This window comes from Paenibacillus mendelii (assembly GCF_024498075.1).
Lineage (GTDB): Bacteria > Bacillota > Bacilli > Paenibacillales > Paenibacillaceae > Paenibacillus_Z > Paenibacillus_Z mendelii.
Window position 1 is genome coordinate 1 of sequence record NZ_JANHOF010000007.1, and the last position, 115,343, is coordinate 115,343.

Consider the following 115,343-nt stretch of genomic DNA (forward strand, 5'->3'; position numbering starts at 1 on the left):
AGAAACTAATTCTACACGGCCCTTCAAAAACCTATTAAATTGGATCGTTTGTCAACAGTCCCGATGGGCGGTCTTTCTGAATTTGAGGGTTATATGGGAACTGTCTTAGTTAGCGGATCTAGCAAGGTAAGTTTCTTTCATAATCCTTTCATTGTGTTCTGATAGTATGCAAGGAAGGATGTTATCTTCCTTTTGCAAAATATCGTTTGCTTCCGAACGTCCATCATAAGAGATAAAGGAGGCTAGACCCTAGAATACATGATCTGATCGATTATTCTTATTAAAGCAGCTATACATAACGGAGGGAAATATAAGACAATGAACAAAAAGATCATATCTATCGCGTTATCTACCGCACTCGTACTAGGCACCTTTGGGACGGTAAACAGTAGTTTTGCTGCCGCATCATCACATATATTCTCCGACATTGGCAATTCATATGCAAAAGACGCCATCCAGAAGCTAGTAGCTGGAGGAATTATTAACGGGGTAGACGCGACCCTCTTTGCTCCGAAGGGTGAATTGACCCGCGAACAGTTAGTTAAATTGATGGTCAAGGCTACGGGGCTTAAGGTTGACAGTACGAAGCTTGTATCGGCCTATTTTAAAGATGTTAAAGGCTGGGCTGCCCCGTACATTGATGCAGCTGTTGATGCCGGGATCATCGACAATGCAGACGCAGGCAAATTTGGTCCGAAAGAAGTGCTCACCCGCGAAACTGCCGTCAACGTTATTGTCCTTTTCTTGAAATCTCAGGGTGAGCTTGATGTCACTGGCGCCAAGCTAGACTTCCAGGATGCCGATAAAATTTCAGCTTGGGCTATGGAATATGTAACATTAGCGTTTAAATACGGTGTGATCAGAGGTTACCCTAACGGAACGTTCAATCCCCAAGGAAACACAACCCGCGAGGATGCTGCGGTTATGATCGTTAACTTCATGAAAACGGTTGACGAAATAAAAGAATCGGAGACACCACCAGTAACGCCGCCAGTGACGCCGCCGGTGACACCACCAGTGACACCACCGGTGACGCCGCCAGTAACACCACCGGTGACACCGCCTGTCACTAAGCCAGTGGCCGTAACGAATGTTAATATTTCATCCAACAACACGAATCCCTCGGAAGCAACGGTTGGGGATACCGTGACCCTGACGTTCACAACGACCGAGGAAGTATCGAAGCTGGGCAATTTCAAAATCAACGGTGGGAATCCTGCAACATTCACATCGATTCAGAGCGGTACAGTATGGACCAACACGGCTACTTATGTCCTTGATGGTACAGATCCGCTTGGCGCAATGAACTTCCAAATCAACGTCAAGAACAACGCAGGGATCTACTCACAGACGATTGAAGCTACGTCGGATGGAAGTGCTGTAACGGTTGTTGCTCCTGTGGCAGCGCCAGTCCAGGTGAATAATGTTCAGATCGTATCCAATAACGCTAATCCCTCGGAAGCAATGGTAGGGGATACCGTGACCCTGACGTTCACAACGACCGAGGAAGTATCGAAGCTGGGCAATTTCAAAATCAACGGTGGAAATCCTGCAACAATCGCATCGGTTCAAAGTGGTGCAGTATGGACCAACACGGCCACTTATGTCCTTGATGGTACAGATCCGCTTGGCGCAATGAACTTCCAAATTAATGTCAAGAACAACGCAGGGATCTACTCACAAACGATTGAAGCTACGTCGGATGGAAGTTCGGTAACGGTTGTTGCCCCTGTGGCAGCGCCAGTCCAGGTGAATAATGTTCAGATCGTATCCAATAACGCTAATCCCTCGGAAGCAATGGTAGGGGATACCGTGACCCTGACGTTCACAACGACCGAGGAAGTATCGAAGCTGGGCAATTTCAAAATCAACGGTGGAAATCCTGCAACATTCACATCGATTCAGAGCGGCGCAGTATGGACCAACACGGCCACTTATGTTCTCGATGGTACAGATCCATCTGGCGTGATGAACTTCCAAATCAACGTCAAGAATAACGCAGGGATCTACTCACAAACGATTGAGGCTACATCGGATGGAAGTGCTGTAACCATTATTTACACGTAGTAACAGCTGTTTATTGGAAGCGCATTGACACTCTATGGGCGGTTATTCATTGGAATCGGCAAACCAAGGCATAATCCTAGTAAGCAGCTAGGTGAAGGCCTTGGTTTTTGCTGTGTCCTTCGCAACCCATTACGCCGCTCCCTACCACCAAGTGGCCGAGATCAAAGCAAGAACTGCCATACTTCAGCCAGAGCCTTCAGCTGGGCCCAGCAGATGATTGCTGCAAAAGCAAAAACGAGGACAAAGAACAGAAGTAAAGCGAATTTCATGATTGGCATCCATCGACTATCCGATTTCTTGCGAGCCTTGCGGGGAGAGTCGGCCGTTCGCTTAAAGAGAATCCGCGTTCCCACCACGCAGGCAGTGGCCAGGATACCGAAAAGCAAAAAGGTAGCCATCCGTTCAGCAGCGTAAGGGATCAGGTCTGTGCCTCCCGGTCCAGGGATCGGATCCATAAACGCAGGGTAGAGGGCGGCAACGAAGAGAGAGAGAATAAACAACACCTGTACGAATTTCCATATCCGGTCGAATAGCTTGGAGAATAGACTAGGCGGGTTCTTTTCCTGCTCCCGGCGTGATCGCCTCTCGGCATTTCTCCTTTCGATTATCGCTCGTTTTGATTTCATATTAATATTGTCTCCTTGGGCTTCCGTGTACTTGCTATCCAGAGTAGCATAGGGCGGGGAGTTGGACAATCAAGGCTTCTTTACGGATTATTGGAAACAGCAAATCAAGGCCTTAATCCTAGCAAGCAGCTGGGTGAAGACCTTGGTTTTTGTGTATGCCAAGGGTTTTTGTGGAGGGGGTGTCACTTCTTAACTGCAACAGGGGTTATCACTAAAATTTAACGGCTTTTAAATAGCTTACAACTATCATATAATAGTAGATAGCTAATCTATCAAGAATTGTGATATACGACGATCCGTTTATAGTTGATCCAGAAAAGATGTATGACTAGGTCTCCTGGGAGTCTAAGCAGGCAAGAGCGCCTTCATCTTTTCTTCAAATAATAGCGTGTAAGGACGGTAAAAATGAGTAACAGACAAACCAAAACAGACGTTATCTTAATTGGTGCCGGAATCATGAGTGCGACATTAGGGGCACTGCTGAAAGAACTAGTACCGGATTGGAAAATCACAGTGTTTGAGAAGCTCGCAAACGCAGGAGAGGAAAGCTCTAACGAATGGAATAATGCAGGGACTGGGCATGCGGCACTATGCGAGCTTAACTACACCGTCGAAAAACCGGACGGATCCATAGATATTAGTAAAGCCATTCAAATTAATGAACAGTTTCAGGTTTCCATGCAGTTCTGGTCTCATCTTGTAAACAGCAAGCTGATCCGTAATCCGCAGGAATTTATTATGCCACTGCCTCATATGAGTTTAGTACAAGGGGAACAAAATGTATCGTTTTTGAAAAAACGTTATGAAGCCTTGTCTAACAATCCATTGTTCAAAGGGATGGAATTTTCCGATAACCCGGGAAAACTGAAGGAATGGATTCCGCTTATTATGCAAGACCGTGCAGCGGATGAAGCGATAGCGGCAACAAAAATCGACTCTGGTACGGATGTCAACTTTGGCGCTTTAACGCGTGCATTGTTTAACCACTTAAAGAGTAAAAGCGTCGATATAAAATACAAGCATAGCGTGGATAATATTAAACGTGCAAGCGATGGCTCGTGGGAATTGAAAGTACGCAATGTGGATAGCGGTAACGTCGAACGCCATCATGCCAAATTCGTCTTTATCGGCGGTGGTGGAGGCAGCCTGCATTTACTGCAGAAATCCGGTATTCCTGAAGGAAAGCATATGGGAGGATTCCCGGTAAGCGGAATATTTATGGTATGTAAAAATCCGGATATAGTCGCACAGCATCATGCAAAAGTATACGGCAAAGCTAAAGTTGGTGCTCCTCCGATGTCCGTTCCGCATCTGGACACAAGATTTATCGATAATAAAAAATCGCTGCTCTTTGGTCCATTTGCCGGCTTCTCACCAAAGTTTTTAAAAACCGGTTCTATGTTTGATTTGATAACATCTATAAAGCCGGATAATCTCGTCACGATGTTGGCGGCAGGCGCCAAGAACGTTTCATTAACCAAATACCTGATCGGACAAGTGATGCTATCTAAAGAAAAGCGCATGGAAGAGCTACGGGAGTTTATCCCGACCGCCAAAAGCGAGGATTGGGATTTGGTAGTAGCGGGCCAACGTGTGCAGGTTATCAAGGATACGACAGCCGGCGGCAAAGGAACGCTTCAATTTGGTACGGAGGTTGTTAGTGCCGCTGATGGATCGATAGCCGCATTGCTCGGCGCTTCTCCGGGTGCTTCTACCGCCGTTTCCGTCATGCTCGAGGTCATAAACAAATGCTTCCCGCAGCATATCAAAGCGTGGGAACCGAAACTTAAGAAAATGATTCCTTCATATGGCGTGCCACTGTTGAAGAATCCAGACCTTATCCACGAAATTCATAATTCAACCGCGCGGACGCTCGGTCTACACCGTGAACTGCAGCCCGTTAAGTAGAACGTATATATAAGTCTTAAATAAACGGCCTTCGTCCTGAATTCCATGGACGAAAGGCCGTTTAGCTTTGCCCGCAATCTTTTGTTATTGGTGCCTTCCGGGGTTAGGGAATCAGACTGTTTCATTGGGCGGATGAGTACGGCTCGCACCCGTTCGACAAGAGCCATTGCTCCATATTGTCGAACGCCTGTTGTGCATCATGCTCATACACGATGGCGACCTCTTGCTGGTTGGCATAATTCAATCTTACATAGCCGCCCAGCTGCCGGTAGAACAGGTGGCAAGTATATGGAGTTTCAACGGACAGATCGGGCGGATAAGCCGCGCGGCACATGCCGGCCAGCTCCGGGAGCGAAAGCTGATTCCGCCCTGGCGGCAAACGCAAAAAGAGATGGCTCCGGGAACCCGTCCAAGGTTCATAATAAACGGCGTCCTCCTGGTCGCTTCCGTACACCTGACGATAAATTTCGTCCAGCACCATGGCGTACATCCCGTCGTCTTCCTGCGTCCGCTCCTGCAGCGAAACCGCCTTCAAGTACTCATCATGCCGAGGCAGCCAGAGAAGTTGAGCCGTCTGGGGATGCACCGCCAGAAAATCACCGTCCACCGTTGTGCCTATCGCGATACACTCGCCGATCTGCTGCTGTGTAATCGGGCTATCAGCGTCATGCTCCCATAAATCGTACTCGGCAAAAGGCTTAAGCACCTCGGTATCCGGTAATTGGACATTCATCCACCCTCTATAAGTCCCTTCTCCGAATCGCCGCAAAAAACGGAGGTAGCCCGGTGGGAAAGATATAGCGTCTATTGTCGTAAGCGCTTGGATCCGGTCCTCAGATGGCGGCTTTGGCTGAGATACAATATACATGAATACGCCTCCTGTTTCCTGAATGATCTATCATAAACGAATCTCCGGTGGGAAAGCTCCCAAGTCGCGCAGCACCGTCTCCAATATCAGCTTCGTATCCGGCTTAAGCTCGCCATTCAAATAATGCTCATGGATGTAGGGGACAGCCGGTTCGCCGAGTCCGATCAATTGCTCGTACGCTTCGTAGTCGGTTTTCCAGAAGCTTTTCGGACTGCCCTCGCCGAACTCTCCCTGCTCTATGACTGTTACCCAATGCAGAACCTGCTCATAGAGAGGCTTCTGCTGCACCGCGTTTACGGCCGCCTGGAAATCCTGGTCCTTCTCTTGTACATCAGGCATCGCCTTTTATAGCTGTTCCTCGCTGAGGCATCTTCGAAGCAGCTGACTGGTAGTCAAAAAATCACCTCCGACGCCATCCGCCGCAGAGACGTAGGCAATGAAATCATCGGTCCGGTGGAGTCGCTGGAGATCATGCTGCAGGCGATGGATCACATCGATGGCAATCAGGAAAAGCTGGGAGTCGAGGAGCTGTTTCTCGAATATATAGTTTTGCTCGATAGCGAGATAGCGGGGCTCCTCCATGCAGATGCAGGAGAAAATGCTCAGCCACTTCTCAAGCCGCTCAGGCATTTGTTCATACATAAAAGCGTAGTCAGCCTCTGCGTATTTGAATTCCTCATAGAGCTGCTCGCGGGCCAGTGTATCGTGATCATCACCACTATCCAGATCCTGCTGACGATCATAGTCAAGGGCTTCCTCCACACTGTGGTTCAAACCTTCCAGATTGTTGATGTATATGACGTAGCTGCCGTGATACGTATCGGTATAAATGGAAAAGGTATAGACATCCTTGTTGTTTCCCTCCGCGGCGTAAACATCCAAAGCAGCTATGCAAAACTCGTACAAGGCGTCCTCAACATCTGTGGCGCTCACAACGATACCGTCAATCGAGCTGAGCGAATCCATCTCAACGATTTTCTTATCGGGTGTGCAGAGGAAATAGCTTCCGCCGCCTTCCAAGTCTCGTCTTCCGCTGATCAGCTTGCCGATATGAACATCATAAGCACTCATTCCAAGAACATCTCCCTTTTATGTTGAACGTCTATGCAATATTCAACACGTGTGAGGGCATTCCTGCCGACAAACGCTTCAATAGGCATATTAAGCTGGAACGAATCCCTTGGAAAATTTCCATAATTTAGCGCGGGTTGATGAATATCGAATAGGGCCGGGATTTTCTTTAATATTGAGAATCGGGATAAACAGAATTATGATTACTCGGATCGAGTATGGCCCTTCAGCAAAATTGTACGAATGATATAAGGGTACGACCAGAACTAAACATGCGCTGAATATAAACAGGGCCGCCCTTGCAGGCGGCCTGTTTGATTGACTTCTATTGTTTCGCTTCCAGCAGGAGGACTTCAGGAGATGCCTAACAGGCAATCCCTTCTTAAGGCAAATAGGTTCCGACTACCTCGAATTTTTGCTCGTTGTCTATCATCATATACTTCACTTCTATGGTGCAGCCTTTTTGAAACATAGGAATATGTACGATCGGGATGAAGGTCTTTACCACGGTATGGACAACCTCGCCATCCTGCTTCGTAATGGTCAGATCGAGCAATACCTCCGGCTGATCGTCCATTTGCGCGTTCGTTTGTTGGATCGAGTTGATTACCGCTTGTGCGGGCGTGCCGTCCGCGAGAATCGCCTTGCGCTGCAAGTTTCGTTCGTTGTGGACACGAATGCCCCTGACAACCTTCGTGACCGTCCATGACGCCGTAAGAAGGGAGCAAACGACGAGAATCACAATAATAGCAGTCATCGGTATACACCTCGCTGTTCATCCCTAATCGGGGGATGGAAAAGTAATCCTACCCTCTAAGTTTAATTCAATGTAAAAGTTAAGTCTATGCAATAGAGTCAATTTATACAGATGCGACATTATAGCTTCATGGCTTGGGTGCTGATAAATCTATAGCTTGTAAGCCCTAAGTCCCGTTGTTTTTTGCTAAGTAGTTTTCTATACTTTCCATAAGACTGGGGTATCGAAACAGGAGGAGAATGAATCCTTTGCAGGAATTCAAACCATGCTCATGAACAATTACACTGAAATCGTAGCAGAAAGAACAGATTGTCTGCTCTATCATGCGAGCCCCAGCCCATCTGCAGGGAATTTGCACAAGCTGGATCGGCGGCATATTTACGTCGCTGAAGGAGGAGTCTTTAGATTTTTTAAGACAAGTCGATGAGGATGGTTATCCTGAAGCACTTCTTCAAGGAGGAATCGTTTATCTAATCGTACTGTCAAAGCGTTAAATGAATTTGCCGCCCAATTTCCGTGTTTGATCTCCGATTCGTTCGAGAGCGCAGCTCATCACCCTGTAACGAACAAGGCTGGGATTTTCTTGAATATTGAAAATCGGGATAAGCAGAATTATGATTACTCGCTCAGAGCTTGGCCTTTCAGCAGGATTGTACGGCTGCTAAGGGGTTACCAATAGAATGAGCCATGCGGCTCCATGAAGGTGTCAATCGCGCGATTCCTATACTCCGAATGTAAGAGACCGTCGGTTCAGCACTCACTGGCTTAATATGGGACGTGTGACCACCCCGGCAGCAATGTTGATTTTATATGAATAGCTTACTATAATTACCTTGCAAAACCATAAATTCACATAGTGGGGTGGTCCAATGATCCACATATCCGAGGTACCGAATTTGCCAAATGAAAGCAAATATCTCTCCGATGATTTTAAAGTGAACGTAAACGGTCTTGAATGTCCCGTAAGGCAGACAAGAGTCTCAGCAATGCCTTTTAATAGAACTTGGCCGGGATATCAACGGGCTAAAGATCAGACGGAGCTTGCTTCGTATATCTATTTAACAGCTGACGAAACGTTAACCTTTGAAATCGAATGTGCGAGAAGTTTTGAGAAATGTGTGATCAGACCACTACATAGCCGCATCGAATATACAAGACAGAATCAGGTTGTACGATTTACGGTTCAAGGCGGCGCGGCACTGAAAAATAAATATGTTGTACTTGAGCTCGATGGGGAGCATTTTCCTTTACATATATTCATAAACAAACCGCAGAACTATAGTGAGAAAGACCAAGCAACCTATTATTTCGGCCCAGGCGTTCATTGTCCAGGACTCATTAGACTTAAAAGTGGTGACCGGGTTTATATTGATGAGGGTGCGGTTGTATACGCTTCACTTTACGGTGAGAATGTAACCGATGTGAAGATATTTGGTCACGGCGTACTGGATGGAAGTCATGAGGAACGCCTATTTGAACATTGTTATGAAACGTATACGAAAGGGAATATCAAATTTTACGAAAGCTCTAATATTGAAATTGAAGGTGTAGTGCTTAGCAATTCTGCAATCTGGGTCATCAATCTTTTTGCCTGCGAGAATGTTAAGATTTCCGGAGTCAAAATCATCGGACAATGGCGGTATAATACGGACGGAATAGATGTAGTTAACAGTAACGATGTAATAATCGAGAATTGCTTCATCCGCGTGTTTGATGACGTGATTACGCTTAAAGGCATTGATAAGTATGCCGGCAGAAATGTATTCAATATTCATGTGCGTGACTGTGTGCTCTGGTGCAGCTGGGGCAGAACCTGCGAGGTTGGAATCGAGACAGCGGCAGAGGAATATGACAACATTACGTTTGAGGACTGCGACCTCATCAACAATTCCTTCGCGGCCATCGACATTCAGAACGGTGGCTATGCTACCATTCATAATGTGAAATTTACAAACCTGAGAGTTGAATACCGAGCAGATGCAAGAGAGCCGATTTATCAGCATACGGACGATCAGGTCTACGCTCCGAGTGAAAATATATGGGTCCCTCATCTGATTTTTAGCGATAACTATAAATTCGGTTCGACGGAAGGCAAGAATGCCGTTTATGGCATGACTCACGATATTACGTATGATGAAATCTATGTGTATACGGAAGAGGGAGTCCCTGCTCCGCATATTCATATTGAATCACGTTCCTCCGATGCTCAGCATGTTGACTTTACATTCGGTCATTTTTATTTGAATGGAGTCAAGGTCGATCCGTTTAAAGCATTCATCGTTAAAACCAATGAAAACGTTAAGCTGTGAGCATGCATTCGGATTAGATCGTTTTAAAAAGAGCTTTCGACTTGCGCTGCCTACGAATCCGAGCAAAAGACCCCCTCCGCTTTGTGGCGGAAGGGGGCCCGTTGCTTAGTCCTATTTTTGTACCATTTCCCGTTTTGAAAAAGTTATTTTAGAGCTTTCTGCTGTTTTTGCAATGGTGAACGAGACTGAGGTTCCTGAATCTACGCTGCTTTCAATTCTCAGCCCGCTGCCGCAGAATTGCTTTAAACGCCGATCAGTATTCATCAATCCGACTCCTGAACGTCCGTTAATCTGTTTGTCCAAGATATACTTGACCGTTTCTTCATCGATTCCTATGCCATTATCGGACACGCAGATTTCGACAAACTGGCCGAGATCGGTAATTCGAATCCGGACTTCACCGCCCTCATTCCGCTTTAATAGGCCATGCGTAACCGCGTTTTCTACAAGCGGCTGGATGGTCAGAGGAGGAATGGAGATGCTCACGCCATCGTCAACCTCCCATGCCACCTGAAGTCGGTCTTCGAAGCGCTTCTTTTGGATAAACAAGTAGGAGCGGATGAGTTTTAGCTCGCGGTCAAGCGGCACCGCCCGGTCGGAATTCTGAAAATCGATGCCGAGCCTAAAATAAATGGTCAATTCCTCGATCAGCTCATCCATTTCATCCGTGTCGATCTTGCTAAGCGCGGAAACCGCATTAAACGTATTGATCATAAAATGAGGCTTGATTTGCGCTTGAAGTAAGGCCGCTTCCATCCGCAATCGTTCGTTCACCGACTTCTTCAGGTTCGTCAACGATCTGACCCTAGATCGCAGCTCCGTCGCGTTTACCGGCTTGGTGACGTAATCATTGGCCCCGGAGCGAAACCCCGCTTCAATGTCCTTATCCCGATTGCCCGCCGTCAAGAGAAGCACGGGGAGCTCCGCGATGGAGTAACGTTCCCGAATGCGTGCAGTCAGCTCATAACCGGACATGATCGGCATGATCACATCAGAAATGATCAAATCCCAATCGCCGAATTCCAGCAGCTTGAGCGCTTCCTTCCCGTTGGTCGCCGTGAATACCTCATAAGTGTCATTAGTAAAAATCGTTCGCAGCACATTCAGATTGACCGGATCGTCGTCGACGGCCAGCAATCGAATCCGTTCTGAAGACAAGGGTTGAACCGGTTCGGCATAAGGAGCCGTCTGGACATCCGCTACACGGTAACCTTCCTCTGCTGCCGCTATCAGCGGTGCCGCCCACGTACCAACAGTCCCATCCGCGATAAGTCTTAGTGTAAATGTGAATACAGAACCCTTATTCGGCTTCGAACGGACCACCAGAGTTCCTCCATGCATATCGACCAGCTTTTTGCATATGTTGAGCCCCAGCCCGAATCCGCCTCTGAGCAAAGCCCCGTCGGATGATGATTGCTCGTACGGCTCGAATATTCGGTTCATCGTTTCCGGATCTATCCCGATGCCCATGTCGGTAACAGAAATGCTCGCCCATCCGTCTTGGATGTCGGCCTGTATGGAAACAACGCCTGCATTGGAGTATTTAATGGCGTTGTGCACTAGATTGAACAGGATTTGATTCAATCTGATCTCGTCGGCGTGGACAAGCGGGAAGCTGACCGGTACCCGGTTGATCAGCTGGATCGGCTTGCCTTCCGTCATAAAGCGAAGCATATCGATGACGCTTGAAGCTACGCCATGTACGGATATACCCGCAAGGCTCAGGCTGATCCGGTTCTCTTTCAATCGGGCCATATCCAGCAGATCGTTCAGCATATAAGACATGCGCCGGCCGACATTCACAAGCAGCTGCAAGTCATGGGTGCTCGTCATCTCGAGCTTGCCCTGCTCTCTCTCCGAGACCGACTGCGTGATGTTAATCATGCCGTGCAGCGGATTACGCAGTTCATGGGCAACGGTAGACAGGAATTCATCTTTCTGTTTGTCCGCCTGCCGAAGTGTATCCGCCAGCTTATGGGCCTCCTCCGACATTCGGAAATAGCGCTTGAACCAAAACGCCGAAAAGCAAATCATCGCAATAATGAGATCGAACGGATAGGCGACCATATCGATCTGGACAATATTAATTACGACGAGCCAGGTCATACTGCTGAACGCCGCTATTGCGGCCATAAGCAAGAAGATGTTATTCCCGTCGATTCGGGCTGTCGACCTGTACATCGCAACCGACGTCACAAGACAGGGGATGAACATCAAAGCGAAATACAATCCTTGCAGAGCCAGCACGACAGGTAAAGGCAGCAGTAAGACGGATACGACCGCAATACCGCATATCACCTCGTAAGCCAGTGAAGCTCGGCCTTGCAGCAATGGCGGAAGCTTGGCCTTCATCAACTGATGAAGAAAGTATCCCCCGGAGAGCATGACGAGATAAATGATCTTCAATCCCCATTCAAACGTGAATGGAACCCATGTAAACAATAGTCGTTCTCCATCCCACAGCGTCGCGAGAATAATGCACAACGTCATCAGGGAGTAGTAGATCAGTCTCCTGTCCCGGCCTCCTACCAGGTATAATACAAAGCCGTACAGAACGTGAATCGCGTAAGCGACGCAAGCCACCCAGACCATATCCCTGGCAAAAATTAAGTCTTTTCTCAGCGTGCTCTCCAGACCGAATTTAACCGGACGAACGATACCGCCATTGAGAATGTTGTCGAAATTCGCAGCTTGGATAACGAGTTCAATCTCGCCCGCGTCCAAAGGAAAGTACACCGTATACGGATTGTCCAGCGGTGTGTAACGATCTTTGCTGCCGGCCGGCTCACCGGAACGACCGAGAAGCTGCCCGTTGATATAGACTTCCGACGAGCTCTTGACGGTTGGTATATGGATGCCGTAGGACGTTCCTTTGCCTTGATCGACCAGAACCCTCAAGCGGTAAGTGCCGAAGCCATACATGTCGCTATCATGTGGGCGATCGTCAAATTCCCAATTGCCTGGAACTTCTATGAATCTGCTCGAGGAGCGGGTATCGGCCTGGGGTTTCCCGTTCTGAAACCGGAGCATACCAGGGTAGAACTCCCATTCACCGCTAAGCGGAAGGGGATGATCGGTTAGAGAATCCCAGTCCCGCAAGTCCAGAACGCCGTCAATCGCAACCGGGTAGTCCGTAACCGAATTATATGGCAGCCATAACAGACGGAACCCCGTCAATACGGCCAAGAACAGCGCGGATAAGATCCATATTTTTCTTGTCGTCATCATACCCTACACTTCGACATTATTTGTAAGATTCCTCTTCAAATGCTCCGCTCAAGGGTATTCCACGCGGGTACCATTGCCACTAGCAGAGTGGAAGTATGTGTTTGCGCTGCAAAGGGTATCTTAATTCAGTATGTCACCCATGAGCAGCAGGTCGCTATGCATACGGCTATCGCAGATGACAAAAGGAGAATGGTCATGGATTATCATATGGAAAAACAATACGGCCGAAATTATGAAGCATCCGGGAACGGATCCTAAAGTGTTCGAAGAAGTGATCGAATTCGCTCAAGCCATCGGCATGGTTGCTCTGCCACTGCATAAAGAGCAGCCGGGCTATATTCTTAACTCCTTGTTGGTGCCACTACTGGAAGCTGCCCAGCTGCTCTTGATCAAGGAAGTCGCCGACGTGGAAACGATCGATAAAACATGGATGGTCGCAACGGGAGCGCCGCTGGGCCCTTTCGCCATCTTGGACGTGGTGGGCATCAATACGGCGTATAATATCGGGCATGCGAAAGCGGTGGCTACAGGTAATCAAGAGTTTGAAAAGGTGGCCCAGCTATTGAAATCGGCCTATATCGACAAGGGGAAGCTCGGACGGGCAACGGGCGAAGGGTTCTACAAATACCCCAATCCCACCTTCATGGAACCGGGGTTCTTACAAAAATAGAATCCCCCATTGCCAACGGATTCTCCCAGTACACCGCGCTTTGTTCGGTGAAGACTCGATCGAAGGGTGTTGGCGAGTTCCATATCCGCATGTACCGGGGTCTTTACCGGCACAGTTCTAGGGTAAATAGGGGAATAATAATCTTATATTCCAAAATTTCTATTGGTATAATAAAGCATACTCCAATAGAGCTGTCTTAGATTAGCTTAGATAGGTACGCAGCCCAAACGATCACAATGTCATGGTTTAAGGAGATATAAGTATGACAAATGGAAAAGCAATAGAAGCAGGATGGAACTTAGACAACAGCTATGCCCGTCTGCCGCAATCATTCTACGCCAGCCTTCATCCAGCCCCTGCATCTGCACCGAGCTTGATCGTTCTCAATGATGCGCTGGCAGCATCCTTGGGATTAAACATCCAAGAGCTGCGGAGCAATGAGGGCGTAGCGGTGCTTGCCGGCAACCGGATTCCCGAAGGCGCTGAGCCGCTGGCTCAAGCCTACGCAGGTCATCAATTCGGGCATTTTACCATGTTGGGGGACGGCCGTGCCCTGCTGCTAGGCGAACAGATCACGCCTCAAGGCGATCGAGTAGACATTCAGCTGAAAGGCTCAGGCCGAACGCCATACTCCCGCAGAGGTGACGGGCGGGCGGCACTTGGGCCGATGCTTCGCGAATATATCATCAGCGAAGCCATGCATGGGCTTGGTATCGCTACGACCCGCAGCTTGGCGGTTGTGACGACCGGCGATGCTATCTTCCGCGAGGCCGAGCTGCCAGGCGCCATACTGACCCGCGTGGCTGCGAGTCACCTGCGTGTCGGGACCTTTCAATACGCGTCCACGCGGGACACTTCCGAGGATCTTCGGGCACTGGCTGATTACGCTTTGCAGCGGCATTATCCAGACATCGACGCCGAAGTCGATACAGGCACCGATGGGAACCGCTATCTTTTCCTGCTTCGGGAAGTCATCAAGCGTCAGGCCGCGTTGATTGCCAAGTGGCAGCTTGTCGGCTTTATTCATGGGGTGATGAACACCGATAACATGGCCATAAGCGGAGAAACCATTGATTATGGACCTTGCGCCTTCATGAATGCCTACGACCCGGAAACCGTGTTCAGCTCCATAGATAGTCAAGGCCGTTACGCCTATGGCAATCAGCCGTATATTGGCGCGTGGAATCTGGCGAGATTGGCTGAAGCCCTATTGCCGCTGCTGCATGACGACGAGGAACAGGCGGTCAAGCTGGCCGAGGATGCGATATCGGAATATTCCGGGCTGTTCCATGGCCATTGGCTTGGGGGAATGAGGGCTAAGCTCGGACTCTTCAATGAAGAGGAAAGCGATGAAGCCCTGATTGAAGACCTTCTCCGTATGATGAAGGAGCATCGCGCGGACTACACCAATACCTTCCGGTCATTAACGTTTGATCAGCCGGAGGATACGGCTCTGTTCGGCACCACAGCCTTTACCCATTGGCATGAGATGTGGCAGGCGAGACTAGGCAGGCAGCCGGAAACGAAAGCCTCCTCGCATCAGTTGATGCGCAGCAGCAATCCCGCGGTCATCCCGCGCAACCACCGGGTTGAGGAAGCGCTGGAAGCCGCGGTGAACCAAGAAGACTACAGCGTGATGGAACGGCTTCTTGCCGTTCTTTCGAATCCCTACGCGCACACTTCCGAACAGGCTGAATACGCCGAACCGCCAGCGCAGTCCGAACGCCCTTACCGGACCTTCTGCGGCACCTGATTGAGAATAATATAACCAGAAATAGTCCCCAACCTGTACAAGGAAGGGGACTATTTCGTATGTCTAAGGCTTATTAAACCGTTCTATGCGCACAAGCGCGTTTGATTAAGCGATATCCGCTCTTTGTTTTTTTCATAGATATAAGCAAAAAGTCTTGGGAGAATAGTATAATATAGTAAATTTGAATTGTTATGCAGCTGCAGGGGGATAGCGGGAAGTATGAGAACGATCCGGAGAATCATCGTGAACACGATAAAGTTTCTTTTTCCAGAATATCAAATCGTACAATTGGTCCAGGAAAAGGGCTTTATCGCAAAAAAAAGAAGTTCCTTCAGCTGCGTCACGGCAGGAGCAGCCTGTTCAGTCCTATAATTATGGAGCCAGCTCCGGAACAGGCCGGTACAGTACTGGCCGCAGCCGATGATTCAGCAGGATTGGAATCAAGAGACTACGAGATCCAGATGAAGAAGAATATGTCCACAAGCCGCATGTTAATCTGGGATTTCGCTGCAGAGGATGGAGATGTCGTTACGGTGAAGGTAGATGGAAGGGTCCTTGCCACAGCGCAGGTATTTTTCACAAGCCGATCGTGCTCAATATTCCCATCCCTAGCGTAGTTGAGGTTATCGGAGTAAAGGATGGCGGAGGCGGCATTACGTACGGGGTTAAGTTCCCCGGCGCTGCGCTGAACAGCGCCTATTTTAACGCGGCACCGGTAGGCTCCGCTAACGTATATACGATTACCGGGCAGTAGCTTATCGGCGTGTACGTTCAAGCTATCGGCTAAGCTGCAGATTGCCCTCGAATGCACTCTGAAGGAGGTAACGCGGGTGGAAGATTTCAAGCAAAAGGCAAGCCGGTTTGTGAAAGCCCATTTCGGTGACCGCGTTCAGCATCTTGTGCCCTTCGCGGCCGGCGATTGGTCGAAAGCCTATTCCTTAACGCTCGACGGGAAGGACCGGGTGATCCGCTTCGGCGCTTATCGGGAAGACTTTGAGAAGGATCGGGTGATGGGGAAGTATTCTTCCCCCGCACTGCCGATTCCGGTAGTTCTTGAGGTTGGCGAGATGGAGAGCGGATTCTACGCCGTGTCCGAGCGGGTTCCGGGCAGGCATCTCGATGAGCTGAACGGCCCTGAGATACAGCTTGTCCTGCCGCAATTGCTCGAGGCTCTGTACGAACTTCAGACAAGGGACCTCACAGATACGCAGAGCGTCGGGATCTGGCGTCCGAATGGAACCGGTCCGAGCTGGGGTAGCGAGCTGCTCTCCGTGGCCGAGCCTAGGGAGCGGTTAGCGGGCTGGCGCGAACGGCTCGATGGCTTTCCCCGGGAGGCAAGGGTCTTTGATGCCGGGGTAGAAAAACTGCGTCAGCTCGTGGCACAGCTTCCGGAGCGGCGGGGGATCGTCCACAACGATCTCTTGAACCGAAACGTATTGGTGGATGGGGGAAGGCTAACCGGGGTAATTGACTGGGGAAATGCATTCTATGGCGATCCGCTCTATGATCATGCCTGGTTTCTCTACTGGTGGCCTTGGTATCCGCAGTGGCAGGAGGTTGACTTGCAGGAAATTCTAGACCGTCACTGGAAGAAGCACGGAGGCTGGCCCGAGCAATTCGAGGAGCGTCTCCGCTGCTGCCTCATTCACATTGGACTCGACCATATCGCCTACTGCGCCTTCAGGGATCGGCTGGAGGATATGAGACGCAATGCCGAACAATTATTAACCTATATCTAGCTGGGCAGAACAACAACAAAAGGAATCGGAGCAGTCGGCTCGGATTCCTTTTGTTGTTGTTTATTCTCGTGAGTCCTTTTACAGCCCCCGGAAGAACGTCCGAATATCGCTTATCATCAAGTCCGGCGCGTCAATGGCTGCAAAATGAGTTCCCCTCTCGAATTCGTTCCAGTGCACGATGTTGTTGGCTTGCTCCGCGTAGCGGCGGATCGCGACATCGGACAACTGAAATACGGCGACCCCGACAGGTGTTGGTGATGGAGCCTTGGGAGCCCAGGCACCCGGGTCATGTGCGCCTTCATAATACATGCGGGCAGAGGAATTTGCCGTTCCATTCAGCCAATAGAGCATGAGATTGGTCAAGAAACGATCCCGGTCCACCGCCTCCACAGCGTCTCCGAAGCCGTAGAACATCTCGCAAGTCCAGGCGAGCAAGCCGACTGGGGAGTCATGAAGCCCGTAAGCCAGCGTTTGCGGTCTAGTTGATTGAATCATATTAAAGCCGAATCGCTCCTGCATAAAATGTCCCAATCGAGCGAGCCGAACCTTCTCCGCTTCCGTTAACGCGGCAAGTACCTCGTCTTCTACCTGGCCGAATGGAACAAAGCCCATGGTAGCCGCGTTGACATGTACGCCGACTATTTGAGGTGCCGCGATGCGGCCAAGCTCCGGTGCGATCATCGCACCCATATCTCCGCCCTGCACGCCATAACGTGTATAGCCCAGCCGTCCCATTAGTTGTGCGAGAGCTTTGGCTGCGCGGCCGGAGGTCCATCCTGCTTCTGTCGTCGGGCCGGATAGGCCGAATCCAGGGATGGATGGTATGACAAGATGGAATGCGTCTGCAGCATCACCGCCGTAAGAGGCGGGGTCGGTAAGCGGCCCGATCAGATCCAGAAATTCGACCGGCGATCCGGGCCACCCGTGAATGAGCATGAGCGGCATGGCAGTGGGCTCAGGAGACGTGATGTGGAAGAAGTGAACGTTGGCTCCATCGATGGTGGTCGTAAATTGCGGGTATTCATTTAGGCGCGCCTCCTGCTTGCGCCAGTCGAACGACGTTCTCCAATAGGCTGTCATCTCCTTCACAAAACTCAGCGGTGTGCCATAATTCCAGCCTGCGCCCGAAATCTCGTCAGGCCAGCGTGTCAGCGCCAAGCGGTTGTTCAGATCATCCAGCTCAGCCTGCGAAGTTTCCATACGGAATGGGCGGATTTCATTCAGGTCCTTCATCGTGGCTATAGTCGTATTCATGTTATTTCCTCCTCGAATGTGTTGTTCTCTTATGTACTTATTGTAGAACGCCCACCCTGACAATAGTGTGTCAGGGTGGTGGGGACGCTTCAGAAAAAATTCGACTAACTCCTTAGCCGGGAGTAAAATTATGGATAAGGGAAGGAGGGGTTGTCGTGAAGGTACAGCGATTACTTGGCATTACGATGATTCTGCTAAGCCAGCGCCGGGTTAACGCCCAAGTGCTTGCAGACAAGTTCGAGGTATCGGTGCGGACGATCTATCGCGATTTGGAGACCATCAATACCGCAGGAATTCCCATCGTGTCCTATACCGGTAACGACGGCGGCTATGAAATCATGGAGCAGTTTCGCATCGACCGGCAAATCGTCACGTTTGATGATCTTCAATCGATTCTAGTTGCGCTTAAGGGCGTGCAGGCATCGCTGGATGATCAGGAGATGGACAGCTTGCTGACCAAGATCAAGGCACTTGTGGCAAGATCCGAGCAGACTCAGATGGAAGAGGCAGGCGAAACGCTTATTTTCGATACAAACCTCTGGCATGGGGGCGGTATAAAGGATAAGTCCATTCTGGCTTCACTGCGGCAGGCATCCAAAAACCGTTCCGTCGTATCTTTTCTATATACAAATACGGACGGAGCCGGCGAACAGCGGGAGGTCGAGCCGATCGGCCTGGCCTGGAAGGGATACGCCTGGTACTTATATGGGTACTGCAGGCTGCGCGATGACTACCGGACGTTCCGTCTCTCGCGATTAAGCGGCTTGCGGGTACATCTGGAGCATTTCAATAATCGGGGCATTCGAATGGAGGAGCTTGATGCACGGTGGGGCAATCAGGAAACGGGTCCTGCCGTTCACCTTCTGCTGCGTTTTCGCCCGCGATTGAGAGTGCGGGTAGAGGAGGCCTTCGGTCTGGATAATATTGAGATGGAGGAGGATGGATCGCTGCTAGTCAGAGCCAGTTATCCGGACAATCACTGGATGTACGGCATGATACTTGGTTACGGACCGGATGTTCATGTGCTCGAGCCCGCCTACGTGGCGGACAGGATCAAGAGCTTAGGCGAGCAGATCGCTAGCAATTATCAGGAGGCAGCGAGAGCGGGCATCAACTGAAGGGAGATGTTTGTATGGAGAAAACGATAAAATATACGACAAATCCCCCGGAAAATTTTGATCAGCTGCTGGCCTTATATGAGTCTTTAGGGTGGAATTCACTTGGGTTAACAGGTGATGAACTGGAACTCATGTGCAAGCAAAGCTGGTACGCCATGTATGCCTTTGATGAACAACAATTAGTGGGTATGGGACGAGTTGTTTCTGATGGCGTGATCACAGGAGTTATATGTGGGGTGTGCGTGCTGCCAAGTTATCAATCCACGGGAATCGGTAAAGAAATGCTAAATCGAATCATTCATCACTGTGAGCAAAATCGTGTAATTCCTCAACTGATGTGTGTCGAACATTTGGAAGCTTATTATGAAACGCTGGGGTTCAAGAAATTTACCATTGGAATGACAAGGAGTATAAATCGTTGAGCAGGAATCAAGCCATTGCTGTGCGGTATGGAATAATAAATTTAACCAGCACAGAAACAGGTATACAAAAGTGAGACTAGCGAGGAGGAGTTCATGTATGTCAAACCGACCATCTGCTGAAGAGTATGACACCTCTTTTGAGAGGTATGTGGAGTTGGTTCCAGAGGGGAATATCCAAGACCTTCTAATCCAATCCCTCCAGAATACAATTGCTGTATTCACAACCGTTACGGAAGATCGGGCCAATTACCGCTATGCTCCGGGAAAGTGGAGCCTGAAAGAGGTGCTCGGCCATATTACGGATAACGAGCGGATCATGAGCTATCGGCTGCTTCGAATCGCAAGAGGAGACAAGACGCCGCTAGCCGGTTATGATCAGGACATTCTCATGAGCGGGGCTTCCTTTGATACATGCTCGTTATCCGATCTCTTGGAAGAGTACACGGTTGTACGCCGGGCAACGCTCACTTTGCTTCGGGGGCTTTCCGAAGAGGCATGGTCTAGAAGCGGCGTGGTCAATGGCAGCGAATCGTCCGCAGCGGCGTGGGCGTATATTATCGCCGGTCATGAGCTGCACCATATGAACGTCATCCATGATAAATATTTAAACGAGCCGCTGCCGGATTGATGAGAAGAAGCGAAGATCAACCAACAGCCATGCTGTAAAAATAGGATTGACAGCTGAGGAGATAACCATATATATTGATTGTGTGTTTATAAGGATTTAGTTGTATTTGCTTGCGGGTGGCGGTGCGGAATCATCGAGAAGCTTCAGAAACCGTCCTTTTGATTGTCAACATTATTCATACAGTGAACAGGAGTTGATTTTAATGAGCGACAAGGTAGTACTGATTCTGATCGATGGCATGCGTCCCGATAGTTTAGAGAAAGCTGGGCATCCTTTCATCGAAGAGATGAAGGCCAAGGGAAGCTACACCCTGAATGCAAAAACGGTAATGCCAAGTGTTACTTTGCCTTGTCATATGTCATTGTTCCACAGTGTCCCACCTGAGCGTCATGGCATATTGGAAAACACGTACACGGCGCAGGTGCGCCCCATATTAGGGCTCTTTGAACAGCTTCAAGCCAATCAAAAGGTATGCGGACTGTTCCACAATTGGTCGGAGCTTCGCGATCTGGCCCGTCCTGGGTCCTTGGCCCACAGCTGTTTTATATCGGGAGGCGTCTATACCTACGAGGCTTCCAACAAGATGCTGACGGATAAGGCTATCGAATATATCAATGAACAATTACCTGATTTCACCTTCCTGTACTTGGGGCTGGTCGATGAAGTCGGACACAAGCATGGCTGGATGTCGGAAGAATACATTCAATCCGTCTATGAATCATGGGTATGCATTGAAAAAGCTGTCCGTGCGATTCCGAAAGACTATACGGTCATCGTAACCTCTGACCATGGCGGACATGACCGCAGTCACGGCACGGATATGCCTGAAGATATGACCATCCCGTTATTGATGCAGGGGAAAGCATTCGTTCCCGGTGATCTCATTCCTAAAGCGAATATTATCGATATTGCACCGACCATAGCCAAGCTTCTCGGTGTACAGAGCAACAAGGATTGGGAGGGCACGAGCCTGGTATAAGAAGGTTGGAATGGAATTATCGCAGGTTATTCCGAACTATCTGTAGTCTATGAATAAACAAGCTCTCAAGGTTGGCATTGGCTGTATAGATTTTCATAAACACCTCAATAAGAACCTATCGCCCGTGGCGGTAGGTTCTTATTGGTTTCGATCAAGCTGAATCGGCCGATTTTGTTGCTGCAGCGAAGACATTAATCTGTATTATCTCGATTGTATAAGTTAGGATAAGGGAAGAGACTTTCGTTGAGAGAGGGTATTTGATGAATACGCAGCATGTCTATACATTAGAAAATATCAAATTAACGGAATACCCGCCATCTGCATCCCGTGTCAAACGAACTTTCGAGGTCTGCACGCTGTTAATCGTCGTTCATGGTGCGGGTGAAATCTGGATTGATAATAAAAGCTATTATCCAAACAAGTCAGGCAGCGTTCTATTCTGCAACCCCGGGACGGTTGTTTACTTTACGGAGGAGAACGGGCATAACCAGGGATTGCTTTTGTACCAGCTGACAATAGGGGCTTACCATCGGTTGGAGCTCGAAGACAGGGTGGTGTATGAGCCCATGCAAAGGAGCCTCTATGAGAATGGGGAAGTGGCAAGCCAATGCTATCACCAGCTAAAAGAAATAGCTGAAAGCATGGAGCTGATGAGCCACGAACAGAGCGCGTCCAGTTCATTCAAGCTTCAGATGCGATTTAATGAAATGATGAGCTTGATTGCGGAGGAATACGAAGCGTCCCGACAGGAATTGTCGAGAACGGCAATTGAAAGAGCCATCTTATACATGGAGAATCATTACGATGAAGATATTCATCGCGATCAGCTGGCAAGAATGGCAGGCTTGAATTCGGAATACTTCTCCAGACTGTTCAAAAAAGAGACAGGACGCAATTTCAGCAAACGCTTGACGGAAATTCGAATCAACAGAGCTCAGGAGTTCCTGCTTACTTCAAGGGCCAGCCTCAGAGAGATTGCCGAGCGGGTCGGGTATAAGAATGAGTTCTATTTAAGCCGGAAATTTAAGGAAACGACCGGTATATCCCCTTCCCTCTATCTTCATAAGCCCAAGAGGATCGCTTCCGTGTCGTCGCATTTCACGGCGTGCTTGCTGGCGCTGGGCGTAACTCCCGTATTAGCCAAAATCAATCCGTTTATTAAGGAGCTGTTTAAAGGCAGCTTGCAGGAAGGCTCGACATATACGCTAGACCTGCATACCTTTCATTTTAATCAGATGGTTGCGGAGACATCCCCGGATCTGATCCTGTGTTATGACACCTATCGGGAATTAGGGGAATTGAAACGTATGGCGCCTACGATTTCACTCTCATTAACCAAGCTGAGCTGGCGTGAGCAATTTCGGTTCATCGCGGAAATTGTAAATGCAGAAGAGGCGGCTAAGGAGCTGCTGGACGGTCTGGATGAGAAGGTTGAACAAGCAAGGAAGCTTCTTGTGGACAAAGTTGCCCGCCATGAAACGGTGCTGATCATTGAGATTTGGAAGGATAAAATCATGGTTATTGGCGATTCCGGCGGGAGAGGCGGCCAATTAATATATAAAATGCTCAAGTTAAGCCCGCCGCAGCTGGTGAGAAGCGAACTATGCGCAGGAGAATGGTACAAAATTATTCCGCTGGAGGAGCTGCCTTTATATGCTGCAGACTACATCTTCGTCACGATCTATGAAGAGAAAGGCGGAGAACCGTACGCAGCCAAGATTATGAGCAGCGAGATATGGAACAATCTGCCGGCTGTCCGTAAGAATCGCGTATATGTCAATGATCACGGCACGTTCTACAACTGGGATCCGGTATCGATGCACATGCAGCTTGAGCTTCTAATGCATCACTTCATGTCATAATTTCATAAGTGCCCTCGTCACAATTGGAAATGGACGCTGCATGACGATCGTGATATTATGTTTGATATCAATGATAATGATTATCATTATTATCAAATTAAAACGCACAGCGGGGGTATTGAACCATGAAAGTCAAATCAAAGCAGCTTGTCGTCTTGCTGCTCGTATTCGTATTTATCATTGCCGGATGCGGGAATCAATCGAGTAATAGCGATGCTAACGGACAAGCTGCACAGAATGGACAGAAAGAGCAAACGGATAGTCAAGCCGGAACGGAATCGGAATCATCTGCGCTAAAGACCGTCACGTATTTGGGCAAGGATTATCAAGTTCCGGAGAAAGCTGGGAAAATCGCCGTCCTGGCGGTTGAAGCCATGGAGGAGATGCATGTACTCGGGGTCAAGCCGTATGCGGCCGCAAAGGATATGTATGTGAATGGAATACCGGAAGAAATGGGCGATTCTTTGGATGGCGTGAAGTGGATCGATTCGGGTGTACAGCCGGACAAAGAGCAGCTGCTGGCCTTGAAGCCGGATGTCATTCTTACGACTGCCCGTTTGGATGCCGAAACCTTGAAGCCGTTGGAGCAAATTGCGCCTACGATTCCGCTTTCTTTCAGCGGCGCCGATTCTGAAGCGAACATCACGGTTGTTGCGGAAATTACGGGCAAGGCGGAAGAAGCAAAGAACGTCATTGAAGGGTACAAAGAGCAGCTGCAGAAGTCGAAGGAATTGATTGCCGGGTCCTCCAATAAGGATAAAACGGTTATGTACCTGCGAATTAGCACGCAATACGGGTTAAGCGGCTATTCCGCCCAAACGACGTACAACGCGGTGCTCTATGATGGGCTGGGGTTGTCTGTTCCTGAACTGATCGGAGCCATCGAACGCAGGGAAACCATTCCGCTGGAGAAAATGGCCCAAGCCAATCCGGATTATATTTTTGCGCTTGTCCCGTTGAACGACCTGCAGGCGATTGAAGATCTGAAGACGAAACCTCTGTGGAACCAAATCCAAGCGGTTCAAGACGGTCATGTGTATGTCAACCCGGTTCATCCTGACCTGTTCGGAACGCCAATCTTGAGCAAGACCAAGTTCCTTGAACAAGTCACGGCGACATTGGGCAATGCCAAATAAAAGAGCGGTCCTTATATTGCTGAGCTGCCCCATATTGCTCGTATTCGGTACTTTTTTATCGATCAGCTACGGGGCAGCGATTATATCCTTTCAAGACGTAGGGCATGCCATTTTTCATTATGATTCTACCCATATAACGGACAATATTATTATCACCTCCCGATTGCCGCGAGCGCTTGGCGCCGTCATCATCGGGCTTCTATTAGCGGTATCGGGAGCCATCATGCAGGGCGTAACACGCAACTACCTTGCATCCCCCTCTATTATGGGCGTCTCGGAGGGGTCGGCTTTTTTTGTGACGCTTGCCATCATTTTTGTGACGGCCAGCTCGCTCGGGCTCATGCTGTTCTCGTTTGTCGGATCCCTGGCTGCAATCGCCCTTGTATTCGGGATCGCCAAAATAGCCCCGAACGGGTTTCAGCCCGTACGTCTGGCTATAATCGGTATTGTTATTGGGACTTTCTTCAGCAGCCTGGCTGCCGGATTGGCCCACTTTTTTCAAATTTCCCAAAGCGTGAGCTTCTGGTACAATGCGAGACTGGATAAATTGGATATGGGGGACGTGTATTTGATCCTCCCCTTCGCATGTATTGGACTTATAATGGCGATCCTTCTATCCAAAACGGTGACGATTCTCTCTTTAGGGGAGGAAACGGCTGCCGGTTTAGGCACAAGACCGGCGCTCATTAGAACGGCTGCCATGCTCGCTGTGGCGGTAATGACAGGGTCTGCAGTTGCTATAGGCGGGAATGTCGCATTTATCGGGTTGGTCATCCCGCATATTGCCCGGTACTTGGTCGGTACGGATTATCGCTGGATCATACCTTGTTCAGGACTGCTGGGGGGCGTCTTCTTATGCTTCGCGGATATTCTCAGCCGATTTGTCAATTATCCCTATGAAACGCCTGTCACGATTGTGATCTCCGTGATTTGCATCCCTTTCTTTATTTATTTGGTTTATAGGAAAGGGGGGGCTCCGGGTGTCTAGACGTATCAAGGGTCGCATCGCTGCCGTTGCCGCCCTTCTATTGGCTGTTTTCTATTTGAATTTAACGAGCGGAAGCCTGGAGATGAGCATCGGGGATATCGTACGTACACTTCTGAGGATCAATACGGAGCAGGACTTTACAGTTACGCTGTTCGAGTATCGGCTTCCACGGATTATACTTGCCCTGCTTGTTGGGTTCGGGTTAGCCATCGCCGGAACTGTCATTCAGGGGATTACCAACAACGGTTTGGCTGATCCCGGAATATTAGGCATTAGTGCCGGAGCGGGAACAGGTATTGTCGTCTTTATTTTCTTTATCCATGGATCGGTCGTCACCGAGGATTGGTACAGCATACTCATCCGTCCCTTATTCGGCTGGCTGGGCGGGATCTTAGCGGCGGCGATTATTTTTTTCCTTTCCTGGAGGAAGGGAATGCTCGATATTCCGCGGTTTATTCTGATTGGTATCGCCATATCCGCAGGGTTCAGTGCCATCTCGCTATATTTTTCGCTCAAGATGGATCCGAATGATTTTCAGAAGGCTAACATTTGGCTTCATGGCAGCATTTATAATGCAACGTGGGCTTATATCCTTTCTGCACTGCCATGGGTGCTGCTGCTTACGCCGGTCATCCTGTACAAGCACCGTATATTGGATTTATTCCAGCTGAAGGACGAGACGGTCAAAAGCTTAGGGATTCTCGTGAACCGGCAAAGGATAATCCTGATTCTGTGCAGCGTGGGGCTTGTTAGCGCTTGCGTGTCCATTGCAGGAAACATTACGTTCATTGGATTAATCGCACCCCACATTTCAAGGCAGCTGGTGGGCATTCACCATCGGTACTTGCTGCCCGTAAGCGGTCTTATGGGCATGCTGCTCGTTCTTACTGCGGACTATATCGCGCGCAATATTGCTCCTACGGAAATTCCGGTAGGCATTGTTGCCGCGCTGGTCGGTGTCCCGTATTTGATCTACCTGCTGCTGAAGCGAAAGGTGTAAAAAGTCCGTTGAGCAAGCTGGCAAAAGGTCGTTGTGGAGTTGGAGCCACGAGAGGAAACCCATGCTAGACTCAGGGAACCCGTACTTTAGGAGGCGGTCTTATGCAAGGTAAACTGGAAACCATTTCATTCATGGGCAGGGATATTCATATCTATACCCCGCCGACTTATAACTCGATTGACTTGTTTCCTGCGGTTTATGTGCAGGATGGCAGTTATTTATTCATGGACAGCATCGAAGACTTGGAGCGTGACTTTGCCGGAGGCCTAACGCAGGAAGTCGTCTTTATCGGCATTGAGCCGGATGACCGGTATCGAGAATACACGCCTTGGTATGCGCCGCGTCTGCGTGCGGAGGAGGGTTTCGACGGGGAAGGGGACAGCTACCTGGCATTCGTAACCGAGAAGGTGATGCCGTTTATTCAAGCCCATTACCGGATTGTGGACGATTCTGAACAAACTGCGATAACCGGCGGGTCGCTAGGGGCTTTAATTTCGTTGTACGCGGCTTATAAGAAGCCTCAATATTTCGGCCGAATTGCCCTCATGTCGGCATCGTTATGGTATGAGAATGCGTTGGCGTTCGTCGAGGAGAATGAGTTTATGCAGGACAGCCTCTGCATCTATATGTATGTTGGAGAGCTGGAGGCGGCAGGCCGGGGCAATATTCAGGAGCAGATGGTTCCGAATAACCGCAAGGCTTATCAAATTCTAAAAGGTAAACTGCCAGGCGGAAGCGAGCAGATTAAGTTCGAGACCGATCCCGAGGGCGTACATGAGCACCGGTATTTTAATCAATATTTTCCTAACGCCATGCGATTTATTTATCCGGGCCGGCATGCATAATAAAACTCGTAACGAACAACAATCCCCTATGGGCGCACAAAGCGGCTCATAGGGGATTGTTGTTCTGCTACCCATACGGCGTCAGCTTAGCTATGACTTCTAGTGGCAAAACGTATGCCTTGACTCATGAGAAGAGGCAGGACGGAAATATGGCTTTCATCCTCAAACTTCTTATACGTCACGGAAAGCCGATGGTTGGGAAGCTTCGACAGACGGGCCGCCATAGCTTCGATTTTCTCATCATTCTGCCCTTCGGCCCCTCGTTCCAGCTCCCCGATTGTAAGCAGCAGTCTAATAGGCTTGCCGTCCTTCAGAAGGGATGGCAATACGCGCTCTTGTTCAAGCAGGCGCTTCTCATTCCAATAGATCGAGGGACTTCCGGCTATATAGGTCTGGAAGCTGTACGGCTTTGCAAAAAGGGCGGATAGTACGAACAGGCCGCCTAAAGAATGGCCGAGCAGCGTTTGCCTGGACGTATCAATAGGGAAATCGCGCTCCATCGCCGGCTTCAACTCATCTTCAATGAAATGGAGAAACGCGGACGACCCGCCTTGTTCCGGCCATGATTGATCATCTGGATGGGGAGGAAGCTCGTGATGCGGAACGGGATAAGTAAAATCATAATGGCGGGAGGTATGGAAGGGAGCATCCGTGTCGTACCCAATGCCGACAACGATTGACGGTTCGACGCCGGTTCGCTCCGGAAAGCGGGACTGTGCGCGAATCGTCTCCGTCATCGTTCCGAATACGGAATTGGCATCCAGCAAATAGATGACGGGGAATCCGGCTTGAGGCGCCGTCTTCAGAGGGACGCTAATGAAAATATGATACTCCCTGCCTCGTGAAACGATGATACGTCTCTGCGAGTTAGGGATAACGACAGGATTGATGTTCGTTTCCATTGCATAGACTCCTTAACGATGTGCTTTAGGCACAGTATAGCATATTGCAAGGGGAAGCCACTAAATGAATGAACATTGCTGAAGATATGAGCTATCCTTTCCTGAGCTGGCAGTAATAGAAGATGATGATTTATACAATATAAGAAAGAACACACATTCAAGAAAACAAGAACCTACCGCCTCTTGCGGTAGGTTCTTGTTGATATATGACGGCCATTCTTGGTGAGAGGAACTAAACCTTCCTCAAGACCATCCACCACTTCCTGTCATACGAAGGCATCTCGACTTCTTCTAAGCCCAGCTGTGCCTCGTTGATCCATTCCCTGGCCAGGTCAATGTAAGCACTATGGAATTCCGACGAATATCCCATACTGTCATAGCCTGCATACGTACAATTATCGAAAACCATATATCCGCCTTTCTTCAACAACCGATTACATGTATCGATGATGCGGATAAAGGCGTCATACGCTGCATCTTTTAATCTTCCTGTATTATGGTACTCCATAACGGCTAGGAGCAGCTGTGGTTCGATCGTCCACCAGTTGTTATTGATCGTGTCAATGCCTTCTAGATCGGCGATGACCGTCTGAATAATATCATTAAGCGCATGGTGAAAGGCGATGACTTCGAACGATTCCTCGTTATAATAATTCAGGATATTAGCGCCATTGTCTGGAATAATCTCGATATCGATCTGCATACCTGCCGTCTTCTCGCGAAATCCCCGGGAGAGTTCAAGATTTAAATTGGCGGTCACATATTTCCCGCCTTGCCCCGCAGAATAGGCATCAAGCGCTTTCGGAATATATACGATATCTCCTGCACCTACCTCGAATACACTCGCATTGCGCGGAAGGTTTTGTTTCTCAAATATGTTATACCAGGAAGCGGTGTAATAGAGCTCGAGAAGCTCGTGACTCATTTCCCCTGAAAGATCGATTGGAACGCTGATGACTTGATTCAGCCGTTTCTTTAATTCGTCTGCGCGGAGTTGGTCTAATCGTGAAACAATCTCCGCCGGAAATCCCTTCTGCAGATGCTCGCGAAACTTTCCTGATTCAATTTGCTTGGCTAGCTCATCCCTATTCATCGCCGCTTATTCCTCTCTCTCATTCGTATTGGAAAAATTATACTTTATGAACGGAGTCATGAACAAGCGTTTTATGTTTTTGCCTATCGATTCATGAGTAATCATGCATTCCATTAAAATTCAAATGCTTGTTATGCGGAAAAGTATTGTACCTTTATTATAATTAAATCTCTGTATGGGAGGATGGCATGAAAGATGAAGAAGATGATCGTGCTTCTGGTCTCCATCGCATTGACCTTCAGCGGTTATCAGGTTTCCGCTGCGGTCGGAAAGACGGTGTATTACTTCAAAGCATATGATTTGACCGGGTATCACGATCCGGAGACGGGCTTGCCGAGCACGCTGCTTGGCATGTCAGACTATGTTGCTCTAAAGGTTGTGCAAGGGGTCGTAAACAGAACCGAGGAGACGCTCCTGATTGATCAAAATTTAAATTATTATACGGATAGCGATACCCATTGGAAGAATTATTATGAAACCAAGGGCTATACCTTCATCACGCTGGACTCGATTGAGGAGGTTTATGAAACGTTCAAGGGGCATTTCAATGGCGTCGTGACGTTCGATCACACGATAACCACGGACTCCTACCATTGGCCGGAACTCGATATGGCTGCTGTAATCGGCTCGCTTACGGATCGAATTCCAATCTTGTCCTCGCAGGTTAGCCATTTTCAAACCGATTACGGGCTTTCGCCGGCAGCGACGTTGACGCTGACGGACAGCTTTACGGATTATCCCGATGCGCCAAGCACGATCAGCGGGAGACTTGAAACCTATGGATGGACGACGCCGCTGCAAGTCTATCAGTGGGGATACGATCATCTGCTGAAATATTGCAATCCGCATGAGTTCCATCATATGGCGGAAGAGTCTTTTGACCTTGCGGTAGAAAGAAAAATGTTCTATGCGTACCTATTGTCGGGTGATGCCGGTCAATTCGCGCTCTTGAAGAACATATACGGTTATTATGATGCGAGAAATGCTTCGTTTCCCGTGTGGGGATGGGTCCAGCATGAAGATGTGGATCTCGATGCAATGGCGGCATACGGCGGATATATCAAGATGGCCGGCAGTACCAACCTATCTTTTCATAATAAAGCAGCGGCTTCCTCCGATGTATTCGCGCATCAATCAAATTTCACGGTGGAGAATACGACGGTAGACGATAATAAGTATTACATTACGTTCACGGCTTCCGAGAATGATACGCCAAAGGCCGTAACGACCTTTCAGCATGGCGCATGGCTGGACAGCAACAGGGGGAACGTTCCGATCAACTGGGGATTCGAGGCCAGCATGGCGGAAGAAGCCCCTGCTTTAGCGGAGTACTATTATTCCCATGCGACCCCTAACGATTATTTCTTCAGCGGCGGTGCCACTCCGCTAGGATTTGCTGATTATGATGAGATGCCTGCGGACGCCAAGAATGAAATAAAAGTTATAGGCGCGGCATTGATGAACAAGGTCGATCAACGATTTCTCGATCTATACAGCGGGTATGGGGCCATCGGTCCATTCGATTCCGCTGAATATGGAGCACTGGGAACGGCGTTAGGTCTGGATGCTTTCATTGCGGAAACACCTTCCGGCGAGCATCAGTCGTGGGGGAATACCTTCGTATCCGGTCGATCCAATATGTATCCGCTCAGGCAAACGGACTTCACCGACGATTTCTCAAGCGGCTCTGGCAAATGGACAGCGGCAAGCGGAGTATGGAGCATTGAAGGCGGGCAATTCAGTCAGAGCGGCACGGCATCCTCTCCAAGCTTAGCGTATGCGACAAACGGTCTGCATGGATACGTGAATGCAGATGTCAGGATGAGCAAGCAAGCTTCCGCATCCGGCTTGGCCGGCCTGGCTTTCAGGAAAGGAAGCGGCGACAATTACTACTGGTTTTATTTGAAGGACGGCAATAAGGCCGGACTCATGAAGGTTGTTAATGGAGTCAAGACGATTCTTGGCACAGAGGTGGATTACCCGCATGAGGCGAATACGTCCTACCACTTACGGATCGTGGCGTCGGGAGCTTCTATGAAGGGGTATGTCAATGACAAGCTAGTACTCGATCGGACAGATAACACGTTCGCAACCGGCCGGCTGGCATTGGCCGCTTCATCGTCCCATGCACATTTTGACGAGATAAAGGCCGTATATACGACGCAAGCCCAGCAGATTATCAATGATATTAAGAGTCGAACGGTCGATATCGGGAAAGCGAAGCCCGCCTTTCTGTCCGGCTATTACGGTTACATGTTTACAGGCGAACACGAGAAGAACCAGTACGGGCATGAGCCTGGTGCCGGTCAGGTGATGGCCGCGAATCCGACGATTCTGAAGGAGGTTCAAGATACGCTGAACGCCTCTTACCCGGGTCAATTTAAATTCGCAAGACTGGACGAGATGGTATCCGCGCAAAGGATTTATACCGACCGCAGCAGCTCCGATGTAACCGACGATCTGAGCGATTTCTCGAAGATGTACAGCCATAGCGCGAATCTTGTCTTGGATGGCAGCAACCAGACGGCCTTCAGCGGCGATGTTTCCAGGCTGGCGAGAAGCTCGAACACCGAGGAATACGTCGTCTATCGGACGCCTTCGATAACGAGAGATATTACTGGCTTTGCGGCAACGGGGTGGCATTGGCCGGATGAGGCCTCCACGGACTTTGCCTTCTACGCATCGCCAGATGGTGTGGCTTTCACGCCGTTTACGCCAGTGAAAACAACGGCAAATGGAAGCGGTATCGTCTGGAACAAAGTCGTCTATAAAGGCGTGGGCTTGCCCGAGGGAACGAAATTTATTAAGATGGTGTTCAAACAAAATTCGGCGAATTACTGGAACCCGCAGCTTGGCAGCGTCGAGATCTCCAGCATGCCCATATCCGGGACGGTCGTCGACGATCTGAATGATTTCTCGAAGATGCACAGCCATAGCGCGAATCTCGTCTTGGATGGCAGCGTTCAGGCCGGATTCGGCGGGGATGCTTCAAGATTGGCTAGATCGGCCAACTCGGAGGAGTATGTTATCTATAGAACCGCTTCTTCCATGCAGCCGATGTCGCGTTTCTCGGCGGAGGGTTGGTTCTGGCCGGATGAGGCCATTACGGACTTTGCTTTCTATGTCTCGCCAGACAATATCAACTACACATCTATTACGCCGTCCAGAACAATTGTAAACGCTGCCGGAGTGGTCTGGAATAAAGTTACTTATCATGCCGATAGCTTGCCATCAGAAACCCGATATCTCAAAATCGTCTATAAACACAGTACCTCTAATTACTGGAATCCCCAAATTGGAAGAGTCGAGTACGCGTTTGAATGAAGATCGGGAAGATCATTAGGTCGCTCAAAGGGAGACAACAGCATTGAGACCGTTCATCCATTTCATGAAAAAGAATAAAACCTTAGTCCGGATGCTCCTTATCTTAACGACGTCCTGCGCGATTCTATTATCTTCTCTGTCCGCTTTTCTCTATAAGCAATATTCGGAAAGAAGCATCCGGGATGCATACGGCATCTCGGCCGAGCAGCTGGAACAGACTTACCGGTTGATCGAGGCTCAGCTGACGAATGTGTACAATTATTATTCCAGGTTCTTCACGAGCAACAGCCATGTGTTTAATGCACTCTACGCAGATCAATTCAATGCGGAAGAGATGTATGAAATCAACAAAACGCTTAAAGATTCGATGCAGGTTAGCCCGCTCGTGTCGTCCGTCTATATTGTGAACCGGAATGCGGACGCGGCGTTCTCGAGCGGAGCGACGGTGAGAACGATTGGAAATTTCTACGATACGGACATCGTTGAATACTTGAAGATGAGCCATGAAATCAATCATCCTGTATTCATACCGAGGGATGTCCGTTACCGCATATATGATAAATGGGAGGAACACGGATTTATCTCGGTCCTGTTCTCTGAATCGGCGAATACGGCTGCGGCGGACTCGGCGTTAATTATTAACATCAGCCAGGACAAAATCAGAGAGATGCTGGCGATCAAGTCGCCAGGCGCCTATACGCAGAAGATGATCGTCGACACGAAGGGCGCCATCGTCATCCAGACGGATAGCCCGGTGCACGAGAAGTCCATCACGAACGAAGCGTTCTTTCGCTCCATTCAAGCGGACGCGGCGGCCAGCGGGTATTTCACGGAGGATATTCAAGGGAAGAAGTATTTTATTACCCATCTCGAATCCAGCAGCATTCTGGGGTGGTTCTTTATTAGCATCATGGAGTATGAACAGCTGGTAGCCGGCATTTCACAATTGCGCGACGCCGTGTTTATGATTACCGGCATTTTCATTCTACTATCCGCGATCGTTTCCCTATTTTTTATCCGCAGCTTGTATAAGCCGGTCCATCGTCTGATTCATAAAGTCAAATCGGCAGGAAAGCTTGGGGCGGATTCGTCCCCGGCCAGTGAATTCGAGTTTCTTCGGGATGCGTTCGATCACTTGACGGCCAATATATCCGGACTGAATCATATCGTGAATGCCTATAAGCCGGCGAAGAAGAAAGAGCTGCTGGAGCGGCTGATCCGCGATGAAGTCTACTTGAACAAAAATACGGAAGAGGAGCTCCAAGCCATAGGCATTCCTCCCGATTCTCTTCACAATCTGATCGTCATGATCCGAATCGACGATTATGGCGCATTAATCGAGCGTTGTTCCTTGCGGGATATCGCGTTGTACCGCTTCGCGATCTCCAACATTACGAAAGAGCTGATGAGGGAATGGGAGTTTGTCGAGGAAATCGAAAGTAAAGGGAACGAGATTACCTTTCTATTCGGCTCGATAGACGGAAGGCCGCTAACGATGCTCAAGGAGACATTAAGAAGCGTGCAGGACGAGGTTGAGAAGAATCTGAAAATGTCGATAACGGTTGCGATCGGCTCGGTGTTCAGTCAACTGTCGGAGATTCGAAAATCGTACTACGGTGCCTTGAATGCTTCGAATTGCAGAATCCGGCTAGGAAGAGGGGCCTTGATCGATCAGAGCTCCGTCCCGGAGAACGGGACGGAACCCTACGTATATCCGCATGATCTGGAGAAAAGGCTGTTAAATAGCCTGAAGCTGGAAGAAGAAGATAAATATAATCGCTCGTTGGATGCTTTCGTACAGTCCGTCAGCCCATTCACCTACGATGAGGTGATCCTGTCCTTGACCCAATTGGCTTTGGCTGTCGTCAAGACCGCGACCGGCGAGATGCAAGTCGATCCTGAACGGCTAGGCGTTCAGAGAAGCCATATTTCGAAGCAGCTTGCGGATCGGGATACGTTGGAGGAAATCAAGCTTTGGTATCATCAGCTGTACAAGGCGATCGTTCAAGCCGTGAATGAGAGAAAGGATTCGAAGCAGGATGACATGGTTAGGCAGCTTGTCGACTACATCTCGGTTCATTATCACGATCCAAATCTGAGCGTCGAAAGCCTAGCCGATCAGGTACATCTATCGCCCAATCATCTGCGCTTGATCTTCAAGAAGCAGCTGGGGAAGTCACTCTCCGAGCATATCACAGATATCCGGTTTATTCAGGCCATGCGATTGCTGCGGGAGTCGGATGAACGGATCAAGAATATTGCGGAGAAGGTGGGATTCGCGAATACGGGCTACTTCTACACGAGCTTCAAGAAATATACGGGAGTTAGTGCGGCTCAGTATCGGGATGACCATAAGGCGGGAACAAGCTCCTGATCATCCTCACGATAAGAACGCCATTCGGCCCTAGGGGACGGATGGCGTTCTTGGCGTGCGGGGAAATCATGAACGATCGACGTCATGGCGAGAAATCAGCTATCCAATCATGAACGATCAAGGCCATCATTAAAAAACAAGCTACTTATTTGCGGGCTGGGGATGTAAATTAAGAGCCAACCGGTACAGACGGGGATCGATTAGCAAGAGAGAAATGACATGCAGGGGAGGCAAGACATGGTACACAAGAAAACTGGAAGCGCGTTTCAATCGTTCATCCGGGAGCTGGCGAGAAATAAGTATCTTTACTTGCTGACGCTGCCCGGTTTGATCTTCGTCTTTATTTTCAACTACATTCCTATGCTGGGTATCTATGTGGCTTTCTTGGATTTTAATCCGATCAAAGGATTGACCGGAAGCGAATTCGTAGGCTTGCGTAATTTCGAGTTTTTCTTTAGCGGGCTCGATTGGCCTAGAGTGACGTTGAATACGATCTATCTCAATCTCCTGTTCATACTTGGGGAGATTCTGTCGGCCATCGTGCTGGCTGTCATCATTAACGAAATCGGCGGCAGATGGTTCAAGAGAATCACCCAGTCGGTCATCATCCTTCCGTTCTTTATTTCGTGGGCGGTCGTTTCCATCTTTATGATCACGCTGCTCTCGTCGGAAGGCGGCATCGTCAATAAGCTGCTGGAAGCGATGGGATATCCGCCCGTCAGCTTCTATTCGTCTCCTGAAGCATGGCCGGGAATCTTGATCCTGATCCGGATTTGGAAGAGCGCCGGGTACGGAACCATCATCTATTTGGCTGCGATGGCCGGAATCAATAACGACTTGTATGAATCGGCCAGAATCGACGGCGCCAATCGGCTGCAAATGATTCGTCATATCACGCTGCCGCTTATGAAAAGCATCACGTTCCTTCTCGTTCTTCTCGCTCTGGGGCGGGTCTTCTACGGCGATTTCGGCATGATCTACGCGCTTGTCGGCGACAATTCGTTCTTGTATCCGACGACGGATGTTATCGATACTTTCGTGTACCGGTCGCTTCGTACGCTGGGGGATTTCGGCATGGCTTCGGCAATCGGGCTGTATCAGTCCGTCATGGGGCTGATCCTGATTCTGATCACCAACAGGATCGTCAAGATCTACGATAAAGAAGCAACGATCTACTAACTTGCCCAGGAGGTACGGAATGAAGACGCGAAATACGAGCGACAGAATCTTACTGGGGATTTTCTATTGCGTCATTACTTTATTTGCATTCATATGTGTATTGCCCTTCTGGCTGCTGATCTCCAGTTCAGTTACGGATGAACTATCCCTTATTCAGAACGGGTACAATCTGATTCCAACCAAGCTATCCTTTGAAGCGTACAGACTGATCCTCAATACGAGTGTGATCTACAAATCGTACGCGGTGACGTTGACCGTGACGATCGTTGGAACGGTGATCAGCCTGATCGTAACAAGCGGAATCGCCTATGCGATTTCGGAGAAAAGGTTGAAGTATGCGGGCGCCATTTCCTTCTTTCTCTACTTGACCATTCTGTTCAACGGCGGATTGGTTGCCTACTATCTCTTAATCGTGAAGTACCTGCATATGGGGAATACGATATGGGCGCTTATTCTTCCGGGCGTTCTAAGCCCGTATTATGTCTATATGCTGCGGAACTTCTTTCGCAGCGTACCGGAATCCTTGTCCGAGTCTGCACGGATCGACGGCGCTAACGATATGACGGTGCTGCTGCGAATAATCATTCCCGTGTCACTGCCCGCGATGTCGACGATAGGGTTGTTCTATGCGATCGGATTCTGGAATGAATGGTTCAGAGCGCTGTTGTTTATCGAGAAGCCCGAGCTGTATCCCTTGCAATATATCATTATGTCAATTATTCGCAACGTCGAATTCGCCAGCAGCATGGTCAACGGCAATCAGCAAATCGCCGCTGTCGTGCCCGCGTTCTCGGCGAGGATGGCTACTACGGTCATCACCATCGGTCCGATTATTTTCTTATATCCGTTCCTTCAGAGGTATTTCATACGGGGTTTAGTGATGGGTGCTGTAAAGGGCTAATGCCGATTGTTGGTTTAGCATAGATGATGGTTAGAAAAAATGGAGGGGTTTCAAGGATGAAGAGCAAAGCGAAGAAAAGTACGGCACTTGTATTAGCCCTGATCTTGTTGGTAAGTATGCTGGCGGCGTGCTCGCAAAGCAACGAGAAGAACGGCGGCAAGCCGAATGATGCCAACGCTCCGGCGGGAGGCGGGGAAACCGAGGCGACGACTCCTGCGCCTGATCCGGTGGAATTGAATTTCATGCTGTGGGGAGACAAGCCGGCGGGAATGGACGAGGTGTTGGCGGAATTCGAGAAGAGAACCAAAGATACGCTGAACATGAAAATTAACATCTCCTGGACGCCGCTGAGCGACTTCTCCAACAAAGTGAAGCTGAAGCTGTCCTCAGGCGAAGAGATCGATGCCGTCTTCGATGCGCCGTGGGCCACGATGATCAACAACATTAATCAGGAACTGTATCAGGAGCTGGATAAATACTTCTTAAACGATAATTACCCGGGATTGAAGAAGGCGTTCGGGGAGCAATATGTGGGCAATAACAAATTTAACGGCAAGCTGTATGGCATTCCCTTCACGCAAGGCTATAAGGAGGTTTATGGGTATTTCATCCGCAAAGATTTAAGAGAGAAGTACGGAATCGGACCGATATCGAACCTTCAAGAGCTCGAGCAATATTTCGATCATGTTCTGAAGAATGAACAAGGCGTAACTCCGCTGGCCGACGATGGCAACGCCTTAAGGTGGAACTATGGGTTAACGGATGAGAACGATTATTTTTTCGCCAAGTCTAATATATTTACGACTTCTTTAACAGGCGGCCTGTCCGCGACTTGCCAAATGAGCGAGGACGGAAAGTCTTGCGTAAGCTTGGAGATGCCGGGAGACAAAGAAGCCCCTTACCCGGGCATTCCTTATAATTTCGTCGAAATCTCGAATCGCTGGAAGAGCAGCGGCTATTTCGAGAAGGATCTGTTGACGCAGCAGAATGCGGCTTCCATGTTCGTAGCGGGTAAAGCGGCATCCTTGGCGCATGGCATCAGTCAGTTCTCATCGTTGAACGATCAGCTGGCCAAAGCGGTACCCGGCGCGAAGCTGGAGTTCTTCCCTTCCAGCGACTCGCAGCGAGCTCAGCAGTCTGGCGCGATGAAGACGGATTTCAAGGCATTTAACTTTATCAGCATACCGGTGACCTCCAAGAAAGCGGATTCGGTCATGAAGTTCTTTGATTGGATGTTCTCCGACAAGTCCAACCATGATTTATTCGAGCGCGGGATTGAAGGCGTCGATTGGATTGCGGACGGGGATGCGCTCTATAAATATCCAGAGAGCGGACCGAGATACATCTTCCCGGGCTACGAAATGACCTGGAATCCGAATATGATCCGGAATCTGGCGGGAATGGATGAGCAGATCTACAAGATGCTTGATTATAGCATGAACGTAGACAGCTACTACCAGACTCCGCTTGCAGGCTTCACGTTCGATTCGGAGCCTGTTAAATCAGAAATCGCCAAGGTCACTCCTGTGATGGACCAGATCGGTCAAGTCTACGCTTCGGGCACGATGGAGGATTCGTTCGTGAAGGCGCATGAATTGAACAAAAAAGCGGTCAAGCTTGGGCTGGATAAAATCAGGGAAGAGGCATTGAAGCAGATCAACACATATTTGGCTGGCAAGTAACAGGTCATGTAACAAAGTGGTGTTTCAAGCAGGATCGACAAAGGCATCGCCACAGTCGATCCTTTTTTATTACAGGTAGTTAATAGTGTCGAGGAGAGTGTTAGGGAAGATGCCCCATTCGCGAATAAGGAAAGAGCTGGACTGGACAGTCGGCTGGAGTCGATCAGCCGAAGAACAGCCAGGCAAGAGGGTGCCGGCGGTCGTTCCTGGTGCCGTGCAGCTGGATTGGGCCCGGGCAGAAGGCTGGGGAGATTACTGGTATGCCGATCATTGGAAGCAGTATGTCTGGATGGAGGATTGCTTCTGGACGTACTCCGCTATTCTATCGATGCCGGAAGCAGGGGCCAGGGAACGTCTTTATTTCGTATGCAGTGGGGTGGACTATCGTTTCACCGTCAAGTTGAATGGGATCGTGCTGTATGAGCAGGAGGGGATGTTCACCCCGTTTGAGATCGATTTAACCGATATTGCTGCAGACGGGGACGAGCTTGCGATTGTCGTATTTCCGGCGCCCAAGCGGGAGGGGGCGTCTCCAGGGCGCGAGCAAGCCGACCAATCCTGCAAGCCGGCCGTAAGCTACGGCTGGGATTGGCATCCGAGGCTGATCCCTCTTGGAATTTGGGACGAGACGTATCTGGATGTGAGAGCTTCTTCCCACATTGAATCCTTCGAAACACAGTATCGTTTGTCTCCGGATTTAGCAGCGGCAGCGATCGAAGTCGTCGTGGAATTATCCGAATGGCCGGAAGACAACGGCGTTCTTCGGTGGACCTTGACGGATTGGCAAGGCAAGAGCGTGGCAGCCGAAGAAATTTCGCCGCGGGATCGGATCGTGCGGATTCATTCGGTGCTTAGAGAGCCGCAGCTGTGGTGGCCGGCCGGGCACGGCGAGCCTGTCTTGTACCAGTCTGCCGTAGAGTGGAATGAAGGCGGCAGCCAACATGACCGGAAGCAGCATGCCATCGGATTTCGCACGGTAAGACTGGTTATGCACCCGGGGGCCTGGGAAGAGCCCTCACAGTTTCCCAAGAGCCGCAGCAATCCACCCATTCTGCTCGAAGTAAACGGGCGGGAGATTTTCTGCAAGGGCGCCAACTGGGTGAATCCCGAGATTTTCCCGGGTACGATTCATGAGCAAACCTACAGTACCTTGTTAGAACTTGCCGGGAATGCGCATATGAATCTGCTGCGCTCCTGGGGAGGAGGAATCGTAAATAAGGAAGCCTTCTTCCGGCTTTGCGACGAGAGGGGGATCATGGTCTGGCAGGACTTCCCCTTGGCCTGCAATAACTATGCCGGTACAGAAGCGTATTTGAAGGTGCTGAATCAAGAATCCAGGTCAATTATCCGCCGATTGCGCGCTCATTGCTCCGTCGTGATCTGGTGCGGGGGCAATGAACTGTTCAACGGCTGGTCGGGAATGACCGATCAATCGTTGGCCTTGCGTCTGTTGAACAAAAATTGTTATGAACTGGATCCGCAGCGGCCCTTTCTAATGACCTCACCATTAATGGGAATGGCACATGGCCATTATAAATTCCGGGATGATCAAGGCAATGAGGTCTATCAATGGATGGCTAAGGCCAGCAGCACGGCTTATACGGAGTTCGGGGTGCCGGGCCCATCCTCCGCCGACTATATTCGGCGGTTCATTCCGAAATCCGAAGTCTACCCGCCGCGACGCGGCACGGCCTGGGAGACGCATCATGCGCTTGGCTCCTGGCAATCCGAGGATTGGCTGAATCAGGATACAATCGAGCATTATTTCGGGCCCTGCGAATCGCTGGAGCTGCTCGCAGAGCGGGGCCAATGGCTTCAGGCCGAAGGCTACAAAGTCATCTATGAAGAAGCCAGAAGGCAGAAGCCGAGATGCTCGATGGCGCTGAATTGGTGCTTGAACGAGCCTTGGCCTACGGCGGCGAATAACAGTCTCATCAACTGGCCGGCGGAGCCGAAGCCGGCCTATGAAGCGGTGAAAGCTTCCTGCCGCCCGATTCTGGCAAGCGCCAGAATCAGTAAATTCTCCTGGCAGGAAGGAGAGACCTTTGCCCCCGAGCTGTGGATCCTGAGCGATTCATACGGCCATCAACCGGGCGGGGCGATCGAGGCGGTGCTGAGCTTTGGGCCAGAAGAAGAGGAAACGCCGCTGTTGGAATGGAACTTTCCGCCGCTAGAGCCAGACGGGAATCGCCGCGGTCCGGTCATTCAGTATGAGCTTCCGCACCGCCTATCAGCGTGCATGACCTTAAAGCTCCGAGTACGGGGCAGGGAGGAGTGGGATTCCACTTATACGCTGCGTTATACGCCTGCCCGATCCTCCAACGAGGTGAAGGTGAGATTGCTCAATATGTAAATGATAGTTTTCACGTCAATAAGTCTGGAACCGCTCGATGGTTCCAGACTTATTGCTAGTTCAGACAGGTCAATGAATTTAATCCTTGACGGAATGAAAAAAATGCTGTAATTTTACATTGACTGATTTAGTCAATCAAAATAATGAGGTGTAAATGATGAAACCAAACAACAAAACACTGGTTTTGATTGCGCTGCTGCTGGGACTTATATTCTCAGAGCTGGACCAAACCGTTGTCTCCACAGCTATGCCTACCATTATTAAGGATCTGCATGGATTGTCGCTGTATGGGTGGGTAGCCGGTGTCTACATGCTCTCTATCACGATGTTCATGCCCATTATCGGCAAGCTGGCTGATCTTTATGGTCGTAGGAAGGTGTATCTAAGCTGCATGGCGCTGTTCATGGCGGGTTCCATTGTCAGCGGGCTGGCAGATTCTATGGTCATGCTGCTCATTGGCCGCAGCATTCAGGGGATCGGAGCAGGCGGACTGATGCCGCTGGCGCTCGTCATTATCGGGGATACCTATCCGCTAGAGCAGCGTGCCAGAATCCAAAGCTTATTCGGTCCCATGATGATCCTTCCGCAGCTTCTCGGACCGACGGTCGGCGGTTATTTTGTAGGTCATCTGAACTGGCACTGGATTTTCCTCATCAATATTCCAATCGGACTTGCTTCCGCATTCTTGATGATTAAAGGCCTCCGGGCAGATGGTGTCAAAGAGAAACGAGTTATCGATTGGGCCGGAGCCGTGACCCTTGTACTGGCTATGCTCTCTCTGCTGCTGGCCCCCGTTCTGATCGATATCCGAGGATACCAGTGGTCTTCGCCGGTTATCATCGGATTGCTTGTTCTATCACTTTCACTCATCGGTGTTTTTATCCGTATTGAATCCCGGGCGAAGGAACCGATTATTCCACTGCATCTGTTTCGCAACCGTACGATTGTTGTGTTATCGCTCCTCGTGTTCACTACCATGCTGGGAATAATGGGGGGCACAGCGGCATTCCCGTTCTTCGCACAAAATGTGATGGGCTTATCGCCGGCCGCAGCGGGTTACTTGACGCTTGCTTTTATGGCCGGTGGTATTCCAGCCAGCATTATGAACGGCTTCCTCATTACGAAGGTCCGCTATCGCAACCTCTTTATCGTTTCATTCTTATTGCCGATTGTCGGCTTTATCCTTCTGTCACGCATCGGTGTGGAAACGTCCGTGATGTATATTGTCGTGAGCTTCTTCATTCTGGGAGCGGGGATGGGCGCTCTCTTCGGAGGCGATAACCTGATCGTTCAGGAATCCGTGGATAAAGAGCATAGCGGCATCGCGCTTTCTACGGTGCAGTTGTTTCAGTCGCTCGGTACAACGCTTGGTTTCAGCATTTTCGGCAGTTTGCTCGCGAAGCAGATTCATAGCGGCATATCCGATATTGCCCAGCTGCCGCCCGGGTCCGCGAGTCTGATCGAGACGGGGGGTATTCCGAATTCGTTGGCGTCTGAGCTGGTGCTGCAGGTGAAGCTGGCATTTTCTCATTCGTTTCAGAACATATTCACGATCAGCATTGGGTTTGCGGTCGCCGCTTTTCTAATCTGCTGGTTTATGAAAAGGGAAGTGCTGACAGCGAAAGATGAGGCTGCCCAGAATCAACAGAAATCTGCTCATCCTGCTGGCTTGTAGCACGGTCGCCATACCTGATATGATGGTAGGTAGTTCATTTCGGAAGGCGAGGGTAAGGAGCACTATGGCACCATTAAACGAAGAGCAGCTGGTTCAGATTCGCGATGAACGCAGGGAACAGATTATGGCTGCCGCTCTAAAGGTTTTTTCCAGACGCGGGGTTGTCGGGACGAAAATGAGCATGATCGTGAAGGAAGCAGGAATCAGTCACGGTCTGGTGTATCATTATTTCAAATCCAAGGAAGAGCTGTTCGTTACGCTTGTTAGATCGGCCATAGATGGTTCCCAGGATGCCATGTTGGCCATTAAGAATCATCCGGGCTCCGCCTATGACAAAATTAGAATGTTAGCCGAAGATATGCTCGATGAGCAGGGCGCTCCTTATTTCCAGCTGATTTATCAAGCAAGGACATCCGAAGGGGTGCCCGAAGAAGCGAAACAGCTGATCTACAAGTACTCGATGGGAGACTATATTGAGATATTGGCTCCTCTGTTTGTGCAAGGTCAGCAGGAGGGGACGATCGCTTCAGGAGAACCAGGAGAAATGGTTGCCAGCTTCCTAACTGTACTTACAGGCGTAATCATGGTAGCGGCCGTGGAAGACCAACAGTACCATATTCCTGATATCGAGATGCTGCTGAAGCTCATTACTAAATAAACGAATCCCAACAACCATTGCCGATTGTATGATCGGTAATGGCTGTTTTTGCATGTGGTTCTCTCTCGAAAAAGCCCGCGGACTAAATTAGAGGCATGGGTGAAATTTGTCGAATTGTGTCATTGACTATTATTTTTAATTCCGATAGAATTAGTCGTATTAAAAAAACTTATTCTATGGCCGAAGTTGAGAGGTGACCTCATTGAGTAGAAAATATCGTCTGGGAATTGACATCGGGGGTACTTTCACAGACTTAACTCTCTTGGATCAAGAGAATGGACGTATCGTTGGTTTGAAAACACCTACCGTTTCGGCTGATCCTGCCCAAGGCATCGCGAACGGCTTGGCAATGTTAGGCGAGAAGGGCGTACAGCCTTCAGATATTCATTATTTTGTCCATGGGACAACGATTGGATTGAACACGCTGCTGCAGCGCAGAGGAGCGAGCATCGCGCTTTTTGTAACCGAGGGGTTCCAAGACCTGCTTTCCTTGCAGCGCCTGCGCCTGCCGGTCCCCTATGATTTCCGTTCGCGGCTGCCTGAGCCGTTAATCGCCCGTAAGCATGTATTCCCGATCCGGGAACGGATGCTGCAGGATGGAACCGTGCATCAAGCGATCGACACCGCTCAATTAGATGAAGTGATTGATGCGGCGGTGGCGGCGAAGGTGGACGGCATCGTCGTGTGCTTGCTTCATAGCTATAAGAATGCTGCTCACGAGGATCAAGTGGCGGAACGAATCCGTACACGCGCACCGGAGCTCGAAGTGAGTGTGTCCTCCAAGCTCTGGCCGCAGATGAGAGAGTATGAGCGTGCGGTCATGACGGCCGTGAATTTATATATTCAACCGAATGTGAAACGGTATTTCGAAACCTTGAAGGAGCGGCTTGTTATCGAAGGCATGCCGGCTACCCCATTCATCACCCAGTCGAACGGCGGGATTATGGATATCGGGACAGCGGCGGAAGCACCGGTACGAACGCTGTTCTCCGGACCTGCGGCTGGTGTCATCGGCGCGGTACGGGTTGCGGAATCCGCAGGGATCGGCAATGTGATTACCTTCGACGTTGGCGGTACAAGCGCCGATATCTCCATTATCGAAGACGGCAAGCCGACTTTCGTGCAAACGAATCATCTGGCTGGTTTCCCTATTATGCTGCCTTCCGTTTCCATCTATTCCGTTGGTGCCGGAGGCGGATCGTTTGCTTGGATCGATAATGGCGGCCTGTTGAAGGTAGGGCCTGAATCGGTCGGATCTAATCCGGGTCCAGCCTGCTATGGGCGAGGAGATAAAGCGGCCTTGACGGACGCCTTCCTGCTGTGCGGCTACTTGAATCCGGCGCGGTTCGCCGCGGGCAGCGTGGCGCTGCAGCCGGAATTGTCGGCCCAAGCGATTCAGCCGATCGCGGATTATTTGCACACGGACGCCCAATCGGCAGCCGATCAGATGATCCAGGTGGCGATAGCCAATATGTATGCCGAGCTTAGCAGCGTGCTGGAACAGCACGGCATTGACCCGCGCGATTTCAGCGTGCTTGCGTTCGGCGGAGCGGGACCGGTGACGGCGAACTTCATCGCCGACGAGATCCAGGCACAGAGCGTTCTCGTACCGCCAAGTCCAGGAACGCTGTGCGCGCTCGGCGCGTTAACCGCTGATTTCGCTTATGATGCCGTACAGTCCAGAAAGAACCTGCTGCTCGATCTGCCTATGGCTTCATTAAACGAGGAATATACCAAGCTCGTCGATCATGCCCGTGAATGGCTGGAGCTCCAAGATATTAGCGGGCTTGAAGGACAAAGCTATTATTATTCGATGGATGCCCGCTACAGTGGACAAGCCTTCGAGATTGAGCTGCCGCTCGATCCGGCTTGGCTGGCGGACTCATCGCATCAACGTATACTGGATTCGTTCCATGAGCTTCATCAACGTCAATACGGGCACAGCGACACGGAGGCCCTCGTTGAAGTGATGAACCTCCGCGTGCGTGTGGTCGGTCATACCTTGAAGCCGCTGCAAGCACGCGTACCTGAAGCGCAAGGCGAAGTAACCGCACACGGTGAGCGTGAGATCGTCGTCCGCGGTCAACGTTATCAGGCGCCGATCTACTTGCGTACAGACCTACATGCAGGCCACCGGGTTGAAGGTCCGGCGGTTGTGGAGCAGGACGATACGACCGTACTTATTCTTGCAGGCTGGCATGGTAAGGTAGATCCTTACGGCAACTTAATATTACGACGTACGGAAGAGGTGAAGTAAGATGCGTGCCAATCCCGCAACATTAGAGATTATGCGAAGCTACTTCAATGCGATCGCGAGCGGAATGGGTCATGTCATTGAACGGACCTCATTCACGACCTTCGTCAAAGAATCGGCGGACTTTGCGACAGCCTTGGCCGTTCCTTCCGGGGAATTCTACGTTTATCCGAAGACGGTCGGCGTTACGATCTTCATGGGACTCAGCTTGCAGAAGGCGGTTGAAGCCTGCGGTACGCTGGAGCCGGGAGACATCGTGATCACGAACGATCCGTATTCAACGGATGGTCTCGCGACGCATCTGCCCGATGTGCATGTGTTCAAACCGATCTTCGTCGATGGCGAATTGATCAGCTATGCATGGGCATTCGTTCACGTCAGTGACGTTGGCGGGCTTGTACCGGCAAGCATTTCACCGAAGGCGACGGATATTCATCAGGAAGGGCTGCGGATTCCGCCTGTGAAGCTGTACCGGAAGGGCGAGGCCAATCCGGATGTCCATTTGCTGCTCAATGCGAATAGCCGTGTACCCCATCTGAATCTGGGCGATATTAACGCGATGGTCGCGTCTGTGAATACGGCGGAAACCCGGCTTCTGGCCATGGTGAAGAAATTCGGCGTCAACACCGTCAAGGACGGCATGTATGATCTCCTGGATCAAGGCGAAGCCCGTGCACGTCAGGTGATCGAGAAGATTCCGGACGGCACCTATGCATTCGCCGACTACTTGGATGACGATATGATTTCCGATACGCCGATCCGCTTGGCTGTTGACGTGACGGTAGCCGGGAGCGACATCACGCTCGACTTCTCCAATTGTGATCCGCAGGTGCATACGGCGTTCAACCTGGTGACGAACGGCAGCCGCCATTCGTTCTTATTCCAAGGGCTCATCAACTATATTATCAGCTCGGACCCGTTCATACCGGTCAATGGCGGCATCACGAACCCGGTGAAAGTGATCGCGCCTAAGGGTACGCTGGTCAACCCGGAATATCCGGCCGCGGTCGGCGTACGTCATACGATTACCATGAGGTTGTATAATGCGGTGCTCGGCGCATTGTCGAAGGCGCTGCCGGATGATGTTCCGGCAGCGGGCGCAGGTCAGGCCGCAATCGTCGTGTTGTCCACCCCGGATACGCTCACGGGGACGCGTAAGGTAGCTGTCGTTGAACCGATGGGCGGCGGAGGCGGTGGCCAGAGCGATATGGACGGTGTCGACGGCATCGATCATGCATCCGGCTTTCTGAAGAATACACCGATCGAAAGCTTGGAGCAGCATATCGATATTCTCGTCCATCGCTATGAGCTGCTGCCCGATACGGCCGGAACCGGTCTGCGGCGCGGCGGTCACGCGGTAAGGCTCGACTTTGAAATTATCGAACCGGATTCCATGGTAACAGCCAGAGGAATGGAGCGGCTTCGCTTCCAGCCTTGGGGTCTGGCAGGCGGCAATGCCGGTGCGCTCGGCAGCGTCGTGCTGAATCCCGGCAAGCCGGATGAAGAGAAGCTGTCTAAGATCAGCGTGCTGACACCGGAGCCGGGCGATGTCGTCAGTATCCGCTCTCCTGGCGGCGGCGGTTGGGGCGATGGGTTACAGCGTTCGCCTCAGCTCGTGCTCGAGGAGATCGAATCCGGCTTGTTAAGCCGTGAGCGTGCCGAGCAGTATTACGGTGTTGTCGTGCAAGAAGGCAATGAAGAACGAACGCTGCGTGTCGATGAGCAAGCCACAAAGGAGCTTCGCCAGTCTAAGACCGGTGGCAAGCCGTCTACCTGGGATTTCGGCGATGCTCGCGAGGCGTATGAGGCGCATTGGACACCAGAGGCCAGCAATACGCTAGCCCGCCTGCTGCACCAGCTGCCTTCTACGCAGCGTTGGCACCGCAAACAGCTTGTCCACGATAAGCTTCGCGATATCAATAAGCCGCTCGATGCGGAGACGATACGCCTGACTTGGGCGGAGATCGAACAAAGCAAGTAACCCCTATTCACATAAAGGGAAACCAAAGAGGAGAATGATCACCATGACCAAACGTAAGCTGCTCGCTCCATTTATGATTCTAATCGCTCTAGCGCTGGTAACGGCTGCTTGCGGCGGCAACAATAAAGAAGCATCGAACAACGAATCTGCCGAACCAGGCACCCTTCCGAAGACGGACACGGTTGTTATCGGCGTCTCCGGCGGCGATTGGGAGAAAAACATTCGTGCAGCCGCATTGGATGAATTCGCGAAGAAAACAGGCATCAACGTCGAGATCGTCACAGGTACCGACGCGGAGTGGTTTGCCAAGCTCAAAGCCTCGAACGGGAAAAACCCGGATTATGATATCTTGATCCTTCAGCCCGATACGATTGAGCGCGCGACAGCCGCTGATCTGCTCCAGCCGCTTGATGCGGCTAATGTTCCGAACCTAGCGGACTTGTATCCTTCCGTGCAGGAGCGTTTCACGAAGGACGGCAAGCAATACGCGGCCGGCTTCAGCATGGGACAGCTAGGGCTTGCCTACCGGGCGGACTTGATGCCGTTCAAGCCGACCAGCTGGATGGATTTGTGGAAGCCGGAGCTGAAAGGGCACGTTGCAATTTCTTCACCGACCTATGCGGCAGGCCTGCAGTTCTTCTCCGGTCTGACTCATGCACTGGGCGGAGAGGTCAGCAACCCGGCTGACCTTGACAAGACGTTCGAGAAGCTGGGTGAACTGAAGAGCAGCGCCGTCGGATTCCCGGAGAATGCGGGTTCGATTCAAACGCTGCTTGAGCGTGGAGACGCATGGGTCGTTCCGTTCTGGGATGGACGTATCTTCGCCATGAAGAAAGCCGGATTGAATGTGGACTTTGTGTATCCTGAGGATGGTCCGGTTGCGGCGCTTGCCAGCTGGGCGATCATGAAAGGGAGCCCGAACCTCGCGAATGCATACCAATTGCTGGATTACTTGAGCAGCCCAGAGGTGCACAAAGCGTTCTCGGACAAATCGTTGTACGGCATGTCCAATAAGAACGTGGAATACAGCGACGAACTGAAGAATCAAGTACAGGTCGGCGAAGAGTTTTATTCGAAATTGACTTGGGTTGACTATGAGACGGCAACACCTAATCTGTCGGATTGGACCAACCGATGGACCCAAGTGTTAGGCGGTGGAAAGTGAGCAACATCACGATCCAACAAGTCAGCCGCGAATTCGGGGCCAACACAGCCTTGAAGCAGGTGAACCTGGAGGTGCGAGAAGGGGAGTTCTTCTCCCTTCTCGGCCCCAGCGGCTGCGGAAAAACGACGCTGCTTAATATCATCGCCGGCTTTCTGGAACCGACGACAGGCGAGGTGCTGATCGGTGGACGCGAAGTGACGGATCTGCCTCCATATCGGCGGGACATTGGGATGGTTTTTCAAAACTATGCCCTTTTTCCGCATTTAAGTGTATTTGAGAACGTAGCCTACGGCTTGAAGGTTCGGAAGATGCCGCGCGCGGACATCCGCAAGCGCGTGGAGGAAAGCCTAGCCTCCGTACGGCTGGAATCATTCGCGGCGCGGATGCCGCATCAATTAAGCGGCGGGCAGCAGCAGCGGGTCGCGATCGCCCGGGCGCTGGCCATTAAGCCGAAGGTGCTGCTGCTGGATGAGCCGCTCAGCAACCTGGATGCCAAGCTCCGCAAGGAGATGCAATCGGAGCTGCGGAGCTTGCAGCAAAGCGTGGGCATTACGACCGTGCTCGTGACCCACGATCAGGAGGAGGCACTGAGCTTGTCCGACCGGATCGGTATTCTGGGGAACGGGGAGCTGCAGCAGCTCGGATCTCCGCTGGATGTGTACCGCCGTCCGGCGAATCGGTTCGTTGCCGAATTTATCGGTCAAGTTAACCTTATTGAAGCTAAGGCGGTCTCCGCGAGCGGGTCTCCAGCTGGTGTACTAACATATCAGACCGCCCAATATCGCTTGGCCTCCGGTCAGCCGCTGTCGCTGTCCGCAGCCAGCGATCCTGCGCTTACCGGCAAGGAATCGGTATTATTCATGCTCCGTCCAGAGCGTATTCAGCTCTCGCCAGAGCATGCTTCAGAAGGAACGAATCAAACGGAAATCCAGATCACAGACGTCAGCTATGCAGGTAACTTCCTTCGTATCGCTGGAACTCTTCCTGGGGGAGGCGAACTCGTCATTCAGGCGCCGGACCCGTCTTTTACCGTGCTGCCTGAGCCGGGTCAGACGCTTTATGCCCGCTGGGCCCCAGAGGATTTGGTTCCGTTAGTGTGAGGAGGACAAGCGGATGACAAAGACGAAAAAGAAATACAGACGCAATATGTTCTCATGGATTCTGCTAACGCCGAGTCTGCTGTTTATGGGGATCTTCTTGATCCTTCCTTTTCTTTTATTGCTGATACTGAGCTTCCATGATGTAGATAAGTATATGAACACCTTATCGACCTTCAGTCTGTCCCAGTATATCGAGGTCTTCACCTCGCCATTTTATTTGGGCACGATCCGCTCCACCCTGTGGGTGGCGCTGCTAACGACCGTGATCTGCATCGTTTTGGCTTATCCGGCGGCTTATTTGCTTGTACGGTCGCCGAATCAAGGCACCCGGACGATGTTTTACATTTTGCTGGTGTCCCCGCTGCTTACGAGCGTGGTCATTCGCACCTTTGCCTGGATCGTCATTCTGGCTCAGAACGGACTGGTCAATGAGGTGCTGATGAAGCTCCATCTCATCAATCAGCCGCTAACGCTGCTCTGGAACATGAACGCGGTCATCATCGCCTACGTGCAGGTCATGCTGCCGTTCGCCGTGCTGCCGATTGCGACTTCGTTAGGCGAGATTGCACCTAACCTGCGCCAGGCCTCGATGATCTTGGGAGCGGGACGGCTGCGCACCTTCGTGAAAGTCACGCTGCCGTTGACGATCCCGGGAATGATATCCGGCGCCGTAATCGTCTTCTCGCTGGCGGCGGGCAGTTATATTACGCCGCTGCTGGTCGGAGGACGCTTGCAGCCGTTTCTTCCGTTATCGATCTATCAGCAAGTCATGCAAGTATCGAACCTGCCGCTTGGAGCGGCTATGTCCTTAACCCTTCTTCTCTTTGTAGGGATTGTGGTGGGGGTTCTGGGGTGGATCTTAAAACGATGGGAGGGGCGAATGAATGGATAATACCAACAGGACTAACCTGCCGAAGCGCCGCCACAAAAGACGGTTCAGCGGCTGGACAACACTCGTATGGGTCGTCGGATGTCTTGTTTATTTGTTTCTGATCCTGCCCATCTTCGTCATCTTCCTGTCGGCATTCAGCCCGAATGCCTACCCTGAATTTCCGCCAACCGGCTTCTCTGTGAAGTGGTTCTCGGCGATTGTAGGGGACGCCGCGTGGAGCAAGGCACTGACGACAAGTATCATCCTGCTCGTCATCGTTACGCTGGTGACCGTTGTCTTAGGGACGACGGCGGCTTATGCGATTGCACGGCTTGAGTTTAAAGGAAAACAAGCACTGCAAGCGTTCCTGCTATCCCCGCTCATGGTCCCGCAGATCGTGCTCGGGATTGCCCTGCTCTATTTATTTACCGATATGGGGATCATCGGCTCGATGAAGGGGCTCATTATCGGCCACGTGATCGTCGCCTTCCCGTATGTGCTGCGCACCGTAGGAGTTAGCGTCAGCAACTTAAATCCAAAGCTGGAGCTGGCCTCCATGAACCTCGGCGCCGGACCCGTACGGACATTCTTTCGAGTCACGCTGCCGCTGATCAAGCCGGGGATCGTGGCTGGCGGGGTTTTCTCTGCCGTCACGTCCTTCGGTGAAGTATCCATTAGTTTATTTGTCTCTTCTCCGAAGACGGTGACCGTGCCGGTACGGGTGTTCAATTATATCGAGCAAACCTTTGATCCGGCCGTGAATGCCGTATCCGTCATATTCATCGCGGTAGCCGTTGTTGCCTTGATTATTATCGAGCGAACGATCGGTTTAACGAAAGTCATGTAATGGGGTAAGAAGACAATGAGGGGGAAAAGAAAGTGACAACTTGGTCGAATAGACAGCGGTTTGAAGCGATTTTCTCCGGAGAGCCCGCCGACCGTCCGTTAGTATCGGCTTGGAGGCATTTTATCGAGCGCGAACAGGATGCGGCTGGATTGGCAGGAGCCGCTACTGAGTTTCAACATACGTTCCAATGGGACTTTGTCAAAATCAATCCGCGCACGACCTACTATGCGGAAGCATGGGGCAACGAGTATGACTATAACCGCTATGATGGCGTCGTGCCCGCCGTATCGAAGTTTCTTATTCACGAGCCTGCGGATATGGATGGGATCGAAGAGCTGAATGCTTCTGCGGCTCCCTTCCAGGAGCAGCTGGACGTCGTGCGACGCGTCAGCCAAGGCGTGGACAAGGAAACGCCAGTGCTGCAGACGGTGTTCTCGCCGCTCGCCGTGCTGGAATACTTGGGCGGGCACCGCACGCTGGCTTCCAATCGTCCGGCGATCCGGGATGCCAGCCCGCTGCCGCGTCTGCTAGCCGGCAATCCGGAAGGGGCGCATCAGGCGCTTCGGCGGATAGCCTATACACTGGCAGATTACGTGCAGGAGCTGATGTGCGGCGGAGCAGACGGCGTGTTCTACGCCGTACTCGGGCTTGCAAGAGACGGTTACTTGACGGAGGAGGAGTACAAGACCTTCGGCCGTCCTTACGATGACATCGTGCTTGAAGCTCTGCAGGGAGCCCCCTCTCTGCTTCACACATGCGGTCCGCAAGCACATCCGGAACGGTTTGTACACGACTCGGTCAAAGCGATTCACTGGGCGGACCGTGCCGAGGGTAATCCGTCTCTGGCGGATTTCGCGCAGACGCTGCGAGGCAAAGCTGTCGTGGGCGGAGTGGCAGAGGGGCTGTTCAGCGGTGAGAATGCCGAACAGGTCCGGACGCAAGCGGAAGAGGCCATCAAGGCGATGAAGGATCATGCGTTCATTCTGGCGCCAGGCTGCGGCCTGCCATTGAATGCAACGCCTTCGACGCTGCAGGCTTTGCGTAAAGCGGCCCTTGAGGCGTAACTATAAGGTAGATGAACAGAACTGAAGATAACAGACCAAGCCGCCGGTTGCATCAAGCACGGCGGTTTTGCTTTCCCTGCTGGCGTTATCGAGGGACGTGCGGGGAATTTCAACCGACATAAGGAGGAATAGGTGTGGTTAGACAGGAGCTATTCGATCAAGCGGATGCGATGAAAGAGCAGATTGTTGCCTGGAGAAGACATTTTCACCGATATCCGGAGCTGTCCTTTCAAGAGGTGGAGACAGCTAGATTCGTCACGGAGCATCTGACCTCCTTCGGAAACCTAATCATTTCACATCCGACTCCAACCAGTGTTGTCGCCCGTCTGATTGGCTCGAAGCCGGGTCCTGTGCTGGCGATTCGCGCCGACATGGACGCCCTGCCGATTCAGGAGGAGAATACGTTCGAGTTCACGTCCGAGAGACCCGGCGTCATGCATGCGTGCGGTCATGACGGACATACGGCGATGCTGCTCGCGGCAGCGCAGATCTTGTCTAAGCAGCAAGCACATCTGCAAGGGGAGATCCGTTTCATCTTCCAGCATGCGGAGGAGCAGATCCCTGGTGGCGCGCAGCAGGTGGTCGATGCCGGGGCGCTGCAAGGGGTCGATTGGATCATCGGTATGCATTTGTTATCGTGGATCGAGATCGGCCGATTCGGAATCGCTTACGGGCCGATGATGGCTTCCATGGATAACTTTCACATCACCATTCATGGGCGGATGGCGCATGCAGCGTACCCGCATCAATCCGTCGATCCGATTGCAATCGGGACGCAGGTCGTATCGAATCTTCAGCATATCGTTGCACGCTATAACGATCCGACGAAGCCGTTGGTCGTGTCTGTCACGCAATTCCATGGCGGTACCGCCAATAATGTGATCCCCAGCACGGTAGAGATCAGCGGCACGTTCCGTACCTTAGACCCGCAGATCCGTGCCGAAGCTCCGGTGCTTATGGAACGGATTATTCGGGGCGTAACGGAGGCGCACGGCGCATCGTATGCTTTTCGTGTAGAAACCGGGTACCGTCCGCTCATTAACGACCACAAGGTTACGCAGGTGATGGAGGAAGTCATCTCCGGACTCTATGGCAGAGAACAAATTAACATCGTGGAACCGGCCATGGGCGGGGAGGACTTCTCGGCGTACGCGCAGAAGGCGCCTGGAACCTTTATTTACATCGGGGCGGCGAACAAGGACAAGGGCATCACGTACCCGCATCACCATCCTAGGTTCACGATTGACGAGGATGCGCTGACGGCCGGCGTGAAGCTGGCGATTGCGGCTGCATTCCGCTTTTTGAACGAGGGAAAGTAGCAGTGGGTTGCGCCGGGACTCATCTTAACTCCTGCAGCCAATAATAATATGCCGCCGGCTGTACTGGATATCTTCCAGAAGTACAACGCGCTTTCGTACCATGGAGAAGCGGACGATATTGGGAAGGGCGGCCTTCTGCCTGTTCTATATAGGTGCGCTGTTAAAGCGTATCCTTTACTTTCCGTAATACCTCCGTTAAGCTGGACTTTAACCATATCGAATGGAGGACTTGAAATTTTGTCTAATTTGCCTAATTGCCCACAATGTAGTTCAGAATATACGTACGAGGATGGAAATCTGTTTATTTGCCCGGAATGTGCACATGAGTGGTCGTTAGAATCCGAAGCCGAAGATCGTGAAGACAATAAGGTAATCAAGGATGCAAACGGGAATGTCTTGAGCGACGGCGACTCGGTATCCGTCATCAAAGACCTTAAAGTAAAAGGAACTTCGTTAGTCGTGAAAATAGGCACTAAAGTGAAAAATATTCGTTTGATTGATGGCGATCATGATATTGATTGTAAAATTGATGGCTTCGGAGCCATGAAATTGAAATCCGAATTTGTTAAAAAGATCTAATTCCTCATTCATTATGAAAATAAAAACTCGTCCCATGCCTTCAAACGCATCGGACGAGTTTTTTGTGTGGAATTAGCGGTTTACGGGCTCGCCGTTAAACACGTTCAGATCCATAGGCGCTGCCAAGAAGGCTGCAGCTTTCTGAAGGAAGGCTGTAAAATGCGCACTGGAGTTATGGGAAGCAGCCGCCCCCATATCCTTCCATAGCTCGACCATCGTGTAATGATGGGCTTGCTCTGTGCTTTTCAAGAGATCATAGCTGATATTGCCTGCCTCTGCCCGGGTCTGAGGAAGCAGAGTTCTCATTTCCTCCAAGAAAGACTGCTCCTGATCGGGTTTCACTTGCAGGCGGGCATGTATAATAATCATGGTTCATCATCCTTATGGTGTATTGAGACGGTTACAATTCTCGGATATTGGTCTGCATCCGGCGGAGCATATTCGATAGAATGGAGAGCTCTTCTTCACTGAAATCATTGAGCATTTGGTTCACAAAGGCAGCTTTTTCTTCCTTATACCCGATGATCCGCTTGCGGCCTTCCTCCGTTAAACGAACGAGGGTGACGCGGTTATCGGAAGGGATTTTGCTTCTTGTGACCATCCCATCCGCCTCCAGCTGTTTCAGATGTCTAGTAATGGCCGCACTATCGATATTGACTGCTTTCTGCAGGTTAGATTGATTGACTTCATCGGCATGGTATAGATGGTGCAGCAGCTCATAACGTGAGGAGCTGATGCCCGTACAGCGTTCGAACTTCGGACTGATCTGGTTGTTAAGTCCCTTAAGCAGATGCAGGATCTGTTCTTGATCCGTTAATAGACATGTCATCATGGACCTCCATAGTACCTCATTGGATACGGTCGTTTTTTGATCACTCCATAATTGACGTATCAATTGAATGATAGTACGAATGAATGCGACATGCAACGCGAACAATAATAGCCTATTCCTTCAAGTATGTTATTTCCACGTCGTTATCTTTTCAACGGGCAGCCGGTAAGTTTGAAAGCCTTCACTGGCCGCTTTACCGATCGAAATCAGCATAATAGGGACATAGCGGTCAGCATCCAGTCCCAATGCATGGGTGATCTGGTCCTTCTCATAACCCCCCATGGGGTTCGTGTCGTAGCCGTGCGCACGCGCAACAAGCATAAGCTGCATGGAGACGAGGCCAGCATCAAGTATGATGTTCTCTCTCATGGCTGATTTTGACATATTATCATACAGAGGTTTGAATGCATTCAGTTGATATTGCTTCGTTTCCTCCGGCATATAGCCAAGCTCAACGGCTTTACCGAAAATTTCCTCCGCGTAGTCGAAGTTATTCATATCCGCGAAGACAGCAATAACCGCCGACGAGCTCATGACTTTATCCTTGTTGAATCGAGCAAGAGGAGCAAGAGCTTCTTTTCCCTCAACGCTGTCAATGACTACGAAACGCCAGGGCTGCATGTTGACCGAAGACGGTGCCTGCGTGGCCTCTGCGATCATGTCAGTCATCTCCTGACGGCTGATCGTTATGCTAGGATCGTATTGTTTAATGGACTTGCGCCCAAATACGATTTCGTTGAAATCATTGGTTTTCTGACCTTTATTCATGGTGGGTTCCTGCTCTCCTTTTATTTGACGCATCAATAGTTGATATATCAATTTTTGATACATCAAATAATATAATGCGATATTCTCGGTATTGCAACCCCGAATCATTTTCCATTATCGGAAGCGTGAAATAGAAAAAAGCCGCTCCATGCTTTGGGAGCGGCTTTTTATACAGGATGCTTCAACGATCCTCAATAAAACACCTTGCGGTGAAGGAGGTCAAGGGCGTGTTCAATTTCCTTCAGATCCTCTTCGGAGGCATTGTTGATTCGGTCAACGAAGCGGGACTCAATGCGTTGAAAGGCTTCGCTCATCATCGCTTCCCCTTGCATAGAAAGACGGACAAATTGCTTGCGGCGATCCTCGATATCGGCCGCCTTCTCGCATAATTGCTTCTCGCTTAATTTTCGGAGCTCCCGGCTCGTGTTCGGCATGGACATATGCATACATTCACTGATTTCACTGAGCGTAACAGGCTGGCTTATGGCAATGTATTCAAGAATTTTATATTGAACGGGGGTCAGCGCTTCGGATTTCACATCCTTGGTCATCTCATTCGTTAGTTGATGAACGGCTGATGAGAAGGCTACAAATTTTTTGAATAGGGCGTTCTTGTCCATGAAATCACCTCTATTGACACCATAGCAAATAAGTTATCACAAAACAATTATCATTTGACAATTAAATTGGCTGTATGCTACCCTTTACTTATCAAATGACAAGTAAAGGGGTTTGTTAGAATGAACGTACTGATCATTTATACCCATCCGAATCACCAGAGTTTAAGCTACGCTTTTCTACAGGAAGCTATTCTAGGCAACAAGGAGAATGCCAAGGTAGCCGAGGTAAAGGTATTGGATCTGTATGAGGAGGGATTCAATCCGGTCTTAGTGTTCAATAAAGAGAAGCGCAGGAGAGATATGCATGCCGATCCGGAGCTCGCCAGGTACAGGGAACAGCTCATTTGGGCTGACAAAATTGTCTTTATCTATCCGATTTGGTGGGGGCGCCCTCCGGCAATGCTGCTGGGATATATCGACCAGATGTTTGCTGCGGGGTTTGCCTACAAGGATACGGGCGGACTACTTCCGGAGGGGCTTCTAAAAGGGAAGTCCGTGGTATGCATCTCCAGCATGAAGGGCCCGGCGCATTATCCGCTATACTGGCTGAATAATGCCCACAAAACGTTAATGCGCAAAGCGCTGTTCAACTATGTAGGCATCAAGCAAGTGAAGTTCTTCGAATTTGGCAGCATGGAGAGCCCGCGGGGCCGGCATAAACAAAAGCTGAACAAGGTCTATCGCTATTTTAAAACGCTGGAACGCTAGGGGCGGGGGTTGAAGAGTGAGGGGCGCTGCAGCACTGCCGTATTTTGCGGGGAGAATTCTAATGTGAAGAACAGGTTCGAACAATTTTTATAAACATGTGATAACATGTGTACGATCTAATCAGGGTTCTTCAGAGGGTGATATGATGTCGATCCGCATTAAATTATTACTGTCCTTTACGGGTATGCTGGTGATCAGCTTACTCTTCATCTTGTTGACCGCGAGTCTCTATACGATTGCTTCCACAGGAGATTTGCAAAGCTTCCGGGATATCTATAAGGTCCATTATCAGATCAATCCATTGACGGAGCAGGGGGATTCCATATTCTTGGAGCTGAAGTATCTGGCTAAGAACGACCCCGACGAGCTTCAGAACAAAGATTGCTGCTTGACTACGATTTTAAGCTAAGAGCAGAGAAGTCGGGTCTCTATGTCAGGCGCGAGAACAGCCAGATCTTCGAATCGAGGACGTTTAATCAGCCCGAATTGGGCCAAGCTTTGCCGCTCTATGACTTGAATAACAATCAGATCCGCAGCACCTTCAATATCGGTGAACGGTTCTATGCGTATGCGAAGTTTGATTACAGATACTCGGATGGAGCCAAAGGAAGCGTGTTTGTCATCCGGGAACGGAGTCCTTTCGCGGAGCTGACGCGCAGGCTGCTGCCCGTGCTCTCGATTCTGCTGATCGGTGTGCTCATCATTGCCAATTGGTTGTTGTACCGCTGGATTACGCGAAGCGTAGTCAAGCCGTTGAACCTGCTGAGAAGCTCTGCCGAGCGCATTAAGGAAGGCAATCTCCAATTTCAGCTTGATTTGAATTCGAAAGACGAGGTTGGCCAGCTTAATGAAGCGTTCGAGAGCATGCGTCAACGACTGCAGGAGTCTGTGAACCTGCGCTTGCAGGATGAAGAGAACCGGATGGAGCTTATCTCGAATATCTCCCATGATTTGCGAACGCCGCTTACGACGATTAAAGGATACATTGAAGGAATCCGGGACGGTGTAGCCAATACACCGGAGAAGATGGAGACGTATGTCAATATCATTTATACAAAAGCTGTCAATATGGATAAGCTGGTTGACGAGTTATTCCTATATTCCAAGCTGGATTTGAATCAAGTCCCCTTCGAGTTCGAGAAGGTGGATATCGTCAAATTTTTGGACGATTGCATCGATGAAATGAGGTATGACTGGGAAGGCCAAGGCATTGCAATCGATTGGGATAACCCTGCGAGTGAGGCGATTACGGTCTCTGTAGACCTAGAGAAATTAAAGCGCGCGGTCGTGAACATTATGGATAACGCGCTCAAATATATGAATAAAGACCACAAGCGAATGGCAGTCTCCATACTGGCAGAACCCGAATGGGTAACCGCTGAATTCAAAGACAATGGCATGGGGATCTCGGAAGAGGCGCTGCCTTATATCTTTGACCGATTCTACCGCGCGGAGCCTTCCCGAAACTCATCGACAGGCGGAAGCGGGTTAGGGCTTGCCATTGCCCGCCAGATTGTCGAAGAACATGGCGGCACCATATGGGCGGAGAGCGTGCCGGGTGCAGGGACGAGTTTATTTATTAGGCTGAAACGAATGACAAGTGAAGGAGCGCATGATCACGATGACACGGATCCTCATCATTGAAGACGAGACGACAATTGCGCAGCTTGAACGCGATTATTTTGAATTAAACGGGTTCGCGGTAGATCTATGTCATTCCGGGGATGAGGGGCTGCAGCGTGCGCTTCATGAAGACTATAACCTGATTATCGTCGATCTGATGCTGCCGGGGATGGACGGGTTTGAGCTATGCCGCCGGATACGGGAAGAGAAGGAAGTCCCCATCCTCATTGTGTCAGCGCGGAAGGAAGAGATCGACAAGATCCGTGCTTTTAATCTAGGGGCGGACGACTTCGTTACGAAACCGTTCAGCCCAAGTGAATTAGTCGCCAGAGCGAAGGCGCATCTAACCCGGTATGAACGGCTGCTGGGCAAGCATAAGTCTGCAGATTCCGATGAAATCCATATTCGCGGTCTTCATATCGATAAGGCTTCGCGCAGGGTATTTGTTCGAGGGAAGGAAGCTGCGATCACCACACGTGAATTCGACCTGCTCGTCTTCCTGGCGAGTCATCCGAACCGGGTATTCGGGAAAGAAGAATTGTTCGAGCGCATCTGGGGAATGGATTCGACCGGGGATATCGCAACAGTCACGGTGCATATCCGGAGGCTGCGGGGGAAGCTGGAGGCAGACCCGTCCAACCCGCAATATATCGAGACGGTCTGGGGAGCCGGGTATCGGTTTACGGTGTAAGTATCGGCTGCATGTTGTTTTCAAAAAAGTAAGCGTCTGTTTCTTTTTTGTTTATAAATTTCCTCTTCGGAGTTTCTTTCTACCCTCTATCCTATAAGTAGGCAATAACCACTGATAGAGGAGGAATTTCAAAGATGAACCCCATTTCCAGAAAAGTCGCCGCGATCCTGACGATCGCTGCCTTAGGATCAGCCTCGCTGCCAAACGCGGTATCGAATGTACAGGCAGCAAACCAGCCAAGCCCTTCAGCGGCAGCATCTCAGCTGTCCGATCAAGCGATACAAGCCGCAGTTAAAGAGCTTCATAAACTAGGCATTATGCAAGGCTATCTGAATCAAATGAATGAATATAACCAGACCAGCCGCGCTGAATTAGCCAAATTGGTGTATAAAGCCTTTGATCTCGAAGATAAAGCCGACGAACCGGCTGAGCTAACGGACGTGAACGCGAATGCATGGTATTACGACTACGCAGCTAAGCTCGTTGGATTAGGCATCATGGAAGCAGAGAACGGAATCTTCAATCCGCAAGGCAAGGTGACCGACGCCGAGCTTGCGCAAGTCGTATCCAAAGCCCTGGAGCGGGATGCGAAATCCGTCCAGTATTGGATGGCAGCCTTCTATTCGGCAAGCGGCAGCGCCTCGCGTGGAGAGACAGCCTACTTGATTCAAACCGCTCGTAAAGCAATTCCTTCCGAGCATGCGAAGATTACGAGCGTAAGAGCGCTAAACGCCATTACGATGATCGTTACCTTCGATAAGCCTCTGACCGCAGCCGATGAAGGATTCGCCATAGCGAAAGAAAATTTCAGCTTCGACAACGATCTGACATTGACGAATATGCCTCGCTTGAAAACAGGCTCAATTGCAACCTATATCGTTCCGACTTCCGTTCAACAGGCCGGAACTACGTATACCCTTACGTATAAAAGTAAAAAAGCAGGCTCTACTCTTGGCAGCGCAGCGAAAGTAAACATGACTGCCGCAAGCCAAGTCACGAGCGATACGTTCGAGCTTGAATCTCTGAAAGTGAATGGCGTCGTGGACTATGGATATATCATCTCGGCTTACAGCGGCGGACGCGGTGCGAATGCATTCATCCTGAATGACCGCGAACAAGCCAATGGAACCACGTATCAGATCATCCCGTCCATGCAGGCTAGACAAGTCTTGCTCACACCGGAGAACGGGTCGCCAATCATGGCCAAGTATGTACCGTTCACACAATCGACAGACGGGAAGCAGGAACCGAAATTTCGTCTTCCGGAAGGACAAACGTTGACGCCCGGTGTAAAATATACAGTAACGTCGGACTGGGCGAATATTTCCTCTTCTTCGTTCGTGGCCAAGAAATTCGAACCGCTCCAAATCAAGAGCGTTGAAGCCATGAGTGAGACGTCGATCCAGGTTACCTTGGCGCAAGATCCGGGGGATGAATTATTCTCCGGCCGCAGTATGGTGTTGACAGCTCCGAATGGCGATAAGCTCTTGGCAACCTACAAGTATTCCAGCCGTAAAGGCGCAGTGGGCGTATTCGATATTGCCGACAATGGAACCATACAAGCGGGTACCACATACACCGTAGCTCCAGCCGATGAGTGGGCGACAGCTTCTGCGGTTACCGTTACGATGGAATAATGAAGCGGAGCTGCGGCCGATGAGAAGGGTGTTCCCCAAGATCATATCGATAAGCAAAGGCGGAGATATATCATGAGGAAATGGCTGATTATAGCCATAGGCTGTATGCTCTTCCTTCAGGGCTGTGTCTCCAAAGACAGAGAAAAGTCGGAAAAACAGGAGGTACCTATGGATAAACAGCTCATTCAAGCATCGGAGCGCAAAGAAACGGATACGGTAAGAAAGCTCATTGAAGAAGGCGCCAATATCAATACGCAGGATTCCAAGGGACGGACGGCAGCGATGATCGCGACTTACAACAACGATGCCGCGACGGTGAAGGTTCTGGTGGAAGCGGGTGCCGATGTGAACATTCAGGACAGCATGAAAAATAGTCCCTTCTTGTATGCCGGAGCGGAGGGATACCTGGACATCCTGAAGCTAACCATCGCTGCCGGTGCGGATCCCTCGATTACGAACCGGTATGGGGGGACTGCCCTGATTCCGGCCTCGGAGCATGGTTATGTAGATGTGGTTAAGGAGCTTCTTACGAATACGAACATTGACGTAAACCACATCAACAACCTGGGCTGGACAGCTCTAATGGAAGCCATCATCTTGAATAACGGCGGCGAAAAACAGCAGCAAACGGTACAGGTGCTCATTGATCACGGGGCGGATGTAAACATTCCGGATCATGATAAGGTGACTCCCTTGCAGCATGCACGCAATAAAGGCTTCAAAGAAATAGAGCGATTGCTGACACAAGCAGGAGCACAATAACGCTAGGCAGCAAAGAGGCACAAATGAGTGCCTCTTTGCTGCCTAACTTTAGTAATACATAAAGCTATAGCCCGCCGACGTAAAGTTAGCATTGGTTATCTGCAAGTACACGGTACCAGGATATGCGGTGCCGTCGAATGATATCGGGTGCGTTCCGTTGCCAAGACTACCTGAATACAAGGTATAACTGCCCACATAGATTCTGACATTGAGCGTAACGCTGCTGCTGTTTGTAAATTGCATCGAGTTGAGTGACGGGTCGCGGTCTGCAGGGGCGATCACCCACTGATGTATACTGCCGTCGTTTACCGTGCCGGAATGGGTATCAAGCTGTATACCATACGTGTTATATCCTGCATATGTGGCAGCCATTGCCGGGGTCACAACCGCGAACATGAGGATGATCGTCAACATACTTAGTACCAGTGCTTTCTTATAACGGATTTTCATAATATCTCTCCTTCGATTATTATATTAGTATGTTTCATTTCATAGATTGGCTGGCCAGCCGATCGTTGCTATCAATTGATTCCTCTCTATTATACCGGATAAACTATTATTTACATATATGCTTTTTTTAACTCATTTTGTATGCTTTTGTAAATTAATGTCCGAATCCTTAGGTAAGAATGTCAGATTATATTCACGCGGGGAGGTTCCTATGAAAACAAGACCAGAGCCGGACGAATATCTACCTGGAATTGAGCGGTATGTAAACTTGGTACCAGAAGGACATCTGGTAGATATCTTACAAAGCCAGCATGATCAGACCCGGTTGCTATTGAAGGATCTGTCAGAGGAACAGGCGAACTACAGATATGCTGAAGGGAAATGGACGCTTAAAACGGTAGTCGGGCATATTTCCGATGTGGAGCGGTTATGGAGCTATCGTATTTTTCGAATTGCCCGCGGTGACGCACGTGAGCTGCCGGGCTATGACCGCGACATCTTCGCAGAGTCCGCCCCATTCGAGGGCATGTCTATGACGGAGATCCTTACGGACTTTACGGCTGTCCGGCAATCCACACTTACGCTTATAGCCAATCTGCCGGAGGAAGCCTTTCTACGCGTAGGAGCGTTCAGCGGCCATCCTTTGTCTGCACGCGCCGCTGCATTCCTCATTGCCGGCCATGAGACTCACCACATGAATGTGATTAAGGCCAACTATTTGTAGTGTCAACCCAACCACCCGATGCTTAGGCATATGGGTGGTTTTTACTGTCGAAGCATCGCTGCTGGGTATACTTTCAGGGGATCCGCAAACAATATACAGATTGTATATGTAAGATAAACCTTAACGATGAGGAGTCCCTTTCCATGTCACAGTTTGTAAGGTCTGTTACATCCCCGAAAAAGTTCATCACCGGTCACAATTTGCTTGGTAACCTAAAGGATTACATTCAGGCATTTGGTGATAACGCGTATGTGATTTGCGACGAGTTTATCCTCGAACGCGCGAAGAAAGAAGCGGGTGCTTCCATTGAGGGCGCCGGGAAGAAAGCAACCTTCGAGAAATTTAATTATGAATGTACGAAAGAAGAAATTGAACGGCACCGGGAACTTGCCCGCCAAGCAGGGGCTAACATAATCGTTGGTATTGGCGGAGGAAAGACATTGGATACCGCCAAAGCAACGGCTTATTATGAGAAGCTGCCGGTGGCCATATTCCCTACCATCGCATCAACCGATGCACCCTGTACTGCGCTGGCTGTTATTTATAATAAAGACGGTTCGTTCGACGAATATTTGTTTCTACCGTCTAATCCGGATGTGGTTCTGGCGGATACGGCCATCTTGGCTTCTGCACCTTCACGCTTCTTCGCGGCTGGGATTGGCGACGCGCTTGCGACTTATTTTGAAGCCCGTGCCTGCTATGCCTCCAATGGAGATAATCTGGTCCTCATGAAGCCATCCACAACGGGGCTTGGAATCGCCAGACTTTGTTATGAAGCGCTGCTTGAGAACGCTGTGAAGGCCAAGCGGGCGGTGGATCAGAAGCTATATACGCGCGCAGTGGAAGAAACAATCGAAGCCACGATCTATTTGAGCGGCGTCGGTGCAGAATCGGGAGGCCTTGCTGCAGCCCATGCCATTCATAACGGGATGACCGCAGTCCCTTCCATTCACAAGGCACAGCATGGCGAGAAAGTAACTTTCGGCTTACTCGTTCAGCTAGTGCTGGAGAATGCTCCTACCGATGAGCTGGAGACGGTAATCCAGCTGATCAAGGATGTCGACCTCCCGCTGACGCTTGAAGATTTGGGATGCACGGAGTTTATTGAATCCGAGTGGCGCCAGGTCGCGGAGGCCGCTTGCTCCGCAAGCGATACCATGGGCAACATGCCATTCCCTGTGACGCCAGAAGATGTGTATAATGCGATTGTGGTTGCTGATGCTACAGCTAAGGCTTACAAGTAACGGTATCGGCTATAGAATGATAATAGAAAGCAAGGTTCTTGAAGCCAGCTTAGGCGGCTTCGTAAGAACCTTGCTTTCTTTGCTTACCCGTTTGCTGCAGGGCAGGGATGGGCTGCATGGTCGGCATAAATTAAGGAAAAGTAGCCCAAAACGATTAAAAACATGGTAAATTAAGAGAGATTTGATGAATACCGATATGGAATATGGAAGATTGCTAGTTATGGGCGATAAGAGCAAGCGAATGATCTCGCTATTCTACGAACAGCAAAGAGATTGAAGCGATAAGGAGGGCCTGACTTGCATACGAAGGAAAGTTTAATTCATCAGCTGGAAGACGCGGGAATTAATAGGCTCGGGACCGTACTGATGCATTCCTCTATGAAGAGCATCGGAGAGGTCGAGGGAGGGGCGGATGCGGTATTGGATGCCCTGTCGGAATTTATGCGGGAAGGGCTGCTTGTTCTGCCGACGCATACCTGGTCTTATATTAACGCAGACAATCCCCTATTTCATGTCGAGACCTCCCCTGTGTGTGTAGGCATATTGCCAGAACTGTTCCGGCAGCGGCCTGGAGTTGTCCGCTCTAACCATCCGACCCACTCGGTAGCGGCTTTGGGCCGGGATGCGGCTTCGTTTGTAGAAGGTGATGAACGATGCGATACCCCTTGTCACCGGGAATCGGCGTGGGGGAAGCTCTTGGATCGACAGGCTGCGATATTGTTAGTCGGCGTGGATCAGCGCAGAAATACGTTCATTCACGGCATTGAGGAATGGATGGACATCCCGGGCAGGCTAACCGATCATCATGAGCCGTTATATACCGTTCTGGGCAACGGCAAGAAAATATCGGTGCCCTCCCGAAGACATCACGGGTTATCTTGGTCCGAACACTTCTGGAAGGTGGAGAAGCTGCTCGAGAGGCAGGGGGCCATCTGTCGTCAGCAGTTCGGCGATGCCCAGATGTGGGTATGCGACACCGTGAAAATGACGGACATCCTGTCCGACATGCTGCGAGACAACCCCGATCTATTCTCGGATAATGAACCGTTAGAGGAGGAATTTCAATGAGTGATAGAGCCTATAAACCACTTGAGACGGTTATCCGTATTCCGGGGCTGCCGCGCAAGCTGTCGATCATGCATATAACCGATAGCCATTTGACGGAAGTCGATGACAGGGACGAAGACCGGGTACGGGAATTGGCTGTCGGCCGGACGGAATGCTTTCGCCGGGGTGAGAACGGGTCTCCAAGCACGCTGCAAATTCTGGAGCGCCAAGCGGAGCAGAGCAATGAACTGCAGGTGGATTTCACGGTCTTCACCGGCGATATCATTGACTATCCCACCCAAGCCAATTTCGATCAGATGGACCGGATCTACAGCAGCCTTAACTCACCTTATCTGTACACGGTGGGCAACCATGATTGGAATTTTCCATTCACCGGTGAACGGGATGAAGTTCGTACGGAGGCCTATCCGAAATTCAGCAAGTGGGCGAAGCATGTGCCCGGATGCGAAATCGGTGAGCTGGATGGCGTGACGATCATTGCGGTCGATAACAGCACATATCAGTTGAAAGCGGAGCAGGTTGAACGGATCCGGGAGATTGCGGATAGGGGCCCTTGCCTGTTATTCATGCATATACCAGTTGCGATTCCCAGCCTCATACCCGATGTAGTGTCGGTATGGCGGGCGCCAATCGTGATGGGTGCGGACCAGCAAGACCTGGAACGGCATAACACCGCCAATCTATTGGCAACCGAGAGCACCGCAGCCTTCTGCCAATGGGTGAATGAGAGCGATTCCGTATACGGCTTATTCTGCGGCCATGTACACTTTGCCCATGAGGATGCCTTCTCCACCGGGACGCATCAGTACATTACACCGCCGGGCTTCGAGGGCGGCTGCCGGTTGATTACTTTATTGCCGGCCTAATACCCTGAATAATAAGCAGGCGCTCAAGACCCATTCAGGTCTTGAGCGCCTTTTTCATTAAAGCGTCGGTTACTATATAGAGGCGAAGGGATTCGCGCCCTTCGGCAGCAATTCGCCAAAATTAAACGTATAGGTAGGGAATCCGGCAGCATAAGGCGCGATTTCATACTGCTGGTAGAAGATAGCCAGACCGCCTTCCTTGACGTAGAAATCAGGCTTATCCTTCAGTCCGGCGGAATCGATGGCGAAGTCTTCCTTCTTCGTCCGCTCCTTCAGCAGTCTGTCCAGTGTCTGCTTGTAGTTAGGAGCCGCCTTGAGCAGGTCGCCCAGTTCAAGACGCTTACCGTTCTTAAGGGAGAAGGTAAGTCCTTCACGGAATGTGCCGCCATGTGCACCGCCAGTATAACTATATTGATCGATCACGATACTGAGCACGCCTTCACGGTTAAAGGTCACCACGTAGTTCTGAATAAACTCATATTTGCGCTCCACGGAACCGTCCCGCTTACTGGCCTGCTTCTCGCTCGCCGCTGCGAAATGATCCGCTTTCTGCTTGAGCACGGTATTGATGGCCTTCTGAGCTTCGTCTGTAAGTCCGTTGATTGTCGGATATTGGATCTCGATGGCGGCATTGGTATTGCTCTTGGTCAGGGATTCCGACGAGATGGTGATATCGTTCATCACCCGTTTGCTGATTTCAAGTGACTTCAGAGAGGGGTTGTAAACGCCTTGGAAGCCCAAATATTCACTCAACAGCTTGAATGGCACATACAAGTGGCCGTTCAAGACCTTGGCTTCGTCGCGTACATTGCTGTACAGAAAATAGCCGTTCAAGTTGGTCGTCACGCCATATTCGGAAACTTCCAAATTAAGCTTCGCGGATCCATTGCCTGCCGTATATGTCCTGGTGCCGGCATTATAGCTCAGCGAGAAGCCGAAGGCATCGCGCAGAGCCGTAACCGGAATCATCGTATTGCCGTTCAGCGCTTTCCCCTGCTGGGATAACGTCTTCCCATTATATTTAAGCACGACGGCTGGCTCCTGCACGCCCTGTTTCCCCGCAGTTGGAGCTGCAGCCGCTGATGCGGCGTATGCCGAAGTCCCTGCCGTTATACTCGTACCTCCAAGCAGCACGCTTGCAGCCAATAGGGCTGTACTCCATTTCATTCCTGTGTTCATGATAGATTCTCCTCTCCAAACATGGTTAGATATACGTCCCATAGGATGATTGTTATGTAAGCCTATTTCTATATTATACAGAGGGAAAATAAGATAGGTTTACAAACCAGTTACAGGATACGGATCTATTACCCGAATGAGGAGTCGGCGAACATCATATACAGGGTACCTGATCTATGCCTGATTCTTGTTCAAATTAAGCCGGAGCTGCAAGGTTATGTCGTTCTCGGTATCCAGCATGACCGTGTGAGGATTTTTCATCCCAAAATCGTTGAAGGTCACGACCGTGCTGCCTTCCATTTTAAACGCGCCTTCACTGTAGAGCGCTTCTGCTGCGAAGGCGACCTCCTTCGAAATGCCTTTTACGGTAAGCGTCCCTTTCATGGTAAAAGCGGCCTTCACGCCTTCTTGCCATTCCTTCGGGAAATTATCGAATGATTGGACCGTGAAGGTTGCTTCCGGATTGTCTGAGGCATTCAAGTAATCCGCCCCTTTAATATGTCCGTCCCGCTGAGAGTTGCCCGATTGCAGCGCGTTAATATCGACGACGCCTTGTCCGCTCATATTCGCCTGATCGGCCGTATCGATCTTCCATGTTCCGTTGACGGTCGCCCCTTCAAAATTGACGGTTTCTTTGGACGTTGTGACGGAAAAATAGACCTTCGAATCCGGCTGAATGCTCCATTCGCCATCCAGTTCGGCAGGTTCTATGACTGCCGTATCGGTCTGTACCGGGGCATCTGCTGGTATGACCTCCTGAATCGTAACATGATTCCCGGCATAATAATCGTATGCGGCGTATGCACCGCCTGCCAATACAACGACAACGCCCAACGCAACGATTGTTTTTTTGATGTTCATGAAGAATCCTCCTTATTGTTGATATAAAGGTAGTCCAACCTAAACTTACCGACATGCGTTGTAGTCGTATCAACCTCCTTGTTCGAATACACTACGACATGTAGTGTTAGTGGTTAAAAAAAATTACTGCAGCTCGCCGATAAACAAGATCGATAGCGCCGCGACCACCTGCAGGGACATCATCAAGCTTGTGACCGGCAGCCGGAAAGAAGACTCGACCTGCGGATCGACCAGGAATTGAATTCTATAGTTGATCGACGATTCCGCGAAGGACGCGTTGGTAAACGAATAGCGTTTTGCCGGATTTCTTCGCAGCAGCTTCAGCAATGCGCTCCCGAGATTCTCTATGGAGCCCATGGCTTCGACCGCACATGAATCGGCGAGGACTTCTCGTGCTGTGATATATTGCTTGCGGCTCCACTTGAGAATGGGCACATACCAAAATACGGTCGAGCACATGACCATGAAAAAGGTTTTCAGCGGATCCCTATGCTTCATATGGAAAATCTCATGCCGGATCAGCGCCTCCAGCTCACCGTCGTCCAGCAGCTGCAGAAGCCCCGTGGATAACACGATCCGAGGGCGGATGAAACGCATCGTAAGCGCAATGGGTTCAACGTTGGAAACGACAAGAAAACCGTCCCTTCCGTCGTTATACGCGCGGTTCAAGTCGTCTGAAAGCCTCCTGTCCTGGAGCGAAGCCAGCTTCTTATATGTACGGCAGGACAAATAAAGCTGCCGGGTGATGAGCCAAATGGCCAGCAGCGGCGTGGATACGACCAGCATATCGAGCAGATAGGCCATCCACCCCACACCGAGCCTCTGCATTAAGCTGGTGCAATGTTGAAATAGATTATTGACGGCAACGCCGGAAAACTTCTCGATTAGGTACAGACCCATTTGAATCAGAATAAACAGTGAAATAACAGCACTCGAGAAAAACAGCAATTTCGATCGACGCTTCCACATGATCTATCTTCCTTTTTTGAGCGCTTTTATTTTTTGCTCCAGTTTCTCTAGCAGCTCCGGATCGGCTTCGTCCAACCCGTCAAGCATGTGAGAGACGACCAACGGACCGAAATCTTCTACAAGGTTGTGGGAAATTTCTTTGGACTGGCTCTCCAGAAACCGTTCCTTCGTATCATTCGGACGATAGATCGATGTTCTTCCTACGACTGCCTTAGTCAGAAACCCTTTGTCGGTCAGCCTGTTCATCACGGTCATCACCGTGTTGAAATTCAGTTCCTTGTCTTTCCCCAGCCTTGTCTGCACGTCTTTAATGGACAGATCGGGAGCTGACCAAAGAATATCCATGATTTGAGCTTCCAGCGGGCCGAAAAAGAGTTCAAGCCCCCGGTGGTTGAAATTAAGCTTCTTATTCATTCCGCACGCACCTTTCACTACATATTGTAGTGTGAATGAGGGCGGGAAGTCAATCTTGCTTTCCGCTTTCCACAGTATACAGGGCTTCTCTTAGAATCAGCTTAAGCAAACCTTAAATGAATATGAATGGAAGGAAATAGCGGGGGCGGCGCGATTGCTGGCCTGCTCTCACCAATCCGGAAGTACTGGAACGATGAACTGCTGGCCGCAAAATTCAGGCCAGCAGTACCAACTAAGAACGCTCCGTTTATTCCTATGCTTCGTGCCTTGCAAGCTCCTTGCGTACGATTGGCGCGACCTTGGTGCCGAGCAGCTCGATGGCGTGCATGACATCACGATGCGGCATCGTGCCGACATTCACGTGCAGGAAGAAGCGGGTAACGCCCAAATTTTTGCGCAGCAAAATAATCTTCTCGGCAACGTATTCGGGATCGCCTACATAGAGGGCGCCCCGGAGAGTGCGGGCGGCATCGAAGGCTGCGCGGTTATAATGCTGACCCCAGCCCCGTTCGCGCCCGATGACGTTCATCTGGGCTTGCGTCGAAGGGAAGAATAAATCAGCGGCCTGTTCGGTTGTATCCGCGACGAAACCGTGCGAATGTGTCGCAATCGGCAGCTTATTCGGATCATGACCGGCCTTAGCGGCCGCTTCTTTATAGAGAGCGACCAATGGAGCGAAGCTCTCGGGCATTCCGCCGATGATGGCGAAAGCAATCGGAAGGCCTAGCATTCCTGCACGAATAGCTGATTGTGCATTGCCGCCGCTAGCGATCCATACCGGCAGCGGATTCTGGACGGAGCGGGGATAGACGCCAAGGTTATCGATAGCAGGACGATGGCCGCCCCGCCAAGTCACTTTCTCCGAAGAACGAATCGCAAGCAGCAGCTCCAGCTTCTCCTCGAACAGCTCGTCATAATCATCCAGGCTATATCCGAATAATGGGAAGGATTCAATGAACGAGCCCCGGCCGGCCATAATTTCCGCCCGGCCATTCGAGATGCTGTCAAGGGTGGAGAAGGCTTGATATACGCGAACCGGGTCGTCCGAGGACAGCACAGTGACGGCACTCGTGAGCCTAATCCGCTTGGTCATGCCTGCTGCAGCTGCAAGTACAACCGCAGGCGCGGTACCGGCATAATCGGCGCGGTGATGCTCTCCGATTCCATAGACATCGAGACCGACCTGATCAGCTAACACAATCTCCTCAACCGCATGGCGCAGACGCTCGGCATGGCTGACGGTTTCCCCTGTCACCGGGTCCGGCGTGGCCTCCAGAAATGTACTAATCCCTATTTCCATGCTATTTGCCTGATCGTTCATAACGAATCTCCTCCTTCGATATGTTTAGTTTACTAAATAATTTAATGTTTCTCAACTTTTGTAAGCGATTGTGAGGGCAAGGTGGGGGGGGGGCGGCAACGCTAACGGAAGACATCGGCACGTATAAGCAGCGGTTAGTAGTTTAGGCTATAATGATCTTAAATTAATGAAAGCATTCAAATACACTAAGGGATGAAGCATAATGGCAAAATCGATCGTAGACAAGCTGAATTTGCACAAGTACGATTCAGCGGCAGTATTGGATGCGCCTGAAGGAACGGATTATTTTGCGGAGATGACCGGCTATGATACAGCGCTCAAGGACCGCGCGTATGATCTGATATTTGCTTTCGTGCTGGATATGGAGTCGCTTCAGGAACTGGTTGACCGTGTGATTAGCCATCAGCATCTCCATAAGAATGGCTACCTCTTCGCGGCATATCCGAAGAAGGGGAACAAGGTCTATCCGACCTTCATTCATCGGGATGATTTATTCGCGGGTCTTGGCGCCGATGAGGATGGATATATCGGGATCAGCGATATTAAATTTGCACGCATGGTCGGACTGGATGATGTCTTTACCGTGGTGGGCTTCAAAGAGGATGCCAGAGCGAAGGTTCAGACTTCTTCGAAAGCAAGTCAACGCGTAGATGATTATATAGCCTTGATTCCAAGCGTGGAGAAGGATTTGGCGGATACCCCGGAGCTGCTTGCCCTCTACCAATCGCTTACCCCGGGGTATCGCAAGGATTGGGCGCGTTATGTCTATAGCGCGAAGCAGGAGGAAACGCAAGCGAAGCGGCGGGAAGAAATGAAGATGATTCTGCAGGCGGGCTATAAGAGCCGGGAGCTGTACCGGAAGGATCAATCCTAATCACGCCGGGAAGCGGGCTTGAAATTAAGGAGGCGGAGCAAAGATTCCTAAGCAAGACAGAGATTATGATATGGTCAGTCATTTGGCAAGAGCAATGAACAATCTGGAACGGTATGAGGACGCGCTTCAACAGCTTTTGACGATTGCGAAGCAGGGTGAGCGTGATCCCCTCTGGCATTTTCGTGCGGGCTATTCATACTACTATTTGAAGCAATACGAGGAATCGGTAAGAGAATTTGAGATTGCGGATCAACTTGATCCCGAGGATGAGCATACATTGATGATGCTAGATCGGAGCCGCCGCGGGGCCAAGCGCAACCATAAGAAGCCAAGCGTGCAGCGCAGCGGTAACGGCCTTGGGCAAGTCCCATTTGAAGACTTTGACTTCAGCCATTTTTGGGAAGATGGCGACTATGCTTTACAAGCTTATACAGCTAAGCCGCCTACAGACGAGTTGATTGCTGCCGTTGAGCAGGAATTGGGCTATAAGCTCCCCGCTTCCTACATTACTATGATGAAACTGCATAACGGCGGTATACCCCATAACGTTTGCTTCCCTACGGAGGAAATGACCTCATGGGCAGAAGATCATATTGCGATTACGGGTATTATGGGTATCGGTCGTGATAAGGCTTATTCGCTGTGTGGGGAATTTGGCAGCAGGTTTATGATTGAAGAGTGGGGCTATCCCGACATTGGCGTGGTGATCTGTGATTGTCCTTCTGCAGGCCATGATGTGGTGATGCTGGATTATCGCAAATGCGGCAGGCAGGGTGAGCCTGAGGTTATTCATGTCGACCAGGAAGCCGGTTATGACATAACGTTTCTGGCGGAGAGCTTTGAAGCCTTTATTCAAGGATTGGTGAATGAGGATGTGTATGACACCTCCGAGGAGGATAAACAATACGCTTTGCAGATCGTTGCGAGCGGATTATTCTCCCCGCTGCTTGCAGAGCTTTGTGCGAACGTAACCGAGATCGAGGACATGGAGGGGAGAATCCGTACGGTCTGTACGAGAATCGTGGCTGACAAGGGTTACTTTGCTTTTCATTCCGACGAGCTCTCCACCTTGATGTATGACGTGCAATTTTGGCTGTACACCAAGTCATATCCTCATACAAGTGAGGAGCAGTATCTGGTAGCCTATGAACGAATGATTGCTTTTGGCGGTGGATTTAGTACTAACGGATATGCGCCCGCCTTTATTACGGACTGGCTGGGGGATCGAATGCGGCAAGGCATGATCGTGGAGATAGACGGCATACTCCGCTTCACGGATAGAACGATAGAAGAGCTGCATCAACAGCTGAAGCGCATTGCTTCCTAGATAATGACAAGAATAACCTGTCCATACCTGTAAAGGAAAGAAAAAATCCACTCCCGCACTGAATTAGATTAAGCGCCGCTCCATTGGGCGTCCGCCATTCATTGACAGCGCTTGCATGATCACATATGATTACTTCAAAAATTGATCCTGGATTTGGCCTATGAGGATACAATCAGGGCCTCTGAGTAACGCAGAACATGGCTAATAAGCCGAAATCATGCTGGAGGTGTAGGCTAATGCCTGCTGATCTATTAACGTTTCTATCCAAGTATGCGCTGAATATGAAAGCATCGCAGTTTCCCATCCTAACCGCAAGACGGCGAAATCACATCACAACCGATATGCAAATCATCATGCTGGGCGACAGCCACAGCTGGGGACAGGGCTCCCCGGGTTATGACGTGATTTTCCCGGCCTATTCGGCGCATATGGCCGTTCCGTACAGCAAAGGCTACTATGCCCAATTAAGAGCACATATTCGCAGCAAATATGATTGGTATCCGAATGACCGTACTCATGGCAGCCCATTGGACTTTATTTGTCCGGTTAACGGAAGCTACACGAGAACCAAGCTGGAACGGGTGGAGCCGATTTCCGCTGCAGGCTTCTACTCGCCTCGCGCCGCGGATCAAGCTGCAAGGGCAAATCTGGGTTATCTGGCCTTCAACGCTGCATTTGCTTCGGATCTCCTGCTCATCGCTCCTGAGAGGAACGCTGACGGGAATCCCGGGGCATTAAGTTATGTCGATATGAAGGCTCATGCATCGAAAGTATACATAGGCGTGCTCGCAGGGCAATGCGGCGCCAGGCTGGAAGTATTTTTCCATGATCAGGATAATGGGGAGTGGGACGATAACGAAGCAGGGACGTTCGAAAAACGGAACACGGGCGGTTATCTATATCCTCTGGCAGAGGGTTATCCGAAGGTGACCCAGATCAGGAACGGTGTTCATATCGCCGTAAGCGCAGATGAAGCTGAAATTACATCCTCGAGTGTAATCATCGATACGTATCTGCCTGATGGGGATGAAGAAGTGGTGTATTGTATTGATTATGGCCAGAAACAGATCGGAAGACTTTGTTTGGCGTATGGCGGGGCGCATCCGGATGCAGGGCCGCCTATGGAACCGAAGATTTCGCTAGAGGTTCCTGTGCTTAGGATCAGAGGCCTCTTATTCGACGGTAACGACGCTCGTAATTTCTCGATGGGCGGACATACCGTGGGACAATGGCTGGGTGATGGGACGGCCAGCTTTAACGATCCCTCTCACCCTCACGTGGAGGAGCTTCTTCAATTTGTTCCCTTTACCCCGACACTGGCCATCATTCAAGCTCCTATTGTGAATGAGTATTTACGGCAGACGTCCATTGAAACCTTTACAGCCCATTTAACAACGCTCCTTGACACTCTCAATAGGCATCATAACGAGGAGGGCAGCAGAAGAATGGCTGTTCTCCTGTTTACGACACCAGGGGATAAGTCGATCGCATTCGAAGGGGCTGCCTCAGCCCCGATCAGCTATGACGATTATTACGGAGCGGTGAAGGAATTTTCATCGATACATGGTTATGGTTTTATTGACTTCGAACATTATTTTCGGGATTGCGCTGAAGCGGGTTTATTGGATTATGAGTTTCTGTTCGACGATCCGATTCACCCCAGTCCATACGTCAATGAATTCATCGCCAAGATGTTGGCGGAATGGGTCGATTTGGTCATGTGAGGAAACGGACACCTCTTCTTGGGGAGGTATCGCGGCATGAATGGCGAATAACTGGTCATTGGCATTTTCCTTAATCTAACAGGTTTGTTGTTACCAAATTAGCGGAGGTGGATGTATGAAGGCGTTATTTATTGGAGGAACAGGAACGATTAGTTCAGCCATCACCAAGCAGCTGCTGGAACAAGGATGCGAGCTTTACCTTCTCAATAGGGGAAACAGGAATGCTGCTTTACCAGCTGGCGCAAACATTCTTCAAGCGGATATTAACGATGAAGACCGTGTATCCGGGCTCATTGAAGGCCTGGAGTTTGATGTTGTCGCGGACTTCATTGCCTTTGAACCGGCTCAGCTGGAGAGAGACTATCGCTTATTTAAGGGTAAAACCAAACAATTTATGTTTATAAGCTCTGCATCTGCTTACCAGACGCCTCTGTCCGATTATAGAATTACGGAGGGAACCCCTTTATCCAATCCGTATTGGGCATACTCCAGAAACAAGATTGCCTGTGAAGAATATTTGATGAAGCAATATCGCGAGAACGGTTTTCCGATTACAATCGTACGGCCAAGTCATACCTATGATGAACGCTCCATTCCGCTCGGCGTACATGGCAACAAGGGGAGCTGGCAGGTCGCCAGGCGTATGCTGGAGAATAAACCCGTCATCATTCATGGAGACGGGACTTCCCTGTGGACGATGACGCATAACAGCGATTTCGCCAAAGGATTCATTGGATTAATGGGCAATATTCATGCGATTGGCGAGTCCGTCCATATCACGTCCGATGAATCGGTGACGTGGAATCAAATTTACGAGACCATTGCCGATGCGCTTGGCGTAAAGCTCCAAGCCGTGCATGTTTCATCCGATTTTCTGGCTGCCAGCAGCAAGGTGGATTACAGGGGCGGATTGCTGGGGGATAAGGCGAATACCGTCGTGTTCGATAATGCCAAGCTGAAGAGGCTTGTACCCGGGTTTGTTGCAACGACGCGGCTGGACCAAGGGATCAAACAAACGATCGCCTATATTCTGGCCCATCCGGAGCATCAAACCGAGGATAAGGAATTTGATGTATGGTGCGATAAGGTGATCCTTGCCTTAGATGAGGCCTTAAAGAAAGTAACGGAATAGAAATTTCCCTGCATCTGACGGGAGATATACGATAAGGGTGCCTGAATGGGCGCCCTTTTTGTGCGTTGATCGAGCGATAAGGGAACGTATGATGTACTTCCTGCACGGAAACGGTCCACCGTTCCCACGCACTTCCTCGACAAGTGAGTCCAGATCGTCCCAACCGATATGAATAAAAGTGTCCCATCCGTAGGCAGGCAGCCCTCTTGGCACAACAGATCGTGGATTCGTTTACTTAGCGGTTCAAGTATGCTAATATCGTGAAAATTAGTGCTGCTGCAATCTGAAGCTCATAAAGGAGTATATGGCATATGACACAGAATACAAGACACAAGCTCGTTGATGCGAGCAGAACGATTGCCAGGGTTGCGATGGGCGAGGCTTATGCCGATTTAGTTATACAGAACGGAACATTGGTTAATGTGCATTCAGGCGAATTACTCGAAAATATGGATGTTGCCGTTGCCGCCGGCAGAATCGCCTATGTAGGGAAAGCGGACCACACCATCGGGGCGCAAACGGTCGTGATCGATGCTGCAGGAAAGTACATTTCCCCGGGGCTTCTGGACGGTCATATGCATGTGGAGAGCACGATGCTGTCGGTGACCGAGTTCTCGAAAGCCGGGCTGGCCAAAGGAACGACCGGGATTTTTATGGATCCGCATGAAATCGCGAACGTATTTGGCGCAGAAGGCGTCAGGCTCATGCATGAAGAGGGCCAGCAGCTGCCGCTCAAGGTATTCACGACGTTCCCATCCTGCGTACCGGCGACGGATGACTTGGAGGATGCAGGCGCCAGCTTGGCCGTGGATGATATTAAAGAGGGTATGACATGGGACAATGTCGTAGGGCTGGGAGAAGTTATGAATTTTCCAGGCGTCGTGTATGGCGATCCGAAGATGTGCGGTGAGATAGCGGAAACGATCAAACACGGCAAGACTGTGACGGGACATTTTCCAAGTGATGATGATCGTATGCTGCAGGCGTATATTGCCTCCGGCGTGACCTCCGATCATGAAACCATTACCCGTGAACAAGGTCTCCACAAGGTTCGTATGGGCATGCATCTGATGATTCGCGAAGGCTCGGCCTGGCATGATGTGAAAGAGGTCATTAAGGTCGTAACGGAGGACAAGGTGAGCACGGACAATATCTCGCTCGTAACCGATGATGTCAATCCACAGACGCTAGTGGAGAAGGGGCATATCAACCATGTGGTCCGCCGCGCGATCGAAGAGGGCGTTGATCCTGTCACAGCGATTCAGATGGCAACGATTAATGTGGCGCGTTACTTTAAGCTGGAGCAGGATCTGGGCAGCATTGCGCCTGGCAAATGTGCAGACATCTTATTGATAGATGATATCCGGAAGGTCGAGCCTTCCACAGTCATTACGGATGGTCAGGTGGTATATGATCAGGGGGTGTTTCGCGTTGAATTCCCTACATTCATCTATCCCGAGCATATCCGCAATTCCATGAACGTGAAGCGTGAGCTTACGGCCGAGGACTTCAAGCTTGCAAGCCGGGGCCAGCGGGATAAGACGCAAGTGAACGTCATTCGTGTGATTGAGAACAGCGCCCGAACAGAGAAGATGCAGGCCATGCTCCAGGTTGAACAAGGGATCATCCAACCGGATGCGAAGCAGGATATTATCCGCCTTGCATGCATCGAGCGGCATCATGGAACCGGACAAATTTCGCTTGCGTTCGCGCATGGGTTTCAAGTGAAGACAGGTGCGGTAGCCTCAACGGTGGCGCATGACAGTCATAATCTTCTAGTCATGGGAATCGATGAGCAGGATATGTCCTTCGCAGCCAATGAGCTTGTCCGAATGGGGGGAGGCACGATCGTCGTGGAGAACGGTAAAGTGCTTGCCCAGGTGCCGCTTACCATTGCCGGGCTTATGTCGGATAAGTCCTTGCTTGAAGTCGTGGATGAGGTTACTCAGCTTGATCAAGCTTGGAAGCAGATTGGCTGCTCGCTGAACGCTCCGTTCATGACCTTCTCGTTAATTGCGCTGCCCGTTATTCCAGAGATTCGAATTACGAACCGAGGCCTCGCAGATGTGACGGCATTTAAATTAATTGACGTCGAAATAGTATAAGTACTGCGCAAAATAGCGCCATTCCCTTCGTGTCGAAGGAGATGGCGCCATCTTTATTTGGAAGTGATATTAAAAATCAAAGTTGTCCGGATCCGGGCCGACTCGAAGATTCTGATTCAAGCCATCTATCCGGGCGAGATCCTCTTGCGATAGCTCAAAATCAAAGACGGACGCGTTTTCTATGATGCGTTGTTCCTTCGTGGACTTAGGGATGGTGATAACGCCATGCTGTAAGTCCCAGCGCAGGATAATTTGAGCAACGGATTTGCCGTGTTTACCCGCGATCTCCTGCAGCGTAGGATCATCCAGCAGCTGCCCCTGCATTAACGGGGACCAGGCCTCCATCTGAATGCCTTGTTCCTTACAATATTTCCTCAGTTCCGGCTGCGTCAATCGCGGATGAAACTCAACTTGGTTGACCATCGGTTTAATGGCGGCCTTCTTCATTAATTTTTCAATATGATGAATTTGGAAATTGCTTACTCCGATCGCCTTTACGCGCTTCTCGTTATATAAGGTTTCCAATGCCCTCCACGCCTCTTCATACTTGCCTTCCACAGGCCAGTGAATGAGATAGAGATCGAGATACTCGAGCCCTAGCTTATCTAGACTTGTTTCGTAAGCGGCCAGCGTGGATTCATATCCTAAGTCGGCATTCCAAACCTTTGAAGTAATAAAGAGGTCTTCTCTAGACAGATTGTTCTCACGTATGGCTTCGCGAATGCCCTGTCCGACACCCTTCTCATTCGCATACACCGCGGCTGTATCGATACTGCGATAACCGCTCGCTATGGCTGACTTTACCGCCTGGACGAGCTCCTCGCCTTCTTCAACCTTAAAAACGCCAAGTCCCAGCCAAGGCATCTGGACGCCATTGTGTAACTTCGTTGTATCTTGCAAATGTTTCGCGATCATATGATAAACCTCCTGGATGTTGTTGAATGTGCTGTCTCTGTTCATGAGCAGCTATCTTCAGCTAGGGGACTTGCCTGTAAGCTTATCTTTTCTTTCCAGAGCACGTGCCCAACCGGTTAAGAACACGGCTCCAAGAACCATTAAGGCTCCTACCCACGCGGTATGGATGAGTCCCATTGAATCTGTAACCACACCACCCAAGTATGCCCCAATCGCAATCCCCGCATTAAACGCGGCAATGTTGACCGCCGAAGCGACATCAACCGCTTTGGGCGCGAATCGCTCCGCCAGCATCACCACGTACACTTGCAATCCCGGTACATTCATAAAAGCAAACAGGCCCATAAAGAAAATCGTAATCAACCCGGCGGCTTTAAACGGAACCGTGAACGTTAGGATGAGAAGGATCAGGGATTGCAAAATAAACATATAGAACAAAGCAGATACAGGCTTGCGGTTAGCGGCCTTCCCGCCAATTACGTTCCCGATGGCAATGGCAATTCCATATACCAAGAGAATAACTGCCACCGTCGTGTCCTTAAATCCGGTTATATCATGCAGCAGCGGGGATAAATAAGTGAAGACGACAAATGTGCCTCCATACCCGATCGTTGTAATGGCGAAGGCAAGCAGCAGCCGCCCATTCGTAACCAGTTTAATCTGCTCGCGAAGCGGCGTCTTGGTTCCTCTGCGCAAATCGGAAGGAATTAAGATCATATTGGCGATGAAGGCAACCAGGCCGACCACAACGATTCCGACAAAAGCAGCCCGCCAGCCCAAGTGCTGCCCAATCAACGTGCCCAAGGGCACCCCTGTAACAGTAGCGACCGTGAGTCCGGAGAACATAATCGCAATTGCGCTGGCCCGGCGGTTCTCCGGCACGAGATCCGCCGCGATCGTAGAGCCAATCGACATAAACACACCGTGTGACAAGGCGGAGATGATGCGGGCAGCGAGCAGAATACCGATTCCGTTCGCTGTTGCCGCGAGGCTGTTACCCGCAATAAAAACAATCATGATCCAGAACAATAAGGTCTTCCGTGGAACCGTCGTGGTTAAAGACGTTAACAGAGGGGCGCCGAAGGTTACCCCCAGTGCATATAAAGAAACGGTTAAGGCGGCTGTCGTAACCGATATATGGAAGTCATCCGAGATCAGGGGAAGCAGCCCCACACTGATGAACTCTGTTGTCCCGATTGCAAAGGCACTTATCGCTAACGCAAGGAGTGCCAATGTACTTCTCTTTTTATCTAATGTCATGATGTTTGACCCCTTTCGTATAGCATCGCCGGCCGGCAAATGTTATTATGAGTGATCGATACCATCATGACCAGTACGTACTTATTAGTGATATAGGTACTAAAAAGTAATATATAGGCCGTCATATGAATTCACGAATTGGGTTTGGGGGAATTGGCTGTGACTGTGATCAAGAAGAAATATAATATTTCAGTGGAAGCAACCTTGGAGGTAATCGGGGGGAAATGGAAATGCGTGATCCTGTGCCACCTGACATATGGGAAGAAGCGGACAAGCGATTTGAAACGGATAATGCCTGCCATCACGCAAAAAATGTTGATTCAGCAGCTGAGGGAATTAGAACAGGATGGCATCGTGAACCGCATCAGCTACAACCAGGTTCCTCCTAAGGTGGAATATGAGCTTAGCGAGTATGGCTGGAGCTTGAAATCGATATTAGACTCCCTCTGCGCATGGGGGGAAAACCATATTATTAAAGAATACGGCGATAAATTCGCCGTGTTGGAGAACAATGGCCTCAATCATCATCCAACAGACTAACGCTGCTTTTAACTAAGGAGTCTAACCCGTCAATCAGGAGCCGATCAGGCTCGGATTAACGGGTTAGATTCTTTTTTCTATCCTGCTGCTTCAGAACTTTAGCGGTGACTAACCTTATATTTCAAGCTGATTTTCGCATACTAAGTCTAAATTCCTGAAAAACGATGGGGTGTTCCTATTCCATGACAAACCGAAAATGGACGTTGGGACTGATCGCCCTGATTCTTGTATGCGGCTATGTTCTGATCCAGCTCTTGTCCTCCACGATGAGAATCGATCGTCTGGTTCAGCAAATTGAACCGAGCAAGATGGAAGGTCCAGCCGTAAAGCATGTAGTGCTGATCGCGCAAGAGCTGGACAATCCATTCTGGAGAACAGTAGAGCAGGGAGCGAATGATGCAGCTGGTAAGCTGGGGATGAAGATCGATTATATGGGACCCATTCGAATTAACCCTTCCGAGCAAAAGAAACTGCTTGAGAAATCAATTACGGCCGGACCAGATGCGATCGTGGCACAAGGGATTTCGGACCCTTACTATGAGCGGCTGATTAACAAAGCCATCGATCAAGGCATTCCCGTCATCACCGTCGATGCGGATGAGCCTGGGAGTCGGCGTCTGGCCTACGTAGGAACGGATAATCGGGAAGCAGGCAAGCGGATGGGGGAGCTTGTGGTGAAGGATGCTGCAGGGAATGGAAGAATCGGTGTCATTATCGGCAGTGAACGAGCGGATAACCAGCGGCTGCGCTTAGAGGGGTTCCGTTCCATTATCTCGAGCACCCCTGGATTTGAGATCATAGACATCCGTTCATCGAATATTTCACGAATTCAAGCGGCTCAACAAACCGAGGCGATGCTGAGGCAGCATAATCGGATGGGAACGATCGTAGGATTTAGCGCCCTGGATGCAGCTGGCATTCTTGAGGGAATTAGGGCGGCAAACAAGGAAGATATGCACGTGTTCGGCTTTGATGATTTGGAGGAGACCAGACGAAGCATCGCACAGGGAGACGTCATGGCTGTGATTGTTCAGCGGCCCAAGGAAATGGGCTCCAAGTCGATCCAGTTATTAGAGCAATATTTCAAAGGGGGCTCGTTTCCCAAGCAGCATTATATCAAGACTACTATTCTGGATAGCGAGCGGATGAATGCAAGTGTGAGCGGCCGATGAATATGCGAAGAATGCTGTTTATCGTCATACCAGCGCTATTCATTATGAATAACGCCGTTTCCTTCTTTATCTTTCAAAGCGGAAGAACGGTGCAGCAAAGCTATAATTTGATGCTGAACCGGGTATTGCTGTATAAGCAAGCTGACGAACAAACGAAGGGAAGTCTGCGGGCAATCAATGTCTACCTGCAGGATCGGAGTGAAAGCAGCCTTGCGGCCTACAAGCAGCAGCGAGATGAATTAAGGAAGCTGCATACAAGCTTGTCCGCTCAGAGCACGATTCCGGCTGCCGATCTCATCGTACGCAGTTATCGCAATATGCTGCACACATTCATCCTGCAAGCAGCAGATATTGTTGAGGCTTCGAATAGCCCGTCCCCATTAGCTTACGCGGATTTCTACGAAGAGGCGGAACAAACGGCCGGATTCATACAAGAAGAAGGGCATTATCTGATTGACCAGGAACTGAGCTATTACCAGCCGCTCTACAGGCAAATTCTCATTCAGACTGATGTCATGAATTACTGGGGAGTAGTTGTCTTTATTCTGAATACGGTGATCAGCGTCATGTTTGCTTATTGGATTTCGCTTCGTATTACAAGACCCATTAAGCAGTTGGTCCAGACTGCACGATCCATATCGAATGGCAACTTCCAAATCGCTCCTCCCCCTTTGAGCGCCCGTAATGAGTTTCGTATCTTGTCAGAAGCCTTCGTCCACATGCAGAACAATCTGAAGGAACTCATTGTGAAAGAGAAGGAAAGCTTGGAGAAGGACCGGCTGGTCAAGGAGTTGGAGCTGGAAGTGCTGCAGAATCAGATCAACCCTCATTTTCTGTATAATTCCTTGAACGTATTATCCAAGCTCGCGCTGCTTGAGGGCGCTGAACAGACGAGTGATCTTACCGTTTCGCTGTCTAATCTGCTTCGTTACAATCTTCGGAAATTGGATCGTCCGGTGACACTCCGGGATGAGGTTGAGCATGCGAAGGAATATTTCATTATCCAACAAGCCCGTTTCCGCGAACGCATACGGTTTGAGACCGATATCGAGGAGGGTGGACTGGACGTACTCGTACCGATGCTGACTCTTCAGCCGCTATTGGAGAATGTCTTCGTGCATGGCATCGAAGGCAGGGAGGAAGGGGCGCTAATTAAGCTGACGATTACTTGTAAGCCAGATGAAACTTGGATTGCCATATCCGATAACGGAATCGGTATGAGTGCAGAGGTCCGTGAATCGCTGCTTCACTTTGACTCAGAGCGCCCATTAGGCCGGAGAGAACAAGAAAAGGGGCATTCAACAGGGTTGGGGACACGTAACGTGTTCAGACGATTGGAATTATTTTATGGGAGGAAGGATATGATAACCATTCACAGTGAGCCGGGTCAAGGAACAACGGTTATGATACGAATACCTGCTAAGAAGGAGGAGAGGAATGTATCGCCTACTGATCGCAGATGATGAAGCATTAGAACGGGAAGGCATAGAGTGGATCGTAACCCGGATGATGCCGGATACCTTCGAAATCATTCATGCTGAAAATGGCCGAATAGCCATTCAGAAGGCAGATCAATTTCATCCTCATATCATTATGATGGATATTCGAATGCCAGGCATTCAAGGTCTTGAGGCATTAAAAGCAATCAAGGCTCAGAACCCGCAGGTCAAGATGGTTCTGGTTACCGCCTATGAATATTTTGAATATGCGAAAGAAGCTCTTTCTCTCGGGGTTAATGAATACCTTGTGAAGCCGGCCAAACGGGGTCAGATCGTCGCACTCCTGCAGCGGCTAGTGGCTGAAATCGAGCAGGAGCAAAAGAAACGTGATGAAGAGTTTGGGATCCGGGATAGGCTCTTTCAATTGCTCCCGCTGGCGGAAACGGAAATAGCTTTGGTGTTTATGTCCGATCAGGTGAACGAAGTCGAAGTGGAGCATCTTGCCGAAATTCTGGAGATCTCCATCGATAAAGGATGCGCTCTTGTACTTGCATTCCCGGAAGTAGGGGGAGAGAAGAAAAAGATATATGATACCGTAAAGAATGCAGCCAACGGAATCATCAAGGAGAGTACCGGTTATGTGGTGAGTTCTATGGTTCATAGCCACATGGCCCTATTCCTCCTGGAGAAGCAGCAAACTGAAGATGAGGCATTAAGAGAAGCGGCACTGCAATTAGGCTCTAAACTGGCAGAAGCCCTTCATCAACAGCGAGGCATCACAATCTCAGTGGGCATTGGAAGCGTCGGAGCGGACATGGAGGAGATCAGGAGATCGTATTACGAAGGTGTATTTGCTTCCACGTATGATAACAAATGGGGAAGCCTGCGCCGCTTTGAGGATCTGAATGTCGCAAAGGGACAAGACGAGCAAGCGCAGCAAAGTACGATTAGCTATAACTCGGAGAGCACTTATGTGGAATTAGCCATTAAGCAGATCCGTGAGGAACGTGAACAGCGGACCTGGAATGTTGTAGACCGAGCTGCAAGGTTTATCCAAGAGCGGTTTCAAGAGGAGCTTTCTCTTGAAGATGCGGCCGACCATGTTCACTTAAATCCTTATTACTTCAGTAAAGTATTCAAGCAGCAAACCGGGGAAACTTTTATCGACTATGTGACAAGACTGCGCATCGAAAAGGCGAAGGAACTCATGAAGGACGGACAACTCAGCTTGAAAGAGGTCTGTTACTTGGTGGGCTATAAGGACCCGAATTATTTCAGCCGCGTGTTTAAGAAGGTTACCGGGCTAACCCCGTCTGAGCATCGAATGCAGCTTCAATAAATGAATGGGTTCATGCCATTAGGCATGGACTAATTTGTCGTGTCCAGTTAAATGATGCTAGCACACTGCCTGTTATCGGACTGGGGCTGGATCAGCACAATATTATGCTGGTGATGAACAAATTAGTGAAGGGAATGGGCCGCTAAGGTGAATAATTCAAATGTTACAATAAAACTCGTACTAATGGTTGTTCATAAAAAGGCTCGTTTAGAGGTAAACAGGTCAGAAGGGGCATAAATGTGAGCTCAAATATAAAGAAGCAAGGCGAACAAGTCAGCATGAAGTTTGTGACGCTGGTATCGATGGTAGCTGCTCTTGGCGGGCTGTTATTTGGGTTTGATACCGCTGTTGTGTCGGGTGCGATTGGTTTCATGAAAGAGCGCTTTGATTTAGATGAGCTGCAGGTCGGCTGGGCGGTTTCAAGCTTGATTATTGGCTGCATTGTCGGGGCCGCAAGCTCGGGCGTGCTTAGCGAGAAGTTCGGAAGGAAGAACATCCTGATAACGGCTGCCATCTTATTTATAATCGGGTCGGTTGGTTCAGCCATTCCGGATACGTTCAATGGCTATATTATAGCTCGAATCATCGGAGGAGTAGGCATTGGTATTACTTCTACGCTGTGTCCCCTCTATAATGCAGAGATCGCGCCAGCCCAATATCGCGGACGTTTAGTAGCCCTTAATCAGCTAGCTACCGTTACCGGTATATTCCTCGTCTATTTCATTAACTTGTGGATTTCGGGACTTGGTGACGACGCGTGGGATGTTTCTACGGCTTGGCGTTGGATGTTTGGGTTCGGCATTCTGCCTGGCGTATTATTCTTAGTCCTGCTGTTCTTTGTGCCAGAAAGCCCAAGATGGCTAATCAAGCAGGGCAGGGCGGAAGAATCGCTGCCGATTTTACTTCGGATTCATGGCGAGACATTAGCCAGACAAGAAGTATTGGATATAAAGGAGTCGTTCGAGCAAGATAACGGATCGATTCGCCAATTATTCAGTCCTGCATTGAGACTGGCTCTTATTGTGGGTGTAGGCTTGGCTATTCTCCAGCAGGTTACGGGGATCAACGCCATTATGTACTATGCGCCGGAAATCTTCAAGCAGACCGGAGCGGGGACGAATGCTGCCCTGATTCAAACCATTCTTGTGGGTTTGATAAATTTTCTATTCACGATTCTTGCGATTTGGCTCATCGATAAGGTGGGACGTAAAGCGTTATTGCTCGTCGGTTCCTCAGTCATGACAATTTGTCTTGCTGTAATAGGAATCGCCTTTCAAACGGGACAACCTTCAGGACCTCTGGTGCTCATCTTTATCTTATTATATGTAGCTGCCTTCGCGGTATCACTTGGTCCGGTCGTGTGGGTTATTATGTCGGAAATCTTCCCGAACCGTATTCGGGGAAAAGCAACAGCCCTTGCTTCTATGGCGCTGTGGGCTGCAGATTATGTCGTGTCGCAGGCATTCCCTCCGATGCTTGCTTCTGCGGGTCCGGCCATTACCTTCTGGATCTTCGGCATTATGGCATTGATTACTTTCATATTCACATGGCGTGTTATCCCCGAAACGAAAAATAAATCATTGGAAGAAATCGAGTCACTGTGGTCATCCAATAAGGCATAGCTAGAATAAAGGGATGTCCCCCAAGGTTTGTTAAACCTCGGGGGACATCCCTTTATGTTATCGAGCCGCCTCGACCCCTGCAGCGTCGCGTGCAGCCGTATAGGTTATGTGGGCAGGCTCTTCATTGCCTCGCAAAGATTTTCTTTGGAGTGCATTGTTTCGAATCAAAGCAAAGATAATGAGCAGCGTTCCGAAGAACTCATAACCGCTTATATGATAGCCTTGGAAGGCCATAATAATGAATGTGGTTATGGGAACAACATTGATAAATAAGATACCGTTAAGCGGCGACAATAACTTGATTCCCGCATTCCAGCTTAACAGGGCTGCGAGCCCCGGCACTAAGACCATGAAGGACATTTCGTATTTAACCGAGAGTACCGTCTCCCAGGTGGGTACGGGAAGCACTTGGAAGGCGGAGGCGAGGGCAACGATTACGCCGCTCACGGCACTTCCCAGCAAGCAGGTTAACGTGGAGTAGCGCAGTGTCGACCACTGGCCAAACTTGCTTCCCCCCATGGAATAAATCACCCAGCCTACGACACCGACAAACATCAGCAGCAGCGGAATCAGATGCTGCCCGGCCATGATGAAGAAGGCCAGCTTCCCATTGGTGATCACAAGCAAAGCACCGGCAAGCGCGATCGCTACACTCGTGAGCATGAATTTCTTGGGGGCTTTCCGAGTCGTGATCCACACCACCATGATGGAGATCATCGGCATGAGCACTTCCATAATCGAGGCAGCGACTGTACCGGATTCCCCCATGAGCTGCTGCCCGAAGAAGACGAACATATTATAGACCGTGAAGGCCATCGTTCCATAAATCAATAAAGCTTTGCCCCGTCCCTCTAAGCGGAACGACGCTTTCCCTTCTTTGACCAGCAGCAGCACGCTGAGGATGACGCCAACCAGCGCATAACGGATAAGCGAAAAGTAGAAGGGGTCGATTTGCTGCAGGGCGAGATGTGCGACGGGGAACATAGCTCCCCACGACATACTTGCGATGAGGCACAGCAAGGAGCCGATGATGATTTGCTTCTTAAACATTTGAGTGGTCTCTCCCTAACAAGAATCTGCCAACATATTGTACATAGACCATCATAGAGGGAGGGAAGCCAATAGTAAAATGATTGAAAATAAAGATTATCATCATTTATAATGATACATAGAAGAAAGAGGCTAAAGGCATTTCGGACAGCGGAACAGGGAGGGGCCCGATCCATTGGAGTTCAATGATCTGAAAATTTTTCAAACCGTTGCGAAGCATGAAAGTATCAGCAAGGCAGCGTTGGAGCTCAGCTATGTACAATCCAATGTGACAGCGAGAATTAAGCTGCTGGAGAAGGAGCTTCAGACGCCCTTATTTTATCGGCATAAGCGCGGGATGATCCTAAACACGGAGGGGAAGCGGCTGTTGGAGCATTCCCGGGAGATCCTGTCCAAGGTGGAGGAAATGAAGCGTACCTTCCAAGATAAATCAACCCCTTCCGGCGTCCTCGAGATCGGTATCGTGGAAACCGTGATCGCTCTTCCGGATATCTTATCCGCCTATAACAGCAAGTACCCGGATGTTGAACTATCCTTAAAAGCCGGAGTAACCGATCGGCTGCTTCAAGAGGTTATTGATATGAAGCTCGACGGAGCGTTCGTTACAGGCCCCATCCGGCATCCCTTAATCGAGCAGGTTGAGGTTATTCAGGAGAAGCTGGTGCTTGTCACCAAAGGAAGTGCCTTCTCTGTGGAAGATATCACGACCAAGCCTCTGCTGCTGTACAATAAGGGCTGCGGTTATCGCGGGCGGTTGGAAAGCTGGATGAAGGTGGAGGGCATTATCCCGAAGCAGATCATGGAGTTCGGCACGTTCGGAACGATCATCGGGAGCGTAGCAGCCGGAATAGGAATCACGATACTTCCGGAATCGTCCGTCACCGATCTGGCTGCCAATGGCACCGTGGTTTGCCATCGCATACCCGAGCCTTATCGCGAGGTTACGACCATTTTTATTCGGCGTAAAGACTCAATCTTAACGAATACGCTGCAGTGCTTCATAGACGAGATTATAGCCCGAACGAGACATGCGAACATGCGGCACTCCGAAATCATACCCATGAGTTCTACAGATGGATAAATGGCTGGGATGGTTATACCGTCACAAGGGTATAGTATCCGGTAGCCAATTTAAACATAAAGTGAGTGTGACGATATGGGAAACAGCTTAAGCAACCAAACCATCATCTTGTTGTCCCGTCCTGAAGGGATGCCGACTGAACGGAATTTCGAATTCAGAGAATCGGAAGTCCCGGAGCCGCAGGCTGGGCAGGTTGTCGTTCGGTCGATCTACTTGTCCGTTGATCCGTACATGCGGGGCAGGATGAATGAAGGCAAATCGTATATCGAAGCGTACCGGCTCGGAGAAGCGATTGCCGGCGGTGTCGTAGGCGAGATCATTCAGTCCAAGTCTGACCACTATCAGGTTGGAGACAAGGTACTGGGGATGCTCAGTTGGCAAATGTACAATGTGGTTGAGGCCAAAGCTCTGCGAAAAATCGACGATTCAATCGCGCCGCTGTCCGCCTATTTAAGCGTCATTGGATTGACCGGTCTTACAGCTTATTTTGGCCTGCTTGATATCGGACGCCCCCAGGAAGGGGAGACAGTTGTCGTCTCCGGAGCGGCGGGCGCGGTCGGGATGGTCGTCGGGCAGATCGCCAAGATTAAAGGAGCACGGGTTGTCGGCATTGCGGGTACGGACGAGAAGACGCAGTATTTGGAGAAGGAGCTCGGGTTTGACGCGGCTATTAATTATAAGACGGCCGGGAATTTACGTGACGCGCTTCAACAAGCTTGTCCGAACGGGGTTGACGTATACTTCGACAATGTTGGCGGTACGGTCTCTGATGCTGTCATGAGCTTGTTGAATGATTATGCGCGGATTCCTCTATGCGGAGCGATCTCCTCCTATAACAGCACCGATGAGGATCTGGGCCCGCGTATTCAAACCCAATTAATCAAGACGCGTTCCTTGATCAAAGGATTTGTGTTTGCCGATTACGCCGCGCGCACGAATGATGGCTTGCAGGATCTCGTGAAGTGGCTGAGCGAAGGCAAGCTGAAATATGAAGAGACGATCGTGGAAGGCTTCGAGCATGTTCCGCAAGCCTTTCTACAATTGTTCGAAGGAAAGAATCTGGGTAAAATGCTCGTGAAGGTGAATGAGCGATAACCTTACAACCGATAGTAATTTCGCAGTTTCGGGAAATGAATCGTGACTCTTGTGAAGTCGCCTTCCTCCGAATAGACGGATAACTCATGCCCTAATTTCAAGGCCATCTTCTTGGCGAGATAAAGGCCCATTCCTGTTGATTTCGCGTGGCTCCTTCCAATGGAGCCCGTGAAACCTTTTTCAAATACGCGATTTACATCCTCCAGCTTAATCCCGATCCCGCTATCCTCGATCAGAAGCCGCTTTTCTTGACCGTCTTCCTCGAAACTAACGGTAATGCGCCCTCCTTCAGGCGTATATTTCAATGAATTAGCTACGATTTGATTGACAATATAAGAGAGCCATTTGCTGTCACTATGCACATACTGTCCCAATTCGTTTATATGCAGGCTGATATCCTTGTTGATAAACAGCTTGGCATATTTCTTGGCGCTATCTTTGATGACTTGACTCAGCTGTACTTCCGTAATGAAATAATCCTTGGAGAAGGAGTCGATGCGGGAGTAATAGAGAGCCTGCTCGACGTAATTATCGATTTTGCCGAGCTCGTCTTCTAATCGGTCTATAAGAAAGTCGACCGATTTGCCTGCACTGTTATCCATAAGCAGCCGGCTTGCCGCAATCGGGAGCTTCACCTCATGAATCCATGACATAATGAAATCCTGATGGTCCCGTATTTCGTCTGCCGTTTTTTGCAGCTGGCTGGTATTCGTTTCATCCAGTTTTTGTATGAGCGCTACGTACAGTGCCTGTTCATTATTTTGCGGCGGCGGCACTGCTGCTGCGGCAGCTTGCCCATAACCGTCGCCGCTCAACTCATTCATCGTTTGGTAGAAGGCTCTGCGGTAATAATAGCCGATTGTAATATATAAGGCTGCGAAGATGAAGCATCCGACATTGGCATACACAATGTTGTTGGCGGTATGTCCTTGGTTCGCGCTTACAAGCATGATCAAGGAAACAAAAAGCATTATAATGAGGTAGAAGGCGAAGAAGAAGCGTTTGTCTTTCAAGTATTGGAGATAGCTCATGAGATGATATAACCTTCTCCTTTCCGGGTCGAAATGAAGGCAGCCTTGCCGAGTTCAGCGAGCTTCTTGCGCAGGCGGGTCATGTTCACCGTTAACGTGTTATCGTCCACGAAGCTTTCATCCTCCCAGAGGCTGCGCATTATTTTTTTGCGGGTAACGACGGTTCCTTTATGCTGCATAAGAATTTTCATAATGGTAAATTCCGTTTTGGTAAGCTCCGCCTTCTGTTCCCCGGACAAGATATGTCCATCATTAAGGCTGAGTAAGATGCCATCATGTTCAATAACATTCAGAGATGTTCCCATATAGGAATAGGTCCGGCGCAGCAGCGCATTAATTTTGGCGACCAATACATCCGTGTAGAAAGGCTTTTGAATAAAATCGTCCCCGCCCATGTTCATAGACATCACCATATCAATGGGTGTGTTTCGGGAGGAGATGAATAGGATGGGTACTTTCGAGACTTCTCTTATTTGATTGCACCAGTAGAAGCCGTCAAATGCAGGCAGATTAATATCCATCAAGACCAGGTGAGGATTCTCTCTAACAAACAGCTGCAGTACCTGGTCGAATTCCTCCACCTGTACGGTCTCGAATCCCCATTTGCCAAGCGCTTCCGCCACCATATCGCCAATCGTGCGCTCATCCTCGACAATCATGATTTTCATACTAATCCCTCCGCTCACCAGCCGACTATACCAGCAACATATCACTTTGTCGTCAATGAAATCAATACAACCCGCGTACATGACAGGATTGTAAGGTTAACGGGGAAAGCTGTAAGACCCTACCATGTTTGAATTCCGTAGAATAAAGTCTATAAGAACGCTATGAGAATCTATTGATCGGAGGAGTAGTTGATGATACAACCTGTAGTGGAAGCGAAGCAGGTCAACAAAGTTTACGGTGGAAAAGGGAATGTATATACGGCATTGGATCAGATCGACTTAACAGTACAAGAAGGCGAGTTCGTCGGAATCATGGGTCCGTCGGGCTCCGGCAAATCGACACTGCTCAATATGCTGGCTACCATTGATCAGCCGACATCAGGCGATATTGTTATTGCGGGAACGAGTATTTTGAAGATGAATGAGGAACAGCTATCGATTTTTCGAAGGGACCGATTGGGCTTTATCTTTCAGGATTTCAATTTACTGGATACGCTGACCGTGAGGGAAAACATCCTGCTGCCGCTCGCCCTCGCGAAGATGAATATCCATGAGCTGGAGCGCAGAGTGGATGAAATCGCGGATAAGTTCGGCATCCGTCAAATTCTCGATAAATATCCAACCCACATATCAGGTGGACAAAAGCAGCGTACGGCCGCTTCCCGCGCCATTGTATCGAAGCCAAGCTTAATATTGGCGGATGAGCCGACAGGCGCGCTCGATTCCAAATCGGCGACGGATTTGCTCGAGAGCTTGAGAGACTTGAATGAACAAGACAAATCGACGATCTTGATGGTGACGCATGACGCATTCGCGGCAAGCTATTGCAAGCGGGTGCTGTTTATTAAGGATGGCCGCATGTTCACAGAGCTTGTGAAGGGGCACGCGAACCGCAAAGAGTTTTTCAATAAAGTGCTGGATGTGCTGTCTGTACTCGGAGGTGGCATAAGTGACGTTATTTGATATAGCGAAGAAGAATGTCAGGGGTAACTTAAGGAGCTATCTGATCTACTTCGTTTCCATGATATTCAGCGTCATCGTATACTACACGTTCGTTTCCTTGCAGTACAGCGAGGAAATCCAGGGAAGCCTGCAATCTTCGGAAGTGATGAGATCTGTCTTCATGGGCGCGTCCATTGTTCTGATTCTATTCGTATCCGTATTTATCCTGTACTCGAATTCGTTCTTTACGAAGAAGCGGAAGAAAGAGGTAGGGCTTTATTCGCTGCTTGGCATTCGGAAAAAAACCATCGGCAGGATGCTGTTTTACGAAAATCTGATTATGGGAACTGCTGGACTGGCGGCGGGAGTTGCACTCGGTACATTATTGTCCAAGCTATTCACGATGATTTTCTTGAAGCTGCTGGATTCCGCCATCGAGGTGAGCTTCGGTATTGCTTGGGAAGCGATTGTGAATACGACCCTTGTATTTGCCGTGATTATTTTATTTACATCGTTCCGGGCTTACCGGCTTATCTATCGATTCAAATTAATCGAGTTATTTCAAGCGGATAAAGAAGGGGAGCAAGCTCCGAAAGCGTCTCTAGCGGCAGCGGTAATTGCTGTCATTCTGCTGTCGGGCAGCTATTGGCTTGCATTTCAACCGATGGTCACAAGCCAGCAAATGGGCAGAAACTTTTTGCTTTTTATAGGCGGAATGATTGTAGGAACGTATTTATTATTCCGCTTTGCGATCGGAAGGTTGTTACGAGCATCACAAGCCAATAAATCCCGTTATTACAAGGGGATGAAGATCGTCGATACATCTCAATTGTTATTTCGTATTACAGGAAATACGCGCACCCTTACGATGATTGCATTACTTAGCGCGGTAACGTTAAGTGCGGCAGGTGTAGGATACAGCATGTATTATAGTAATCAGCAAAATGCCGACGAGGCTGCGCCGTTCAGTTATAGTTTTATTTCAACGGGCGGATCCTTGGATCAACAAGCGGAACGGATCATTACTGAAGATGCCAAGCATCCCGTAATGGCCCAGATGGATATTCCGGTTATTGTGATAAAGGGCGACGTATCGGCGTTGAGCTATGTGCCGTCTGGATTTCCGGCTGATGAGCTCCCGTTAAAATTAATTTCTGCCCGTGCGTACAATAAGGCTTCCGGGGCATTAAACCGTAAGGAGAACGTTGGGCTATCGGGTAACCAGGCGGCGGCCATAAGGTCGAGATATTCGGGAGACCTGACGTTGTCCGATTATAAGGGCCATTCGATATCGTTGATCACCCCGCAAGAAAAGCGAACCGTCACATTCGTGAGCCTGCTGGAAGAGAACGTTCTAAGATGGAGTTATCCGGATGTCTCAATTGTGGTCAGCGATAGCGTCTTCAACGAAATAGCCAGGCACATTTCCCCGGTCATTTATAAGGTATATAAGGTAGAGGATCAGCAGACGACCAAGGAGGTCACCAATCAACTGACGAAGATGGCAGCGGAGGATGTCCAGATGTCCTCTTACTACACAGTGTATCGGGAAGGCTTGGAGAACGCCGGGCTCAATATTTTTATTCTGGGGTTTCTGGGACTCGTGTTCCTTGCCGCAACCGGAAGCATTATTTATTTCAAGCAATTGACGGAAGCACATGCTGACAAAGCTCGTTATGATATTTTGCGTAAGATTGGAGTAAGCCGGAAGGAAGTACGCGCCTCAGTCGCGAAACAGACATTCTTTGTATTTGCGCTTCCCTTGGCCGTTGGGATCGGTCACAGTTCCATGATTTTAAAAGCATTAACGAGTATTAATCTTATTGTCGGCAGTGTAGCTGTTCCCATCATCACTTCTATGGCGGTATATGTCGTTATTTACTTAGCTTACTATATGCTGACGGTGCATTCTGTTAATAAGATCGTTAATAACTAACAAGCGGATTAGGGATTGAAGGATTTCCCGCTATTAAACAGAATATGGTAAATAAAACCAATAATGGGGGTCTTCAGAGATGGAAGAGAAATTGCCGCTGGAAAGACGGCTTTACATCATGTCGGAAACCTTTCGATTGATCGAAAAGGCGCGAGAATGGTGTATTAAAGTGGCGTGCTTTTGCGAATGGGGAAGGCGAAACAACCTGTGGCAACTTATACGCTGACGGTGCTGTTGTCACAATTTAAATTGATAAAAACGCACAGAACAAGCTCGAATTCAAGGTAAATGATGTTGTTATGAGAGCTTTCAATGATCCAGTCACTTTTGTTACGAACTCTGCACGGCTAATCATAGCTTCTTATCAAGCAACAGGGTATACTCCACCACTACAAACATGGAGTGTTCTACATGATCAAGTGAGGGCTTATGAAATGAAATATAAAAATAGCTCAGATAATTGGGTTGCCTTTACAACAGGTAGTAAAGTAACGACAGAAGAATGGCTATTAGGGGTAGCAACCCCTGACGGAAAAAAGTACATTGTGGATAAGACATGGATTGGTAACGCTGACGTATATACATCTTTAAAAAATCTTTAAAATAAAAAATTCAATATCGGTCCCCCAAAGTTCTTTTGGGGGACCAACTTCTTTTGCAGTGGGGTAGCAACCCCTGACGGAAAAGTGTACGATATGGATAAAACATATATTTGTAAATCTGACATATATGTATCTTTAAAATAAAATATTCATTATTGAGAGGTGCAGTAATGAAAGTGAAAATTATCATCACATTATTTACTTTTACATTATTCCTGACTTTTGGTTCTGCGGCACACGCGGAAAATCTTCATGACTATTATGAAGATGTAACAGAATCCGACTTGAAAAATAGTATGATTCTTTCTCCTGAAAGCTCCATGGCATTTATAAATGGGCAGAGGGTATCAGCCGTTCAGCCGATTGTGAAAGATGGACGTACACTAGTACCCCTTCGTTTTATTTCTGAAGGATTTGGTGCAAAGGTAGATTTTAATACAAAAGAACAGTCCATTACCATTAAGTACGCTACTAATACCGTTTTCTTGAAAATAGGAAAAAAAAATATTTCTATAAACGGTAAATCAAGCGTAATGGACGTGGCTGCAAGCATTTATAACAATACAACGTATATTCCTTTAAGATATATGGGTGAGGCATTTAATAAAAGAGTCTTATATTTAAAAAATGCAGACATTCAACCATATAGCTTGATTATAATTAGGGATGTTAACGCCACAGCAATCGAAAACCTTAATCTCATCCGCGTTTTTGAATTACTATACCAAGGAAAGTCCATTGTCTATAGTGATCGTTTTATGGCAGTCATTAAAGAAAACGGTCAATTATTATTTAGCAATAATTTTAATGATTTCAAGCCTTTTGTTTATTACGAATGGATTGAGGATAAAAACTCGGTTCGACAAGGGAATATATGGTTTAAAACAGAAATGGGCAATTTTTATTTGAATTATGCCTATAACACAACGCAGGAGTTTATTTTATACCGTGTGGAAGGAGAAGAGATTACAAGGGTAGCGATTGAAAAAGCACAGATAGAGGCGGTAAAAACATATTTAAACGATGTCTATTATTTGATGAGATATGGGCGTGGTATTCCCAATCCTCAAGAAACAAGCAATTTAAAGTCTGCAACGTTTAACAATGGACAATGGTCTACTGATTATTTAGGTATGCCTGGATTTTATTATGGTTTTGACACATTAGCTAAGGTCTATGACTGGCCAATTACTGATAACGGTATTACTACATTTGGCTATCAACGCTTTGGCGGTCTAAGCTCTGATGAAAGAAGAAAAACGATTGGAATTTATAGAATCGAGCTGAATGGGCATCACCATGAGCTTGTAACGCCATAAAGTAATTGGCTAGTTGAAGTTCTTATTGTTTAGAACTTTAACTAGCCATTGTTTTTAAAAAAGACGCTTGGGAAAGAATTCTCGTTGGAGGCCATTTCCGTTTTCGTTTGAGCCCCGTTGCCATCTACGCAGCCTTAACCATTCGGTTTGACCCGGATTATAGCTATACGGAGCGGCACCCGGCTTGGTCGGAGCCCAGTAAGGAAGGAACGCATTTTCACGGGAAGATTATGGTCTTAGCTAATCGCTATGTGGGATCCGCTGCAGAGGATTTCATCATGCCCTTCAAGGATAACGGGCGTGTAATCGCGAGGTTTCCTATACGCGGGAGGATTATTATGGTAAGCGGGACGCCGCGCTTGAGAAGGCAGTAGAGATGGCCTTCTGTATATAAAAACAACTAAAACCGATTAAAAGCAATAAAACACAATTGAAACCACAGGGAACTTAGATTATAATCTTGTGGATAATAGATAAATAGTGGAAGCTTGCCAGTCGTTCAAATGGTTGGGGGAGGCAGTTCGATATGAAAAGAGAGTTGAAATTCCGCGATGATGGCACGTTTGTAATTGTACAGTTCTCCGATGTCGAGTTTATCGACGAGCATGATTACGACCCGGAATCACCTGAGCTTGATCAAGTGACACGAACGACGATGGAGCGGATTATTCGAGAGGAGCAGCCTGATCTGGTCGTGTTCGCCGGTGATCTCATTGCGAGTGCGAGAACCAAGGATCCGATCCAATCGTTTCGCGAAGCGGTTGCGGTGGTTGAACAGAGCCAGGTTCCGTGGGCAGCTGTATTCGGCAATCACGATTCGGAAGGAAGCGTAACCCGAAAGCAGATGCATGCTGCTCAATTGGAGCATGAGTTCTGCGTTGCGGAGGAGGATCCGCCGGGCCTTAGCGGCGCCGGAAACTTTGTGCTGAAGGTGTTGAACCGCGATAACGAAGCGGGAGCTGCCCTCTATCTCTTGGACAGCGGGGACTATCCACCCGAAGGGAGTGCTGTTGGCGGATATGATTGGATTCATCGGGACCAGATCGAATGGTACGCCTCCCAATCTCGTGCGTTAACCAAGCAGAACGGCGGGAACCCGCTGCCTGCGCTTGCCTTCTTTCACATTCCGCTGCCTGAATATAATGAGGTGTGGGATAACCATGTTTGTTACGGGCATCGGCTGGACGGTTATTGCGCCTCCCCTCAGGTCAATTCAGGCTTCTTCACGGCTATGCTGGAAATGGGCGATGTCATGGGCACTTTTGTCGGCCACGACCATGCGAATGATTTTCATGGAACGTTACATGGGATCCGTCTATGCTATGGCCGTGCAACGAAGTATGTCAGCTACGTTGATGGTGTTCGCAATGATTATTTTCCGACAGGGGCACGTGTAATTAAACTGCAGGCAGGGGAGCGGAAATTCGATACGTGGATTCGCCAGAATGACGGTACGGTGGTGAAGGAGCAGCCGGAGCATCAGCCGGAAGGGTGCAAGATTTAATCTATGCTTACGGCCCTTATGCTCACAGTTTGAACGAATGGGGAGCGGAGCGGGAGGAATGATTCTGAAGAAGCGTCAGCGGTCGCCTTTGTTCCCGGATTTCAACCTATGAACATTTATTCAAGGAAATCCGGGAACAACAGCGATCGGAAGAACATTCCGCCTGCGCAGCGGGCTTTGATCATTCCCTCTTCAGCCTGCACGGCGGTTTTGCTCGTTCATTCTTCATTCCGTCTGCGCAGCGGGTATTGCTCGTTCATTCTTCAGTCCGCCTGCGCAGCAGGGTTAGCTCGTTCACACTCCTTTTGCTCAAGTCATTTTTCGTTTACTCACTACACGCAATCAATCCGGATGAAGCAATTTCTCATTCACTTCCTTAATGGCTTGCTGCAATCCCAGCTCGTTATATCGTGCAACGATCTCCTGCCACATCTTCACCGGATCGCCCTTGCTGAGCGCTACCTTGATCAAATCCTCCTGCGGATTGATGGCCGCGCTCAGTTTGTCTTTATTCGGGGTGGAAAGCGAAATAATCGAATAAATAAACGGTGTCGCGCGCGCGTTATTGAGCAGCCATCTCATCTCTTCGAGACTGGCTTGAATATTCTTCTCCCCATACCTGAGCTTGTTCAGGTCGTCCAACCGGTATGAACGTTCCAGCCCCCAAGCAGCGAGGGAACGCAATATTTCCGTGGAGGGATACAGCTTTTGAATGCTGACGGGTTTCTCTGTCTTCTCGTCACGAGGCCGTGTAATCACAATGTTACCATCGAAATTAACGTAGTCTTTTCCTTCAATCCCATACTGCATCAGCAATTTTCCTTCAGGCGAAAGCAGATAATCGTATAATTTCAAGATGCGATCCATCTTATCGTCATCCAGCTTGGCGCTGAAATAGCTTTCGGTCCAATAGGTGGGGGCCACATAATAATACCGGTTACCGTCATCTGCCGGCCATAAGTGCAAGATCTTCACCGAATCATAGAAGTCCTTGCCTGGGTTATATTTATTCCACATGTTCACCATGCTGCTTAAGCTGTCCGGGGTTGCTTTATAAGCGAGCGCGCCAGCCTTGCCTTGCGTGAATTTCTCTGCCGCGTCGTCCTCCTTCGTCAGGAAGAAGTCGGTGTCCAGGCCGCCGTCCGTATACAGCTTGCGGAACTGAACGACGATCTTCTTCATTTCTTTGGAGGCATAATAGGGAATCCATTGACTGCCCTCTTGAACCCATTGGCTGGCGGCAAATTGCGGGAAAGCCGGACTGAACACCCAGGATAGATAGTTGATGCTCCCAGCGGCCAGCCCAACCGTATCGTGAAGGCCATTGCGATCGGGATCCTTTTTGGCAAACGCTTTCATCATGGCGGAGAATTCGTTGAAATTACTCGGATCCTGATAACCCAGCTGCTCCATCCAGTCCTTGCGGACGAAGACGACCCGTTCCAGCATCCATAGATCATTGGTCGGATAGGCGTTGCGGGGAAGCATATACAGCTTCTTATCTCTGCGCAATGCCCGCGTATCGGCAATCTGGGCGATTTCGAATACGTTCGGATATTGGCTCAAATCCTCGGGCAGCGGCCGGATTAGCTTTTGTTTGATCCAATCCGAGTAGATGCCTGGCGAATCATTGATAATCGAATGCGCGAACAAATCGGGAAACTTATCGGAGGCCGCCCATACCTTGAACTTCTCCTCGTAATCGGCCCAGCTGACCTGGACGGGTTGCAGGGTGATATTGAAGTCATGCTCGATTTTCTGCAGAACTTCGTCGTTCTTCTCAAACGCTCTGCCAATACCCCAGAACGATACGGAGATATCGAGATGTTTGCCGTTATCGGAGGTGGTATCGATCGGCGGTTCCGCGATCGGTTCATTGTCTTTCTTGCATCCCGAGGCTGTCAGGATTAGCGCAGTTGTTAGAAACAAGGCAACGAATGGCTTGATGCGGATCATCTCTTCACTCCTTGATGAGGTTCTATACTCGCAAATAGTAAAGGAAAAGTTTATTGAAGTAAAGCATTCTGCCCCATTCACGGCAAAATGGTATAAAATCATTATATTCCTATATACCGCATATACCGCTAATTGGATAGGGGAGCATGCAGTGGCATTTTACCGTCGATTATCTATTCGCTCGCAGCTGTCGTTCATCGCCGTTTCGATCGCAGCCGTTATGCTGTTCATCATTATGATCACCTATATTCAAATGTCTGGGATTATCGGCAGCAACAATGATCAGTATACGAAGGATATGATGGCGCAGATCAAACAGACCGTATACTCGAACAAAGACGTCATCGATCGTCTGATGACCAATATCGCCTATAACAATGACGTGCAGAATTATTTAACCGAACCGGATATCGTGCAGATTTACGAGTATTCCAAGAGAATCAGCAGCCTGTTCATCAATATGAGGACATTGAAGGAAGGGATTCTGGACATCGTCATTCATGGCGAAGACGGGCGATGGTACGATCTGTACGGCGGGAAGAAGTGGACGGGGCCATTTGCTTCTATGATTTCACCCAAAGATGCCATCCATTATTTCGGCCTGCAAAACTTTGGAGACGCTTACCAGACGGAGAACGGCATATTGGTCGGGATGAAAATCAAGTCGTTTCAGTCGGGAGATCGGTTCAACTCGGTCATTGGCACGTTATTTTTCGTCATCGACCCGACGGCGTTGATTGGCGAGTCCGGTTCGATTACCAATCAGCTCGCAACGGAATCCTTCTTAGTGGACCGCGATAATAAAATCATCTCCAGCAGCAATCCGGAAGAAGTCGGCAGCGAGATGGATGTCACGATAGCCAATGAAACGTCACCCGGTAAACCGAGAAACATGACGGTGAATGGGCAGACCTATGTGGTACAGACGGAAGATCTGCCGGAGATTAGCAGTATGATCGTCAGCATGATTCCCGTAGCGGAGCTTCTGCGTGACATTCAAAAAATCCGCAAGCTGGAGCTGGCTGTGTTTATCTTCGGGGCCATTATTATGTTCGCGCTGTTTATGCTGATTATTAACAATGTCCTTCTCCCGTTGAAGAAGCTGATGTCCTTTATCAGCAACATCAAGAGAGGCGACCTGAAGAAACTGAAGAATCGGATTCATCTGCAGGGCTATGCGGAAATAACCGTCATGTCTAATGAATTAAACAGCATGCTGGATGAGGTCGACAATTTAACGCATCAACTGCTGGAGACGAACGCGATGCTCTACGAGGCGGAACTGGAGAAGAATAAGTCGGAGCTTTCGTTTCTGCGCAGCCAGATCAACCCGCATTTTCTGTACAATACGCTGGAAATGATCAAAGGGATGGCAGCGGTTAAAGGTGTGAATGAAATTCGTGAGATTGCCAAGTCACTCGGGCAAATTTTCCGTTACAGCATCAAAGGGGGCGATATGGTGTCGCTCCGGACGGAGATGGGAATTATTGAGTCGTATATGTACATTCAGCAGATCCGATTCGGCGACCGTTTCCGCGTACGCTATGAGGTTTCGGGTGAAGCACTGGATTGCCAGATCCCGAAGATGATTCTCCAGCCGATAGTCGAGAATGCCGTATTTCATGGACTGGAAACGAAGGATGAACAGGGGACGCTCGTTATTAGAAGTGTTGTGAATGAGAAGATGGAACTGGTGATTACGGTCGAAGACGACGGTTTAGGCATTACGCCGGGGCGCTTGGAGTATATCCGGAATGCACTGACGGAGCGAAGGCAGGATATCCGGAATCGGGATGACGCACAGGCAACCAGTATTGGGCTGGCCAACGTCAATAACCGCATCAAGCTCACATTCGGCAGTGCCTATGGACTTGAAATCGACAGCACGGTTGGCGAAGGTACGCAAATACAGCTGGTGATGCCAGCAAGGGGGACTTTGAATGTATAAAGTGCTTATTGTTGATGACGAAAGCTGGGTGGTCGAGAGTCTGAAGGCAAGCGTGGATTGGAACAGTCATGGTTTCGAGGTGGTTGGGGAGGCTTACAGCGGATTAGAAGCGCTTGCGTTTATACAGGAATACAAGCCGCATGTGGTATTTACAGATATTCGCATGCAGGGGATGAGCGGGCTTGAGTTGATTAAGAAAGGCGGCGAGCTGCCGGACCCTCCTAAATTCGTAGTCGTCAGCGGCTATGCGGAGTTCGTCTATGCACAGCGGGCCCTGAATTATGGTGCCTCGATGTATTGCCTGAAGCCCTACGATGAGCAAGAAATTGCCGATGTGCTGAAGAAGCTGAAGAAAACGCTGGACTCCGCTCAGCATCTCTCGGAAACGCTGCTGCTCCAAATGCTGGCCGAGGAGAGCGAAGGAAGCTCCGATGCGGTCAAGCGCGAGTTCGAAAAGCACGGAATACGGATCGATGCGGAGCATGAGGCGGGTGCGATGGTTTGCGATGCGGGCGGGATCGGCAAGTTCCCGCACATCGATCATGCGTTCAGTCTGAAGATCGGCAAGAGAAAAATGCTATACGTCATGGAATATGAACGCTTGGAGAAGGTGGCCCGTGAGCTGGAAAACGACATGCGGGACGGGCTGAAGTGTGTCGGCATCAGCTTCAAATTCAACGATCCCCGCATGCTCAAGAGTGCGATGGAGAGCGCAAACTTGCTGGCCGATCACTATTTCATTGCGGGTACTGAAGGGGTCTACCGGCACAGAGAGGCTTCGCAGGGAACGATGAACAAGGCGATCAAGAAACTCGGGGCGGCGATCGGCAATAAAGAATTCACGGTGCTGGGCCGGTATTTTGACGAAGTCGGGGTCTTGTTCCAGCAAGAGGGATATACCATCAAGCATGCGCTGCACGTGTATAATGTCGTGATTTCCTTCTTATACAGTCTGAATGATGATGAGCGGGACGGGATGCTGTTCAGCTATGAGCAGCTGATGGAAACGTTCGGAAGCTTATCGGATATGCTCGATTATTTGAAGGCCGTATCGCTGAAGATGATCCGTAAGAATCCGGAATATACGGTGAAGGAAACAGGCAATGAAACGTTCAAATTGATTCTGCAGGATGTCCATGAGAACTTCCGCAGCGACATCTCGATCCAAAGCCTGACGCAGAAATATTTCATTAACCCGAATTACGTAAGCCAGCTGTTCAAGAAGGAGGTGGGCGAAACCTTCACCTCTTATATGACGAAGCTGCGGATTACGTACGCCTGCGAGCTGCTGGAGAAGACGAATTGCCTGGTGAATGAAATCGCCGAGAAAGCGGGCTATCACGATTATTTCTATTTTACGCGAATGTTCAAGAAGGTCACGGGCTATACGCCTACTCAATTCAGAGAGCAATCGATCTCGTGAATGTCAGCGTAAACCCGCCATACGAAGTTAGCAAGCAAATCGGTATGTACATGACTTAGATGGGATATGGACTTTTATTAGTTTTTGTTGTTGATTGTGTGAATGAATGTGGTTTACGGGGCTTCCTATGCAGGCAAAGACTTAATCTGAATGAATACAAATCCGAAAACCATTCCTCTATAGTGAAATTATGAAAGCGGTAGACAATATCGTGTATCGCCGATGATTACTGTGTGGAGATGATTTCACTTCGGATTCACGGGTTCGTTCATCCGAGGCCATGAACAACATCTGCTGCGAGGTGATCGATATGAAGAACAAATGGGTAACGCTATTATTTGCGGCTATGGTTGCGATTTCGGCCTTCTGGTTCTTCTCTTCCGATCTAGAAGAAGCATCTCCGAGTACGGACGAAGGGAAGAATAACCTAACGGCTGAGACGGATGAAAGGGCAAAGAAAGAATGGTCGATTACCGTGCAGGATACAACCGCCTCCAATTCGTCATTAGCAGAAGAGGGGCTTGATTTGCAGGGTGAACCGCTTCGTATTGCTCAATGGTGGGAGATGGAAGGCGAGCTGACGGCTGAAGAAGTCGAACGGCAGCGCAGAGTAGAAGAAAAGTACCATACAAGAATCCAATATGTACCCGTACCCCTCGATCAAGTTCAATCCCGCTTGATTACATCTTCCATTGCCGGGCAGCCGGTTGCCGATATTATTATGTTAGAAGTAAACTGGGCGTTCCCGAAATTAGTAGAAGAGGGATACCTTCAGGAGCTAGACGGTCTGATCGATCTAGACGACCCGAGATTCAGCGCCAATCCGATCACGATGAAGCATGGCAAATTCAAAGGAAAGCAATACGGCATTACACTTCCCTACGCCGAGAGCAACGGGCTTTATTACAACAAAACGCTGCTCCAGGAAGCAGGTGCCCCTGATCCCTATGAGCTGCAGGAGAAAGGGGAATGGACGTGGAGCAAATTTTTGACGATATGCAAGGCGTTGAAGAAGAAGGGCACTCCATGCCTGGCCGATTACCCGGTGGAGAATTCGACATTCTTCATCTACTCGAATGACGGCGCTGTCGTCGAGAACAACAAGGTGGCGTTCGACAGCCCTAACGCTATGGAAGCGATTGAATTCATGCGCAAGCTGTATGCCGACGACGACCTAATCGGCGAAGAGGGCATCGTGGAGCGAAACGTTGCTTTCGCGTACGGTTACCGCTGGGATGCATTAGGCTACAGCAGCAATCCAGCTATGAAGGACGAGATGGGCTATGTGTTCTTTCCGAAAGGCCCGAAGGCGAAGGATTATATCGTACCCTATCAGAAAATGAACCTGTGGTTCATGCCGAAAGGGACCAAATATGCTAAAGCCAAATGGGCTGCCTGGTCAGAGCTGTACGAAATGGATATGGAGAAGGGCTATAATGTGCGGCTACAGAAAGAAAAGCCGAATTTCAAGACGGAGCAGAATATGCAAACGCTGCGGAAGATGTTCAACAAGATTAAGCTGGTGGATTACACATCTTATATTGGATTCAATGAACTGTACGAGGAATCGGTCAAAGAAATTATGGCCGGCAAGCAATCACCCGTAACGGGCATGCAGAGAATCAAGGCGCAGGCCCAAGCGGCAATTGATATCTCGCTCAAGAAATAATGATTCACTCGCTAAAGTGAAAGCGATTTCAAACATACGGTGAATGGGAAATTTAAAGGGGGGATGCCTGGAAGTTCACGAGGGTTGAACAGTTGTAAAAAGAAGCAATACCAGCATGGGTTATTTTTTTTGGAATAAAACCGCTAAAAAAATCCAATTATGGGGGAAATTCGATGAAAATGTTGAAGGTATGGCCCATTGTACTTATGTTCGCTTTGATCATCAATCTGGTTGGGTGCGCAAGTGGCGGTTCGGACAACCCGGCCAATAACAATGCAAACCAGCCGGCAAACACAGGTAATGCGGGTACGACGGCTCCAGAGGAGAAGGCGGAGGATCCGAAGACGGAAGATCCGAAGCCTGAACCCATTATGGACTTTGGCGGCAAACCGCTTCGTATCGGTCAATGGTGGGGCATGGACGCTTATTTGAACGATGAAGAGAAGGCGCTGCAGAAGAAGGTTGAAGAAAAATATAATACGAAAATCGAATACGTCACCGTAACGGATACGACGGCCCGTCTGATTACGTCCTCCGTTGCCGGCGAACCGTTCGCGGATATCGTTATGATCCCGCTGCGTGAAGCTTTTCCGAAGCTGGTTGTAGAAGGCTATGTGCAGCCGATCGATGACGTTATCGATTTAAGTCTGCCGGCGTTTAGCGAGAATCTGGTCACCATGACGAACGGGAAGTTCCAAGACAAGCAATATGGGATATCAGAGCCGTATGCAGAAAGCCACGGACTTTACTACGACAAGACGCTTCTGCAGAAGCTGGGCTTACCGGATCCTTATGAGCTGCAGGAAAAAGGAGAATGGACCTGGGATCAATTCCTCGAGATATTGAAGAGCATCAAAGCCGGAGGCAAGGTTCCGCTGCATGTTGACAGCGAATCGCTGCTGGCCTCCATCCTGATTTACACCAATGAAGGTAAGATCGAAGACGATACCACGAATACAATTGCACTCGATTCGCCGAACACAATGGAAGCCCTGCAATTCTATAACGACTTGTACAACGTTCACAAAGTGATTCACAAGGATGAGCAAGTTGCATTCGGCGACGGGGGCATCGCTTTCGTTAACGGTTACCGTTGGGATAACCTTGGCTACGTGAAAGATAAGCCGAACGATATCGGATACGTGTACTTCCCTAAAGGACCGAAAGCAACGGAGTATGTCGTGCCTTACGACAAGATGAACCTCTGGTACATTCCGAAGGGCGTCAAGAATGCGGAAGCGGTTCTATCCGCCTTCAGCGAATTGTTTGAATTCGATGTGAAAAAAGGCAAAGACATCAAGCTGCAAAAAGAAGAGCCGAACATGAAAAACAAAGAATCGCTGGACACGATGAGAAAGATGTTCGACAGCACGTATAAGATCATCAACTATAAAGCCTATGTAGGCTTGTCCGATGTTGTCGAGGAAGCGTTCATGAATATCGCAAGCGGCAAGGAGTCGCCGACGACTGCAATCGAACGGATCAAGCCGATGGCGCAAGGGGCAATCGACGTTTCGACGAAGAAATAATCATCGCTGAAAAACTTGTGGAAGGCGGTACTCCGAAGTGTGCAGCACTCGGAGTACTGTCTTGCATCCGGGAGGGGGCACGCTATGATACGAAAGTCCAAAACATATCGAATGGCGGCGGTAGTAGCCCTACTGACTGCTATTTGCGTCACTTTTCCGCAGCCCGTACCGCTTGTGACTGGGGACTATACAGGAGATCCAGCCATATCCGGATTAGAGCTTGGTTCCACGAACAAGGATGGATACGACCAATACCTGGCGCAATACGCCCAAGCTGCCAGACCCGAACGCGAGCTGACCATTCCCGGCGATACGTTCTCTAAGGCGGAAGGCATGCAGATCGACGTGGTGGACGGGATAGACGGAGCAAGCGGTAAAGTCGTTCAAACCGGTGAATCCGGGACTGTTTCATGGGAATTTGATGTGCCGGACGAGGGTCTGTATAACATCGAGCTTCGGTTTCGCCCTATGGAGGGAAAAGGTTCAGACATCGACCGTGAATTGATCATTGACGGCAAGCTGCCATTTGCAGAAGCCAAGAATCTCGTATTCCGCCGGTTATGGAAGAATAATGGTGAGACGGTTCGCGACGATAACGGGAACGACATGTATACTCCGCAAATGGAAGTGCCGATATGGCAAGAAATGTTCGTACAGAGCTCGGACGGACGCCACGGAGAGCCTTATTCGTTCTATTTCTCAAAGGGAAAACACGTCATATCACTCGTTTCCGCCAAGGAACCGATGATGATTGATTATATAAAGCTTCGCCAGACGGAGAAGGTTCCGTCATATCAAGATGTAGCGGAGCAGTATAAGCAGCAGGGCTACAAGGAGGCAGCCGATGCTCTTGTGAAAATACAGGGCGAGGCGGCCGGGATCAAATCAAGCGCCGTGCTTTATCCCATGATGGACCGCAGCAGTGCGGCCATGGAACCGTATGATGTATCCAAAATCCGGTTGAACACGATCGGTTCCGCGAATTGGTCGGAAGCGGGGCAATGGATAACATGGGACATTGAAGTGCCGGAGGATGGATTGTATAAAATCGGAGTGAAATACAATCAAAGCATTCAGCGCGGGGTGACGTCATACCGCAAGCTGATGATAGACGGTAAAGTGCCGTTCTCCGAGATGGAGAGTGTTGCCTTTGATTTCTCATCCGATTGGGAAATGAAAGAAATCGGTGATGGAACAAAGCCGTATCTCTTCTATTTAACCAAAGGGAAGCATGAGCTGCGAATGGACGTGACGCTGGGCGAGATGGCGCTGTATTTGCGCAGCATTGAATCGAGCGTGCTCGAGCTGAACACGATTTACCGGAAGATCGTCATGGTGACCGGCACGGTCCCTGACGAATACCGCGATTACCAGCTGGATAAGAAACTGCCCGAAATGATCGATTTGTTCCGTAAGCAAGCCGATCTGATCGCCACGATCGCAGCACGGATCGAGAAGACGACAGGCGGCAGCAGCGACCGGACCGCAACGTTGAATCGGATCGTGTACCAGCTGCGTGACATGGCGGACAATCCGAATACCATTACCCGCAGGCTGGAAACATTCAAGTCCAACATCAGCTCACTTGGCTCGTGGATTTTCTCGGTGAATTTCATGCCGTTATCCATCGACTATCTCGTTGTCGCCTCGCCAGATCGGAAGATGCCTCGGGCAGGCGCATCGGCATGGGGGAATTTCAAGCATCAGGCCGGCACCTTCTTCTTATCGTTCTTCAACGATTATAATGCGCTGGGTTCCTCTAAGGGGAATGGCAGCGACAAGATCAAGGTGTGGATCACGATGGGATTGGATCAAGCGAAGATCGTAAAGCGGATGATCGAAGAAACATTCACGCCGGATACGGGGGTTGCCGTCGATCTGCAGGTTGTGACCGAATCGGTCCTGCTGCAAGCGATGCTGGCGGGGCGTGGGCCGGACGTAGCCTTCTCTGTCGGCAATGATAAACCGCTGAACTATGCACTGCGCAACGGCGTAGAGGATCTGTCGAAATACCCCGGATTCGATGAGATGAAGAAGCAGTTCAGCGAAAGCGCCTTTGTGCCGTATTCATTCAACGGCGGCGTATACGCGCTGCCAAGCGATCAATATTTCCCTGTTCTCTTCTACCGGAAAGATATCTTGGAAGAGATGAATTTGGAAGTGCCGCAGACCTGGGATGATGTCTATGCCATGGTGCCGGAGCTGCAGAAGCAGAACCTGATATTCGGGTTCCCGATCCAGGTGCTGGTCAAGACGGGCTCAAACGTACAGGATAGCGCAAACTTACCGGTCAACTTCACGTTCGGTACGATGCTGTACCAAGAAGACGGGAAGCTGTACACCGACGATGGTAAAGCGAGCGCGCTCGATTCGGAAGAATCCGTGAAATCGTTCATCCAATGGTCCGAGCTGTACACGACGTATAAGCTGCCTCTGGAGACGGACTTTACCAACCGCTTCCGCAGCGGTGAAATGCCGATCGGCATCGCCGATTATACGAAATTCAATATTATTAGCGTCGTCGCACCCGAGTTAAAGGGCTTGTGGGACTTTACGCTTACGCCAGGCACCCAATTGCCGGACGGCTCCATTCGCCGTGATGTGCCTTCTTACGGAAGCGGGGCGGTCATGCTGAAGGACAGCAAGCATAAGGAGAGTGCATGGAAGTTTATGAAATGGTGGGCCAGCTCCAAGATTCAGGCCAAGTACGGTTTGGAGAATGAGGCGATATTCGGTCCTGCCGGGCGTTATGCGACCGCTAATGTCGAAGCCGTCGAACAGCTTCCGTGGCAGGTGAAGGACTACAAAACATTGATGGAGCAATGGAAATGGGTGAAAGGTATTCCGGAAGTGCCAGGCGGATATTTCACCGGCCGGCATCTCGACAATGCCTTCCGCAGCGTGGTCATCTCCAATGAAGACCCACGGGAAGCGATCGACAATTACACGAGATACATTAACGATGAAATCAAGAAAAAGCGTAAAGAGTTCGGTTTGCCGAATGACTAGAAAGAGGGGCGATTACCATTCCTGAGCCGGTCCAATCGAGCGCTGGTTTGCCAGCACAAGGCCGTCATGCTGCAGCTCCTGTCCGCAGGAAGCAGTACGGCAAGCTGGCGGAACTTGCGAAAAATGTTAAACAGCAAAGGCAAGGTTATATGCTGCTCGCTCCATTCTTTGTCTTATTCTTCATCTTCACCGCGTTCCCTGTCTTAATGGCCTTTGGACTCAGCTTCACGTACTACAACGTGCTGGAGTCGCCCAAATGGATTGGCTGGGAGAACTACGCAACGCTGTTCATTAAAGATGAAGTCTTCCTGATCGCCTTGAAAAACACATTATTGTTCGCGCTTATTACCGGACCGCTTAGCTATATCGCCTGCTTCTTGCTTGCCTGGCTGATTAACGAGCTATCGCCCAAAATTCGCACGATCGTCACGCTGCTTTTCTATGCGCCGTCGATTTCGGGCAATGTCTATTTGATTTGGCAGGTTGGCTTCTCAGGTGACTCCTTCGGTTACGTGAATGCCTTCCTGATCAAATGGGGGTTCATTCTCGAGCCGATTCAATGGCTGCAGGATCCCAAATACATGTTGATCATCATTATGATCGTTCAGCTGTGGCTCAGCCTGGGAACGGCCTTCCTAGCCTTCATCGCCGGCCTGCAGAGCATGGACGCTACCTTGATCGAAGCAGGTTCGATCGACGGGGTGAAGAACCGGTGGCAGGAGCTGTGGTTCATTACGCTGCCTTCCATGCGGCCCCAGCTGATGTTCGGAGCCGTCATGCAAATTACGAGCTCGTTTGCGGTTGCCGATGTGGCGACCAGCATGGTCGGATTTCCGAGTCCGCAATATGCGGCGCATACGATCGTTACCCATTTGAACGACTTCGGGACCATTCGGTTTGAAATGGGCTATGCATGTGCGATCGCTACCGTTCTGTTCGTGATTATGCTTGGCTCCAACATGGTGATTCAATGGCTTCTCCGGAAAGTAGGTGAATAAATGCCGTGAAACTTACGATACGTTTACGCAGAGAAAAGAAATTGAACCGTTCCATGCCTGTCGATCTGATCGTCTTTGCCTTGCTGGCTTGTTCAGGAGCGTTCATGGGGATTCCATTCGTATTCATGATCAGTACGGCATTGAAGCCTCTCGACGAGATGTTTTTGTTTCCGCCGACCTTTATCGTCCGCACACCGACGCTGGACAACTTTTATGATTTGTTTCTTATTTTTGCAAACTCGTGGGTGCCGCTTTCCCGCTATTTATTCAATACGTTCTTCGTCTCGTTCCTGGGGACAGCCGGCCATGTCATTCTAGCCTCGATGGCGGCTTACCCGCTTGCCAAGCTGAAGATTCCGGGCCGGAACTTCCTGTTTACGCTCGTCGTGCTGTCGCTTATGTTTGCGTCGCAAGTTACGTCGATTCCCAACTACTTGACGATCAGCTGGATGGGCTTGCTCAATACGTATTGGGCGCTTATTTTCCCGGCTTTCGCCACATCGTTGGGGCTGTTCCTGATGAAGCAGTTCATGGAGCAGATTCCGGATTCGCTCCTCGAAGCGGCCAAGATCGACGGCGCAAGCGAATATCGTATTTTCTGGCAAATCGTCATGCCGATCGTCAGACCTGCGTGGCTGACGTTAATTATCTTCTCGTTCAAGGGCTTGTGGGGAACAGGCAGCGGCAGTCAGGGCGCTTCCTATATCTACAGCGAGCAGCTCAAGACGATGGATTATGCCTTCAGTCAAATTTTATCAGGCGGATTTGTGCGTTCCGGTCCGATGGCAGCAGCTGCCCTTATTATGATGACCGTGCCCATTGCAATCTTTATTTTCACGCAAAGCAATGTAATCCAGACCATGTCGACATCGGGCATGAAAGATTAACGATAGAAGGGGGGAGCGTGCTTGGCTATCAGACAGGTTTCGGTATGGCTGCTCCTGCTTGGACTTCTTAGCGCCGGCATAGTATCTCCGGCAGCGGCGGCGATACCTGATTACGGCTACAACTACTCCTACTGGAGAGAAGCGGAGCCTGCGCCTTATCCGTATTTGGCGGAGAAGCAGATCTATGGATCGGCCTTGGGTATCGGAGATTTCAATGATCCGCAGGATGTTTTTGTAAGTCCCAATCAGCATATCTTTATCGCAGATACTAACAACAATCGTATCGTTCATCTGGACGACAGCGGAAAACTTGCGGGTGTTATCACCTCGTTCGATAACGAGGGCAAGAGCGACACGTTTAATAAGCCGTACGGGATATTCGTTGACCGCAACAACGATATGTTTATCGCCGATACGCAGAACGGGCGTATTGTTCAGTTGTCCGGTGACGGCAAGCTGATCAACGTGTACGGTGCGCCGGTATCGAGCTTTATTCCGAAGGGCTTTCAATACTTCCCGCTCAAGGTATCCGTGGACAAGACGAAGCGCCTCTATGTCGTGGCGCAGGGTGCCTATGAAGGCATTATGGAATTTGATGCGCAGGGTAATTTCCGTGGTTACGTCGGCACGAACAAGGTCCACTTCAGTCCGGCCGATCTATTCTGGAAACGCATATCGACGAAGGAACAGGCCAGCCAGATGCAGCTATTCCTCCCGGTTGAATTCGCCAATATGGATTTGGACGAACGCGGTTTCATCTATGCCGTTTCTTCGGAAGTGAATGCAGCCAAGCCCATTAAACGGATTAATCCCGGCGGGGAGGACGTTCTTCGGCGAGAAGGCTATTTTGACCCGATCGGCGATGTCTCCGCCATTCAGGTCGATGCTGCAAAGCAGCAGACAGCCGTGCAGAATGCGGGGAGCTCGACATTCGTGGATGTCATCTCCGACGAAAGCGGCATGTACAGCGGCCTTGACTCGAAGCGCAATCGCATATTTACGTATAACCGCGACGGCAATTTACTGTATCAGTTCGGTGGAGTCGGCATGAGTGCGAACAGCTTCCAGAAACCGACCGCAATGGATATGCAGGGTGATCGCATGGTTGTGCTGGAAGGCGGCTTGAACCGGCTGATTATCTTTGCGCCGACCCGTTACGGCATGCTCATACGCGATGGCGTCAAAGCGCATTTTAACGGCAAGGTCGATCAAGCCTCCGAGAACTGGGAAGCCGTTCTTAAATTAAACGCCAACTTCGATATCGCCTACATTGGAATCGGCAAGGCAATGCTGAAGAAGGGCGATAACAAGCAAGCGATGGAATATTTCAAGAACGGCAATAACCGGAAGTACTATTCTGAAGCCTTGAAGCGATACCGCTCGGAGTATATGTGGGAGAATTTCGGGGTTATCATGACCGTCTTGATCGGAATGCTGGCAGCCATTGTTGGCGTGCGCATCTACTGGGTGAGAAGGCAGCGGGCCGTGCACTTCGTGGATACCGGCGTGCTCAAGTCGCCCTTCCGTACGATGATCCGGCCATTCAGCGGCTTCTGGGAATTGAAGTACGAGAACAAAGGGCGAATCGGGATTGCGGTGTTCATTCTGCTCCTGCTGGTCATCACGATGATCTTGAAGCGGCAATACTCGGGGTTCATCGTCAATTTCAACAAGCTGGATGAGCTGAACAGCATCAACGAGCTGAAATTTATCGTCTTCCCGTTCCTATTGTTCTGTATCTCGAATTGGTCGCTCACGACGTTGATGGACGGGGAAGGGAAATTCAAGGATATCGTGATGGCTACGGGCTATGCGATGCTGCCCCTCGTGATCATTTTCCTGCCGCAAATTCTGTTAAGCAACTTTATTACCATCGACGAAAGTCCGTTTTATTACTTGCTGGATTCGGTCGCGTACCTATGGTTCATCTGGTTATTATTCATCGGGACGATGACGGTGCATCAGTATTCAATCGGCAAAACGCTGCTGACGTTGTTATTGACTGCACTTGTGATGGCCTTTATCGTCTTCCTGGGCCTCCTCTGTTTCAGCTTACTGCAGCAGATGATCACCTTCGTCAAGGCGTTGTATCGTGAAGTCATCGTTCGGTTGTAAGGGGAGGGATAAGGCTTGAGACGTAAAGCAGCGAGATGGATGCTGGCGGGTATCGTAGGGATCTGTTTGGTTTCGTATGTAAGCATACAGATGATTACAACCGTGAAGGGCGATACCAAGGCAGCTGACAATAAAGAGACAGACCGTGCGTCAAGCCCGGATCAGCAGGCTGAATCAGCCAGTGTTACCGGTACAATGGATACTAGCGTAAGCGGGCTAAACCTCGTGAAGGAAAATGAAGCTCTACAGCTGTATATCGATCCATCCACGACAGAAATCGCGATTAAGGACAAACGCAGCGGCCGGATGTGGTATTCCAATCCGTTGGACCGCGAGTCGGATGAGAAAGCGGAAGCGATTAATCGCGATAATCTATCGGCGCAATTATCCATTGTCTACAACAATGATAAAGGACAGACCTTTTATTCGAACAACTTTGCCGAGGCGATCAAGAACAAGCAGTTCGAAATCCTGACCACGGACAAGGGCGTCAAAGTGATTTACCAGCTGGGGAACTTCTCGAAGGGGATGGAAGCGATCCCGCAGTTTATTACCAAGCAGCGCATGGACGAGAAGATCCTAAGCAAGCTTCAGGACGAGGATATGAAATTCGAAATTGAAAAACGCTTCTTCCTCGACGAAGCCACGCAGATTTACAAGCGCAAGGAGATGCCGGATTATGTCGTGAAGGATGTTGTCGCCATTCTCGACATAGTCGGGTATACGGAAGAGGATGCCAAGCTCGACAATGAACAAAACAAAGGCGGGGAGCAGCAGTCTGCCGCATCCGCGAAGTTCACAATTCCGATCGAATACGGCTTGGACGGCGATAACTTCGTGGTTCAGGTTCCGGTCGGAGAGATCAAGGATTCGGCACAGTTCCCGATCTATTCCGTCCAGGTGCTCGAAATGTTCGGTGCAGCCGGACCGGGCCAGGATGGCTATATGTTTGTGCCGGATGGCTCGGGTGCGCTGATCAACTTGAATAACGGCAAGACGGCTGCTCTGCCCTATGAGATGCCGCTGTATGGCAAGGATCAGACGCTGAAGGATAAACCGGGCGAGGCGAAGCAATTTACGCAAAAATCGCGGCTGCCTGTGTATGGCATGAAACAGGGCGACCAAGCGTTCTTCGTCATCGTCGAAGAAGGCGACGCGGTTGCTTCCATCCTCGCGGATGTGAGTGGACGCGTCAATTCGTACAATCGGGTCAGCGCCTCCTTCCTGCTCAAGCCGATGGAGCTGTTTACGTACCGCGCAGGCCAAGTGAAGAAGGACAGTCCGATGTTTCCTGACATGTATAAGGGCAATATCAAGCTGCGGTATGCATTTCTGTCAGGAGAATCAGCCAATTACGTCGGTATGGCTAAGTATTACCAGGACTATCTGGTTGGCCGGCAGCAGTTGACGAAGCTGGAAGCGGCTTCAGATACGCCTTTCGTGCTCGATATCATCGGTTCCATTCCTGTACGCGAGACGTTTCTAGGCATTCCCTACCAATCCGTCAAATCGTTGACGACCTTCGAACAGGCAGAATCGCTGCTCGCGATGCTGAAGAAGAAGGACGTAAACAGCATTCAGCTTCGTTATTCGGGTTGGTTCAACAAGGGGATGAATCATGATTATCCCGACGATGTCACGATTGACTCTGTTCTCGGCGGTAAGGACGGCTTTCAGCAATTGGTCCGTTATGCCAAAGAGCAGCAAATCGACTTATATCCGGATGTCTCCTTCCTCCGGGTGTACCGGAGCGGACACGGATTTAAGCCGTCGCGCGACGGCACCCAGTTCTTATTCCGCAAAGGCATCAGTCAATATAAGTCCGATTTGGTGACCACGAATCGGG

91 protein-coding genes and 2 pseudogenes (1 of these 93 running past the window's edge) are annotated in these 115,343 nt (G+C 49.8%); 68 read left to right on the top strand and 25 right to left on the bottom strand.

The annotated features are described in order from the left end of the window. Positions 1-318: 318 nt before the first annotated feature. Positions 319-2,067: an S-layer homology domain-containing protein gene (locus tag NNL21_RS21225; RefSeq protein WP_256555378.1), complete on the top strand. Its 1,749-nt coding sequence runs from the start codon at positions 319-321 to the stop codon at positions 2,065-2,067. A gap of 161 nt (positions 2,068-2,228) precedes the next feature. Here NNL21_RS21225 and NNL21_RS21230 read toward each other — a convergent pair whose 3' ends face one another. Next, positions 2,229-2,693: a hypothetical protein gene (locus NNL21_RS21230; protein ID WP_204820431.1), complete on the bottom strand. Its 465-nt coding sequence runs from the start codon at positions 2,691-2,693 to the stop codon at positions 2,229-2,231. A gap of 405 nt (positions 2,694-3,098) precedes the next feature. Here NNL21_RS21230 and NNL21_RS21235 point away from each other — a divergent pair, with 405 nt between their 5' ends. Beyond that, positions 3,099-4,601 carry a malate:quinone oxidoreductase gene (locus tag NNL21_RS21235; RefSeq protein WP_204820430.1) on the top strand — a complete coding sequence of 501 codons (1,503 nt, stop codon included), beginning with the start codon at positions 3,099-3,101 and terminating at the stop codon, positions 4,599-4,601. A 121-nt stretch (positions 4,602-4,722) separates the two neighbouring features. On the opposite strand, the gene NNL21_RS21240 is transcribed toward NNL21_RS21235, so the two are convergent. From NNL21_RS21240 to NNL21_RS21255, 4 genes are all read right to left on the bottom strand, one after another. Continuing rightward, a complete protein-coding gene (locus tag NNL21_RS21240; RefSeq protein ID WP_204820429.1) occupies positions 4,723-5,469 on the bottom strand; it encodes a hypothetical protein in 747 nt (248 codons plus the stop codon). A 30-nt stretch (positions 5,470-5,499) separates the two neighbouring features. Next, positions 5,500-5,808, bottom strand: coding sequence for a hypothetical protein (locus NNL21_RS21245; RefSeq protein WP_204820428.1), 309 nt, complete (start codon positions 5,806-5,808; stop codon positions 5,500-5,502). Positions 5,809-5,814: 6 nt separating this feature from the next. Further along, on the bottom strand, positions 5,815-6,540 hold the full coding sequence (locus NNL21_RS21250) for a hypothetical protein (RefSeq protein WP_204820427.1): 726 nt from the start codon (positions 6,538-6,540) through the stop codon (positions 5,815-5,817). Positions 6,541-6,922: 382 nt separating this feature from the next. Then, on the bottom strand, positions 6,923-7,297 hold the full coding sequence (locus tag NNL21_RS21255) for a hypothetical protein (protein WP_204820426.1): 375 nt from the start codon (positions 7,295-7,297) through the stop codon (positions 6,923-6,925). Between the two features lie 986 nt (positions 7,298-8,283). Between NNL21_RS21255 and NNL21_RS21260 the strand changes: the two genes are divergently transcribed. Then, positions 8,284-9,606: a glycosyl hydrolase family 28 protein gene (locus NNL21_RS21260; protein ID WP_204820425.1), complete on the top strand. Its 1,323-nt coding sequence runs from the start codon at positions 8,284-8,286 to the stop codon at positions 9,604-9,606. A 111-nt stretch (positions 9,607-9,717) separates the two neighbouring features. On the opposite strand, the gene NNL21_RS21265 is transcribed toward NNL21_RS21260, so the two are convergent. After that, positions 9,718-12,834 carry an ATP-binding protein gene (locus NNL21_RS21265; RefSeq protein ID WP_256555379.1) on the bottom strand — a complete coding sequence of 1,039 codons (3,117 nt, stop codon included), beginning with the start codon at positions 12,832-12,834 and terminating at the stop codon, positions 9,718-9,720. Positions 12,835-13,039: 205 nt separating this feature from the next. On the opposite strand from NNL21_RS21265, the pseudogene NNL21_RS21270 reads away from it, so the two are divergent. From NNL21_RS21270 to NNL21_RS21285, 4 genes and pseudogenes are all read left to right on the top strand, one after another. Then, positions 13,040-13,504 (top strand): annotated as a pseudogene (locus NNL21_RS21270) (3-hydroxyacyl-CoA dehydrogenase family protein); the annotation flags it as partial. A 262-nt stretch (positions 13,505-13,766) separates the two neighbouring features. Further along, positions 13,767-15,257 carry a protein adenylyltransferase SelO gene (locus NNL21_RS21275; protein ID WP_204820424.1) on the top strand — a complete coding sequence of 497 codons (1,491 nt, stop codon included), beginning with the start codon at positions 13,767-13,769 and terminating at the stop codon, positions 15,255-15,257. Positions 15,258-15,846: 589 nt separating this feature from the next. Beyond that, entirely contained in the window at positions 15,847-16,011 is a 165-nt protein-coding gene (locus NNL21_RS21280) for a hypothetical protein (RefSeq protein WP_256555380.1), read from the top strand. Positions 16,012-16,087: 76 nt separating this feature from the next. Continuing rightward, positions 16,088-16,996: a phosphotransferase family protein gene (locus NNL21_RS21285; protein WP_204820423.1), complete on the top strand. Its 909-nt coding sequence runs from the start codon at positions 16,088-16,090 to the stop codon at positions 16,994-16,996. 78 nt (positions 16,997-17,074) lie between these two features. Here the strand turns inward: NNL21_RS21285 and NNL21_RS21290 are convergent, their stop codons facing one another. Then, on the bottom strand, positions 17,075-18,250 hold the full coding sequence (locus NNL21_RS21290) for an epoxide hydrolase family protein (RefSeq protein WP_256555381.1): 1,176 nt from the start codon (positions 18,248-18,250) through the stop codon (positions 17,075-17,077). 155 nt (positions 18,251-18,405) lie between these two features. Between NNL21_RS21290 and NNL21_RS36580 the strand changes: the two genes are divergently transcribed. From NNL21_RS36580 to NNL21_RS21335, 9 genes are all read left to right on the top strand, one after another. Further along, positions 18,406-19,368, top strand: coding sequence for a helix-turn-helix transcriptional regulator (locus NNL21_RS36580; RefSeq protein WP_204820422.1), 963 nt, complete (start codon positions 18,406-18,408; stop codon positions 19,366-19,368). A gap of 14 nt (positions 19,369-19,382) precedes the next feature. After that, complete coding sequence (locus NNL21_RS21300; protein ID WP_204820421.1) at positions 19,383-19,790, top strand: GNAT family N-acetyltransferase; 408 nt, start codon at positions 19,383-19,385, stop codon at positions 19,788-19,790. A 97-nt stretch (positions 19,791-19,887) separates the two neighbouring features. Beyond that, positions 19,888-20,418, top strand: coding sequence for a DinB family protein (locus NNL21_RS21305; RefSeq protein ID WP_204820420.1), 531 nt, complete (start codon positions 19,888-19,890; stop codon positions 20,416-20,418). A gap of 202 nt (positions 20,419-20,620) precedes the next feature. Next, complete coding sequence (locus tag NNL21_RS21310) at positions 20,621-21,397, top strand: alkaline phosphatase family protein (RefSeq protein WP_204820419.1); 777 nt, start codon at positions 20,621-20,623, stop codon at positions 21,395-21,397. Between the two features lie 260 nt (positions 21,398-21,657). Further along, entirely contained in the window at positions 21,658-23,259 is a 1,602-nt protein-coding gene (locus NNL21_RS21315; RefSeq protein WP_204820418.1) for an ABC transporter substrate-binding protein, read from the top strand. A gap of 125 nt (positions 23,260-23,384) precedes the next feature. Continuing rightward, positions 23,385-24,395, top strand: coding sequence for an ABC transporter substrate-binding protein (locus NNL21_RS21320; protein ID WP_204820417.1), 1,011 nt, complete (start codon positions 23,385-23,387; stop codon positions 24,393-24,395). Then, complete coding sequence (locus NNL21_RS21325; protein ID WP_204820416.1) at positions 24,385-25,383, top strand: FecCD family ABC transporter permease; 999 nt, start codon at positions 24,385-24,387, stop codon at positions 25,381-25,383. Before NNL21_RS21320 ends, NNL21_RS21325 begins: the two co-directional genes overlap by 11 nt. Next, positions 25,376-26,383, top strand: coding sequence for a FecCD family ABC transporter permease (locus NNL21_RS21330; RefSeq protein WP_256555383.1), 1,008 nt, complete (start codon positions 25,376-25,378; stop codon positions 26,381-26,383). Before NNL21_RS21325 ends, NNL21_RS21330 begins: the two co-directional genes overlap by 8 nt. A gap of 101 nt (positions 26,384-26,484) precedes the next feature. Next, entirely contained in the window at positions 26,485-27,228 is a 744-nt protein-coding gene (locus NNL21_RS21335; protein WP_204820415.1) for an alpha/beta hydrolase, read from the top strand. Between the two features lie 86 nt (positions 27,229-27,314). Here NNL21_RS21335 and NNL21_RS21340 read toward each other — a convergent pair whose 3' ends face one another. Beyond that, entirely contained in the window at positions 27,315-28,130 is an 816-nt protein-coding gene (locus tag NNL21_RS21340) for an alpha/beta hydrolase (protein WP_204820414.1), read from the bottom strand. Between the two features lie 232 nt (positions 28,131-28,362). Continuing rightward, positions 28,363-29,223, bottom strand: coding sequence for a hypothetical protein (locus tag NNL21_RS21345; RefSeq protein WP_204820413.1), 861 nt, complete (start codon positions 29,221-29,223; stop codon positions 28,363-28,365). A 195-nt stretch (positions 29,224-29,418) separates the two neighbouring features. Here NNL21_RS21345 and NNL21_RS21350 point away from each other — a divergent pair, with 195 nt between their 5' ends. The 17 genes from NNL21_RS21350 to NNL21_RS21430 all read left to right on the top strand — a co-directional run bounded on the left by NNL21_RS21350 (position 29,419) and on the right by NNL21_RS21430 (position 54,549). Beyond that, a complete protein-coding gene (locus tag NNL21_RS21350; RefSeq protein WP_204820412.1) occupies positions 29,419-32,547 on the top strand; it encodes a GxGYxYP domain-containing protein in 3,129 nt (1,042 codons plus the stop codon). A gap of 43 nt (positions 32,548-32,590) precedes the next feature. Further along, positions 32,591-34,921 carry a helix-turn-helix domain-containing protein gene (locus tag NNL21_RS21355; protein WP_204820411.1) on the top strand — a complete coding sequence of 777 codons (2,331 nt, stop codon included), beginning with the start codon at positions 32,591-32,593 and terminating at the stop codon, positions 34,919-34,921. Positions 34,922-35,158: 237 nt separating this feature from the next. Beyond that, complete coding sequence (locus tag NNL21_RS21360) at positions 35,159-36,100, top strand: ABC transporter permease (RefSeq protein WP_204820410.1); 942 nt, start codon at positions 35,159-35,161, stop codon at positions 36,098-36,100. A 19-nt stretch (positions 36,101-36,119) separates the two neighbouring features. Continuing rightward, a complete protein-coding gene (locus tag NNL21_RS21365; RefSeq protein WP_204820409.1) occupies positions 36,120-37,001 on the top strand; it encodes a carbohydrate ABC transporter permease in 882 nt (293 codons plus the stop codon). 56 nt (positions 37,002-37,057) lie between these two features. Beyond that, positions 37,058-38,683: an ABC transporter substrate-binding protein gene (locus tag NNL21_RS21370; RefSeq protein ID WP_204820408.1), complete on the top strand. Its 1,626-nt coding sequence runs from the start codon at positions 37,058-37,060 to the stop codon at positions 38,681-38,683. Between the two features lie 109 nt (positions 38,684-38,792). Next, a complete protein-coding gene (locus NNL21_RS21375; protein WP_204820407.1) occupies positions 38,793-41,036 on the top strand; it encodes a glycoside hydrolase family 2 protein in 2,244 nt (747 codons plus the stop codon). Positions 41,037-41,190: 154 nt separating this feature from the next. Then, entirely contained in the window at positions 41,191-42,711 is a 1,521-nt protein-coding gene (locus tag NNL21_RS21380) for an MDR family MFS transporter (RefSeq protein ID WP_256555384.1), read from the top strand. Between the two features lie 64 nt (positions 42,712-42,775). Continuing rightward, positions 42,776-43,369: a TetR/AcrR family transcriptional regulator gene (locus NNL21_RS21385; protein ID WP_204820406.1), complete on the top strand. Its 594-nt coding sequence runs from the start codon at positions 42,776-42,778 to the stop codon at positions 43,367-43,369. A 202-nt stretch (positions 43,370-43,571) separates the two neighbouring features. Next, a complete protein-coding gene (locus NNL21_RS21390; RefSeq protein WP_204820405.1) occupies positions 43,572-45,626 on the top strand; it encodes a hydantoinase/oxoprolinase family protein in 2,055 nt (684 codons plus the stop codon). A 1-nt stretch (position 45,627) separates the two neighbouring features. Beyond that, a complete protein-coding gene (locus NNL21_RS21395; protein ID WP_204820404.1) occupies positions 45,628-47,604 on the top strand; it encodes a hydantoinase B/oxoprolinase family protein in 1,977 nt (658 codons plus the stop codon). A 43-nt stretch (positions 47,605-47,647) separates the two neighbouring features. Continuing rightward, positions 47,648-48,769, top strand: a complete 1,122-nt coding sequence (locus tag NNL21_RS21400) for an ABC transporter substrate-binding protein (RefSeq protein WP_256555385.1) — start codon at positions 47,648-47,650, stop codon at positions 48,767-48,769. Beyond that, entirely contained in the window at positions 48,766-49,869 is a 1,104-nt protein-coding gene (locus tag NNL21_RS21405; protein ID WP_204820402.1) for an ABC transporter ATP-binding protein, read from the top strand. Before NNL21_RS21400 ends, NNL21_RS21405 begins: the two co-directional genes overlap by 4 nt. Before the next feature lie 13 nt (positions 49,870-49,882). After that, entirely contained in the window at positions 49,883-50,761 is an 879-nt protein-coding gene (locus tag NNL21_RS21410; protein WP_204820401.1) for an ABC transporter permease, read from the top strand. 16 nt (positions 50,762-50,777) lie between these two features. Then, on the top strand, positions 50,778-51,587 hold the full coding sequence (locus NNL21_RS21415) for an ABC transporter permease (RefSeq protein WP_373567592.1): 810 nt from the start codon (positions 50,778-50,780) through the stop codon (positions 51,585-51,587). A 32-nt stretch (positions 51,588-51,619) separates the two neighbouring features. Further along, positions 51,620-52,651 carry a uroporphyrinogen decarboxylase family protein gene (locus NNL21_RS21420; protein ID WP_204820399.1) on the top strand — a complete coding sequence of 344 codons (1,032 nt, stop codon included), beginning with the start codon at positions 51,620-51,622 and terminating at the stop codon, positions 52,649-52,651. Positions 52,652-52,785: 134 nt separating this feature from the next. Further along, the gene (locus NNL21_RS21425) at positions 52,786-53,970 is read left to right on the top strand and encodes an amidohydrolase (protein WP_309145343.1); all 1,185 of its coding nucleotides are present in this window, start codon (positions 52,786-52,788) and stop codon (positions 53,968-53,970) included. A 237-nt stretch (positions 53,971-54,207) separates the two neighbouring features. After that, a complete protein-coding gene (locus NNL21_RS21430) occupies positions 54,208-54,549 on the top strand; it encodes a zinc ribbon domain-containing protein YjdM (protein ID WP_204820398.1) in 342 nt (113 codons plus the stop codon). 72 nt (positions 54,550-54,621) lie between these two features. Here NNL21_RS21430 and NNL21_RS21435 read toward each other — a convergent pair whose 3' ends face one another. The 4 genes from NNL21_RS21435 to NNL21_RS21450 all read right to left on the bottom strand — a co-directional run bounded on the left by NNL21_RS21435 (position 54,622) and on the right by NNL21_RS21450 (position 56,769). Then, entirely contained in the window at positions 54,622-54,918 is a 297-nt protein-coding gene (locus tag NNL21_RS21435; RefSeq protein WP_204820397.1) for a putative quinol monooxygenase, read from the bottom strand. A gap of 31 nt (positions 54,919-54,949) precedes the next feature. Continuing rightward, positions 54,950-55,378: a MarR family winged helix-turn-helix transcriptional regulator gene (locus NNL21_RS21440; protein ID WP_204820455.1), complete on the bottom strand. Its 429-nt coding sequence runs from the start codon at positions 55,376-55,378 to the stop codon at positions 54,950-54,952. A 132-nt stretch (positions 55,379-55,510) separates the two neighbouring features. After that, positions 55,511-56,149: a nitroreductase family protein gene (locus NNL21_RS21445; RefSeq protein ID WP_204820396.1), complete on the bottom strand. Its 639-nt coding sequence runs from the start codon at positions 56,147-56,149 to the stop codon at positions 55,511-55,513. Positions 56,150-56,340: 191 nt separating this feature from the next. Continuing rightward, positions 56,341-56,769 (bottom strand): MarR family winged helix-turn-helix transcriptional regulator, encoded by a 429-nt coding sequence (locus tag NNL21_RS21450; RefSeq protein WP_204820395.1) that lies wholly within the window; start codon positions 56,767-56,769, stop codon positions 56,341-56,343. A gap of 120 nt (positions 56,770-56,889) precedes the next feature. Between NNL21_RS21450 and NNL21_RS21455 the strand changes: the two genes are divergently transcribed. The 5 genes and pseudogenes from NNL21_RS21455 to NNL21_RS21475 all read left to right on the top strand — a co-directional run bounded on the left by NNL21_RS21455 (position 56,890) and on the right by NNL21_RS21475 (position 62,190). After that, positions 56,890-57,477 carry an NAD(P)H-dependent oxidoreductase gene (locus NNL21_RS21455; RefSeq protein ID WP_204820394.1) on the top strand — a complete coding sequence of 196 codons (588 nt, stop codon included), beginning with the start codon at positions 56,890-56,892 and terminating at the stop codon, positions 57,475-57,477. 145 nt (positions 57,478-57,622) lie between these two features. Continuing rightward, positions 57,623-59,121: pseudogene (locus NNL21_RS21460) on the top strand (sensor histidine kinase). Continuing rightward, positions 59,099-59,791 carry a response regulator transcription factor gene (locus NNL21_RS21465; protein WP_204820393.1) on the top strand — a complete coding sequence of 231 codons (693 nt, stop codon included), beginning with the start codon at positions 59,099-59,101 and terminating at the stop codon, positions 59,789-59,791. The pseudogene NNL21_RS21460 and the gene NNL21_RS21465 overlap by 23 nt, the downstream one beginning before the upstream one ends. A gap of 134 nt (positions 59,792-59,925) precedes the next feature. Then, positions 59,926-61,428, top strand: a complete 1,503-nt coding sequence (locus NNL21_RS21470; protein ID WP_204820392.1) for an S-layer homology domain-containing protein — start codon at positions 59,926-59,928, stop codon at positions 61,426-61,428. Positions 61,429-61,500: 72 nt separating this feature from the next. Then, the gene (locus NNL21_RS21475; protein ID WP_204820391.1) at positions 61,501-62,190 is read left to right on the top strand and encodes an ankyrin repeat domain-containing protein; all 690 of its coding nucleotides are present in this window, start codon (positions 61,501-61,503) and stop codon (positions 62,188-62,190) included. 48 nt (positions 62,191-62,238) lie between these two features. Here NNL21_RS21475 and NNL21_RS21480 read toward each other — a convergent pair whose 3' ends face one another. Further along, positions 62,239-62,640 carry a hypothetical protein gene (locus NNL21_RS21480; protein ID WP_204820390.1) on the bottom strand — a complete coding sequence of 134 codons (402 nt, stop codon included), beginning with the start codon at positions 62,638-62,640 and terminating at the stop codon, positions 62,239-62,241. A 211-nt stretch (positions 62,641-62,851) separates the two neighbouring features. On the opposite strand from NNL21_RS21480, the gene NNL21_RS21485 reads away from it, so the two are divergent. The 4 genes from NNL21_RS21485 (at position 62,852) to NNL21_RS21500 (ending at position 66,542) form a co-directional block, all read left to right on the top strand. Beyond that, positions 62,852-63,364, top strand: coding sequence for a DinB family protein (locus NNL21_RS21485; RefSeq protein WP_204820389.1), 513 nt, complete (start codon positions 62,852-62,854; stop codon positions 63,362-63,364). Positions 63,365-63,507: 143 nt separating this feature from the next. Further along, positions 63,508-64,608 (top strand): glycerol dehydrogenase, encoded by a 1,101-nt coding sequence (locus NNL21_RS21490; RefSeq protein ID WP_204820388.1) that lies wholly within the window; start codon positions 63,508-63,510, stop codon positions 64,606-64,608. Positions 64,609-64,905: 297 nt separating this feature from the next. Then, on the top strand, positions 64,906-65,676 hold the full coding sequence (locus NNL21_RS21495; protein ID WP_204820387.1) for an AAC(3) family N-acetyltransferase: 771 nt from the start codon (positions 64,906-64,908) through the stop codon (positions 65,674-65,676). After that, a complete protein-coding gene (locus NNL21_RS21500) occupies positions 65,673-66,542 on the top strand; it encodes a metallophosphoesterase family protein (RefSeq protein ID WP_204820386.1) in 870 nt (289 codons plus the stop codon). The genes NNL21_RS21495 and NNL21_RS21500 overlap by 4 nt, the downstream gene beginning before the upstream one ends. 72 nt (positions 66,543-66,614) lie before the next feature. Here the strand turns inward: NNL21_RS21500 and NNL21_RS21505 are convergent, their stop codons facing one another. The 5 genes from NNL21_RS21505 to NNL21_RS21525 all read right to left on the bottom strand — a co-directional run bounded on the left by NNL21_RS21505 (position 66,615) and on the right by NNL21_RS21525 (position 71,286). Beyond that, positions 66,615-67,721: a PdaC/SigV domain-containing protein gene (locus NNL21_RS21505; protein WP_204820385.1), complete on the bottom strand. Its 1,107-nt coding sequence runs from the start codon at positions 67,719-67,721 to the stop codon at positions 66,615-66,617. Positions 67,722-67,895: 174 nt separating this feature from the next. Continuing rightward, complete coding sequence (locus NNL21_RS21510; RefSeq protein ID WP_204820384.1) at positions 67,896-68,582, bottom strand: YceI family protein; 687 nt, start codon at positions 68,580-68,582, stop codon at positions 67,896-67,898. A gap of 123 nt (positions 68,583-68,705) precedes the next feature. Further along, complete coding sequence (locus NNL21_RS21515; protein ID WP_204820383.1) at positions 68,706-69,551, bottom strand: M56 family metallopeptidase; 846 nt, start codon at positions 69,549-69,551, stop codon at positions 68,706-68,708. Between the two features lie 3 nt (positions 69,552-69,554). After that, entirely contained in the window at positions 69,555-69,965 is a 411-nt protein-coding gene (locus NNL21_RS21520; protein WP_204820382.1) for a BlaI/MecI/CopY family transcriptional regulator, read from the bottom strand. Between the two features lie 253 nt (positions 69,966-70,218). Further along, a complete protein-coding gene (locus NNL21_RS21525) occupies positions 70,219-71,286 on the bottom strand; it encodes an LLM class flavin-dependent oxidoreductase (RefSeq protein ID WP_256555386.1) in 1,068 nt (355 codons plus the stop codon). 202 nt (positions 71,287-71,488) lie between these two features. On the opposite strand from NNL21_RS21525, the gene NNL21_RS21530 reads away from it, so the two are divergent. The 5 genes from NNL21_RS21530 to ade all read left to right on the top strand — a co-directional run bounded on the left by NNL21_RS21530 (position 71,489) and on the right by ade (position 78,448). Continuing rightward, complete coding sequence (locus tag NNL21_RS21530) at positions 71,489-72,160, top strand: YdeI/OmpD-associated family protein (RefSeq protein WP_204820381.1); 672 nt, start codon at positions 71,489-71,491, stop codon at positions 72,158-72,160. A 70-nt stretch (positions 72,161-72,230) separates the two neighbouring features. After that, entirely contained in the window at positions 72,231-73,487 is a 1,257-nt protein-coding gene (locus NNL21_RS21535; RefSeq protein WP_204820380.1) for an SMI1/KNR4 family protein, read from the top strand. 236 nt (positions 73,488-73,723) lie between these two features. After that, a complete protein-coding gene (locus tag NNL21_RS21540) occupies positions 73,724-75,211 on the top strand; it encodes an SGNH/GDSL hydrolase family protein (protein ID WP_204820379.1) in 1,488 nt (495 codons plus the stop codon). A gap of 115 nt (positions 75,212-75,326) precedes the next feature. Then, positions 75,327-76,343 carry an SDR family oxidoreductase gene (locus NNL21_RS21545; protein ID WP_204820378.1) on the top strand — a complete coding sequence of 339 codons (1,017 nt, stop codon included), beginning with the start codon at positions 75,327-75,329 and terminating at the stop codon, positions 76,341-76,343. A gap of 311 nt (positions 76,344-76,654) precedes the next feature. Further along, on the top strand, positions 76,655-78,448 hold the full coding sequence (gene ade / locus NNL21_RS21550; RefSeq protein WP_204820377.1) for an adenine deaminase: 1,794 nt from the start codon (positions 76,655-76,657) through the stop codon (positions 78,446-78,448). A gap of 69 nt (positions 78,449-78,517) precedes the next feature. Here the strand turns inward: ade and NNL21_RS21555 are convergent, their stop codons facing one another. Both NNL21_RS21555 and NNL21_RS21560 read right to left on the bottom strand, forming a co-directional pair. Then, complete coding sequence (locus NNL21_RS21555; RefSeq protein ID WP_373567593.1) at positions 78,518-79,360, bottom strand: aldo/keto reductase; 843 nt, start codon at positions 79,358-79,360, stop codon at positions 78,518-78,520. A 60-nt stretch (positions 79,361-79,420) separates the two neighbouring features. After that, positions 79,421-80,623, bottom strand: a complete 1,203-nt coding sequence (locus NNL21_RS21560) for an MFS transporter (protein WP_204820375.1) — start codon at positions 80,621-80,623, stop codon at positions 79,421-79,423. 168 nt (positions 80,624-80,791) lie between these two features. Here NNL21_RS21560 and NNL21_RS21565 point away from each other — a divergent pair, with 168 nt between their 5' ends. The 5 genes from NNL21_RS21565 (at position 80,792) to NNL21_RS21585 (ending at position 86,735) form a co-directional block, all read left to right on the top strand. After that, positions 80,792-81,163 (top strand): winged helix-turn-helix transcriptional regulator, encoded by a 372-nt coding sequence (locus NNL21_RS21565; protein ID WP_204820453.1) that lies wholly within the window; start codon positions 80,792-80,794, stop codon positions 81,161-81,163. Between the two features lie 182 nt (positions 81,164-81,345). Further along, entirely contained in the window at positions 81,346-82,335 is a 990-nt protein-coding gene (locus NNL21_RS21570) for a sugar-binding protein (protein WP_204820374.1), read from the top strand. Continuing rightward, positions 82,332-83,798, top strand: a complete 1,467-nt coding sequence (locus NNL21_RS21575; RefSeq protein ID WP_204820373.1) for a sensor histidine kinase — start codon at positions 82,332-82,334, stop codon at positions 83,796-83,798. The genes NNL21_RS21570 and NNL21_RS21575 overlap by 4 nt, the downstream gene beginning before the upstream one ends. Then, positions 83,773-85,113: an AraC family transcriptional regulator gene (locus tag NNL21_RS21580; RefSeq protein ID WP_204820372.1), complete on the top strand. Its 1,341-nt coding sequence runs from the start codon at positions 83,773-83,775 to the stop codon at positions 85,111-85,113. Before NNL21_RS21575 ends, NNL21_RS21580 begins: the two co-directional genes overlap by 26 nt. A gap of 239 nt (positions 85,114-85,352) precedes the next feature. Further along, complete coding sequence (locus NNL21_RS21585) at positions 85,353-86,735, top strand: sugar porter family MFS transporter (RefSeq protein WP_373567589.1); 1,383 nt, start codon at positions 85,353-85,355, stop codon at positions 86,733-86,735. A gap of 57 nt (positions 86,736-86,792) precedes the next feature. Here the strand turns inward: NNL21_RS21585 and NNL21_RS21590 are convergent, their stop codons facing one another. Then, a complete protein-coding gene (locus NNL21_RS21590; protein WP_204820371.1) occupies positions 86,793-87,785 on the bottom strand; it encodes a DMT family transporter in 993 nt (330 codons plus the stop codon). Between the two features lie 175 nt (positions 87,786-87,960). Here NNL21_RS21590 and NNL21_RS21595 point away from each other — a divergent pair, with 175 nt between their 5' ends. Both NNL21_RS21595 and NNL21_RS21600 read left to right on the top strand, forming a co-directional pair. Next, positions 87,961-88,866: a LysR family transcriptional regulator gene (locus tag NNL21_RS21595; RefSeq protein WP_204820370.1), complete on the top strand. Its 906-nt coding sequence runs from the start codon at positions 87,961-87,963 to the stop codon at positions 88,864-88,866. Between the two features lie 75 nt (positions 88,867-88,941). After that, a complete protein-coding gene (locus tag NNL21_RS21600; protein WP_204820369.1) occupies positions 88,942-89,961 on the top strand; it encodes an NADP-dependent oxidoreductase in 1,020 nt (339 codons plus the stop codon). A gap of 2 nt (positions 89,962-89,963) precedes the next feature. On the opposite strand, the gene NNL21_RS21605 is transcribed toward NNL21_RS21600, so the two are convergent. Continuing rightward, positions 89,964-90,992 (bottom strand): sensor histidine kinase, encoded by a 1,029-nt coding sequence (locus NNL21_RS21605; protein WP_204820368.1) that lies wholly within the window; start codon positions 90,990-90,992, stop codon positions 89,964-89,966. Continuing rightward, on the bottom strand, positions 90,989-91,660 hold the full coding sequence (locus NNL21_RS21610) for a response regulator transcription factor (RefSeq protein WP_204820367.1): 672 nt from the start codon (positions 91,658-91,660) through the stop codon (positions 90,989-90,991). The genes NNL21_RS21605 and NNL21_RS21610 overlap by 4 nt, the downstream gene beginning before the upstream one ends. Positions 91,661-91,855: 195 nt before the next feature. On the opposite strand from NNL21_RS21610, the gene NNL21_RS21615 reads away from it, so the two are divergent. The 5 genes from NNL21_RS21615 to NNL21_RS21635 all read left to right on the top strand — a co-directional run bounded on the left by NNL21_RS21615 (position 91,856) and on the right by NNL21_RS21635 (position 97,963). Continuing rightward, positions 91,856-92,623, top strand: a complete 768-nt coding sequence (locus NNL21_RS21615) for an ABC transporter ATP-binding protein (RefSeq protein WP_204820451.1) — start codon at positions 91,856-91,858, stop codon at positions 92,621-92,623. Further along, positions 92,610-94,538 (top strand): ABC transporter permease, encoded by a 1,929-nt coding sequence (locus tag NNL21_RS21620; RefSeq protein WP_204820366.1) that lies wholly within the window; start codon positions 92,610-92,612, stop codon positions 94,536-94,538. Before NNL21_RS21615 ends, NNL21_RS21620 begins: the two co-directional genes overlap by 14 nt. Positions 94,539-94,972: 434 nt before the next feature. Continuing rightward, entirely contained in the window at positions 94,973-95,140 is a 168-nt protein-coding gene (locus tag NNL21_RS21625; protein ID WP_204820365.1) for a hypothetical protein, read from the top strand. Positions 95,141-95,310: 170 nt separating this feature from the next. Then, a complete protein-coding gene (locus NNL21_RS21630) occupies positions 95,311-96,459 on the top strand; it encodes a copper amine oxidase N-terminal domain-containing protein (RefSeq protein ID WP_204820364.1) in 1,149 nt (382 codons plus the stop codon). Between the two features lie 526 nt (positions 96,460-96,985). After that, the gene (locus tag NNL21_RS21635; protein ID WP_204820362.1) at positions 96,986-97,963 is read left to right on the top strand and encodes a metallophosphoesterase family protein; all 978 of its coding nucleotides are present in this window, start codon (positions 96,986-96,988) and stop codon (positions 97,961-97,963) included. A gap of 342 nt (positions 97,964-98,305) precedes the next feature. On the opposite strand, the gene NNL21_RS21640 is transcribed toward NNL21_RS21635, so the two are convergent. Continuing rightward, a complete protein-coding gene (locus tag NNL21_RS21640) occupies positions 98,306-99,919 on the bottom strand; it encodes an extracellular solute-binding protein (RefSeq protein WP_204820361.1) in 1,614 nt (537 codons plus the stop codon). A gap of 151 nt (positions 99,920-100,070) precedes the next feature. On the opposite strand from NNL21_RS21640, the gene NNL21_RS36585 reads away from it, so the two are divergent. The 9 genes from NNL21_RS36585 to NNL21_RS21685 all read left to right on the top strand — a co-directional run. Beyond that, complete coding sequence (locus NNL21_RS36585) at positions 100,071-101,867, top strand: sensor histidine kinase (protein ID WP_204820360.1); 1,797 nt, start codon at positions 100,071-100,073, stop codon at positions 101,865-101,867. Further along, positions 101,860-103,290: a response regulator gene (locus NNL21_RS21650; RefSeq protein ID WP_204820359.1), complete on the top strand. Its 1,431-nt coding sequence runs from the start codon at positions 101,860-101,862 to the stop codon at positions 103,288-103,290. The genes NNL21_RS36585 and NNL21_RS21650 overlap by 8 nt, the downstream gene beginning before the upstream one ends. A gap of 310 nt (positions 103,291-103,600) precedes the next feature. Beyond that, on the top strand, positions 103,601-104,959 hold the full coding sequence (locus tag NNL21_RS21655; protein WP_204820358.1) for an ABC transporter substrate-binding protein: 1,359 nt from the start codon (positions 103,601-103,603) through the stop codon (positions 104,957-104,959). Between the two features lie 173 nt (positions 104,960-105,132). Next, positions 105,133-106,488: an ABC transporter substrate-binding protein gene (locus NNL21_RS21660; RefSeq protein WP_204820357.1), complete on the top strand. Its 1,356-nt coding sequence runs from the start codon at positions 105,133-105,135 to the stop codon at positions 106,486-106,488. A gap of 84 nt (positions 106,489-106,572) precedes the next feature. After that, positions 106,573-109,497: an extracellular solute-binding protein gene (locus NNL21_RS21665; protein ID WP_256555387.1), complete on the top strand. Its 2,925-nt coding sequence runs from the start codon at positions 106,573-106,575 to the stop codon at positions 109,495-109,497. Between the two features lie 47 nt (positions 109,498-109,544). Next, positions 109,545-110,495 carry a carbohydrate ABC transporter permease gene (locus NNL21_RS21670; RefSeq protein WP_204820356.1) on the top strand — a complete coding sequence of 317 codons (951 nt, stop codon included), beginning with the start codon at positions 109,545-109,547 and terminating at the stop codon, positions 110,493-110,495. A gap of 5 nt (positions 110,496-110,500) precedes the next feature. Beyond that, the gene (locus NNL21_RS21675; RefSeq protein ID WP_204820355.1) at positions 110,501-111,382 is read left to right on the top strand and encodes a carbohydrate ABC transporter permease; all 882 of its coding nucleotides are present in this window, start codon (positions 110,501-110,503) and stop codon (positions 111,380-111,382) included. 21 nt (positions 111,383-111,403) lie between these two features. Beyond that, positions 111,404-113,497 carry a YIP1 family protein gene (locus tag NNL21_RS21680; RefSeq protein ID WP_204820354.1) on the top strand — a complete coding sequence of 698 codons (2,094 nt, stop codon included), beginning with the start codon at positions 111,404-111,406 and terminating at the stop codon, positions 113,495-113,497. A 15-nt stretch (positions 113,498-113,512) separates the two neighbouring features. Then, positions 113,513-115,343: the 5' portion of a DUF5696 domain-containing protein gene (locus NNL21_RS21685; RefSeq protein WP_204820353.1), read on the top strand. The gene runs 743 nt beyond the window's last position; the window shows 1,831 of its 2,574 coding nt (coding positions 1-1,831); its start codon is at positions 113,513-113,515; its stop codon lies off the right edge, out of view.

Excerpts from the sequence above, each read along its gene's own strand:
- NNL21_RS21225 (WP_256555378.1), top strand. The coding sequence starts at position 319 with ATGAACAAAAAGATCATATCTATCGCGTTATCTACCGCACTCGTACTA.
- NNL21_RS21230 (WP_204820431.1), bottom strand. The coding sequence starts at position 2,693 with ATGAAATCAAAACGAGCGATAATCGAAAGGAGAAATGCCGAGAGGCGA.
- NNL21_RS21235 (WP_204820430.1), top strand. The coding sequence starts at position 3,099 with ATGAGTAACAGACAAACCAAAACAGACGTTATCTTAATTGGTGCCGGA.
- NNL21_RS21240 (WP_204820429.1), bottom strand. The coding sequence starts at position 5,469 with ATGTATATTGTATCTCAGCCAAAGCCGCCATCTGAGGACCGGATCCAA.
- NNL21_RS21245 (WP_204820428.1), bottom strand. The coding sequence starts at position 5,808 with ATGCCTGATGTACAAGAGAAGGACCAGGATTTCCAGGCGGCCGTAAAC.
- NNL21_RS21250 (WP_204820427.1), bottom strand. The coding sequence starts at position 6,540 with ATGAGTGCTTATGATGTTCATATCGGCAAGCTGATCAGCGGAAGACGA.
- NNL21_RS21255 (WP_204820426.1), bottom strand. The coding sequence starts at position 7,297 with ATGACTGCTATTATTGTGATTCTCGTCGTTTGCTCCCTTCTTACGGCG.
- NNL21_RS21260 (WP_204820425.1), top strand. The coding sequence starts at position 8,284 with ATGCCTTTTAATAGAACTTGGCCGGGATATCAACGGGCTAAAGATCAG.
- NNL21_RS21265 (WP_256555379.1), bottom strand. The coding sequence starts at position 12,834 with ATGATGACGACAAGAAAAATATGGATCTTATCCGCGCTGTTCTTGGCC.
- NNL21_RS21275 (WP_204820424.1), top strand. The coding sequence starts at position 13,767 with ATGACAAATGGAAAAGCAATAGAAGCAGGATGGAACTTAGACAACAGC.
- NNL21_RS21290 (WP_256555381.1), bottom strand. The coding sequence starts at position 18,250 with ATGAATACGACTATAGCCACGATGAAGGACCTGAATGAAATCCGCCCA.
- NNL21_RS21300 (WP_204820421.1), top strand. The coding sequence starts at position 19,383 with ATGGAGAAAACGATAAAATATACGACAAATCCCCCGGAAAATTTTGAT.
- NNL21_RS21305 (WP_204820420.1), top strand. The coding sequence starts at position 19,888 with ATGTCAAACCGACCATCTGCTGAAGAGTATGACACCTCTTTTGAGAGG.
- NNL21_RS21310 (WP_204820419.1), top strand. The coding sequence starts at position 20,621 with ATGAGCGACAAGGTAGTACTGATTCTGATCGATGGCATGCGTCCCGAT.
- NNL21_RS21315 (WP_204820418.1), top strand. The coding sequence starts at position 21,658 with ATGAATACGCAGCATGTCTATACATTAGAAAATATCAAATTAACGGAA.
- NNL21_RS21320 (WP_204820417.1), top strand. The coding sequence starts at position 23,385 with ATGAAAGTCAAATCAAAGCAGCTTGTCGTCTTGCTGCTCGTATTCGTA.
- NNL21_RS21325 (WP_204820416.1), top strand. The coding sequence starts at position 24,385 with ATGCCAAATAAAAGAGCGGTCCTTATATTGCTGAGCTGCCCCATATTG.
- NNL21_RS21335 (WP_204820415.1), top strand. The coding sequence starts at position 26,485 with ATGCAAGGTAAACTGGAAACCATTTCATTCATGGGCAGGGATATTCAT.
- NNL21_RS21340 (WP_204820414.1), bottom strand. The coding sequence starts at position 28,130 with ATGGAAACGAACATCAATCCTGTCGTTATCCCTAACTCGCAGAGACGT.
- NNL21_RS21345 (WP_204820413.1), bottom strand. The coding sequence starts at position 29,223 with ATGAATAGGGATGAGCTAGCCAAGCAAATTGAATCAGGAAAGTTTCGC.
- NNL21_RS21350 (WP_204820412.1), top strand. The coding sequence starts at position 29,419 with ATGAAGAAGATGATCGTGCTTCTGGTCTCCATCGCATTGACCTTCAGC.
- NNL21_RS21360 (WP_204820410.1), top strand. The coding sequence starts at position 35,159 with ATGGTACACAAGAAAACTGGAAGCGCGTTTCAATCGTTCATCCGGGAG.
- NNL21_RS21365 (WP_204820409.1), top strand. The coding sequence starts at position 36,120 with ATGAAGACGCGAAATACGAGCGACAGAATCTTACTGGGGATTTTCTAT.
- NNL21_RS21370 (WP_204820408.1), top strand. The coding sequence starts at position 37,058 with ATGAAGAGCAAAGCGAAGAAAAGTACGGCACTTGTATTAGCCCTGATC.
- NNL21_RS21375 (WP_204820407.1), top strand. The coding sequence starts at position 38,793 with ATGCCCCATTCGCGAATAAGGAAAGAGCTGGACTGGACAGTCGGCTGG.
- NNL21_RS21380 (WP_256555384.1), top strand. The coding sequence starts at position 41,191 with ATGATGAAACCAAACAACAAAACACTGGTTTTGATTGCGCTGCTGCTG.
- NNL21_RS21385 (WP_204820406.1), top strand. The coding sequence starts at position 42,776 with ATGGCACCATTAAACGAAGAGCAGCTGGTTCAGATTCGCGATGAACGC.
- NNL21_RS21395 (WP_204820404.1), top strand. The coding sequence starts at position 45,628 with ATGCGTGCCAATCCCGCAACATTAGAGATTATGCGAAGCTACTTCAAT.
- NNL21_RS21400 (WP_256555385.1), top strand. The coding sequence starts at position 47,648 with ATGACCAAACGTAAGCTGCTCGCTCCATTTATGATTCTAATCGCTCTA.
- NNL21_RS21410 (WP_204820401.1), top strand. The coding sequence starts at position 49,883 with ATGACAAAGACGAAAAAGAAATACAGACGCAATATGTTCTCATGGATT.
- NNL21_RS21435 (WP_204820397.1), bottom strand. The coding sequence starts at position 54,918 with ATGATTATTATACATGCCCGCCTGCAAGTGAAACCCGATCAGGAGCAG.
- NNL21_RS21440 (WP_204820455.1), bottom strand. The coding sequence starts at position 55,378 with ATGACATGTCTATTAACGGATCAAGAACAGATCCTGCATCTGCTTAAG.
- NNL21_RS21445 (WP_204820396.1), bottom strand. The coding sequence starts at position 56,149 with ATGAATAAAGGTCAGAAAACCAATGATTTCAACGAAATCGTATTTGGG.
- NNL21_RS21450 (WP_204820395.1), bottom strand. The coding sequence starts at position 56,769 with ATGGACAAGAACGCCCTATTCAAAAAATTTGTAGCCTTCTCATCAGCC.
- NNL21_RS21455 (WP_204820394.1), top strand. The coding sequence starts at position 56,890 with ATGAACGTACTGATCATTTATACCCATCCGAATCACCAGAGTTTAAGC.
- NNL21_RS21465 (WP_204820393.1), top strand. The coding sequence starts at position 59,099 with ATGACACGGATCCTCATCATTGAAGACGAGACGACAATTGCGCAGCTT.
- NNL21_RS21470 (WP_204820392.1), top strand. The coding sequence starts at position 59,926 with ATGAACCCCATTTCCAGAAAAGTCGCCGCGATCCTGACGATCGCTGCC.
- NNL21_RS21475 (WP_204820391.1), top strand. The coding sequence starts at position 61,501 with ATGAGGAAATGGCTGATTATAGCCATAGGCTGTATGCTCTTCCTTCAG.
- NNL21_RS21480 (WP_204820390.1), bottom strand. The coding sequence starts at position 62,640 with ATGAAAATCCGTTATAAGAAAGCACTGGTACTAAGTATGTTGACGATC.
- NNL21_RS21485 (WP_204820389.1), top strand. The coding sequence starts at position 62,852 with ATGAAAACAAGACCAGAGCCGGACGAATATCTACCTGGAATTGAGCGG.
- NNL21_RS21490 (WP_204820388.1), top strand. The coding sequence starts at position 63,508 with ATGTCACAGTTTGTAAGGTCTGTTACATCCCCGAAAAAGTTCATCACC.
- NNL21_RS21500 (WP_204820386.1), top strand. The coding sequence starts at position 65,673 with ATGAGTGATAGAGCCTATAAACCACTTGAGACGGTTATCCGTATTCCG.
- NNL21_RS21505 (WP_204820385.1), bottom strand. The coding sequence starts at position 67,721 with ATGAACACAGGAATGAAATGGAGTACAGCCCTATTGGCTGCAAGCGTG.
- NNL21_RS21510 (WP_204820384.1), bottom strand. The coding sequence starts at position 68,582 with ATGAACATCAAAAAAACAATCGTTGCGTTGGGCGTTGTCGTTGTATTG.
- NNL21_RS21515 (WP_204820383.1), bottom strand. The coding sequence starts at position 69,551 with ATGTGGAAGCGTCGATCGAAATTGCTGTTTTTCTCGAGTGCTGTTATT.
- NNL21_RS21520 (WP_204820382.1), bottom strand. The coding sequence starts at position 69,965 with ATGAATAAGAAGCTTAATTTCAACCACCGGGGGCTTGAACTCTTTTTC.
- NNL21_RS21525 (WP_256555386.1), bottom strand. The coding sequence starts at position 71,286 with ATGAACGATCAGGCAAATAGCATGGAAATAGGGATTAGTACATTTCTG.
- NNL21_RS21530 (WP_204820381.1), top strand. The coding sequence starts at position 71,489 with ATGGCAAAATCGATCGTAGACAAGCTGAATTTGCACAAGTACGATTCA.
- NNL21_RS21535 (WP_204820380.1), top strand. The coding sequence starts at position 72,231 with ATGGTCAGTCATTTGGCAAGAGCAATGAACAATCTGGAACGGTATGAG.
- NNL21_RS21540 (WP_204820379.1), top strand. The coding sequence starts at position 73,724 with ATGCCTGCTGATCTATTAACGTTTCTATCCAAGTATGCGCTGAATATG.
- NNL21_RS21545 (WP_204820378.1), top strand. The coding sequence starts at position 75,327 with ATGAAGGCGTTATTTATTGGAGGAACAGGAACGATTAGTTCAGCCATC.
- ade (WP_204820377.1), top strand. The coding sequence starts at position 76,655 with ATGACACAGAATACAAGACACAAGCTCGTTGATGCGAGCAGAACGATT.
- NNL21_RS21560 (WP_204820375.1), bottom strand. The coding sequence starts at position 80,623 with ATGACATTAGATAAAAAGAGAAGTACATTGGCACTCCTTGCGTTAGCG.
- NNL21_RS21570 (WP_204820374.1), top strand. The coding sequence starts at position 81,346 with ATGACAAACCGAAAATGGACGTTGGGACTGATCGCCCTGATTCTTGTA.
- NNL21_RS21575 (WP_204820373.1), top strand. The coding sequence starts at position 82,332 with ATGAATATGCGAAGAATGCTGTTTATCGTCATACCAGCGCTATTCATT.
- NNL21_RS21580 (WP_204820372.1), top strand. The coding sequence starts at position 83,773 with ATGTATCGCCTACTGATCGCAGATGATGAAGCATTAGAACGGGAAGGC.
- NNL21_RS21590 (WP_204820371.1), bottom strand. The coding sequence starts at position 87,785 with ATGTTTAAGAAGCAAATCATCATCGGCTCCTTGCTGTGCCTCATCGCA.
- NNL21_RS21600 (WP_204820369.1), top strand. The coding sequence starts at position 88,942 with ATGGGAAACAGCTTAAGCAACCAAACCATCATCTTGTTGTCCCGTCCT.
- NNL21_RS21605 (WP_204820368.1), bottom strand. The coding sequence starts at position 90,992 with ATGAGCTATCTCCAATACTTGAAAGACAAACGCTTCTTCTTCGCCTTC.
- NNL21_RS21610 (WP_204820367.1), bottom strand. The coding sequence starts at position 91,660 with ATGAAAATCATGATTGTCGAGGATGAGCGCACGATTGGCGATATGGTG.
- NNL21_RS21625 (WP_204820365.1), top strand. The coding sequence starts at position 94,973 with ATGAAATATAAAAATAGCTCAGATAATTGGGTTGCCTTTACAACAGGT.
- NNL21_RS21630 (WP_204820364.1), top strand. The coding sequence starts at position 95,311 with ATGAAAGTGAAAATTATCATCACATTATTTACTTTTACATTATTCCTG.
- NNL21_RS21635 (WP_204820362.1), top strand. The coding sequence starts at position 96,986 with ATGAAAAGAGAGTTGAAATTCCGCGATGATGGCACGTTTGTAATTGTA.
- NNL21_RS21640 (WP_204820361.1), bottom strand. The coding sequence starts at position 99,919 with ATGATCCGCATCAAGCCATTCGTTGCCTTGTTTCTAACAACTGCGCTA.
- NNL21_RS21650 (WP_204820359.1), top strand. The coding sequence starts at position 101,860 with ATGTATAAAGTGCTTATTGTTGATGACGAAAGCTGGGTGGTCGAGAGT.
- NNL21_RS21655 (WP_204820358.1), top strand. The coding sequence starts at position 103,601 with ATGAAGAACAAATGGGTAACGCTATTATTTGCGGCTATGGTTGCGATT.
- NNL21_RS21660 (WP_204820357.1), top strand. The coding sequence starts at position 105,133 with ATGAAAATGTTGAAGGTATGGCCCATTGTACTTATGTTCGCTTTGATC.
- NNL21_RS21665 (WP_256555387.1), top strand. The coding sequence starts at position 106,573 with ATGATACGAAAGTCCAAAACATATCGAATGGCGGCGGTAGTAGCCCTA.